The sequence below is a fragment of the Streptomyces sp. NPDC102270 genome (assembly GCF_044766405.1).
Lineage (GTDB): Bacteria > Actinomycetota > Actinomycetes > Streptomycetales > Streptomycetaceae > Streptomyces.
This window is the reverse complement of record NZ_JBIWLX010000003.1, coordinates 1-111,447: the sequence shown is the minus strand read 5'-3', so window position 1 is coordinate 111,447 and position 111,447 is coordinate 1. Positions and strand designations below refer to the sequence as shown.

Annotated in this window: 106 protein-coding genes and 5 pseudogenes (1 of these 111 only partly in view); 52 read left to right on the top strand and 59 right to left on the bottom strand. The window is 71.2% G+C overall.

Features of this window, described 5'->3' with window-relative positions; genetic code table 11:
- Nucleotides 1-128, bottom strand: the start of a protein-coding gene (pgm, locus tag ACIRP7_RS05860) for a phosphoglucomutase (alpha-D-glucose-1,6-bisphosphate-dependent) (RefSeq protein ID WP_403654471.1). It extends 1,513 nt beyond the left edge of the window; the window shows 128 of its 1,641 coding nt (coding positions 1-128); the start codon lies at nt 126-128; its stop codon lies off the left edge, out of view.
- Nucleotides 129-268: 140 nt separating this feature from the next.
- Between pgm and ACIRP7_RS05855 the strand changes: the two genes are divergently transcribed.
- Nucleotides 269-784, top strand: coding sequence for a hypothetical protein (locus ACIRP7_RS05855; RefSeq protein ID WP_403654469.1), 516 nt, complete (start codon nt 269-271; stop codon nt 782-784).
- Nucleotides 785-1,031: 247 nt separating this feature from the next.
- Here the strand turns inward: ACIRP7_RS05855 and ACIRP7_RS05850 are convergent, their stop codons facing one another.
- A complete protein-coding gene (locus ACIRP7_RS05850) occupies nt 1,032-2,330 on the bottom strand; it encodes an MFS transporter (RefSeq protein WP_403654467.1) in 1,299 nt (432 codons plus the stop codon).
- Nucleotides 2,331-2,539: 209 nt separating this feature from the next.
- Here ACIRP7_RS05850 and ACIRP7_RS05845 point away from each other — a divergent pair, with 209 nt between their 5' ends.
- Nucleotides 2,540-2,914, top strand: coding sequence for an STAS domain-containing protein (locus ACIRP7_RS05845; protein ID WP_403654465.1), 375 nt, complete (start codon nt 2,540-2,542; stop codon nt 2,912-2,914).
- A gap of 50 nt (nt 2,915-2,964) precedes the next feature.
- Here the strand turns inward: ACIRP7_RS05845 and ACIRP7_RS05840 are convergent, their stop codons facing one another.
- Nucleotides 2,965-4,161, bottom strand: a complete 1,197-nt coding sequence (locus tag ACIRP7_RS05840) for a PP2C family protein-serine/threonine phosphatase (protein ID WP_403654463.1) — start codon at nt 4,159-4,161, stop codon at nt 2,965-2,967.
- Nucleotides 4,162-4,332: 171 nt separating this feature from the next.
- Between ACIRP7_RS05840 and ACIRP7_RS05835 the strand changes: the two genes are divergently transcribed.
- Nucleotides 4,333-5,094, top strand: coding sequence for a ZIP family metal transporter (locus ACIRP7_RS05835; protein WP_403654461.1), 762 nt, complete (start codon nt 4,333-4,335; stop codon nt 5,092-5,094).
- A 629-nt stretch (nt 5,095-5,723) separates the two neighbouring features.
- Here the strand turns inward: ACIRP7_RS05835 and ACIRP7_RS05830 are convergent.
- Nucleotides 5,724-5,849, bottom strand: a complete 126-nt coding sequence (locus ACIRP7_RS05830) for a hypothetical protein (RefSeq protein ID WP_403654459.1) — start codon at nt 5,847-5,849, stop codon at nt 5,724-5,726.
- A gap of 41 nt (nt 5,850-5,890) precedes the next feature.
- On the opposite strand from ACIRP7_RS05830, the gene ACIRP7_RS05825 reads away from it, so the two are divergent.
- The 4 genes from ACIRP7_RS05825 to ACIRP7_RS05810 all read left to right on the top strand — a co-directional run bounded on the left by ACIRP7_RS05825 (nt 5,891) and on the right by ACIRP7_RS05810 (nt 13,273).
- Nucleotides 5,891-6,082 (top strand): hypothetical protein, encoded by a 192-nt coding sequence (locus ACIRP7_RS05825; protein WP_403654457.1) that lies wholly within the window; start codon nt 5,891-5,893, stop codon nt 6,080-6,082.
- A 99-nt stretch (nt 6,083-6,181) separates the two neighbouring features.
- A complete protein-coding gene (locus ACIRP7_RS05820; RefSeq protein WP_403654455.1) occupies nt 6,182-7,873 on the top strand; it encodes a rhamnogalacturonan lyase B N-terminal domain-containing protein in 1,692 nt (563 codons plus the stop codon).
- Nucleotides 7,874-7,993: 120 nt separating this feature from the next.
- Nucleotides 7,994-11,722: a helix-turn-helix domain-containing protein gene (locus ACIRP7_RS05815; protein ID WP_403654453.1), complete on the top strand. Its 3,729-nt coding sequence runs from the start codon at nt 7,994-7,996 to the stop codon at nt 11,720-11,722.
- A gap of 123 nt (nt 11,723-11,845) precedes the next feature.
- On the top strand, nt 11,846-13,273 hold the full coding sequence (locus tag ACIRP7_RS05810) for a polysaccharide deacetylase family protein (protein WP_403654451.1): 1,428 nt from the start codon (nt 11,846-11,848) through the stop codon (nt 13,271-13,273).
- Nucleotides 13,274-13,408: 135 nt separating this feature from the next.
- On the opposite strand, the gene ACIRP7_RS05805 is transcribed toward ACIRP7_RS05810, so the two are convergent.
- Nucleotides 13,409-13,807 carry an SDR family NAD(P)-dependent oxidoreductase gene (locus ACIRP7_RS05805; protein ID WP_403654449.1) on the bottom strand — a complete coding sequence of 133 codons (399 nt, stop codon included), beginning with the start codon at nt 13,805-13,807 and terminating at the stop codon, nt 13,409-13,411.
- 149 nt (nt 13,808-13,956) lie between these two features.
- On the opposite strand from ACIRP7_RS05805, the pseudogene ACIRP7_RS05800 reads away from it, so the two are divergent.
- A pseudogene (locus ACIRP7_RS05800) lies at nt 13,957-14,052 on the top strand (TetR/AcrR family transcriptional regulator); the annotation flags it as partial.
- 176 nt (nt 14,053-14,228) lie between these two features.
- On the opposite strand, the gene ACIRP7_RS05795 reads toward ACIRP7_RS05800, so the two are convergent.
- The 5 genes from ACIRP7_RS05795 to ACIRP7_RS05775 all read right to left on the bottom strand — a co-directional run bounded on the left by ACIRP7_RS05795 (nt 14,229) and on the right by ACIRP7_RS05775 (nt 18,289).
- On the bottom strand, nt 14,229-14,843 hold the full coding sequence (locus tag ACIRP7_RS05795) for a DUF6817 domain-containing protein (protein WP_403654447.1): 615 nt from the start codon (nt 14,841-14,843) through the stop codon (nt 14,229-14,231).
- Between the two features lie 249 nt (nt 14,844-15,092).
- Entirely contained in the window at nt 15,093-15,326 is a 234-nt protein-coding gene (locus ACIRP7_RS05790) for a hypothetical protein (RefSeq protein WP_403654445.1), read from the bottom strand.
- A 426-nt stretch (nt 15,327-15,752) separates the two neighbouring features.
- Complete coding sequence (locus tag ACIRP7_RS05785) at nt 15,753-16,619, bottom strand: alpha/beta fold hydrolase (protein ID WP_403654443.1); 867 nt, start codon at nt 16,617-16,619, stop codon at nt 15,753-15,755.
- 152 nt (nt 16,620-16,771) lie between these two features.
- Nucleotides 16,772-17,362, bottom strand: coding sequence for a TetR/AcrR family transcriptional regulator (locus ACIRP7_RS05780; RefSeq protein WP_403654441.1), 591 nt, complete (start codon nt 17,360-17,362; stop codon nt 16,772-16,774).
- 459 nt (nt 17,363-17,821) lie between these two features.
- Nucleotides 17,822-18,289: a winged helix-turn-helix transcriptional regulator gene (locus ACIRP7_RS05775; RefSeq protein ID WP_403654439.1), complete on the bottom strand. Its 468-nt coding sequence runs from the start codon at nt 18,287-18,289 to the stop codon at nt 17,822-17,824.
- A gap of 105 nt (nt 18,290-18,394) precedes the next feature.
- On the opposite strand from ACIRP7_RS05775, the gene ACIRP7_RS05770 reads away from it, so the two are divergent.
- Nucleotides 18,395-18,895, top strand: a complete 501-nt coding sequence (locus ACIRP7_RS05770) for a PaaI family thioesterase (RefSeq protein WP_403654437.1) — start codon at nt 18,395-18,397, stop codon at nt 18,893-18,895.
- 54 nt (nt 18,896-18,949) lie between these two features.
- The gene (locus ACIRP7_RS05765) at nt 18,950-19,405 is read left to right on the top strand and encodes a zinc-binding dehydrogenase (RefSeq protein ID WP_403654435.1); all 456 of its coding nucleotides are present in this window, start codon (nt 18,950-18,952) and stop codon (nt 19,403-19,405) included.
- A 46-nt stretch (nt 19,406-19,451) separates the two neighbouring features.
- On the opposite strand, the gene ACIRP7_RS05760 is transcribed toward ACIRP7_RS05765, so the two are convergent.
- Nucleotides 19,452-20,468 carry an enoyl-CoA hydratase/isomerase family protein gene (locus tag ACIRP7_RS05760; protein ID WP_403654433.1) on the bottom strand — a complete coding sequence of 339 codons (1,017 nt, stop codon included), beginning with the start codon at nt 20,466-20,468 and terminating at the stop codon, nt 19,452-19,454.
- Nucleotides 20,469-20,680: 212 nt separating this feature from the next.
- Here ACIRP7_RS05760 and ACIRP7_RS05755 point away from each other — a divergent pair, with 212 nt between their 5' ends.
- The 4 genes and pseudogenes from ACIRP7_RS05755 to ACIRP7_RS05740 all read left to right on the top strand — a co-directional run bounded on the left by ACIRP7_RS05755 (nt 20,681) and on the right by ACIRP7_RS05740 (nt 26,686).
- Nucleotides 20,681-22,984, top strand: coding sequence for a beta-L-arabinofuranosidase domain-containing protein (locus tag ACIRP7_RS05755; protein ID WP_403654431.1), 2,304 nt, complete (start codon nt 20,681-20,683; stop codon nt 22,982-22,984).
- Between the two features lie 240 nt (nt 22,985-23,224).
- On the top strand, nt 23,225-24,736 hold the full coding sequence (locus ACIRP7_RS05750; RefSeq protein WP_403654429.1) for a glycoside hydrolase family 43 protein: 1,512 nt from the start codon (nt 23,225-23,227) through the stop codon (nt 24,734-24,736).
- 51 nt (nt 24,737-24,787) lie between these two features.
- A pseudogene (locus ACIRP7_RS05745) lies at nt 24,788-25,186 on the top strand (SDR family NAD(P)-dependent oxidoreductase); the annotation flags it as partial.
- A 279-nt stretch (nt 25,187-25,465) separates the two neighbouring features.
- Entirely contained in the window at nt 25,466-26,686 is a 1,221-nt protein-coding gene (locus ACIRP7_RS05740) for a metallophosphoesterase (RefSeq protein ID WP_403655116.1), read from the top strand.
- Between the two features lie 33 nt (nt 26,687-26,719).
- Here the strand turns inward: ACIRP7_RS05740 and ACIRP7_RS05735 are convergent, their stop codons facing one another.
- From ACIRP7_RS05735 to ACIRP7_RS05705, 7 genes are all read right to left on the bottom strand, one after another.
- Nucleotides 26,720-27,124: an ATP-binding protein gene (locus ACIRP7_RS05735; protein ID WP_403654427.1), complete on the bottom strand. Its 405-nt coding sequence runs from the start codon at nt 27,122-27,124 to the stop codon at nt 26,720-26,722.
- A gap of 209 nt (nt 27,125-27,333) precedes the next feature.
- Nucleotides 27,334-28,344: a polyphosphate kinase 2 gene (gene ppk2 / locus ACIRP7_RS05730; protein WP_403654425.1), complete on the bottom strand. Its 1,011-nt coding sequence runs from the start codon at nt 28,342-28,344 to the stop codon at nt 27,334-27,336.
- 64 nt (nt 28,345-28,408) lie between these two features.
- The gene (locus ACIRP7_RS05725; RefSeq protein WP_365463968.1) at nt 28,409-28,651 is read right to left on the bottom strand and encodes a DUF6411 family protein; all 243 of its coding nucleotides are present in this window, start codon (nt 28,649-28,651) and stop codon (nt 28,409-28,411) included.
- Nucleotides 28,652-28,774: 123 nt separating this feature from the next.
- Complete coding sequence (locus tag ACIRP7_RS05720) at nt 28,775-30,538, bottom strand: thiamine pyrophosphate-dependent enzyme (protein WP_403654423.1); 1,764 nt, start codon at nt 30,536-30,538, stop codon at nt 28,775-28,777.
- 17 nt (nt 30,539-30,555) lie between these two features.
- Complete coding sequence (locus tag ACIRP7_RS05715) at nt 30,556-32,139, bottom strand: FMN-binding glutamate synthase family protein (RefSeq protein ID WP_403654421.1); 1,584 nt, start codon at nt 32,137-32,139, stop codon at nt 30,556-30,558.
- Nucleotides 32,140-32,205: 66 nt separating this feature from the next.
- On the bottom strand, nt 32,206-34,185 hold the full coding sequence (locus tag ACIRP7_RS05710) for an amino acid transporter (RefSeq protein WP_403654419.1): 1,980 nt from the start codon (nt 34,183-34,185) through the stop codon (nt 32,206-32,208).
- 161 nt (nt 34,186-34,346) lie between these two features.
- Complete coding sequence (locus tag ACIRP7_RS05705) at nt 34,347-35,726, bottom strand: glycoside hydrolase family 43 protein (RefSeq protein ID WP_403654417.1); 1,380 nt, start codon at nt 35,724-35,726, stop codon at nt 34,347-34,349.
- Between the two features lie 254 nt (nt 35,727-35,980).
- On the opposite strand from ACIRP7_RS05705, the gene ACIRP7_RS05700 reads away from it, so the two are divergent.
- From ACIRP7_RS05700 to ACIRP7_RS05690, 3 genes are all read left to right on the top strand, one after another.
- A complete protein-coding gene (locus ACIRP7_RS05700) occupies nt 35,981-37,405 on the top strand; it encodes an amidase (RefSeq protein WP_403654415.1) in 1,425 nt (474 codons plus the stop codon).
- 26 nt (nt 37,406-37,431) lie between these two features.
- The gene (locus tag ACIRP7_RS05695) at nt 37,432-37,650 is read left to right on the top strand and encodes a hypothetical protein (protein ID WP_393597602.1); all 219 of its coding nucleotides are present in this window, start codon (nt 37,432-37,434) and stop codon (nt 37,648-37,650) included.
- Nucleotides 37,651-37,781: 131 nt separating this feature from the next.
- Nucleotides 37,782-39,272, top strand: a complete 1,491-nt coding sequence (locus ACIRP7_RS05690) for an SPFH domain-containing protein (RefSeq protein WP_403654413.1) — start codon at nt 37,782-37,784, stop codon at nt 39,270-39,272.
- Between the two features lie 49 nt (nt 39,273-39,321).
- On the opposite strand, the gene ACIRP7_RS05685 is transcribed toward ACIRP7_RS05690, so the two are convergent.
- Nucleotides 39,322-39,750: a hypothetical protein gene (locus ACIRP7_RS05685; protein ID WP_403654411.1), complete on the bottom strand. Its 429-nt coding sequence runs from the start codon at nt 39,748-39,750 to the stop codon at nt 39,322-39,324.
- A gap of 49 nt (nt 39,751-39,799) precedes the next feature.
- On the opposite strand from ACIRP7_RS05685, the gene ACIRP7_RS05680 reads away from it, so the two are divergent.
- Nucleotides 39,800-40,246: a type II toxin-antitoxin system PemK/MazF family toxin gene (locus ACIRP7_RS05680; RefSeq protein ID WP_352384534.1), complete on the top strand. Its 447-nt coding sequence runs from the start codon at nt 39,800-39,802 to the stop codon at nt 40,244-40,246.
- A gap of 39 nt (nt 40,247-40,285) precedes the next feature.
- On the opposite strand, the gene ACIRP7_RS05675 is transcribed toward ACIRP7_RS05680, so the two are convergent.
- Nucleotides 40,286-41,143, bottom strand: coding sequence for a TIGR02452 family protein (locus ACIRP7_RS05675; RefSeq protein WP_403654409.1), 858 nt, complete (start codon nt 41,141-41,143; stop codon nt 40,286-40,288).
- A 288-nt stretch (nt 41,144-41,431) separates the two neighbouring features.
- Between ACIRP7_RS05675 and egtA the strand changes: the two genes are divergently transcribed.
- The 4 genes from egtA to egtD are packed head-to-tail and all read left to right on the top strand — an operon-like array spanning nt 41,432 to nt 45,787.
- Nucleotides 41,432-42,721, top strand: a complete 1,290-nt coding sequence (gene egtA, locus ACIRP7_RS05670; protein WP_403654407.1) for an ergothioneine biosynthesis glutamate--cysteine ligase EgtA — start codon at nt 41,432-41,434, stop codon at nt 42,719-42,721.
- Entirely contained in the window at nt 42,718-44,049 is a 1,332-nt protein-coding gene (gene egtB / locus ACIRP7_RS05665) for an ergothioneine biosynthesis protein EgtB (RefSeq protein WP_403654405.1), read from the top strand. Before egtA ends, egtB begins: the two co-directional genes overlap by 4 nt.
- Complete coding sequence (gene egtC / locus ACIRP7_RS05660; RefSeq protein WP_403654403.1) at nt 44,049-44,828, top strand: ergothioneine biosynthesis protein EgtC; 780 nt, start codon at nt 44,049-44,051, stop codon at nt 44,826-44,828. The genes egtB and egtC overlap by 1 nt, the downstream gene beginning before the upstream one ends.
- Nucleotides 44,825-45,787 (top strand): L-histidine N(alpha)-methyltransferase, encoded by a 963-nt coding sequence (gene egtD / locus ACIRP7_RS05655; protein WP_403654401.1) that lies wholly within the window; start codon nt 44,825-44,827, stop codon nt 45,785-45,787. The genes egtC and egtD overlap by 4 nt, the downstream gene beginning before the upstream one ends.
- Before the next feature lie 39 nt (nt 45,788-45,826).
- Here egtD and ACIRP7_RS05650 read toward each other — a convergent pair whose 3' ends face one another.
- Nucleotides 45,827-47,011, bottom strand: coding sequence for a MalY/PatB family protein (locus ACIRP7_RS05650; RefSeq protein WP_403654399.1), 1,185 nt, complete (start codon nt 47,009-47,011; stop codon nt 45,827-45,829).
- A gap of 58 nt (nt 47,012-47,069) precedes the next feature.
- Between ACIRP7_RS05650 and ACIRP7_RS05645 the strand changes: the two genes are divergently transcribed.
- Nucleotides 47,070-47,285 (top strand): dodecin, encoded by a 216-nt coding sequence (locus ACIRP7_RS05645; RefSeq protein WP_403654397.1) that lies wholly within the window; start codon nt 47,070-47,072, stop codon nt 47,283-47,285.
- Nucleotides 47,286-47,293: 8 nt separating this feature from the next.
- Here ACIRP7_RS05645 and ACIRP7_RS05640 read toward each other — a convergent pair whose 3' ends face one another.
- Nucleotides 47,294-47,785, bottom strand: a complete 492-nt coding sequence (locus ACIRP7_RS05640; RefSeq protein WP_403654395.1) for a hypothetical protein — start codon at nt 47,783-47,785, stop codon at nt 47,294-47,296.
- A gap of 103 nt (nt 47,786-47,888) precedes the next feature.
- Here ACIRP7_RS05640 and ACIRP7_RS05635 point away from each other — a divergent pair, with 103 nt between their 5' ends.
- The 3 genes from ACIRP7_RS05635 to rpmF all read left to right on the top strand — a co-directional run bounded on the left by ACIRP7_RS05635 (nt 47,889) and on the right by rpmF (nt 49,793).
- Nucleotides 47,889-49,088, top strand: coding sequence for a right-handed parallel beta-helix repeat-containing protein (locus ACIRP7_RS05635; protein WP_403654393.1), 1,200 nt, complete (start codon nt 47,889-47,891; stop codon nt 49,086-49,088).
- A 52-nt stretch (nt 49,089-49,140) separates the two neighbouring features.
- Nucleotides 49,141-49,551 carry a (2Fe-2S) ferredoxin domain-containing protein gene (locus ACIRP7_RS05630; RefSeq protein ID WP_403654391.1) on the top strand — a complete coding sequence of 137 codons (411 nt, stop codon included), beginning with the start codon at nt 49,141-49,143 and terminating at the stop codon, nt 49,549-49,551.
- Between the two features lie 71 nt (nt 49,552-49,622).
- A complete protein-coding gene (gene rpmF, locus ACIRP7_RS05625) occupies nt 49,623-49,793 on the top strand; it encodes a 50S ribosomal protein L32 (RefSeq protein WP_403654389.1) in 171 nt (56 codons plus the stop codon).
- Between the two features lie 18 nt (nt 49,794-49,811).
- Here rpmF and ACIRP7_RS05620 read toward each other — a convergent pair whose 3' ends face one another.
- On the bottom strand, nt 49,812-50,483 hold the full coding sequence (locus tag ACIRP7_RS05620; protein WP_403654387.1) for a DNA polymerase beta superfamily protein: 672 nt from the start codon (nt 50,481-50,483) through the stop codon (nt 49,812-49,814).
- Between the two features lie 84 nt (nt 50,484-50,567).
- Here ACIRP7_RS05620 and ACIRP7_RS05615 point away from each other — a divergent pair, with 84 nt between their 5' ends.
- Nucleotides 50,568-51,566 carry an LLM class flavin-dependent oxidoreductase gene (locus tag ACIRP7_RS05615; RefSeq protein ID WP_403654385.1) on the top strand — a complete coding sequence of 333 codons (999 nt, stop codon included), beginning with the start codon at nt 50,568-50,570 and terminating at the stop codon, nt 51,564-51,566.
- 10 nt (nt 51,567-51,576) lie between these two features.
- Nucleotides 51,577-53,925 carry an ATP-binding cassette domain-containing protein gene (locus ACIRP7_RS05610; RefSeq protein WP_403654383.1) on the top strand — a complete coding sequence of 783 codons (2,349 nt, stop codon included), beginning with the start codon at nt 51,577-51,579 and terminating at the stop codon, nt 53,923-53,925.
- 124 nt (nt 53,926-54,049) lie between these two features.
- On the opposite strand, the gene ACIRP7_RS05605 is transcribed toward ACIRP7_RS05610, so the two are convergent.
- The 5 genes from ACIRP7_RS05605 to ACIRP7_RS05585 form a co-directional block, all read right to left on the bottom strand.
- Entirely contained in the window at nt 54,050-54,853 is an 804-nt protein-coding gene (locus ACIRP7_RS05605) for a lysophospholipid acyltransferase family protein (RefSeq protein WP_403654381.1), read from the bottom strand.
- Nucleotides 54,853-55,623 (bottom strand): GNAT family N-acetyltransferase, encoded by a 771-nt coding sequence (locus ACIRP7_RS05600; RefSeq protein WP_403654379.1) that lies wholly within the window; start codon nt 55,621-55,623, stop codon nt 54,853-54,855. Before ACIRP7_RS05600 ends, ACIRP7_RS05605 begins: the two co-directional genes overlap by 1 nt.
- A 309-nt stretch (nt 55,624-55,932) precedes the next feature.
- Nucleotides 55,933-56,682 carry a succinate dehydrogenase/fumarate reductase iron-sulfur subunit gene (locus ACIRP7_RS05595; protein ID WP_403654377.1) on the bottom strand — a complete coding sequence of 250 codons (750 nt, stop codon included), beginning with the start codon at nt 56,680-56,682 and terminating at the stop codon, nt 55,933-55,935.
- Nucleotides 56,679-58,625 carry a fumarate reductase/succinate dehydrogenase flavoprotein subunit gene (locus ACIRP7_RS05590; protein ID WP_403654375.1) on the bottom strand — a complete coding sequence of 649 codons (1,947 nt, stop codon included), beginning with the start codon at nt 58,623-58,625 and terminating at the stop codon, nt 56,679-56,681. Before ACIRP7_RS05590 ends, ACIRP7_RS05595 begins: the two co-directional genes overlap by 4 nt.
- A gap of 2 nt (nt 58,626-58,627) precedes the next feature.
- Nucleotides 58,628-59,299, bottom strand: coding sequence for a succinate dehydrogenase (locus ACIRP7_RS05585; protein WP_403655114.1), 672 nt, complete (start codon nt 59,297-59,299; stop codon nt 58,628-58,630).
- A 120-nt stretch (nt 59,300-59,419) separates the two neighbouring features.
- Between ACIRP7_RS05585 and ACIRP7_RS05580 the strand changes: the two genes are divergently transcribed.
- On the top strand, nt 59,420-60,307 hold the full coding sequence (locus ACIRP7_RS05580; RefSeq protein WP_403654373.1) for a LysR family transcriptional regulator: 888 nt from the start codon (nt 59,420-59,422) through the stop codon (nt 60,305-60,307).
- A 43-nt stretch (nt 60,308-60,350) separates the two neighbouring features.
- Nucleotides 60,351-61,586 (top strand): PQQ-binding-like beta-propeller repeat protein, encoded by a 1,236-nt coding sequence (locus ACIRP7_RS05575; protein WP_403654371.1) that lies wholly within the window; start codon nt 60,351-60,353, stop codon nt 61,584-61,586.
- 12 nt (nt 61,587-61,598) lie between these two features.
- Here ACIRP7_RS05575 and ACIRP7_RS05570 read toward each other — a convergent pair whose 3' ends face one another.
- The 3 genes from ACIRP7_RS05570 to ACIRP7_RS05560 all read right to left on the bottom strand — a co-directional run bounded on the left by ACIRP7_RS05570 (nt 61,599) and on the right by ACIRP7_RS05560 (nt 65,814).
- Nucleotides 61,599-63,743 (bottom strand): putative bifunctional diguanylate cyclase/phosphodiesterase, encoded by a 2,145-nt coding sequence (locus ACIRP7_RS05570; RefSeq protein ID WP_403654369.1) that lies wholly within the window; start codon nt 63,741-63,743, stop codon nt 61,599-61,601.
- Nucleotides 63,740-64,561: an SAM-dependent methyltransferase gene (locus ACIRP7_RS05565; protein ID WP_403654367.1), complete on the bottom strand. Its 822-nt coding sequence runs from the start codon at nt 64,559-64,561 to the stop codon at nt 63,740-63,742. Before ACIRP7_RS05565 ends, ACIRP7_RS05570 begins: the two co-directional genes overlap by 4 nt.
- Nucleotides 64,562-64,845: 284 nt before the next feature.
- Nucleotides 64,846-65,814: an SCO0930 family lipoprotein gene (locus ACIRP7_RS05560; RefSeq protein ID WP_403654365.1), complete on the bottom strand. Its 969-nt coding sequence runs from the start codon at nt 65,812-65,814 to the stop codon at nt 64,846-64,848.
- 777 nt (nt 65,815-66,591) lie between these two features.
- Here ACIRP7_RS05560 and ACIRP7_RS05555 point away from each other — a divergent pair.
- From ACIRP7_RS05555 to ACIRP7_RS05545, 3 genes are all read left to right on the top strand, one after another.
- Entirely contained in the window at nt 66,592-66,723 is a 132-nt protein-coding gene (locus tag ACIRP7_RS05555; RefSeq protein ID WP_393597641.1) for a hypothetical protein, read from the top strand.
- Between the two features lie 21 nt (nt 66,724-66,744).
- Entirely contained in the window at nt 66,745-67,509 is a 765-nt protein-coding gene (locus ACIRP7_RS05550; protein WP_403654363.1) for a DUF4239 domain-containing protein, read from the top strand.
- A gap of 205 nt (nt 67,510-67,714) precedes the next feature.
- A complete protein-coding gene (locus ACIRP7_RS05545) occupies nt 67,715-68,248 on the top strand; it encodes a hypothetical protein (RefSeq protein WP_403654361.1) in 534 nt (177 codons plus the stop codon).
- Nucleotides 68,249-68,314: 66 nt separating this feature from the next.
- On the opposite strand, the gene ACIRP7_RS05540 is transcribed toward ACIRP7_RS05545, so the two are convergent.
- Nucleotides 68,315-68,806: a hypothetical protein gene (locus tag ACIRP7_RS05540; RefSeq protein WP_403654359.1), complete on the bottom strand. Its 492-nt coding sequence runs from the start codon at nt 68,804-68,806 to the stop codon at nt 68,315-68,317.
- A 333-nt stretch (nt 68,807-69,139) separates the two neighbouring features.
- On the opposite strand from ACIRP7_RS05540, the gene ACIRP7_RS05535 reads away from it, so the two are divergent.
- Nucleotides 69,140-69,811 carry a class F sortase gene (locus ACIRP7_RS05535; protein ID WP_403654357.1) on the top strand — a complete coding sequence of 224 codons (672 nt, stop codon included), beginning with the start codon at nt 69,140-69,142 and terminating at the stop codon, nt 69,809-69,811.
- Between the two features lie 39 nt (nt 69,812-69,850).
- On the opposite strand, the gene ACIRP7_RS05530 is transcribed toward ACIRP7_RS05535, so the two are convergent.
- Nucleotides 69,851-70,720: a polysaccharide deacetylase family protein gene (locus ACIRP7_RS05530; protein WP_403654355.1), complete on the bottom strand. Its 870-nt coding sequence runs from the start codon at nt 70,718-70,720 to the stop codon at nt 69,851-69,853.
- Nucleotides 70,721-71,039: 319 nt separating this feature from the next.
- Here ACIRP7_RS05530 and ACIRP7_RS05525 point away from each other — a divergent pair, with 319 nt between their 5' ends.
- A complete protein-coding gene (locus ACIRP7_RS05525) occupies nt 71,040-71,501 on the top strand; it encodes a universal stress protein (protein ID WP_037716497.1) in 462 nt (153 codons plus the stop codon).
- An 85-nt stretch (nt 71,502-71,586) separates the two neighbouring features.
- Here ACIRP7_RS05525 and ACIRP7_RS05520 read toward each other — a convergent pair whose 3' ends face one another.
- Nucleotides 71,587-72,402 carry an alpha/beta fold hydrolase gene (locus tag ACIRP7_RS05520; RefSeq protein ID WP_403654352.1) on the bottom strand — a complete coding sequence of 272 codons (816 nt, stop codon included), beginning with the start codon at nt 72,400-72,402 and terminating at the stop codon, nt 71,587-71,589.
- A gap of 72 nt (nt 72,403-72,474) precedes the next feature.
- Here ACIRP7_RS05520 and ACIRP7_RS05515 point away from each other — a divergent pair, with 72 nt between their 5' ends.
- Nucleotides 72,475-72,951 carry a MarR family winged helix-turn-helix transcriptional regulator gene (locus ACIRP7_RS05515; protein WP_403654350.1) on the top strand — a complete coding sequence of 159 codons (477 nt, stop codon included), beginning with the start codon at nt 72,475-72,477 and terminating at the stop codon, nt 72,949-72,951.
- Between the two features lies 1 nt (nt 72,952).
- Here the strand turns inward: ACIRP7_RS05515 and ACIRP7_RS05510 are convergent, their stop codons facing one another.
- The gene (locus ACIRP7_RS05510) at nt 72,953-74,101 is read right to left on the bottom strand and encodes a CapA family protein (protein ID WP_403654348.1); all 1,149 of its coding nucleotides are present in this window, start codon (nt 74,099-74,101) and stop codon (nt 72,953-72,955) included.
- 232 nt (nt 74,102-74,333) lie between these two features.
- On the opposite strand from ACIRP7_RS05510, the gene ACIRP7_RS05505 reads away from it, so the two are divergent.
- The 3 genes from ACIRP7_RS05505 (at nt 74,334) to ACIRP7_RS05495 (ending at nt 76,336) form a co-directional block, all read left to right on the top strand.
- Nucleotides 74,334-74,879, top strand: coding sequence for a sigma-70 family RNA polymerase sigma factor (locus ACIRP7_RS05505; protein ID WP_028809221.1), 546 nt, complete (start codon nt 74,334-74,336; stop codon nt 74,877-74,879).
- Between the two features lie 136 nt (nt 74,880-75,015).
- Entirely contained in the window at nt 75,016-75,531 is a 516-nt protein-coding gene (locus ACIRP7_RS05500; protein ID WP_403654346.1) for a hypothetical protein, read from the top strand.
- Between the two features lie 151 nt (nt 75,532-75,682).
- A complete protein-coding gene (locus ACIRP7_RS05495; RefSeq protein WP_403654344.1) occupies nt 75,683-76,336 on the top strand; it encodes a zf-HC2 domain-containing protein in 654 nt (217 codons plus the stop codon).
- Nucleotides 76,337-76,346: 10 nt separating this feature from the next.
- Here ACIRP7_RS05495 and ACIRP7_RS05490 read toward each other — a convergent pair whose 3' ends face one another.
- From ACIRP7_RS05490 to ACIRP7_RS05480, 3 genes and pseudogenes are all read right to left on the bottom strand, one after another.
- Entirely contained in the window at nt 76,347-77,210 is an 864-nt protein-coding gene (locus ACIRP7_RS05490; protein ID WP_403654342.1) for an Fpg/Nei family DNA glycosylase, read from the bottom strand.
- Nucleotides 77,211-77,246: 36 nt separating this feature from the next.
- Entirely contained in the window at nt 77,247-79,334 is a 2,088-nt protein-coding gene (locus tag ACIRP7_RS05485) for a SpoIIE family protein phosphatase (RefSeq protein WP_403654340.1), read from the bottom strand.
- A 404-nt stretch (nt 79,335-79,738) separates the two neighbouring features.
- Nucleotides 79,739-80,332 (bottom strand): annotated as a pseudogene (locus ACIRP7_RS05480) (DUF6777 domain-containing protein); the annotation flags it as partial.
- A gap of 232 nt (nt 80,333-80,564) precedes the next feature.
- Here ACIRP7_RS05480 and ACIRP7_RS05475 point away from each other — a divergent pair.
- Entirely contained in the window at nt 80,565-81,995 is a 1,431-nt protein-coding gene (locus ACIRP7_RS05475) for a lipase maturation factor family protein (protein WP_403654338.1), read from the top strand.
- On the opposite strand, the gene ACIRP7_RS05470 is transcribed toward ACIRP7_RS05475, so the two are convergent.
- The 8 genes from ACIRP7_RS05470 to ACIRP7_RS05435 are packed head-to-tail and all read right to left on the bottom strand — an operon-like array spanning nt 81,983 to nt 89,807.
- The gene (locus tag ACIRP7_RS05470; protein WP_403654336.1) at nt 81,983-82,819 is read right to left on the bottom strand and encodes an amidohydrolase family protein; all 837 of its coding nucleotides are present in this window, start codon (nt 82,817-82,819) and stop codon (nt 81,983-81,985) included. The two genes, ACIRP7_RS05475 and ACIRP7_RS05470, sit on opposite strands and share 13 nt — an antisense overlap.
- Nucleotides 82,816-83,130, bottom strand: coding sequence for an L-rhamnose mutarotase (locus tag ACIRP7_RS05465; protein WP_403654334.1), 315 nt, complete (start codon nt 83,128-83,130; stop codon nt 82,816-82,818). The genes ACIRP7_RS05470 and ACIRP7_RS05465 overlap by 4 nt, the downstream gene beginning before the upstream one ends.
- Complete coding sequence (locus ACIRP7_RS05460; RefSeq protein ID WP_403654332.1) at nt 83,127-84,095, bottom strand: aldo/keto reductase; 969 nt, start codon at nt 84,093-84,095, stop codon at nt 83,127-83,129. The genes ACIRP7_RS05465 and ACIRP7_RS05460 overlap by 4 nt, the downstream gene beginning before the upstream one ends.
- Nucleotides 84,092-84,847: an SDR family NAD(P)-dependent oxidoreductase gene (locus ACIRP7_RS05455; RefSeq protein ID WP_403654330.1), complete on the bottom strand. Its 756-nt coding sequence runs from the start codon at nt 84,845-84,847 to the stop codon at nt 84,092-84,094. Before ACIRP7_RS05455 ends, ACIRP7_RS05460 begins: the two co-directional genes overlap by 4 nt.
- Nucleotides 84,844-86,193 (bottom strand): L-fuconate dehydratase, encoded by a 1,350-nt coding sequence (locus tag ACIRP7_RS05450; RefSeq protein ID WP_403654328.1) that lies wholly within the window; start codon nt 86,191-86,193, stop codon nt 84,844-84,846. Before ACIRP7_RS05450 ends, ACIRP7_RS05455 begins: the two co-directional genes overlap by 4 nt.
- Nucleotides 86,194-86,228: 35 nt before the next feature.
- Entirely contained in the window at nt 86,229-87,254 is a 1,026-nt protein-coding gene (locus tag ACIRP7_RS05445; protein WP_352384452.1) for an ABC transporter permease, read from the bottom strand.
- Nucleotides 87,247-88,740, bottom strand: a complete 1,494-nt coding sequence (locus ACIRP7_RS05440; protein WP_403654326.1) for a sugar ABC transporter ATP-binding protein — start codon at nt 88,738-88,740, stop codon at nt 87,247-87,249. The genes ACIRP7_RS05445 and ACIRP7_RS05440 overlap by 8 nt, the downstream gene beginning before the upstream one ends.
- The gene (locus ACIRP7_RS05435) at nt 88,737-89,807 is read right to left on the bottom strand and encodes a sugar ABC transporter substrate-binding protein (RefSeq protein WP_403654324.1); all 1,071 of its coding nucleotides are present in this window, start codon (nt 89,805-89,807) and stop codon (nt 88,737-88,739) included. The genes ACIRP7_RS05440 and ACIRP7_RS05435 overlap by 4 nt, the downstream gene beginning before the upstream one ends.
- Nucleotides 89,808-90,010: 203 nt before the next feature.
- Here ACIRP7_RS05435 and ACIRP7_RS05430 point away from each other — a divergent pair, with 203 nt between their 5' ends.
- Both ACIRP7_RS05430 and ACIRP7_RS05425 read left to right on the top strand, forming a co-directional pair.
- Nucleotides 90,011-90,712 (top strand): FadR/GntR family transcriptional regulator, encoded by a 702-nt coding sequence (locus tag ACIRP7_RS05430; RefSeq protein WP_352384446.1) that lies wholly within the window; start codon nt 90,011-90,013, stop codon nt 90,710-90,712.
- A 303-nt stretch (nt 90,713-91,015) separates the two neighbouring features.
- Complete coding sequence (locus ACIRP7_RS05425) at nt 91,016-91,849, top strand: PIG-L family deacetylase (RefSeq protein WP_403654321.1); 834 nt, start codon at nt 91,016-91,018, stop codon at nt 91,847-91,849.
- 19 nt (nt 91,850-91,868) lie between these two features.
- Here the strand turns inward: ACIRP7_RS05425 and ACIRP7_RS05420 are convergent, their stop codons facing one another.
- On the bottom strand, nt 91,869-92,246 hold the full coding sequence (locus tag ACIRP7_RS05420) for a winged helix-turn-helix transcriptional regulator (RefSeq protein WP_403654319.1): 378 nt from the start codon (nt 92,244-92,246) through the stop codon (nt 91,869-91,871).
- A 149-nt stretch (nt 92,247-92,395) separates the two neighbouring features.
- On the opposite strand from ACIRP7_RS05420, the gene ACIRP7_RS05415 reads away from it, so the two are divergent.
- Nucleotides 92,396-93,739, top strand: a complete 1,344-nt coding sequence (locus ACIRP7_RS05415) for an amidase (RefSeq protein WP_403654317.1) — start codon at nt 92,396-92,398, stop codon at nt 93,737-93,739.
- A gap of 20 nt (nt 93,740-93,759) precedes the next feature.
- Here ACIRP7_RS05415 and ACIRP7_RS05410 read toward each other — a convergent pair whose 3' ends face one another.
- The gene (locus ACIRP7_RS05410) at nt 93,760-94,242 is read right to left on the bottom strand and encodes a GNAT family N-acetyltransferase (RefSeq protein WP_403654315.1); all 483 of its coding nucleotides are present in this window, start codon (nt 94,240-94,242) and stop codon (nt 93,760-93,762) included.
- A gap of 51 nt (nt 94,243-94,293) precedes the next feature.
- Nucleotides 94,294-94,467, bottom strand: coding sequence for a hypothetical protein (locus ACIRP7_RS05405; protein WP_352384436.1), 174 nt, complete (start codon nt 94,465-94,467; stop codon nt 94,294-94,296).
- Between the two features lie 383 nt (nt 94,468-94,850).
- Here ACIRP7_RS05405 and ACIRP7_RS05400 point away from each other — a divergent pair, with 383 nt between their 5' ends.
- Nucleotides 94,851-95,642: an SDR family oxidoreductase gene (locus ACIRP7_RS05400; protein WP_403654313.1), complete on the top strand. Its 792-nt coding sequence runs from the start codon at nt 94,851-94,853 to the stop codon at nt 95,640-95,642.
- Nucleotides 95,643-95,664: 22 nt separating this feature from the next.
- Here the strand turns inward: ACIRP7_RS05400 and ACIRP7_RS05395 are convergent, their stop codons facing one another.
- The 4 genes and pseudogenes from ACIRP7_RS05395 to ACIRP7_RS05380 form a co-directional block, all read right to left on the bottom strand.
- Nucleotides 95,665-95,886, bottom strand: a complete 222-nt coding sequence (locus ACIRP7_RS05395) for a hypothetical protein (RefSeq protein WP_403654311.1) — start codon at nt 95,884-95,886, stop codon at nt 95,665-95,667.
- Between the two features lie 74 nt (nt 95,887-95,960).
- Entirely contained in the window at nt 95,961-97,481 is a 1,521-nt protein-coding gene (locus ACIRP7_RS05390) for an SDR family NAD(P)-dependent oxidoreductase (RefSeq protein WP_403654309.1), read from the bottom strand.
- A gap of 103 nt (nt 97,482-97,584) precedes the next feature.
- The gene (locus ACIRP7_RS05385) at nt 97,585-98,913 is read right to left on the bottom strand and encodes a wax ester/triacylglycerol synthase family O-acyltransferase (RefSeq protein WP_403654307.1); all 1,329 of its coding nucleotides are present in this window, start codon (nt 98,911-98,913) and stop codon (nt 97,585-97,587) included.
- 161 nt (nt 98,914-99,074) lie between these two features.
- Nucleotides 99,075-99,608 (bottom strand): annotated as a pseudogene (locus ACIRP7_RS05380) (glycoside hydrolase family 2 TIM barrel-domain containing protein); the annotation flags it as partial.
- Nucleotides 99,609-99,703: 95 nt separating this feature from the next.
- On the opposite strand from ACIRP7_RS05380, the gene ACIRP7_RS05375 reads away from it, so the two are divergent.
- Nucleotides 99,704-100,087 (top strand): hypothetical protein, encoded by a 384-nt coding sequence (locus ACIRP7_RS05375; protein WP_390002445.1) that lies wholly within the window; start codon nt 99,704-99,706, stop codon nt 100,085-100,087.
- 215 nt (nt 100,088-100,302) lie between these two features.
- Here the strand turns inward: ACIRP7_RS05375 and glgC are convergent, their stop codons facing one another.
- The 3 genes from glgC to ACIRP7_RS05360 are packed head-to-tail and all read right to left on the bottom strand — an operon-like array spanning nt 100,303 to nt 103,527.
- Nucleotides 100,303-101,523, bottom strand: coding sequence for a glucose-1-phosphate adenylyltransferase (gene glgC, locus ACIRP7_RS05370; protein ID WP_390002443.1), 1,221 nt, complete (start codon nt 101,521-101,523; stop codon nt 100,303-100,305).
- A 54-nt stretch (nt 101,524-101,577) separates the two neighbouring features.
- Nucleotides 101,578-102,741, bottom strand: coding sequence for a glycogen synthase (gene glgA / locus ACIRP7_RS05365; protein ID WP_403654304.1), 1,164 nt, complete (start codon nt 102,739-102,741; stop codon nt 101,578-101,580).
- 39 nt (nt 102,742-102,780) lie between these two features.
- On the bottom strand, nt 102,781-103,527 hold the full coding sequence (locus tag ACIRP7_RS05360) for a (2Fe-2S)-binding protein (RefSeq protein WP_403654302.1): 747 nt from the start codon (nt 103,525-103,527) through the stop codon (nt 102,781-102,783).
- Nucleotides 103,528-103,737: 210 nt separating this feature from the next.
- Here ACIRP7_RS05360 and ACIRP7_RS05355 point away from each other — a divergent pair, with 210 nt between their 5' ends.
- A complete protein-coding gene (locus ACIRP7_RS05355) occupies nt 103,738-104,868 on the top strand; it encodes a DMT family transporter (RefSeq protein ID WP_403654300.1) in 1,131 nt (376 codons plus the stop codon).
- On the opposite strand, the gene ACIRP7_RS05350 is transcribed toward ACIRP7_RS05355, so the two are convergent.
- Entirely contained in the window at nt 104,858-106,045 is a 1,188-nt protein-coding gene (locus ACIRP7_RS05350) for a transglycosylase family protein (protein WP_403654298.1), read from the bottom strand. The two genes, ACIRP7_RS05355 and ACIRP7_RS05350, sit on opposite strands and share 11 nt — an antisense overlap.
- A 263-nt stretch (nt 106,046-106,308) precedes the next feature.
- On the opposite strand from ACIRP7_RS05350, the gene gndA reads away from it, so the two are divergent.
- On the top strand, nt 106,309-107,748 hold the full coding sequence (gene gndA, locus ACIRP7_RS05345) for an NADP-dependent phosphogluconate dehydrogenase (protein ID WP_352384416.1): 1,440 nt from the start codon (nt 106,309-106,311) through the stop codon (nt 107,746-107,748).
- 392 nt (nt 107,749-108,140) lie between these two features.
- Here gndA and ACIRP7_RS05340 read toward each other — a convergent pair whose 3' ends face one another.
- Both ACIRP7_RS05340 and panD read right to left on the bottom strand, forming a co-directional pair.
- Nucleotides 108,141-108,491 (bottom strand): GNAT family N-acetyltransferase, encoded by a 351-nt coding sequence (locus tag ACIRP7_RS05340; RefSeq protein WP_403654295.1) that lies wholly within the window; start codon nt 108,489-108,491, stop codon nt 108,141-108,143.
- A 34-nt stretch (nt 108,492-108,525) separates the two neighbouring features.
- On the bottom strand, nt 108,526-108,945 hold the full coding sequence (gene panD, locus ACIRP7_RS05335) for an aspartate 1-decarboxylase (protein WP_393597693.1): 420 nt from the start codon (nt 108,943-108,945) through the stop codon (nt 108,526-108,528).
- A gap of 209 nt (nt 108,946-109,154) precedes the next feature.
- Between panD and ACIRP7_RS05330 the strand changes: the two genes are divergently transcribed.
- The 5 genes and pseudogenes from ACIRP7_RS05330 to ACIRP7_RS05310 form a co-directional block, all read left to right on the top strand.
- Nucleotides 109,155-109,865, top strand: coding sequence for a YqjF family protein (locus ACIRP7_RS05330; RefSeq protein WP_403654293.1), 711 nt, complete (start codon nt 109,155-109,157; stop codon nt 109,863-109,865).
- On the top strand, nt 109,862-110,473 hold the full coding sequence (locus ACIRP7_RS05325; protein WP_403654291.1) for a hypothetical protein: 612 nt from the start codon (nt 109,862-109,864) through the stop codon (nt 110,471-110,473). The genes ACIRP7_RS05330 and ACIRP7_RS05325 overlap by 4 nt, the downstream gene beginning before the upstream one ends.
- Before the next feature lie 46 nt (nt 110,474-110,519).
- The gene (locus ACIRP7_RS05320) at nt 110,520-110,900 is read left to right on the top strand and encodes a hypothetical protein (protein WP_403654289.1); all 381 of its coding nucleotides are present in this window, start codon (nt 110,520-110,522) and stop codon (nt 110,898-110,900) included.
- A 53-nt stretch (nt 110,901-110,953) separates the two neighbouring features.
- Nucleotides 110,954-111,133: a hypothetical protein gene (locus tag ACIRP7_RS05315; protein ID WP_403654287.1), complete on the top strand. Its 180-nt coding sequence runs from the start codon at nt 110,954-110,956 to the stop codon at nt 111,131-111,133.
- Nucleotides 111,134-111,238: 105 nt separating this feature from the next.
- A pseudogene (locus ACIRP7_RS05310) lies at nt 111,239-111,447 on the top strand (cytochrome ubiquinol oxidase subunit I); the annotation flags it as partial.

The window sequence follows — 111,447 nt, the reverse complement described above, 5'->3', positions numbered from 1 at the left end:
GTGCCGAAGGCCACCCGCTGTCCCGGTTCGGCCGGGTCGGGGTGGAGGGTGTAGTACGCCGTGACCAGACGGGCCACGTCGATGAGGTCTTCGGGCCCGGCGACCTGCCCCGCTCGCGCGTTCTGCATTTCCCCGCTCCTCCGCAAGGGTCGACCGTTGGGTACGGGGCCCATTCTCCCCTGTCGGGGGGTCGGGGACGCATGTGGGGCGCGGTTGCGTCGTCGCAACTGCCCGCGAAGTGGCTGGCGACGGGGGTTCAATGGCACCCATGATGCGTAGAAGCACCTCGTTCACCGCCGGCGTCGCCACTGTGGTCGCCTGCGCGTCCGCCGTTCTCGTGTCGTGTTCCTCGAACTCCTCCGACGGGTCCACGTCCGAGGGCCGGCCCGGCAGGTCCGGATCCGGATCGGCCTCCGGCCCCGCGGAGACGTCCACGCCGTCGTCCACTCCGTCAGCCTCGCCGACCGGACCGTGTGCCGACGGCACGTGTGAGATCAGGGTCGCCGTGGGGGACGCCGTGAGCGTGCCGGAGGCGTACGGCCTCGGGCCGATCAGGGTGACGGCGATCGCGGGCGGCAAGGTCGACATGGTCGCCCGGCTGACCGGGTCCGGCTACAGCGTCTCGGGTTGTTCCGGGGGCGGCAGCGTGTCGTCGGAGGGCGGGGGCGGTGTCACGTTCAACTGTGAGGAGGGACCCGCCGCGACCATCAACAACGCCATGAGCCTGAAGGTCGTCGATGTCCTCGACGCGGCCGCCGTCCTGCGCATCGAACCCGCCGGGTGACGTGTACGGCCCGCCCCTCGCGCCAGGGCCGTGACCGCGACTCCCTCAACGCCTTCGTCGAGTGTCCCGCACGGAAGGCGAGGAACGGGGCGAGCCCCCGGCCCGACCAGTCCCGGCGCCGTCGCGGCCGGTGCGCCGACCGGTCAGCAGGACGAGGGCCAGAACGCCCGCGAGCACCTGGCATGCGCCGGCCCCCAGCATCGATCAGGACTACGGCTGCGCGCCAGAGCCGTGACCGCCTACATCCTCAACTCCCTCGTGGAGTGTCCCGCACGGAAGGCGAGGAACGGGGCGACCCCCCGGCCCGACCAGTCCCGGCGCCGTCGCGGCCGGTGCGCCGACCGGTCAGCAGGACGAGGGCCAGAACGCCCGCGAGCACCTGGCATGCGGCGGCCCCCAGCATCAGAGGCACGGCTCCCAGCCCGCTCAGGACACCCGCCACACCCGCCCCGGCAGCGGCGAAGGTGCTCTTCAGGCCGGCACCGAGGGTGAAGATCTGGGTTCGGACGGGCGCCGGGGCGTACCGCTCACGGCTGGCCAGCAATGCGCTGAACAGCGGACCGGTACAGAAGCCGGCCATGGCGAACAAGGCCGCCGCCGCGACGGCATGACCGGCCCACGGCACCATCGCCAGGGGGATCCCGGTGGCCGGGAGTCCCCAGAGCACCACGCGCTCCGGGCGGTGCCGGCCGACGGGGCGGTAGGCGTAACTCAGGGAGCCCGCCAGCGCACCGGCGGCGAACGCGGTCATCAGCCCGCCCGCGGCCCATGAGGCGTGGTACTCGGCGGCCAGCAGTACGCTCACCACCGGCAGCGCCCCCACTCCCAGCTGCGCCACACCGCTCCCCCACGTGACCGACCGCAGCGGGGGGTTGCGGACCACTTCGACCACTCCCCGCACCAGGTCGGCAGGCCGGAACCGCCCTCGTTCGGTACGCCTCGCGGCCCGTGGACGCGGTCGCAGCCGCAGCGAGAACAGCAGGAGCCCACCCGCCGTCGCTCCGGCCCCGAGAACCGCGAGGGCCGCTCCCGCGCCCGCCGCCGTGCCCAGGGCCGCCGCGACGGCGGGCCCGCAGATGCCCGCCAGGTTGTACGACACGGCATCGGCGCTGAAGGCCCTGGTCAGCCGCTCCTTGCAGAGCAGTTCCGCGAGGAGACCGGTGAGGCCTCCGGTCAGCAGGGGCGCGACGCACCCGGCGGCGGCCGCCAGCGCCAGCGTCACGACGTCGTCGACCGTGCCCACCAGGAAAGCCAGGGCGACGAGCGCGGCGCCGTAGAGCGCCACGGCACTGCCGTGGAAGAGACGGCGTCGCCGCACCGAGTCGGCCAGCACGCCGACCACGGGCGCGGCCGCCACGTGGGGGATCATCAGCGCGGCCACCAGGGCACCGCCGAGCGCCGGGCTGCCGGCGCGCTGGGTGGCCAGCATGACAAGTGCGACGCGGGCTCCCTCGTCGGCGGTCCGGGCGAGGACGGCCGAGGTCAGGTACACCGGGAGGGGCGAGGAGCTTCTGGTGCGGGGCGGGGTGCCGGTCATGCCTTTCATGCGGGATCGCAGACCTCGGGGTGAGTCGACCTGGTGGGCAACGGCGCTCCACGGGTGAGGAGCCAGCGCGTCCGGCGTCTCCCGCCAGGGCGAGGCCGACGGACAGGCGAGGTTCGGCACAGACGCCCCGGTGCGACCGGCCCGGACGGTGCGGCACAATCGTCCGCGGACGCTGCCCTCCCCCAGCAGCCGAGTTCAGATGAGGAACGGTGACCGACATATCGCCAACAGGCCGACCCGGACAGCTGTCCGTCGCGCACTCCACGGTCGACGGCATCCGCGTGGTGACCCTGCACGGAGACATCGACCACGACGTCAAGGACACACTGACCACGGCCCTGCTGCCCGGGGACGGCCCTGACGACGGTCCGCCACCTCGTGTCGTGGCGGACCTCAGCGGCGTGACCTTCCTGGACTCCACCGGCATCAACGTCTTCGTCCACGTCCACCACCAGGTCAGCGCGGCTCACGGATGGCTGCGCCTGGCGGCCCCCCGGGAGTCGGTGCTACGTGTTCTCGAACTCGTCGGCCTGGACACCGTCATCGCCTGCCATCCCACGCTCGAGCAGGCCCTGAACCCCTGACCCCCTGACCTCCGCGTTCACGGCCGACGCGATGCCCGGACCGCTGCGAATCAGCGCTGTGGGTCCGGTCTGGTTCCGACCGGTCTGCGACGATCGCCGTGCCAGTCCAGTATCAGGACCGTGGCGTCGTCTCTGAGGCTGCCATGGCAGGCATCGAGGACCGCGGCGGTCAGGGCCCGGACGGCTTCTCTCGGATGCAGCGCGCCGGTGTCGTGGATGACCGACGCCAGGTCGGCCGTCGCGGCACCGCGTTCCAGCATGCCGTCGGTGAGCAGGATCAGCCGGTCCCCGGGACGCAGTTGCAGTTCCTGGAGCTGGTAGGAGGCGGGTGTGGCCACCCCGAACGGCAGATTGACGGCGAGCTTGATCTCTTCGACGACGCCGTCACGCAGCCGCAGCGGCCAGGGATGGCCGGCGTTGACCAGTTCGCACAGGCCCGTTTCCAGGTCGACGCAGAGCAACTGCCCGGTGGCCAGCCCACGGCTGTGGCTCAGCAGGGCCTGATGGGCGTCGTCGGCCTGCTCCAGGGCGTCACAGCCGCTGCGCCGGGACCGCCGCAGCGCGCCGACCAGCAGGGTGGCCAGCAGCGCGGAGTTCGTGTCGTGACCCATCGCGTCGGTGATGGACAGGTGCAGGGTGTCGCGGTCGAGGGTGTAGTCGTAGGTGTCGCCACCGATGTCGTCGGCCGGCACCAGCCCGGCGGCGAGGGTGAACTGCTCCGCCTCGCAGCAGGGTGCCGAGGGCAGCAGCTGGTGCTGGATCTCGGCGGCCAGGCTGGTCTCGGTGGTGCGCCGGCCCAGGTGGTACAGGTCGGTGAAGCGCCCGTCCGTGACGATGATGTAGGCGAGCGCGTGCGCCGCCTCGCGGACCTGCCCCAGCACGGTGTCGTCCGCGGACTGCAGGGTCACCTCCAGTACGCCGATGCAGTCGCCGCGGTTGGTGACCGGCGTGATGACGCGCCGTCCGCCCTGGCCGTCCGGTTCCACATGCTGGCGCTGAGTGCGCAGCACGCTGTCGTAGACGCTGCCCTGCAGGTCTATCGGCTCGGCACGATCCGAGCCGTCATCGGCGTCGGCCGCGGCAAGCCGCACCAGCCGCTGACCGATGAGGTCGACGAAGAGGAACGACACCCGCTCCGCACCGAACCGCTTCTGCAGATCGCGGGCCACTACGTCGACGGACTCACCGGGCGGGGCCGCTTCCGCAGCGGCCAGCAACTCGCCCAGTTCCAGATCTCCACCCTCCACAACAACCTCCCATCGGTTGCCGCAACTTCTTCCCCGCATCTGGGCGCCTTCACCTGATACCGGCATCTTGCCTGGTCAAAGGTGTCAGGACGGCTGGCACAGGGTGTCGTTGTCCGCACAACCGTGCTGGTCATCTGTTGATCCACAGCCATAACGGGTAGACGCGTGGGCATGGCTGAAGTGGTACAGGCTGGACTGTGGGGGCTGGTGGCGGGCTCGGCGCTGCTGCTCGGTGCCGCGCTGGGGTACGGGCTGCGGGTGCCGCAGAAGGTGATCGCGACCGTGATGGCATTCGGTGCCGGGGTGCTGTTGTCGGCGGTCTCCTTCGAGCTGGTCGGGAAGGCGTACGACGAGGCGGGGCTCACTCCCGCGGCCGTCGGCACCCTCGTCGGCGCACTGGCCTACACCGCGGGCAACGTGTGGCTGGCCCGCCGGGGAGCCCGGCACCGCAAGCGCTCCGGTCACGCGCAGTCGGCGGCGCAGCCCTCGGAGGCCCAGCAGGGCGGCTCGGGGATGGCGCTCGCGCTCGGCGCGCTGCTCGACGGAGTGCCGGAGTCCGCGGTGATCGGTGTCAGCCTGCTCGACGGCGGCGCGGTCAGCCTGGTGACCGTGGCGGCGGTGTTCATCAGCAACGTGCCCGAAGGACTGTCCAGTTCGGCGGGGATGAAGAAGGCCGGCCGCACCAAGGGGTACGTCTTCGGCGTCTGGGCCGCGATCGCCGCCGCGAGCACCGTCTCGGCCGTCCTCGGCTACACCGTGGTCGGCTCCCTCTCCCCCGCGTGGATCGCCGCGGTGACCGCCGTGGCGGCCGGCGCGATCCTCGCCATGGTCGCCGACACGATGATCCCCGAGGCGTTCGAGGACGCCCACCTGGCCATCGGACTGATCACCGTGAGCGGCTTCCTGGTCTCCTTCGCCCTCTCACACGTCTGAGCGCGAGGTCGGGCGCTGCCGTGTGCGGCCTGGGCTCGGTGGCGACCTGCGCCTCAGCCGACACTCCCATTTTTCAGTGCTGGTCAGGGCCTACTGAACAACTCCCCGCCCTTGCAGAGTCGGTGCCGGCCGGTGGCACTCCCTCGCCATCGGCCCTTCAGCAGGCGGCCCCGGGTCATCGACCCCCCTCGGTGATTCGGGGCCGCCCTTCCGCTCGCGTCCACGACGACCTGCGGACGGCGCACCGATGACGGGGAAAGGGACCTTCCTTTGCGGCACCAGCACCGACGAACCACGCGGAGACCGACCGGGCACGCCAGGGACCTTGTGCGGCATCGCCGCCGTCCTGGCCCTGACCGGCCTGACCGCGACCGTGACGGTCACCTCCGCCGCACCGATCACGTCGGACGGCCCGCCCACCGTGCCCCCGGGCGCCTTGCCCGGCCGCACCTCGACCACCGCGCCCACCGCGCGCGTGACGCTGCTGACCGGTGACACCGTCGCCGTGAACGGCCACGGCCGGGTGGTCGAGGTGCGGCCGGGCAAGGGCCGTAACGGCATCGGGTATTCGGTACGGCACTTCGTCGGCCACACCTGCGTCGCTCCGTCACCGCCGACCGCAGCAGGGGCTACAGGATCAGTGACTGCGTCGAGGGCGTGTGGACCTTCACCTCGGCGAACACGCCCGAGACCCAGGTGGTCGCCTGGCCGATGTCCGTCGTCCGCTTCCACCCGAAGCTGAGCCTGTCCGGCACAGGGCCCGGCCGTCGCCAAGGGGCACCTGAGCTCGCTGACAGTGAAGGTGTCGTACGACGGCGGGCGCACCTGGAAGCCGGTCACCGTGCACGGCGCGGCGAGCGGCAAGGCTTACCTGGCCCTTACCAACCCAAAGCGGCCCGGCACCGTCTCCTTCAGGGCAGACCTCGCCGACACCGCCGGCAACACCTACACCGGCACGATCCGCAACGCCTACCGCACCGTCCGGTAACCGGAAGGCACACCCGGCGGTGGCTGACCGGGCCCGGTCCGGCCGCCACCGCCGCGCACACCCCAGCCCGTCAGTCTCTTGCTCACGAACGGAACCACCATGGCCGCACAGGGTCACCGACGTCCGACCCGTCGCGACGTCCTGCTCAGAACCGCCGCCGGCGGACTCGTCCTCGGCGGGGGCGCCGCGGTCGCCGGCCCCCTGCTCGCCAGCGCCGACGCGGCGCCCAGCGCCTTCGGGTACCGCGACGACGGACGGGCCTACGTCATCACCACCGGCGCCGACCTGGTCTTCAAGGTCGACCACCGCAACGGCGACCTGACCTCCCTGGTCCACAGGGGCACCGAGTACCAGGGCTACGGCAACCGCAACTCCCAGGTCGAGACGGGTCTCGGCGCCTCGTCCGTGAGCATCCGCAAGACCGGCGACACGATCCTGGTCACCGTCGTGCACGGCACGATGCACCACTACTACGCCGCCCGCCGGGGCGAGAACAACGTCTACCTGTGGACGAACAAGGCGGACGCCTCCATCACCGCCACCCGCTACATCGTCCGCGTCAGGCCGGGCCTGTTCCCCAACAACGACCCCGACACCTGGGACGCCCGCACCGACACCCTGATCGAGGCCCAGGACATCCGCCGCAAGCCGAACGGCACCACCCGCTCCAAGCACTACTCCAACCAGCGCGTCATCGACTACGACCACGTCGGCTGGAGCGACGGCAAGACCGGCCTGTGGATGGTGCGCAGCAACCACGAGAAGGCCTCCGGCGGCCCGTTCTACCGCTCGCTCATGCGTCACCACTACGAGGACGGCGCCGGGCTGTACGAGATCCTCTACTACGGCGAGAACCAGACCGAGCCGATGCGCTTCGGCCTCCAGGGCCCCTACGTCCTCGCCTTCACCGACGGCGGCGCACCCGCCCCCTCGCTCAGCCACGACGTCATCGACACCTCCTGGGTCGACGGTCTGGGCCTGGTCGGCTGGGTCGGCCGCGCCGGTCGCGGACGGGTCGCCGGCGTGGGCGTCAGCGGCCGGAGCGACGGCCACGCCTACACCGTGGGCTTCGCGAACGCCGCCGCCCAGTACTGGGCGAAGGCCGACGCGGCCACCGGGCACTTCCTCTCCCCGTACATGCTCCCGGGCACCTACACGCTCACCGTGTACAAGGACGAACTCGCCGTCCACACCGAGTCCGTCACCGTCACGGCCGGGAGGACGACGGCCCTGCACACACTGAAGGTCACCGCGGACCCGAGCCGGAACCCCGCGATCTGGCGCATCGGCGACTGGACCGGCACCCCCGGCGGCTTCAAGAACGCCTCCCTCATGACCACCATGCACCCCTCCGACGCGCGGGCGAGGCCCTGGGCCACCGGTGTCCACACGGTGGGCTCCTCCGCCGCGGCGGACTTCCCCTGCTACCAGTGGGCGGACATCAACAACAAACTGAAGATCCGCTTCAGGCTGACGCAGCAGCAGCTGACCTCCGGCCACACCCTCAACATCGGCATCACCACCGCTTTCGCCAACGGCAGGCCCCGGATCAAGGTCAACGACTGGGTCTCCCCCGTGCCCCAGCCCGCCAAGGAACCCACGACCCGCTCCCTTACCGTCGGCTCCTACCGGGGAACCAACCACACCTACAGCTACGCCATCCCGGCAAGCGCCTGGGCCAGGTCCGCCGACGCCTACCAGGAGCTGACGATCGACATCGTCAGCGGCTCCGGCGGCACCGCCTACCTCAGCCCCGGGGTCTCCTACGACGCCATCGAGCTGGTGCCCTGAGCGGGGCGTTCTCGCGTGATGGACGGGGATTGCCTGTGGATGACTGAAAACGTAGGTTGAGCTCCGTTTTGTGTTCCAGGGTTGTTCGAGAGTTGTTCGCGGGTGGAAAGGTGCCACCAGGTGGGCCGACGAGAAAAACCGGTCGACCCCGGTGCCGGTCCGGTCCAGCGCCTCGCGCACGACCTGCGCCTGCTGAGGGAGAAAGCCGGCAAGCCGCCGTACCGGGAGATGGCCGAGCGGGCCGGCTACTCCACGACCGCGCTGTCGCAGGCCGCGGCCGGCGACCAGCTGCCGACACTGGCGGTGGTGCGCGCGTACGCGGAGGCGCTCGACGCCGACCCGGACGAGTGGGCGGCCCGTTGGCGGGAGGCGGACACCGAGCTGCGGGCCCCCACGGCCGACGAGCGGGCGCCGTACCGTGGGCTGGCCCGCTTCGAACCGGCTGACAGCGACCTGTTCTTCGGCCGGGCGGAACTGGTCCGCGAGCTGCTGCACCTGGCGCACGCGCACCGCTTCGCGGCGGTGTTCGGGCCCTCCGGCAGCGGCAAGTCCTCGCTTCTGCGGGCCGGACTCATTCCGTTGCTGCGGGACGACAGGGGGGCCGCCCGTCCGGCCGTGGTCCGGGTTCTCACCCCCGGCGAGCGGCCCGCCCACACGCACCGGCAGGCGCTGGTTCCCCAGCACGGTGAGCTGGACACCTGGGTGATCGTCGATCAGTTCGAGGAGCTGTTCACGCTCTGCCACGACCGTGAGGAGCGGGACGCCTTCCTGGACCTGTTGCTCCGCGCGCGTGAGCCGGAGAGCCGGCTGCGGGTGGTGGTCGCCGTACGCGGTGACTTCTACGGCCACTGTGCCGAGCACCGGGAGCTGGCGGAGGCGGTCGCTCACGCGAACCTGCTGGTCGGGCCGATGAACGCGGACGAGCTGCGGGAGGTCGTCACCGGCCCGGCCACCGCGGCGGGGCTCAACGTGGAGCGGGTGCTGAGCGCGCGGATCGCCGAGGAGGTCGGCGACCGGCCGGGCGCGCTGCCGATGCTCTCGCACGCCCTGCTGGAGACATGGCGCCGCCGCCGGGGCCGCACGCTGACGCTGGCCGCGTACGAGGAGACGGGCGGTGTGCGCGGGGCGATCGCCGCCACGGCCGAGCAGGTCTACGGCGACCTGGACGAGGGCCAGACCCGTACCGCCCGGCGCATCCTGCTGCGGCTGATCGCCCCGGGCGACCGTACGGCCGACACGCGCCGCCCGGCATCGCGGTCCGAGTTCGGACCCGGTGCGCCGGACGTCCTGGAACGTCTGGCCGCCGCCCGCCTGGTCACCCTGGACGGCGACACCGTGGAACTCGCCCACGAAGCGCTGATCACCGGCTGGCCGCGTCTCGCCGGCTGGATCGAGGAGGGCCGGGAGCGGCTGCGCGCCCAGCGGATTGTCGGGGAGGCCGCCCGCGCCTGGGAGGAGCTGGACCGTGATCCCGGCGCGCTGTACCGGGGGGCACGACTGGACCGCGCCGAGGAGCTGTTCGGCAGGCAATGGCAGGCGGCGGAGAACGACGACCTCATCCTGCTGGAGCGGGCCTTCCTGACCGCCTCGGCCGCGGCCCGTGCCGCCGAGCGGGACGCCGGGACGCGCGCCGCCCTTCGCACACGGGCCCTCGCCATCGGTCTGTGCGTGTTCCTCGTGCTCGCGCTGACCGCGGGACTCGTCGCCTGGCAGCGCGAGCGGGCGAGCGAAGAGGAGTCCGCCAAGGCCGCTGCCCGGCGCCTGTCAACCGTCGCCGAGAGCCTGCGCGCCACCGATCCCCGTACCGCGTCCCTGCTCGGCGCCGCCGCGTGGCGGATCGCGCCGCTGACCGAGTCCCGCTCGGCGTTGTTGCGCGCGCTCGCCCAGCCCGAACGGGACGCCTTCACCGACCCGCAGGCCGGCGAGGACGTCCGGCGCTTCCTCACCGACCGGGGACGCACCCTGCTCAGGGCCGACGGCAGCCGTGTCACCGCCTGGAGCGTGGCCGGGCACCGTCGCACGGGCGCCTACCGCCTGCCGAGCGGCACCGAGGCGTCCGGCGTCGGCCCCGACGGGCGCTTCCTCGTCCTGACCGGGGCGGCCGACGACACCCTGTGGAACCTCCCCGAGGGGAGGTCCGCCGCCGATATGGGCGATACGGAGATCGGGGCGACCACGCCGGCCGGAGACGCGTACCTCACCCAGCCGATCGACGGGCCCGGCCAGGTGCAGGTCCGGCGGACGGACGGCAGGGTCCTTTTCACCACCGGCGTCTCCCGCACCATCACCACGTCGGCCCTCGGCCCCGGCGGACACCTGGCCGCGCTCTGTCCCGCCCAGGGCCCGCCGCAGGTGTGGGACACCGTGCGCGGCAGGCGGCTGTCCGGGGAGTGGGACAAGGCGGACGCCCTGGTCTGCGGCACCGGCACGGGAGCCGACGGCGGGGAGCGGCTGCTGCGCCTCAGCGCGGACGGCAGCCGGCTGGCTGTGGCCCACGGCACAACGGCCACCGTCTGGAACGTCCGCAGTGGGCGTGTCGTCGCCGACTTCGCCAGCGGCGGCACCACGGGCTTCGCCCAGGCCGACCTCTCCCCGGACGGAGAGTTCCTCGCCACGACCGACGACCAGGAGATCGCCGTATGGCGGCTGGCGTCGGGTGGCGGGCAGGTCTTCCACCGGCCGCTGGCCGGCGCGGAGGTCAGGGGGCTGACGTGGACCCCGGACCACGGCGGCCGGACCCTGCGCTACCTCGACCGCGCCACCGTTCACACCCTCGACCTCACCGACCGCCTCGCCGCCCCCTGGCAGAGCACCCCGGCCGACGCCACGCTCCTCGACCCGGACGGCACCACCCTCGCCACCGTCACCCGGTCCGGGCACGGCTACCGCCTCGACCTGCGCTCCACCGGCAGCGGCGCGGTCCTCGCGCGGAGCACGCTCGGTCCCCTGCCGGAGGACACCGGCGACGACACCCCGCTGTCGGCCTTCAGCCCGGACGGCCGGACGCTCGCCGTCGCCGACACCACCTCCTCGGGCGGCTCCCTGCGGCTGCGGTTCACCGTGTGGGACGTACGGGCCCATACGGTCCGTACGAGCTTCACCACCTCCGGAGCGGCCGACCGCCCGGTCTCCGCGCTCGCCCTGGGCACCGGCGGGCGCACATTGCTGGCCGTACGTTCCGCGGGCGACGGCGAGGCGGCGGAGGTCTGGGACACCCGGAGCCACCGCGCCCCGCGGACCCTGCACGGCCTCTTCGGGCAGGCCGTGGCCGTGCGGCCGGACGGACGGCTCCTCGTCGGCGGCCTGGACCAGTACGCCGACCTGACCTCCGGCAAGGTCACCGGATGGGCTCTCGCCGACGGCCGTCAGGTCACCGCCCTCGCCTTCAGCCGTGACGGCAGCCGCCTCGCCGTCGGGGACACGACCGGGCACGTGACGCTCTGGGACGCCGACCTGCGGCACGCCACGGGTGTGCTGACCGGCACCGCCGACACCGCTCCGCCCAGCCTGACCGAGGCCGTGGGCGCACTGGCCTTCTCCGCCGACGGCAGCACCCTCGCCGTGGGGGGAGCCAACGGCACCCTCCGCCTGTGGGACACCGCGGGCCAGCGGCTCCTCGGCGGCGACCTGCCCACGGCCGGGGACGAGATCCGCTCCCTCGCCTTCGGACGGGACGACGGCACGGTCTACGCCACCGGCCCCGACGTGGTCCTGCAACGCCACCCCATCGCCCCCGACGCGGCCGTCCGCGCCGTCTGCGAACGTGCCGGTGGCGGACTGACCCGGGCGCAGTGGCGGCGGTACGTCCCCGACGCGCCGTACCGGCAGGTCTGCCCGGCAGCGCACTGAATTGTTCACGGTGACTTGGGGGCTCGCTGAAAAACACCCCTGCCCAGAACGATCGGAGATCACAACGGCCGTCGCATCACTCGGACGCGGCGGCCGGTCCTCCTCTCCACAGGTTCTGGTCACATGCGCTCTCGCACCCTGCTCCCCGCCCTCCTGCTGCTCGGCTCGCTCACCTCGGCCTGTGCGCACGGCACGTCCGAACCACCGGTCACGGACGGCGCACGGCCCGGCTCGTCACCGTCCCCGGCCCGGACGGTCGACCCGTCGAAGATCAAGGGCCTGGAGATCGTCGACGACAACAGCGAGAACAGCTCCTGCCCCTTCGCCACCAGCTACCCGGACGTGCCGGGCGCGGAGGCGATGACGGCCACGATGAAGAAGGACGTGGAGCATCGCCTGGCGATCTTCCGCTCCGGGGCGTGCTCGGACGGCTCGGACAGCGTGGAGGGCGGCGAGCTCAACATCAGCCACCAGTTCCTGGTGGCCTCCGGCGACGTACTCGGCGTCCGCCTCACCACGCAGGACCACAGTGCCGCCTCGGACGGACAGTCCGCGACGACGTACTGGTACGACGGCAGGGCGGGCGCCTCCCGCACGGCCCTCGGACTCGTCGCCGGCGGCTCCCGGGACGCCTTCGTCGCCGCTGTGAAAGATCAGCTCAGGGGCCGGGAGGGCGTGGAGTCCGCCACCCTGGACGCCACGCTCTCCGACCCCGACGCCCGGGCAGCCGCCCTGGACGACATGGACTTCACCTCCGACGGCGCACTGCGGGTGAACCTCGACCGCGGCGAGGTGGGCGCCCCGCCCGCCGGGGCCTACACGGTCACCCTCCCCGAGGCGACGATCACGCCGTGGCTGTCCCGGTTCGGCAAGCGCGCCCAGCGGCAGACCGTGAGCCCCAGCCCTTCCCTCGACCTGGGCGCGCCCCACGTCCCCGCCCCGGCCGTCCCCACCCACACCGCCTCCGGTGACGACGACACCGACTGCAAGAAGGTCAAGTGCATCGCCCTGACCTTCGACGACGGACCCGCCGCCCCGGAGACCGCGACCCTGCTCACCTACCTCGCCCAGTACCGGGCACGCGTCACGTTCTTCACCGTCGGCCAGAACGTCGCCGCCCACCCCGACCTCGTGCGCGCCGAGGCGAAGGCCGGCCACGAGGTCGGCAACCACTCATGGAACCACCCCGACCTCACCCGGCTCACCCGCGAGCAGATCGCCTCCCAGCTGGACCGCACCAGCGCCGCCGTCAAGGCCGCCACCGGCACGACCCCCACCCTGTTCCGTCCTCCCTACGGCGCGATCAGCCCCGTGGTCCGGGCCGCCACCCGCCTCTCCGCCGTGCTGTGGGACGTGGACACCGAGGACTGGAAGTACCGCGACCCCGCCAAGGTCGCCCGGACCGTCATCACCAAGGCCCACCCCGACGACGTCGTCCTCCTGCACGACATCCACCCCACGTCGGTCGCAGCCGTCCCCGAGATCCTGCGTACCCTCACCGCCCGCGGCTACCACTTCGTCACCGTCAGCCACCTGCGCGCCACGATGTGACGCGGACGGGTGCGGAGGCTGGGCCGGGGGCGGCGCGTCGTGGGAGCCGAGGCCGTAGGGGTGTTTCGTGGAAGTCCATGGCCATCTCCCCCTCCGCGGAGTGGCATCCGAGGTCGGTAGCACGAACCGCGCCGTCTACAGCCTGTTCGGGTCCGAGCAGGGACGAGTCAGGTCCGTGTTGATCACCGCGAAGCACGCGGTCGTGACACTGACGCCGTGAGCGGCGAGTTCGACCCGCAGCCCACGGCCGAGCTGCTCGACCGCCGCCTTGCTCATCGCGTACGGGATGGCGCCGGCCCCGTTGACGAAGGCGAACACCGACGAGATGAGTACGAGCCGCCCACGGTCCTCGACGAGCCTCGACAGGGCGGCACGGACCGTCTTGAGCGCGCCCCCGACGTTCAGGTCGAAGAGTCGATCGACCAGCGAAGTCGAAGACGTCCGCAGGGTTGCGCCCCGCCCAAACGCGGGATTCGTGCGGTGATCCCCGTACCGGCGGACCAGCAGGTGCACCGGCTGCGGCGCGGCAGCCAAGTCGGCAGGCCACCGGCCTTCGCCTACAAGCAGCGCAACAGCGTCGAGCGGTGCATGAACCGCCTTAAAGCAGTGGCGCGGCATCGCAACCCGCTACGAGAAGACCGCCGCCATGTACCTCGCCGGACCCCACATCGCGGGTATTTTCCTCCGTCTACGAGCGACTCCAGCCCGACGAGGCCACCATCGCCCGCCAACAGGCGGCCGGCCGCGACCGGGAGGCTTATGCGGAACTGATGCGCGACAGCTCAAGGCCGACATCGAGGCCCTCATGGGCGCCATGCACCAAGCGACTGTCGAGAAGCGTCCCCTCCGTGAACAGCTCTCAGAGCGGCGTCCAGCAGTCCGCGCCCTGCCCTACCGACTACGGCCAGGGACCCCTCACCCGTAAGGCCACCACAGCGGCCGGTTGTCCACCATCTCAGCGCTGGTCAGCCTTCCACGCCGACAAGCCAGAATTGGCGTGTTGGTTCGTCAGCGGGGAGGCAGGAGTACCAAGCACCGTGCGGCACTCGAGCCAGGCGTCAGCACTCAGCAAATCCTGGAGTCTGGTGAACAGGGCGAGCAACTGAGGGCCCCACTTATCGCGGAAGCCGGAATCGACGATGGCGAGATCGAGTTCGTTGGCCGCCGACAGTTCGGTGAAGTCCCGGCGCAACTGTGGCCCTGGAACGTGGGAGCGGCCGGTGAACCTGTCGTGAAAGGCAGCATCGGCCTGATTGAGAGCCGGGTACGTTGCTTTCCGGTCGCATGAGGCGTACAGGTACACGATGGCCTCGGCCTCGGCGCCAATCACCGCTGCAAGGTCATTGCGACGGTCCAGTTGCAGCAGTGCTGTGGAAAAGCCGTCCGTGCCGTAGAACGCGTGACACAGACCGGCGAGTTGGAGGTCCGGACGGGCCTTCCACGTCGCCAGCCGCGCCTGTACACGCTGGAGGTGGGTAAGGAGAGTGCCGCCGGGGTGGGCGATGCTTTCGGCGCCGAACTCACGCAGCAGGGTGACAGCCCGGTCAGTCGTGGCAGGGAGAGCGGGCACCGTGTCCGTGTCCCTTCAGTAGTGGGTTGGTCGGCACCCGCACAGCGCCTTCGCCGGTCCGGATCCGTACGAAGGCACCGGGCGGGTTGCCGCCTGGGCCCTGCAACGATCTTCTGCCCCCCCTGACGTGACCGCGATCAATCGCGAGGCGGCCGATGCAGGTAGCGACCGGGCTGGCTCTGGTCACCTGTGTGTGCGGTCTAGGCCGGGGCGCCCCCCGGGCGTTGTGCGACCGACCCTTCAACCGGACTACGTCAGGATGAGAGGCACGGTGATGGTGAGGTGTTCGTCGGTGGTTGGCAGAGCGGTAGCAAGAGCGTTCATACGAGCTGCGAGGTGGCCGATCACCCGGCTGGTCAGTTCCTCGTCCCACTCCGCTGTGCCTTCCGGTGGCAGGCGCATCTCCTCCCTGGCAGGTGGGTTGTCACCGACATAGCGCGCGGTATCCATGTTGACGACCCAACAGGCCAGTGCGATCTTCACCTGCCCGGGTGCCGCCCACTGCGCCCGTATGTGGGCGCACATGCTGAAGTCGTCCCCGCCGAATGTGACCGTCGTGGAGAACGACCTGCCACGGGGGTATTGCCGTATCAGCTTGAGTATCGCTGGTTCCACAACGGCTCGCGCCATAGGTTCCGCATACACCGTCTGCCCCCCTGTCGAGCCTGGCCTTCAGCATCCCAGACGGGGCCTGCGACGGACAGATCGGCCGCCGTCCCGACCGTTTCCCCTCCAGGGGAACGCTGTGCACCTCGTGGGCATGCGAACGGCGCCGCACCCTGGGGGATGCTGTTGGCCAATTCGGGACATGGCGTGACGTCGGTCTTCAGGATCTGGCCCGGGTGGCTGGCTGCTGCGGAACAATCGCGGGGCAGCCCGTAAAGGCATGGGGGCACCCCCCGACGCCCACTACCGCTCAAGAAAGTCCAGGGCTTCCGACACGAACTGCTCGTGGAACTGGAAGATGCCTCCGTGGCCGGCGTCGGGATAGACGACCAGATCGGCGTTGGGCAGTCGTCGGGCCAGGTCGAACGAGTTCTTCGTCGGCACCATCCTGTCGTTGTCGCCGTTGGCGACGAGTACGGGCCGAAGGATGACGGAGAGGTCCTGCGGCCGCGCGAGCCCCCAGCGGTGAATGGCCTTGAGCTGGGCGAAGTACGACGGGAGAGAGATCGCCTTGTCCCGGTCGTGGGTGCGCTCCTTGAGCCGGGCCAGGAACTGCTTCCCGGCTCGACGTCCACGTGCGGTGCGGGTGAAGAAGAGGAACTGCTTCGGGTCCTGCAGGGTGAGCAGGCCCCGGGCGGTGTCGAGGTGGGACAGCCGGGTCACGTTCCTGATGCCTTCGCCGCCCGCGGGGCCGGTACCCGTGAGGATCAGCCTGCGGACGAGCCGCGGTTCCTCCTGCGCGACCACCTGGGCGATCATCCCGCCCATCGAGAAGCCGTGGATGTCGACCTGCTCGAACCCGAGCCCCCGGATGAAGGTGACGGCATCCCTCGCCATCTCCTCGATGGTTCTCGGTGTCGTGCCACTGGAGGCGCCGACACCCCTGTTGTCGAAGGTGATGACCCGACGCCTGGCAGCGATGCCGTCGACGACCCGGGGGTCCCAGTTGTCGAGGACCGCGGCAAGGTGGGTGATGAAGACCACCGGGACGCCGGCCTTCGGCCCGAGGTCGCGGTAGGCGAAGGTCACTCCCCCGACAGTGAGAGTGCGGGTGGGAGCCTTCTTGTACGACGTCACCACGTCGCTTCGTACTTCTTGTGCGTCGTTCATGACCGCCCCTTCTGCATGTGGGGGTCCTGCACTGCGACTGCAGTCAGTTCGGCCGACGACAAAAGCCATGTAGAGGTCGACGACTTTTAAAGTATGACCGTAATTTCATGTGGTGACAAGAGATGCGTCGCACACCACAATGATCCGCCGCGTCAGACGCGTTGCCCGGCGTCCAGTAGGGCGAGGACGTTGTTCACGCCCTGTTCGAGGAGTTCAGCGGCGAGCCGGCTGTCGGTCAAGGCGCGGGACAGCTGCAGCGTTCCAGCCATCAGACCGAGGAGGCTGAGCGCCTCCACACGGGCGGAGGAAGGGTTTTCGGGCGCGATGCGGGCTGCAATGCCCTCGACGAGAACCAGCACGCCGTCGGTGTATGCCTGCCTGGTCGCGTCGGCGCAGCGCCCGATCTCGTCGAGCAGGGCGGCGTTGGGACAGCCGTCGCCAAGCCTTGCGCGGTGCTGGGGCGAAAGGTAACCCCGCACGATCTGCTCGAGTCCGGCACGGCCGGGTGCGGCCTGCTCGACAACACTCTCGGCCTGCGCCTTCAACTGGTCGGCGATCGCCGTGGTGACGAGGTCTTCTTTCGATGCGAAGTGGGCGTAGAAGGCCCCGTTGGTGAGCCCCGCGTCCTTCATGAGGGTCGAGACCCCGGAGCCGTCGATACCGTCTTGCTTGAACCGGCGGCCCGCCGTCTCGATGATCCGCCGCCTCGTCTCCGACTTGTGCTCTTTTCCGTACCGCACCACAGCGCACGCTCCCTCGCCGACCCAGAGAGCCGGTTGTCCTTTACCGACCGCGCCAGTGTATGGTATTGCGAACGTAATCCAAAGAGGGGGCGTGCCCGCTCAGGACTGCGGCTGAGCGAAGAGCGTCGCGAGGTCGCCACCTTGAACATGCGGACCTCCAGCACCTTGATCGGTCGGCCGGCGCGGCGGAAGTCGGGTGGTGCCGTCGGCGACGTGATCGCGGAAGTCCGGCGCGTACAGGCGGGGTGCCGGCGCTCCGGTCGGCGTGGCCTTCCGGCGAGGAAGGCGGCCCCCTCGGCCGGTTTGAAGGCGTCGCCGTGCCGGCAAAGAAGGTGTCGCTGTGCCGGCAAAGGTGGGGGACACCCGGCGTCGGCATCCGCCGGACCCGATACCCGTCCCCGCCACGGAACCGCGACTGACGCCCACCGCCGCCTGGCCCGCCACCGCGAGGTCGACGGGTCACGACCGGAGGCGGGCGCCTGTTCCCAGCCGGGCGGTGACGTCGCGGGCGGTGAGAGCGGAGTGATCCGCGGAGCACTCGACGACGACGCGGACGGGGGCGTCGCACTCGGTGTGGCGCACGTCCAGAACGGGGCCCTCGGGACCGAGGGCATAGGTCTCGCCCCACTGGGTCAGCGCCATAAGGACGGGCCAGAGGTCCCAGCCCTTGCGGGTCAGGCGATATTCGTTGCGGGAGCGGCTGCCGGGCTCCTGGTAGGGGACGGTCCTGAGGATGCCGGCCGAGGTCAGCTTGCGGAGTCGGTCGCTGAGGACGGCCTCCGACAGGCCGATGTGACGGTGGAAGGCGTCGAAGCGGCGGACGCCGTTGACGGCGTCACGCAGGATCAGCAGCGTCCATTTCTCCCCGATCACGTCGAGCGTGCGCTGGACGGGGCAGTTCTCCGTGCTCGCCTCAAGCCACTCCATCCCGCCATCGTAGGGGGCCTGACTTCCCCATTGACAGTCAGTGGAGCACACATCTAGCTTCATTCGACAAAGCCAGCTGACAGTCGGAGCGAAGGGCGCCGGACCGTGGGGCGAACGCGTACGTATCAATGGGACGATCCCGCGATCGCGGCGGAGGCCGCCGGGCGCATGGCCGGCATCGACTTCCTGCGTGAGCTGATGGCGGGGCGGCTGCCGGCGCCGCCGATCAACTACACCGTCGACTTCACCCTGGACGAGGTGGAGCCCGGCAGGGCGGTCTTCTCGCTGACACCGGGCGAGGAGCACTACAACCCGATCGGCAGCATGCACGGCGGTGTCTTCGCCACGCTGCTCGACTCGGCGGCGGGCTGCGCCGTCCAGACCACGCTCCCGCAGGGGATGGCGTACACCTCGCTCGACCTGACCGTGAAGTTCCTGCGGCGGGTCACCGTGGAGACGGGGCCGGTGCGCGCCATCGGCACGGTCGTCAGCAAGGGCCGCCAAACCGCTCTCGCGCAGGCGCAGTTGGTCGACGCCACGGATCGACTGCTCGCCCACGCCACCAGCAGCTGCATGCTCTTCCCGGTCCCCGCACCCCGGGCGTGACTCCCACGCCTTGTCCGCCGAGCCCCGGCACGCGCGCGTCCGCGGCGCGGACAGGTGCCCGTTGCGCTTCCCGGACGGAGTGAGCACGCTCCGACAGACGCGGCCCTTGGGCTTCTGGCGCAACCCGCGCGGGGCTCCTCCACCAACCTCGATAAGTCGCTGACCGTGCTCAAGCCCGGCGGGCTGGCCATCAGTGTCGTCGGCCCGCCGGACGCGGGCTTCGCCGAGCAGCTCGGGACTCCCTCCTTCCTGGGCCTGGCCATGAGCGTGCTCAGTCGCAGGATCCGCAGGCAGGGGAAGGCGCTGGGCGTGCGCTACCAGTTCTTCTTCATGCAGGCCAACGGCTCCCAACTGCGCGAGCTCGGCGCCCTCTACGACAGCGGGAAGCTCCGCCCGGTCATCGACAGCACCTTCCCGTTCGACCGGACGCTCGAGGCGATGGCGTACGTCGAGCAGGGCCGCACCAAGGCCGGCAAGGTCGTCGTCTCGATGGTGCCCGGCAACGACTGATCGCCGGCGCCCGGCATCGACTGAGGCCCTGCCGACCGCAGGGCCCCTACGAGCCGTACGGCAGCGTCCCCGCGTCGAGCGACGCCCCTTGCCAGTGCGGTGTGCGGTCCTTGTCGACCAGGGCCGCGCGGACACCCTCCAGGAAGTCCGGCGTGCGGATGATGGTCCGCCCCAGGGCGAGTTCCGCGTCGAGGCACTCGCGCAACGTGCGCTGCCTGCCCCGGGCCAGCAGGGCGTGAGTGATCTCCAGGCTCTGCGGTGAGGCGGACTCCAGGGCGACCGACGTGGCCGCCGCCCACGGGGTGTCGAGGTGGCGCAGACGTTTCTCCATCTCGCTCAGGGTCGGCGCACCGAACACCCGGTCCACCTCCTCGCGCACCTCCGCCAGCCTGCTCTGCGCCACCGGGGAACGGCCGGCGAGGCGGTTCAGGACCACGTCCACCGGGTCGCCGGGACGGTCGGCCAGAGCGTCGCCGACCGCGTCGATGCGGTGAGTGGGGACGAAGTGCGTGGCCAGTCCCGTGTAGAGGGCGTCGGCCGCGTCGAGCCGGTGCCCGGTCAGTCCCAGGTACATGCCGATCGCTCCGGGCAGCCGTGGCAGGAAGTAACTGGCCCCGACGTCCGGGAAGAAGCCGATCCCGGTCTCGGGCATCGCCAGCGCCGCGCGCTCGGTGACGACGCGGAAGCCGCCGTGGACGGACAGGCCGAGGCCGCCGCCCATGCACAGGCCGTCGATGAGCGACACGACCGGCACGGGGTACTCGGCGATCCGGGCGTTGAGCCGGTACTCGGTGGCGAAGAACCGCTCACTGGCCCCGGCGTCCCCGGCGAGGCTGTGCTCGCGGATCGCGCGGATGTCTCCGCCCGCGCAGAACGCCTTCGGGTTGGTACTGGCGAGCACCACAGCGGACAGCGGTGCGTGTTCCCACCCGGCGAGGACACGGTCGATGGCGACGATCATGTCTGTCGTCAGGGCGTTGAGTGCCTTGGGCCTGTTCAGCAGGATGCGGCCGACGCCCCGGTGGACGTCGGCGAGAATCTCGGCCTCAGCGGTGTCGGTCATCGGTCGTCATCCCGTTTCCGCGCGAATCCGGCTGTCGTATGGGCGAGTGGGCACCTCAAGATCCTGACACAGGACCCGGAGCGCTCCACGAGCTCGTCGGCGGCCAAGGCGTTGCGATCGGTGACGGCATCGCGATTCCTGATCACGCACCATCAGTCGCGACGCTGTCCACCGCAGCGCGCAAGGTCATGTCGAAGGGACAACGAGCACCCATGCAGTCACTCCCCCGCAGCGCGGTACGTCTTCTCCCCGGCCCGTTCCTGGACGCGCAGGCCACCGCTCTGGATTATCTGCTGTCCCTCGACACCGACCGGCTCCTCGCGCCCCTGCGCCGCGAGGCGGGCCTGCCGGCGGTCGCCGAGTCCTACGGCAACTGGGAGAACTCGGGTCTCGACGGCCACACCGTCGGGCACGCACTGTCGGGTGCGGCTCTCATGAGCGCGGTGACCGACGATCCCCGGCCGAGGGCCATGGTGGAGCGGCTGGTTCAGGGGGTCGTCGAGTGCCAGGACGCCCTGGGCACCGGCTACGTCGGGGGCGTTCCCGACGGTGTTCGGCTGTGGCGGCGGGTGGCCACAGGACAGGTGGACCCGGACTCGTTCGTCCTCGGTGGCGCCTGGGTGCCGTGGTACAACCTGCACAAGCTCTTCGCCGGCCTGCTGGACGCCCACCGGCACGCCGGCTCGGACCTGGCCCTGGCCGCCGTACGACGGCTGGCCGACTGGTGGGACCGGGTGGCGGCGGGGATGGACGACGACACCCACGAGGCCATGCTCCGCACGGAGTTCGGTGGAATGTGCGAGGCGTTGGCGGACCTCGCCGACGTCACCGGCACGGACCGGTACGCCGCCCTGGCACGGCGCTTCCTCGACCGGTCCCTGCTGCAGCCCTTGCGTGAGCACCGAGACGTCCTCGACGGGATGCACGCCAACACCCAGATCGCCAAGGCCGTGGGGTACCAGCGGCTCGGGGAGGTCGTCGACGATCCCGGCCTGCGGGACGCCGCCCGGTTCTTCTGGCGGACCATGACGCGGCACCGGACCTTCTCCTTCGGCGGCAACTCCGTACGCGAACACCTGCATCCCCGCGACGACTTCGGCTCCGCCCTGGAATCGCCCGAGGGTCCCGAGACCTGCAACACCTACAACATGCTCAAGCTGAGCCGCGCCCTGTTCCTCGAAGAGCCGGACGCGGAGGTGCTCGACCACTACGAGCGCGCGACGGTCAACCACATCCTGTCGTCCCTGCACCCCAAGGGCGGGCTGGTGTATTTCACGCCCGTGCGACCCGGCCACTACCGCGTGGTGTCGACGCCCCAGAACTGCTTCTGGTGCTGCGTCGGCACCGGGCTGGAGAACCACGCGAAATACGGGGAGTTGGTGTACACCGCCGAGGACGGCGACCTGTTCGTCAATCTCTTCATCGCCTCCCGGCTCAGCCTGCCCGAGCGGAACCTGGTGCTCGAGCAGACCACGACGGCCCCCTACGACAGCGAGGTGCTACTCGCGGTCCGCAGTGCTCCCGCCACCCCCGTGGCGATCCACCTACGCGTCCCCGGCTGGCACGAAGGGCCGCCGCAGGTCCGTGTCAACGGCACACCGGCCGAGGGGGGACCCGCCCCGCTCACGACGCGCCGCGGGGAAGGCGGACGGCCCCTGACCTACGTGCGTCTGGAGCGGCAGTGGCGTGCAGGGGACACGATCACCATGCGCCTTCGCCCGCGTGTCAGCGCGGAACTGCTCCCCGACGGCTCGCCGTGGGTGTCGTTCCGCTACGGTCCCACCGTGCTCGCGGCCGAGGGCGACCGGGGTGACCTGGTCGGACACTTCGCCGACGACTCCCGGATGGGACACGTCGCCGGCGGCCCGTTGCGCCCCCTGGAGCACCTGCCCGTCGTGCTCGCCCGCAGCACCTCCGAGCTGGCGGCCGGTGTGCGCCGACTCGCCCCGGACCGGCCGGCGTTCGCCCTGGAGCACGTGGACGCACGACCTGGTGAGTCCGTCGTTCTCGTCCCGTTCGCCGGCATCCATGAATCCCGCTACGTTCTCTACTTCCCCGTGGCGGAACCGGAACGGCTCCAGGAGCGGCGGGCGGAGCTGCGCAAGGCCGACGAGGCGGCACTGACCCTGTACGACCGCACGGTCGACGCCGTTGCCGCGGGCGAGCAACAGCCGGAGAGCGACCACCGGTTCGAGGGGCAGGACACCTGGTCGGAGCTCACCGACGGGGTGAGGTGGCGGGCCGCCACCGGATGGTGGTCCTACCGTCTGACCGACCACGCCGGCGCCGCCACCGGTCTGCAGGTGATCCTCCTTCCCTCAGCGGGAGCCGGGCCGACCCGCGTCCTGGTCGACGGGCAGGTGCTGGACACGCTCACGCCCGAGGCCGAGACCGAGGAAGTCTCCCGAGTGCTCCCGCTCCACGCGGATCGTCCCGCCGGGCCCGTCGAGGTGCGCTTCGAAGCGGTCGGTCCGGCGGCCACCATCCGGCTGCGCGAAGTACGCCTCGTGCGCTGACCTGGCTGTCGAAGCGCATCAACGCTCGCTGTCGCCCCTGCTGACGCGCGATTTTCCCTGATCAAGAAACTTTCGCTCTGCCGTTGCTCTTGTTCCGCAAGAAACACGTCCGTTAACTTCCCCTACAAGTGAAGCGCTTCGACACTGCGCAGGGTCACGCGAGCGGTCACACCGACAAGCGCACCGAGCCGGACGCTCGCTGAGCGCTCTGCCGTTCACTCGACGAAAGGACGACCGAGGGTGCCCCCTCCAACCCCTCCCGCCCGCGCCGCCAACCCCGTGCTCCCCGGGTTCCACCCCGACCCGAGCATCTGCCGTGTCGGCGACGACTACTACCTCGCCTGCTCAAGCTTCGAGTACTTCCCCGGCGTACCCCTCTTCCACAGCCGTGACCTCGTGCACTGGCGGCAGATCGGCAACGCGCTGGACCGGCCGGAGCAGTTGCGTCTGCCCGCATCCATGACGTCCTCGGGCGGCATCTACGCCCCCACCCTGCGCCACCACGACGGCCGTTTCTGGCTGATCGTCACCAACTGCAGCGAGGGCGGCGGCAACCTCGTCGTCACGGCCACCGACCCGGCCGGCCCCTGGTCGGATCCGGTCCCGGCGCCGGGCGTGCCCGGGATCGATCCCGACCTGGCCTGGGACGAGGACGGCACCTGCTGGTGCACGGTCGCCGGGGTGTCGCAGGTCCGCCTCGACCCGGCCACCGGTGAGACGTACGGAACCCCCCGCAAGCTCTGGTCCGGCGGCCCCGGCGCGAAGGCTCCGGAGGCGCCGCACCTGTACCGGATCGGCGACTACTGGTACCTGCTCATCGCCGAGGGCGGCACCGAGCGCGGCCACGGCGTGTCGATCGCCCGCGGCCGCACACCCCAGGGCCCGTTCGAGGCGTGCCCCGCCAACCCGGTCCTCACCCACCGCGGCACCGACCACCCCGTGCAGAACACCGGCCACGCGGACCTGGTCCAGGCGCCCGACGGCTCCTGGTGGATGGTCTTCCTCGGCGTACGGCCACGCGGCGGCACTCCCGGCTGGCACGTGCTCGGCCGGGAGACCTTCCTGGCACCGGTGACCTGGGAGGACGGCTGGCCGGTCGTCGGCGAGGTCACCCTGGAGCCGCCCGAGCTCCCCTGGCCGCTCTCCCCCGCGCCCGCCGAGGAACGGCGCGACGACTTCGAACTCGGCGAGCTCGGACCGGCCTGGATATCCGTGCGGGACCGCGACCCCGAGCTCTGCACCGCCAAGGAGCGCCCCGGATGGCTGACGCTCCGCGCTCGGGGCGGCTCCCTGGACGAGCCCGACGTGGTGTTCACCGGCCGGCGCCAGCAGCACCTCACCTGCCGGGCCCGCACCCTCGTCGACCCGGAGCAGGGCCGCGGCGGCCTCGCCGTCCGGCTGGACGAGCGGCATCACTACGCGATCGAGGCGTCCGGGACGGACGTACGGGTGATCGCGCGCGTCGGCTCCCTGCGCACGGTCGTGGCCGAGGGCTCCGTGCCCGCCGGACCCCTGGTCCTCGCCGTCACGATCAGCGACCCACCGCCTCCGCACGGACCGTGCACCGGACCCGACGTCGTCTCCCTCGGCATCGAACGACCCGACGGCAGCTTCACCGAGTTCGCGTCCTTCGACGGCCGCTATCTGTCGACCGAGGTCGCCGGCGGCTTCACCGGCCGGGTCATCGGCATGTACGCCGCCGAAGGCACCGTCCACTTCGACTGGTTCGACTACGAGCCTCTCGAAGGCTGAACCGGCCCAAGGGCACGACCGACCGAGAGGGACGACATATGAAGGACAGCCCTGATCTCCCGCAACCGTGACAAGCTCGACGGTCTCGTCGGCAAGCTCGGCGCCCAGGGCATCACCGCCGCCGCCTTCCCCGCGGACGTCCTCGACCGCGACGCGCTCACCCGGGCACTCACGGACGCCGCCGCACGGTTCGGCGGGATCGACATCCTGGAGTACTCCCCGGTGGGGACGTTCGCCTCCACTGCTCTGACCACTCCGGCCGAGACCGAGCCGTCCCATGTGCAGCACGAGATCGAGTTCCAGCTCTACGGCGCCATCAACGCCACCAAGGCGGTGCTGCCGGCGATGCGGGAGGCCGGCGCGGGCACGCTGCTCTACACCACCGGAGCGGGCTCCATCGACCCCGTCCCCCAGGTCGGGAACGTCAACGCGGCCGCCGCCGCGCTGCGCAACTGGGCGATCAACCTCCACAAGGAGCTGGACGGCACCGGCGTCCAGGCCGCCCACGTCGGCATCGACGTGTCGATCGGCACGCCGGCCGTCCCCGGCTTCCCGACGGCACAGCCGGAAGAGATCTCCCCCCGTCCACTGGGAGCTGCACACCACCCGGCGCGACCAGGCCGAACTCGTGTTCAGCCGCTGACGCCGCACATCCAGGTCACGAAAGGGAAGCGGCGTTCGATCGTACGATTGGTTGCCCTACGGCAGTCCGGTGAGAGAGAGCAAGCCGTGACCGACACCAGCAACACCCGGCCCGCCGACCGGGAAGCGCAAGCTCCGCGGCAGAGCCGACTGCTCCGCCTGATGCGCTACCTCCCCCTGATCGCCCCCGTCCTGCTGTGGGCCGTGCCCTGCTGGGTGCTGCTGTACACCGGCCAGCATTGGCCGCTGCCCGTGCCCCTGGCCGGCACCGCCCTGTTCGTTCTCGGCCTCGCCGGTATGCCGCTCGCGATGGCGCGCGGCCATGGCCGGCGCCAGCAGGACCGGGCGGCGATCCTCGGCGACACCCTGCTGGGCGCCAGTTGGGTCCTGTTCACCTGGTCCGTTCTGCTCGGCGTCTTCCTGCGGCTCGCTCTGACCGTGGCCGGCGTCGGCGAGAGTCAGGACCGGGCCCGAACCGTCACCTGGGCCGTCCTCGGCGTGACCGCCCTCCTGCTCGTCTGGGGCTACGCCGAGGCCCGCCGTGTGCCGCGGGTGCGCCGACTCGACGTACGACTCCCGCGGCTGGGTGCCGGGTTGGACGGCCTGCGCGTCGTCCTCATCACCGACACCCACTACGGCCCGCTCGATCGCGCCCGCTGGTCGGCACGGGTGTGCGAGACGGTGAACACTCTGGAAGCGGACGTGGTCTGCCACACCGGCGACATCGCGGACGGCACGGCCGAACGGCGCCGCGCGCAGGCCACCCCGCTCGGGACCGTGCGGGCCACCCTGGCCCGTGTCTACGTCACCGGCAACCACGAGTACTACAGCGAGGCGCAGGGCTGGGTCGACCTGATGGACGAGCTGGGCTGGGAGCCGCTGCGCAACCGCCATCTGCTGCTCGAACGCGGAGGCGACGCCCTCGTGGTCGCCGGCGTGGACGACGTCACCGCCGAGTCCTCGGGCCTGGCCGGTCACCGCGCCCACCTCGACGGAGCCTTGAACGGCGCCGACCCCGACCTGCCCGTCCTGCTCCTGGCCCACCAGCCCAAGTTCGTCGACCGGGCGGCGGCCGCCGGCATCGACCTCCAGCTCTCCGGCCACACCCACGGCGGCCAGATCTGGCCCTTCCACCACCTGGTCCGCATCGACCAGCCCGCCCTCGCCGGCCTCAGCCACCACGGCACCCGCACCCTGCTCTACACCAGCCGCGGCACCGGGTTCTGGGGCCCGCCGTTCCGCGTCTTCGCCCCCAGCGAGATCACCCTGCTCGTGCTCCGCTCCCCTTACCCGGCCCCTGCGCCGTAGCACTGGGCGGGCCGGCACGACCGCCCGGTGAGCTCAGGGTGTGAGGCCGAGTTCGACCCAGACGGTCTTGCCGGGGTTGCGTGGCGTGACGCCCCAGCGGAGGGCGATTCGTTCGAGGAGCTGGAGGCCGAAGCCACCGGGCTCGGTGTTCCGGGTGGTCCTTCTGCGGGGCCGGCGGTCGCTGTGATCACTGACGGCGATACGCAGCAGTCGGCCGTTCCAGGTGAGCCGGACCAGAGGTGGGCCGGTGCCGTGGCGGATGGCGTTCGTGATCAGCTCCGAGACGAGCAGTTCGGTGGTCTGGATCATCGAGTGCCTGCGCAGCGGTCCGCCGAAGCCTTCCACGCAGTCGCGGGCCCAGCGCCGGGCGGCGGCAATGCTCGCCGTGACCGCGGGGAAACGCGACTCGCAGGTCAGGGGTGTCGGTTCGCCGTTCACCAGGTTCCTCCAGCCGGGGCGCCCTGTGCCGCTGGTCGGTGGCCGACTGACGCGGTGCACGGTCGACGCCGACCATCTGCCGGGTACCCACGCCCGTCCCGTGAACCGCGTCTGTCGCGCGAACCGACCGCTCGGCTCTCCGGGTACCGGTACGCACGCGACGGCGAGCTCGGCACGGCAGCACCGCACGCGAAGCCCGACGTCGTGGATCAGCGCTGCTCGTCGGCCGCCCTGGCCGGGTGGTTGCCGGGACCGTGGCCGGACCCGGTCAGGGGGGTCGGGGAGAGGTCGGTGGGTTCCTCACCGGCCTCCAGCAGCGTGTTCGCGGCGCCCACGATCAGTGGGTCGGGCTTGCCCACGGCCGCGTGATCCTTCGTGGGATAGTCGCAGCGGTCCAGGAGGCTGCGCATCGCCTCCAGCCGACCGCGGCGTTTGTCGTTGTTCTTCACCACGGTCCACGGGGCGTGGGGAGTGTCCGTCGCCCGGAACATGTCGACCTTGGCCGCGGTGTACTCGTCCCACAGGTCGAGCGAGGCGAGATCCGTCGGGGAGAGCTTCCAGCGGCGTACGGGGTCGACCGTGCGGATCGCGAAACGGGTCCGCTGCTCGGCCTGGGACACCGAGAACCAGAACTTCACCAACAGGATGCCGTCCCGGGTCAGCATCTCCTCGAACAGCGGGGCCTGCTCCAGGAAGGTGCGGTACTCCGCCTCGGTGCAAAAGCCCATCACCCGCTCGACGCCGGCCCGGTTGTACCAGGACCGGTCGAAGAAGACGATCTCGCCACGGGACGGCAGATGCGCCACATAGCGCTGGAAGTACCACTGACCCGCTTCCCTCTCGGTCGGCTTCTCCAGTGCCACGACGCGGGCGCCTCGCGGGTTGAGCCGCTCGGTGAACCGCTGGATCGTGCCACCTTTGCCGGCCGCGTCACGGCCCTCGCAGAGCACGACCACCCGCTGGCCGGTCTCCTTCACCCAGCGCTGCATCTTCAGCAGCTCGACCTGCAGAACGCGTTTGGTCCTCTCGTACTCGGACCTCTTCACCTTCCGGTCGTACGGGTAGTTCTCCAGCCACGTGTCCACCGGACTGCCGTCCGCGTCCAGGAGGATCGGTTTCTCCGGCCGGCGTTCGTCCACACGGAGGCCGTCGAGCAGGTCCGCCTCGACCCGGGCCCCGTCGTCCTCGTCCGGCCGGGTCTTGTCGTCGTGCTCCGACATCACCAATCTCCTGAATCATCCTCGTGTGCCGCCACCGGACGGCCGTTGCGACGGACCGCAGTCCTCAGAACGGAAGGCGGCCTCGCGCCCGGCGGCCGGCGGAGCCGCTGCGACCGACCGCGCGGGAGCTGGAGCTGAAGGGTTTGCTCAGCAGCCGCCCGAGGACCCCGGGCGCCTTGGACCCGGCCCGCGAGCCGGCCCCGAGGCCACGCTGGGCACCGTTCTGCGGATGCCGGGAAAGGCGCGGCAGGAAGAAGGCCAGCACGGCCAGGAGGACACATGCGGCGATGACAACGGCGATGACCATCAAGGGCTCCGGGGTCGGTGGGAATTCGCTCTTCTCCGCTTCTGCTGGACCGCGTGCCCCGTCCACCCACAATCACGCCGCACCGGTTTCTTCCCGGTCGGTTCACCCACCTTCGGGACCGTCTCAGTGCGTGCTGTCGTCACCGTGGCTGCGCACGATCTCCTTGACCTTGGCCACGGCGAAGCCCCAGCCCTGCTCGACGGTCGGCTTGGCCGGCACCGCGATCTCGTCCGGGTTGGTGAGCACGTCGAGCAGCACGGGACCGGGGGTGTCGAAGGCGCGGCGTACGGCCTTCTCCAGGTCGGCGGGGTCGGTCACGCGGATTCCGGCGATGCCCATGGCGGTGGCTACGGCGGCGAAGTCGGGGTTGTCCAGGACGGTGCCGAACTCCGGCAGCCCGACCTGTTCCTGTTCGAGTTTGACCATGCCCAGGCGGCGGTTGTCGAAGACGACGAGCTTCACGGGGAGCTGGTGCGTCTTCAGTGTCATGAGGTCGCCGAGGAGCATGCTCAGCCCGCCGTCCCCGCAGAAGGCCACGATCTGCCGCTCGCGGTCCAGGCACTGGGCGCCGAGCGCCTGCGGCATCGCGTTGGCCATGGAGCCGAGGTTGTAGGAGCCGATGAGCCGCCGCTCGCCCCGCATCTCGACGAACCGCGAGAGCCACACCGTAGCCATGCCCGTGTCGGAGGTGAAGACGGCGTCGTCGTCGGCGAGCCGGTCCACCACGGCCGCCAGCGCCTCCGGCCGGATGTCGTGGGTGCGGTTGTCGAGGGAGGAACGCACACGGCCGAGCAGGCCCCTGTCGTGTGCGGGATCGGCCAGCCGTGCCTGGCCCTCGCGCCAGTGCTCGAAGCGCTCACGTGCCTTCTCCAGGTGCGAGCGGTCCCGCGCACCGTCCGTCCCGGCGGGCGCGGCGGCGAGGTGGGTGAGGAGGTCGCGAACGGTCACGCCCGTGTCGCCGACGAGGCCGACGTCGACCGACACGCGCCGCCCGATGTGGGCGGGCTCGGTGTCCACCTGGATGACGGTCTTCCCCTCCGGATACCAGTCCCGGTAGGGGAAGTCGGTTCCCAGGAGCAGCAGGGTGTCCGCGTCCTGCAGGGCCGAAGCGGCGGCCGGGTTGCCGATCAGCCCGGTCTGGCCGACCTGGAACGGATTGGTGTCGCCCTCGAAGCCCTCCTTGGCCTTGAGGGTGAGCACCATGGGTGCGGCCAGCCGGTCGGCGAGGGCCAGCACGTCCTCGCGCGCGCCGCGCGCGCCCCGTCCGACGAGCAGCGTGACCCGTTCGGAGCGGTCCAGGAGTTCGGCGGCCCGCCGTACGGCGGATTCCTCGGGCCGGCTGAGCGGGGCGTTCAGGGAGAAGCGGGCCGGGCGGTCCGAGGTCAGTTCGCGCTCGCCCAGGTCGCCGGGCACGGTCAGGACCGCGACGCCCTTGCGGCCGAGGGCGTGGCGTACCGCTGTCTCGAGCATCTGCGGCAGCTGGTCGGGAGAGGTGATGGTCGCGCGGAAGACGGCCACGTCCGAGAAGAGCGCGTCGTTGTCGACTTCCTGGAAGTAGTCGGTACCGAGTTCGGCGAGCGGTACCTGCCCGGCGATCGCCAGGACGGGGGTGTGGCTCTTGGCCGCGTCGTACAGACCGTTGAGCAGGTGGACGGAACCGGGTCCGACCGTGCCCATGCAGACACCGAGGGTGCCCGAGAGCTGCGACTGGGCGCTCGCGGCGAACGCCGCTGCCTCCTCGTGCCGGCAACCCACCCACTCCAGGTTCTCGGTCGTGCGGATGGCGTCCGTCAGGGGGTTCAGCGCGTCTCCCACGACGCCGAACACCTGGTGCACGCCGAGTTCGCTCAGTGCGTCCACGATGACGCGGGCGACGGTGCGGGCCACGTGAGTCCTCCGGTTTTTCAGACGGTGAATCGGTCGGGATCGGCGGCGGTCCAGTCGGCCGCCCAGGCGGCAGGCGGCTCGGCGAGCAACTGCCCCGGTTCGAGCCACTCGTACAGCTCCTCGTAGGAGCACTCGGTGTAGGGATCGATGCGCCGGCGCAGCATGTGCGGACGCAGGTCGGCGGGATCGGTGACGCCCATGGATGCCATGAGCTGCAGGGCGCTGGCCACGGTCGCCTCCTGGAAGCGCTGGACGCGCGGCGTCTTGTCACGGACGTCGAGGGCGCGGGCGCGTCGGGGGTCCTGGGTCGTCACCCCGGTGGGGCAGGTGTTGGTGTGGCAGCGCTGGGCCTGGATGCAGCCGACGGCGAACATCATCGCCCGCGCCGCGTTGCCGTAGTCGGCGCCCTGCACCAGGCGTTTCACCAGATCGGTGCCCGTGGCGATCTTGCCGCTCGCTCCGATCCTGATCCGGTCGCGCAGGCCCGCGCCGACGAGGGCGTTGTGCACGGTGAGCAGGCCCTCGGTCAGCGGCGTTCCCACGTGGTCGGCGAACTCCAAAGGAGCGGCTCCGGTGCCGCCCTCGCCACCGTCCACGATGATGAAGTCGGGGGCCGTGCCCTCCGCCAGCATCGCCTTGCACACGGCGAGGAACTGCCGGCGCGAGCCCACGCACAGTTTGAATCCGGTCGGCTTGCCACCGGAGAGCTCACGCATCCGGGCGATGAAGCGGACGAGTTCGCGCGGGGTGGAGAACACCTTGTGGTACGGCGGCGAGATCACCGTCCGCCCCTCGGGCACGTCCCGTACCTTCGCAATCTCGGCGTTGACCTTCGCCCCCGGCAGGACTCCGCCGATGCCCGGTTTGGCGCCCTGCGAGAGCTTCAGGGACACACACTTGACGTGATCGTGAGCGGCCTTGTCGGCGAACTCGGCGGGGTCGAAGTCACCGTCCGGGGTACGGCAGCCGAAGTAGCCGGTGCCGATCTCCCAGACCAGATCCCCACCCGGCTTCAGGTGGTACTCCGACAGGCCGCCCTCCCCCGTGTCGTGGGCGAAACCCCCGGCCGCCGCACCGCCGTTGAGGGCGAGGATCGCGTTGGACGACAGCGAGCCGAAGCTCATCGCCGACACGTTCAGCAGTGCCATGTCGTAGGGGCGGGCGCAGTCGGGTCCGCCGATCCGCACCCGCGGAGGCGTCTTCGGCACCGGGCACGGCGCCATCGACGGCACCAGGAACTCGTAGCCGGGCAGATAGACGTCCCGTTCGGTGCCGTACGGCTGCTCGGCGTCGGTGCCCTTCGCCCGCTCGTAGACGATGGTGCGGACATCCCGGTCGAAGGGACGACCGTCGAAGTTCCGCTCGATGAAGTACTGCTGCAGCTCCGGGCGGATCCGCTCCAGAAGGAAGCGGGCATGGCCCAGGACGGGATAGTTGCGCAGCACCGAATGCCGGCGCTGCAGCAGGTCCGCCGCACCCAGCAGACCCAGCAGGGTGAGCGGTACGGCGGCCGCCCACCACCAGGGCGAGAGGCCGACCGCGGCAACAACCGCCACCATGCCGGCGGCCAGAGCGAGGACGACGATCGCGATGCGTTTCACTCCTCGCTCATTGCCCTGCGTCAGCTGTCCAGTCCTGCCCTTTCGTCAAGAAACCTGCAAGACGTGTCAGCCTGCGACGTGGATGCCGGGGCGGCGGGTGGGGTCGGGCTGGTGCCGGCGGATGATCTCCCGGGTGACGGGGGCCGTGTCTCCGCGTCCGAGGAGGAAGTAGCGGAACATGTGAGTCAGAGGGCTTCCCTCCGCCCAGGCGAAGTAGCAGTGCGGCTGGACGCCGGTGGTGTCGTGGAGGGTGAGAAGGATCGCGGCGATGGCGTTCGGAGCCGCGGGCGCTTCGGCTCGCAGGATCCGGTGCCCGTCGACTTCGACGCCGTGGACGGTGAGGGTTTCGCTGAAGTCGGAAGGGTCGACGACGTCGATCTCCAGGAACAGGATGTCGGCGAGGCCGGGCACCGGGTTGATGGCACGCTGTTCGCGTTCCTTGTCGGCGTACTCGGCGCCGTCCCCGGCCTCGCGGCGGTTGGCGACGATGTTGATGGCGTTGTCGTGGGCGAGGGTGTCCCTGATGAACTGGCGGGCGGCCTCGTCGAACACGATTTTGTCCGCGCGCAGTTCGGTGGTGCGTGAGATGCGGGACACCAGCGAGATGATGATGATGCCGACGATGAACATCGCGGAGATGGTGATGCCGTCCGGCTTGTCGACGATGTTGGCCACCAGCGCGTAGAGCAGCACCGCGGTGAGCGCGGCGAATCCCACGCACAGGGTGCGTTGGCGGCGGCGCAGCGCGGAGACGGTGACGGCGAAGGCCCCGGAGACCATCATGGCGAGGATGCCGGTGGCGTAGGCGCCGGCCTGGGCGTCGATGTCGGCGTCGAAGGCGATGGTGATGATGACGCACAGAACCGTGTAGACCAGGACGACGGGGCGCACCGCGCGACCCCATTCGGGGGCCATGCCGTAGGCGGGGAGATAACGCGGGACGATGTTGACCAGTCCGGCCATCGCGGAGGCGCCCGCGAACCAGAGGATCAGAATGGTGCTGATGTCGTAGGCGGTGCCGAAGGCTTCTCCGACGTGTTCGTGGGCCAGCCAGGCCAGAGCCCGGCCGTTGGCCGCACCGCCCGCCTCGAACTCCTTGTGCGGGATGAGGACGGTGGTCACGAAACTGGCGGCGAGCAGGTAGACGCTCATGATGAGCGCGGCCGTGGTGAGCAGTCTGCGGGCGTTGCGGATGCGGGCCTTGAGCCGCTGCTCGGCGGTCTCGCCCTCGGCGGAGATGAGCGGCATCATGCTCACCCCGGTCTCGAAGCCGGACAGGCCCAGCACCAGCAGCGGGAAGGCCAGCAGCGCGGGCTCGACCAGGTCACCGAACCCGCGGCCTTCGGTGAGTGCGCCGGTCCAGGCCGAGAAGGCGTCCGGGCTGGTGAACACATCCACCAGGCCGACGCCGATGGTCACCGCGTTGAGCGCGAGGAAGACGGCGACCAGAGGGATGGCCACGCTCACCGCTTCGCTGAACCCGAGCAGGAAGACCCCGCCGAGGAGCACGAGGAGCGCCACGGTGATGACGACCTCATGTCCTTGCAGAGCATGCGGGGCGTAGGAACTCTCCACCAGATGTACGGAGGCGTCGGCCGCGGAGAGGGTGATGGTGATGATCCACGAGGTCACCACGAACCCGAGCAGGACCAGGACGAACAGTTTGCCCCGCCAGAAGGGCAGCAGGTCCTCGAGCATCGCCACCGATCCGGCCCCGTGCGGACTCTCGCCGGCCACCCGCCGGTACATCGGCAGCATCCCCACCAGGGTCAGCAGCACGAGCAGAAGCGTGGCCAGCGGCGAGACCGCACCGGCCGCGAGCGCGGCGATCGCCGGAACGTAGGCCAGGCTGGAGAAGTAGTCGACGCCGGTCAGGCACATCACCTTCCACCAGGTGTGAGACTCCCCGGCGCCTGCCTCCGCCGCCGGGTTGACCGCCTGCACCCGGTGTCGCAGCAACCACTGTCCCAGAGCGCCACTTTGGCGCCCCGTTGTGCCGGGATCCTCCACCACGTCCACAGCGGCCAGATCGTCCACGTCGGTCATGTCCCCCCACACCCTTCGCCCCGCCCAGCATGCTGGGCCCCACAGCCCGCAACGATCACCGAGTATGCGGCCTCCGGCAACCTTCTCCCTACCAGGGGCGGAAACACGCGCGTCGTTCCGGGAGGAGCCCCGCCGCTGACCCAGGCCGGCAGCGGTGCAGCTCAGCCCCAGGCCGCCACCGGCACGAACGAGCTGTCCTGCCGGAACAGATCCGTCCCCGCCGTCCGCTCCAGCCGGAGCTGGTAGTTGTAGTGGCGAAGGTAGTACCCGGGATAGTTGTACGACTCCCAGCGGATCGCGCCCGAGGACGTGCCCGTGCGGGCGATGAACGTCGCGTCCTTGGCGAAGGTCGACGTGCCGTCGTTGGCGTCGAAGCGGCCGCGGAAGTCCCAGTGGCGCAGGTAGTTGCCGGAGGAGTCGCGGAAGGAGTAGCCGCCCAAGTCGGCGAGGCCCGCGACGACCGTGAAGGTGGACGCCGTCTTTTCGGCAGCCGTGCTGGAGCCGGTCACCACCGGGAGGTTGAGCAGCGAGGACTGGGTCTGCCAGTACCGCGTGGAGTAGTTGGCCGACCGGAAGGAACGCGTGACGTTCTTGGCGAGCGAGGGGCCGCCGGAGACCGTCTCCTTGATGACCGTGAAGTGGCGGGCGGTGCCGGAGACCACCGGCAGCGCGGTCGGGGCCGACCAGCTCGCGAAGGTGTTGTAGCTGTCGCTGTAGTAGTAGTTCCCGTCGCCGTAGCCGTCGAAGAAGATCCGCCAGCCGCCGTTGTCGAGCTGGATCACGGACGGGCCCTCGCGGTAGCTGCCCCAGCCGGCCCAGTCGCCGGTCCTGGAGATCGTGTAGGGGCCGGTCAGGGACGACGCCGTCGCGTACTCGATGTACTTCGTCGTCTCGTTCTTCGTGAAGGCGTGGTAGGTCGAGCCGCTCTTCACGATGTACGTGTCGATGTGGTTGGGGCCGATCCCGGCCAGGGCGACCGGTGAACTCCAGGCCGTCAGGGCGGAGTTGGTCGCCTTCAGGCGGTACGGCGTGAAGATCCACTCGTCGCTGGTGAGCGAGCAGGACACGATGACGTTCACGCTGCCGTCGCTGTCGACGAACCACTCCGGTGCCCACGCGCGGGACAGATTGGCGAGGGGGACCGTGTAGTCGTACAGGAAGGTCCAGTTGGCCCGGTCGGAGCTGCGCGCGAAGCCGATCGTGGTGCTGACGTCCTGCCAGGTGTGGGTCGTGTACGTGAGGTAGTAGTAGCCGTCGGCGTGCTTGAAGACGCTGGCGTCGCGGATCCTGTTGCTGGGCGGCGTGTAGGCGGAGGACTTGAGCAGCCGGAAGTCCGTGGCGTCGTCGGACTGGTAGACGTTCACGGTGCCGTCGTTGCCGTTGAGGAACGGCACGATCGTGTAGCGGGTCGCGGAACCGCTCGGCGGGGCGGCGGCGAAGGCCGCGCCGGGCAGTTCGCCCAGCAGGACGGCGGAGGCAGGCAGGGCCGCCATCGCGCGCAGCAAGGTGCGGCGGGACGGCGTGCGGGGACGTGTGGTCACGGCGGCTCTCCCTGGGGCAAGGACACAACGCGGCTCGATATGTCCGACATACCGAACGAGGTTCGGAAAGTCGATCAGAAGGTAGGGCTGTGACCCGAACGCGTCAATGCTTTGCGCATGACCTGGTGAGCGCTGTGAGATGGCTGTGGAGCCTGCCGAACAGCCGCTGCCGCCGGGGATACGTTCCGGCGAAGCGCTTTCCGACGTTACCGTTCGGTAGGCAAGGTCGTCCCGGACTCCCGGAGGTGCCCCGTATGACGTACGACCGTTCCGCAGGCCTGGTGGAAACCGCCCGCGCGCTGGCCGACGGCACGATCACCTCCCGGGCACTCGTCGAGCAGACCCTGGCGCGGATCGAGGCCTCCCAGGGTCCGCTCAACGCCTTCCGGATCGTCCGGACGCGCGCCGCCCTCGCCGAGGCTGAGGCGGCGGACGCCCAACTGGCCGCCGGTGTACGGAAACCACTGCTCGGAGTGCCCGTCGCCGTCAAGGACGACATGGACGTGGCCGGTGAACCCACCGCGTTCGGCTGTCAGGGGGAGTATCCGGCGGTCGCCCGGGACGGAGAGGCGGTACGGCGGTTGCGCGCGGCCGGGGCCGTGATCGTCGGCAAGACCAACACCTGCGAGTTCGGGCAGTGGCCGTTCACCGAGGGCCCGGCCTTCGGCGCGACCCGCAATCCATGGAGCCCGGAGCACACGCCGGGCGGCTCGTCCGGCGGGTCCGCCGCGGCCGTCGCCGCAGGTCTGGTGCCCGCCGCGCTCGGCTCGGACGGGGCCGGTTCGGTACGGATCCCCGCCTCCTGGACCCACCTCGTCGGCATCAAGCCGCAGCGCGGCCGCATCTCGACCTGGCCGCGCGGCGAGTCCTTCCAGGGCATCACGGTCAACGGCACGCTGGCCCGCACGGTCGCCGACGCGGCCCTCCTGCTCGACGCGGCCGCCGGCAACCATCCCCTGGACCCGCATCGCCCGCCTGCCGTCGACGCCTCCGCGGCGGTTGGCCGCGACCCCGGCCGGCTGCGTATCGCGCTCGCCCTGAAGCCGCCGTTCACCGCACTGCCCGCCCGGCTCCAGCCGGAGGTACGGGCGCGGGTCGTCGAACTCGCCGAGAAGCTGAGCGCGTTGGGGCACCTGGTCGAGGAGGCCGATCCGCCGTACGGACAGATCGGGCTCACCTTCATCCCACGCGCCACCGCCGGTATCGCCGAACGGGTCCGCGAGGCGCCCTTCCCCGCGCTCCTGGACCGCCGCACCCGGGACGCGGCCCGGCTCGGCGGACTGCTCGGCGGAGTCCCGCTCAGGGCGGCGCGGCGCGCGGAGGCGGTCCTGCACCGCCGGATCGGCGGCTTCTTCACGTCGTACGACATCGTCCTCGCCCCGACCACGGCCGCTCCCCCGCCGCGCATCGGGGCGATGCTGGAGCTGAGCGGGCTGGCCACCGACCGGGCGATGATCGCGGCCTGTCCTTACGCCTGGCCGTGGAACGTGCTGGGGTGGCCCGGGGTCAATGTGCCCGCCGGGTTCGTCGGCGGCGGACTGCCCGTCGGCGCCCAGTTGCTCGGACCCGCGAACAGTGAACCGCTTCTCCTGTCGCTGGCGGCGCAGTTGGAGGACGCGCTGCGCTGGCACGAGACGTGGCCGCCCCAGGAGGCGGCCGTGGATTCCCCGGCCGTCTGACCGCGTTCCGCCCGTACCCTGTGACCATGGACGATGCGTCGATGGTCGGGCTCATGGGGCGGGTCACGGGGACGATCGGGCCGGGGCTCGTCGGCGAGGTGATCGTCCGGGTGCGGGGCGGCGCCGAGCACTTCCTCGCCTACCCGGCCACCGCCACGGACCGGATCGAGCGGGGCACCGTGGTGATGGTGGTGGAGTACCTGCCGCCGAGGACGGTCTACGTGCAGTCGGCGTACGACAGTTGAGCCTGCTCACGCGCAGGTGAGAGGCGTGTATCAAGGTTTCGACAAGGATCCGCCGGCGTCTTCACCACGGCCTCGAACAGGCGCACACTCCCTTCGTTCGGTGCCGAAAGGGCACCATGCAAAGGGGGCGTATGCCGATGGTTGTCGGCGTCGTTGCGGGGGTGGCCGTAGCTGCCATCGCCGTTCTGATCGGTCTGTTCAAGCTCATGTGGCGTGTCGCGGAACCCAACGAGGCACTGATCATCTCGGGGTCCAACCACAAGACCGAGGGTCTTGAGGCGGGCATGGGATTCCGCATCGTCACCGGGCGCGGCACGCTGGTGCTGCCCGGTGTGCAGGCGGTGCGCAAGCTCTCGCTCGACCTGAACGAGACCGAACTGCACGTGGACTGCGTGACCCACCAGGGCATTCCGCTCAAGGTGCGGGGCGTGGTCATCTTCAAGGTCGGCGACGACTTCGTGTCGATCGCCAACGCGGGGCGTCGCTTCCTCGACCAGCAGAAGCTGATGTCCGAGCGGGTGCACAACGTGTTCGCCGGTCATCTGCGGTCCATCGTCGGCGGGTTGACCGTCGAGGACATGATCCGCGACCGGGAGAAGCTCACCGGGCAGACCCGGGCCGCCTGCGGCACGGAGATGGAGAAGCTGGGTCTGATCGTGGACTCGCTGCAGATCCATGAGATCGAGGACCCGACCGGGTACATGCAGAACCTGGCGATGCCGCACGCGGCCGCCGTCCAGCGGGACGCGCGGATCGCGCAGGCGGAGGCGAACCGGCTGGCCACCGAGGCCGAGCAGCAGGCGTACGCCCGGATGGCGCAGGCCACCCGGGACAGCGAGATCCTCCAGGCCGGCTACCAGGCCGAGCGGGACAAGGCGGGCGCCAAGGCACGCCAGGCCGGTCCGCTCGCCGACGCCGCGGCCCGCCAGGAGGTCGTGGTCCAGGAGACCCGGATCGCCGAACTGGAGGCGAACCGGCGGGAACAGCAGCTCCAGGCGGACGTCCGCAAGCCGGCGGACGCCAAGGCCTACGAGAAGCGCACGCTCGCCGAGGCCGAGCGCGACGCGCGGATCTCCGCGGCCGAGGCCAAGGCGAAGGAGACGGAGCTCGCCGCGGCCGCCGAGGCCACCCGGGTCAAGACGGCCGCGGGTGCCGAGGCCGAGGCGACCAAGGCCCGCGGTACCGCCATGGCGGCCTCCACCCGGGCCACCGGTGAGGCGGAGGCCGCGGCGGCTCAGGCCAAGGGTCTCGCGGAGGCCGCGGCGGCCAGGGCGAAGGGTCTCGCGGAGGCGGAGGCCATCAAGGCCCGCGCCGCCGCCCTCGCCGAGAACCAGGAGGCGGTCGTCGCCCAGCAACTCGCCGAGAACTGGCCGGAGATCGTCAGGGCCGGCGCGTCCGCGTTCGGCAACGCCGACAACATGGTGATCCTCAACGGCGCCGACGGTATGGCGGACATGTTCGCCAAGGCGCTCACCATGGGCGGCACCGGTCTGGGTCTGGCACGTCAGCTGCTGGCGTCGATGAACCAGACCGGGCAGAGCGTCAACGGCACTTCGCTCAACGGGGTGGCGTCGCCGCCCTCCCAGAAGGTGCCGGTCCAGAAGGTGCCGGTCCAGGAGTAACGGGCGGGCCGGCCGGGGTCCTTGCAGAAAGGGGCCCCGGCCGGCCTGTTCACAGCGCCGACAGCGTGACGCCCAGGCCGAGCAGCGCGACGACCTTGGCCGCCTCGAAGGCGACGTAGAGGAGGTGTCCGCGCGAGCGGGGCAGGTCCTCGCCGGCCAGGACGCGGTCGGAGCGGCGGTTCAAGCGGGGGCGGATCAGCGCCAGTTGGACGATGAGCACGACCACCGCTGCCGCGGTCCAGGCGAGGACGCGCCCCGGTGCGTCACCGGCGGCGACCGCGCCGACCACCGCGGCGGCCAGGACGCACTCCACGAGGTTCAGGGCCCGGAAGACCAGGCGCCCGATCCCCAGACCGATCCGGACACTCACGTCCGGGGCGCGGAACTTCAGCGGCGCCTCCAAGAAGGAGATCGCCAGCACCATCCCGAGCCACACGAAGGTGACCGCGCTCGCCGTCGCGGCCGAGGTTGCGTTCATCCGATCGACCGTACCCCCCGCCCGGTTCGGGACGCCTTAAGGTTCCCCCGTGACTGCGTTTACCGATGAGAACGTCCCCGGCCGCTTCGGCGCCACCGCCACCGCCGAGACCGACCCGCGCCAGGTCGGCCGGGTGCGCACCGAGTACTCCCCCGCGCACGACGGCGACCCCGACCCCGGGGAGATCGTGTGGACCTGGGTGCCCTTCGAGGAGAACGACGGACGCGGCAAGGACCGTCCCGTGCTCGTGGTCGCCCGGGAGGCGGCCGGCACCTTCCTCGCCGTCCAGCTGTCGAGCAAGCGGCACGACGGGGACCGGGAGTGGGTGCCGATCGGCAGCGGCCCCTGGGACCGGACCGGACGGGACTCCTGGGTGGACGTCGACCGTGTCCTGCGGCTGCACGAGGAGGGCATGCGCCGGGAGGCCTGCGCGCTGGACCGGGGGCGGTTCAACCTGGTCAGGCAGCGGCTGCACGAGCGGTACGGCTGGACCTGACGGCTGACCCCGACCGGGTACCGCCGACCCCGACCGGCGCTACGGCTGAACCTGGCGGTTAACTCTTTCGGAGCAACCGACTGGCCGCTCTGTCATGAACGTCCGTTCGAACGCCGCTCGCACCACCTCGTCCCGCGTCCGGTCCAGCACCCCGAACACCACGCGCTCGAAGGCACCGCGGAACCGTCCGCCGGGCCCGAGGAGCGTCCGGAACGCCCCCGCCACCTGCGCGGGGTCGTTCTGGAAGACCCCGCAGCCCCAGGCGCCCAGCACCAGCCGTCGGTAGCCCTGCGTCACGGCCACCGACAGGACCTGCTCGGCGCGTGCCGCGAGGGCCGGCGGCAGCTCGGCGACCCGCTCGGGCGCCGTCCGCCGCACCACCCCGGCGTTCGGGGCGGCCGCCGTCAGGAACCCCACGAGGTACGCCGACTCCAGCAGACGGCCGTCGTCGTCCCGGAACACCGGTACGGTCGGCGAGTGGATGACGCGGTCCGTGTAGAACGGGTCGCGGTGGGCCCGGTGATGGTCGTAGAACGCGCGAGCCCGCAACTGGCAGGTGTAGAGCGCCGAGGCGCGGCACAGGGCCTCTTCCTGGGCCTGGGCGCCGTTCAGGTAACCGCCGCCCGGATTGCGGGCCGAGGCGAAGTTCAGCACGGCCGTCCGGCCGCCCAGCCGACGGGCCGCTTCGAGGCTGCTCTCGCCCGTGACCTCCACGCACGTGTCCACGGCAGCGAAGGCGGGCACCTGCACGGGTTCCGGTCCGTACATCCGCGTCCCCGCCCGCGCCGCCTCGATCGCGGCGGTCAAGGAGACCTCGCGTCCGTCCGGTGCGCGATAGTGCCCCGCCGCGACGATCCGTTCCGTCTCCCGCGCGAGCCCGCGCAGACGCGCGCTCATGGCGCCACCCCCGTAAGCGCCATGACCGCACGCCGCGCGGTCTCCCCCGTCGTGCCCATGCAGGAATGGTCGGTGATGCGGGGGATGTGGTGCAAACGAGTTTTCGACGGTGGGCACAACCGGAAAACACCTTGAAAACCCTGGGAAACGGAGATCCACAGCCCCTAATGCGAGGAAGCGCCCCCTTGTGCGGAACGAGATGAGGGTCTTGGGTGGAACGAGCGTTGCCGGTCCGACCCACCTGATCCCCGGACCGGTGGCATGGTGGAATCTCAGGAGGATCCCGACATGTCCGACTCACCAAGCGACTGTACGAAGCCCCGTACGTCGCTCCCCGAAGCAGAGCTCGAGGCCCTGGTCCGCGGCATCTGCTTCAAGACCGGCCCGCCCCGCCGTATCGGGGTGGAAGTGGAATGGCTCGTCCATGAGCTGCGCAGCCCGCGGCTCCCCGTCACATCCGAACGACTCGCGGCGGCCTACGCCGCACTGCGGACCGTGCCCCTGACGTCGGCGCTCACCGTCGAACCCGGCGGCCAGCTGGAGCTGAGCTCGCAGCCCGCCGACTCCCTGATGGAGTGCATCGGTACCGTCTCCGCCGACCTCGCCGCCGTCCGGGCCGCCCTCGCAGAGCACGGACTCGGCCTCGTCGGCCTCGGCCACGACCCCTGGCATCCTCCCCGCAGATACCTGCGGGAACCGCGCTACGACGCCATGGAGACCTGCCTCGACCGCACCGGACCGGCCGGCCGCGCCATGATGTGCACCTCGGCCTCCGTGCAGGTGTGCGTGGACGCCGGCCACGAGGAGCCCGGCCCGCTGGGCCTGGGACGCCGCTGGTGGCTGGCGCACCAGCTGGGCCCCATCCTGGTGGCCGCCTTCGCCAACTCCCCGCTCGCCGGGTCCGAACCCACCGGCTGGCTCTCGACCCGCCAGCTGCTGTGGACCGAGATCGGCAAGGACCGGGCCGGCGGCCCCGACCTGAATGCCGACCCCCGCCGTGCCTGGGCCCGGCACGTCCTGGACGCGCCCGTGATGTGCATACGGCGGGACAGCGGCCCCTGGGACGTCCCGGAGGGGCTCACCTTCCGGGAGTGGGCCAGGTCGGGGACGCCCAGGCCATCGACCCGGGAGGACCTCGACTACCACATATCGACCCTGTTCCCGCCGGTCAGACCGCGCGGCCATCTCGAACTACGCATGATGGACGCCCAGCCCGGCGAGGACGGCTGGATCGTCCCGCTCGCCGTGACGAAGGCGCTCTTCGACGACCCGGAGACCGCCGAGACCGCCTACCGGGTGGTGAAGCCGCTGGCCGAGCGCACCGTGTCGCTGCCCGCCCCGCACAATCCGCTGTGGATCGACGCGGCCCGTCACGGCCTGGCCGACCCGGAGCTGCACGAGGCGGCGATCGCGTGCTTCTCGGCGGCCCTGGAGGCCCTGCCCCGGCTCGGCGCCACCACCGAGGTCACGGACGCCGTGGGAGCGTTCGTGCACCGCTATGTGAACCGGGGCCGCTGCCCCGCCGACGATCTGCTGGACCGCACGCACGGTTCGCTCGGGAGGGAAATCCGCACATGACCGACCCCACCGCCGACCTGTCCGCCGATCCCGAGACCTTCCGCGAGCGGGCCGTGACGACCCTGGTCACCGCCAGGGACCGTACGACACTCCTCACCAGCTGCGTCGAGGACCCCGACCTGACCGCCCAGCACTCGCCGCTGATGTCGCCGCTCGTGTGGGACCTCGCCCACATCGGCAACCAGGAGGAGCAGTGGCTGCTGCGGACCGTCGCCGGGCAGGAGGCGATACGGCCCGAGATCGACGGCATCTACGACGCCTTCGAGCACCCGCGCTCCGAACGCCCCACCCTGCCCCTGCTGTCGCCCGCCGAGTCCCGGCGCTACGCCGCGGAGGTGCGCGGGCGGGTCCTGGACGTCCTGGAGGGAACCGCGCTGCACGGAACCCGGCTCACCGAGGCCGGGTTCGCCTTCGGGATGATCGCCCAGCACGAACAACAGCACGACGAGACGATGCTGATCACGCATCAGCTCCGCACTGGACCGCAGGCCCTGACCGCCCCGGACCCGGAACCGGCTCCGCTGTTCACCGGCCCGGCCGAAGTCCTCGTCCCCGGCGGCCCGTTCACCATGGGCACCTCCGACGAGCCGTGGGCCCTGGACAACGAACGCCCCGCGCACCGGCGCGAGGTGGACCCCTTCTACATCGACACCACTCCGGTGACGAACGCCGAGTACCAGGCGTTCATCGAGGACGGCGGCTACGACACCGAGCGCTGGTGGGCACCGGCCGGGTGGGCGCACATCCGCCGGCACTCCATCCACGCCCCGCTGTTCTGGAGCCGCGACGGCAAGCAGTGGCTGCGCCGGCGCTTCGGCGTCACCGAGGTCGTGCCGCCCGACGAGCCGGTGGTCCACGTGTGCTGGTACGAGGCCGACGCCTACGCCCGCTGGGCAGGACGGCGGCTGCCCACCGAGGCGGAGTGGGAGAAGGCGGCCCGCCACGACCCGGCCGGTGACCGCTCGACGCGCTACCCGTGGGGCGACGCCGACCCGGCCCCGGAACACGCCAACCTGGGTCAGCGGCACCTGCGCCCCGCCCCCGCCGGAAGCTACCCGGAGGGCGAGTCACCGCTCGGCGTAAGGCAGCTGATCGGTGACGTGTGGGAGTGGACGGCGAGCGACTTCGAGCCCTACCCCGGGTTCCAGGCGTTCCCGTACAAGGAGTACTCGGAGGTGTTCTTCGGCCCCGACCACAAGGTGTTGCGCGGCGGTTCGTTCGCCGTGGACGCGGTGGCCTGCCGGGGCACGTTCCGCAACTGGGACTATCCGATCCGACGGCAGATCTTCTCCGGCTTCCGCACGGCCCGTTCCTCCGGAGCCGTCTGATGTGCCGTCATTTGGCCTACCTGGGACCCGAGGAGCCGCTCGGCCGGCTCCTCGTGGAGCCCCCGCACAGCCTGTACCACCAGTCCTGGGCGCCCAGGCGGCAGCGGTACGGCACGGTCAACGCCGACGGTTTCGGGGTGGGTTGGTACGCCGAGGACGACCCGGCACCGGCGCGGTACCGGCGGGCGGGGCCCATCTGGGCCGACCTGTCCTTCGCCGATCTGGCCCGGGTCGTGAGGAGCCGGGCGATCCTGGCCGCCGTACGGGACGCGACCCTGGCGGGAGCCGACGCCGAGGCCGCCGCGGCACCGTACGCCTCGGGTCCCTGGCTGTTCAGCCACAACGGCGCGGTCAAGGGCTGGCCGGTTTCCCTGGCCCCCCTGACCAACTCGCTCCCTCCGGCGGATCTGCTGTCTATGGAGGCCCGCAACGACTCGGCGTTCGTGTGGGCCCTGGTCCTGAACCGGCTGCGCGGCGGCGACGAGGAGGGCCAGGCGCTGGCCGACACCGTCGTGGAGGTCGCCGAGGCGGCCCCCGGCTCCCGGCTCAACCTGCTGCTGACCAACGGGGAGTCCATCGCGGCGACCGCCTGGGGCGACACCCTCTGGTACCTCCACCGCCCCGGCGCCGGCACGGTCGTGGCCTCCGAGCCGTACGACGACGATCCGCACTGGCAGGAGGTCCCGGACCGCACGCTGCTCGCGGCGAGCCGCACCGGCATCCTGCTCACGCCGCTCAAGGAACCGTCCGTGGAACCATCCGAGGAGCCCCGCACGTGAGTCCGTTCCTGCTGACCCGCACCCTGCCCGAGGACGCCACCGAGGCCGCCCTGCGCGCCGATGTCCTCAAGGGCCTGACGCACACGCCCAAGACGCTGCCGCCGAAGTGGTTCTACGACGCCCACGGCAGCGAACTCTTCGAGCAGATCACCGAGTTGCCCGAGTACTACCCGACCCGCGCCGAACGGGAGATCCTCGTCGCGCGCTCCGGCGAGATCGCGCAGGCCACCGGCGCCCGCACCCTGATCGAACTGGGCTCCGGCTCTTCGGAGAAGACCCGGTACCTGCTCGACGCGCTGGCCGGGCTGCACACCTACGTCCCGGTCGACGTCAGCGAGAGCGCGCTCACCCAGGCCGGGCACGCGCTCATCGCCCAGCGGCCGGAGCTGAGCGTGCACGCGCTGATCGCCGACTTCACGGCCGGTCTGTCCCTGCCGGGAACGCCGGGCCCGCGCCTGGTGGCATTCCTCGGCGGCACGATCGGCAACCTGCTGCCGGTCGAGCGCGCCGCGTTCCTCGCCTCCGTCCGCTCGCTGCTCTCCCCCGGTGACGCGCTGCTGCTCGGCACGGATCTGGTCAAGGACGAGAACGTGCTGGTCAGGGCGTACGACGACGCGGCCGGGGTGACGGCCGCGTTCAACAAGAACGTCCTGACCGTCGTCAACCGCGAGCTGGGCGCCGACTTCGATCCCGGCGCCTTCGACCACGTGGCCCTCTGGGACGCCGGGAACGAGTGGATCGAGATGCGGCTGCGTTCCCGTACGGACCAGACCGTGAAGGTCCCGGCGCTCGACCTGGCCGTCGACTTCGCGGCGGGCGAGGAGCTGCGCACAGAGATCTCGGCGAAGTTCCGCAAGGAGGGCGTCCGCGGTGAACTGGCTGCCGCAGGGCTGGAGTTGGCCCACTGGTGGACGGACAGCGAGGGCCGGTTCGCGCTGTCGCTGAGCGTTGCGCGGTAACGCGGACTCGCGGGGGCCGGTTCACGCCGGCCCCCGCGGTCAGCCGAGGGCGGCGGCCATCCGCCGTACCGCCTCGGTGATCAGCTCGGGCGAGGTCGCGAGGTTCAGCCGGACGAAGCCGGCGCCCCCGGTGCCGAACGGGACACCGGAATTCAGGGCGACCCGCCCGCGCTCCAGGAAGACGGCCGCCGGATCGTCGCCCAGATCCAGCGCACGGCAGTCCAGCCAGGCGAGGTAGGTGGCCTGGGCCGGCTCGTGGCGCACGGCGGGCAGCGACTCGGTGAGCAGTTCGGCCAGCAGCCGGCGGTTGTCGTCGAGGCCGGTGAGCAGGGCGTCGAGCCAGGCGCCGCCGTCCCGGAGCGCGGCGGTGTGGGCGATGACGCCGACGTGGCTGGGACCGTGACCGACCTCTTCGGGAAGGCGCGCGAGGTCGTCGGCCGCGTCGGGCCCCGCGATGGCCACTGCGGCCTTGAGTCCGGCCAGGTTCCACGCCTTGGACGCCGACATCAGCGACAACCCGCTCCCCGCGCCGGGAACGCTCAGGTAGGGCACGAACGTCGCCCCCGCCGCCGTGAGCGGGGCGTGGATCTCGTCGGCCACGACCCGCACGCCGTAGGTCCGCGCCAGCGCCGCCACCTCCGCCAGTTCCGCGGCCGAGTGCACGGCGCCGGTCGGATTGTGCGGGCTGCACAGCAGATACGCGGGCCGGGCCGCGTCCTTCCGGACCCGCCCGAAGGCGTCCTCCAGGACCGCGAAATCGATCCGGCCGTCCCCACCCAGCGGAGCCTCGACGACCCGCCGGTCCATGTGCCCGACGAACTGGTAGAAGGGCGGGTACACGGGCGAGTTGACGACCACCGGATCGCCCGGTCCGGAGACCAGCTTCAGCATCTCGACGATGCCCAGCATCACGTCCGGGACGATCGCCGTACGCTCCACGGCGATCCCGTCCCAGCCCCACCGCTCGCTCGCGAAGCCGGCCAGCGCCTCGGCGTACGCCGTCCCGGCCGGATACCCGGTGTCGCCCAGCGCCACCGCGTCCCGGACGGCCCGCACGACCGGTTCGGCCGGCGGGACGTCCATCTCGGCGACCCACAGCGGCAGCACGTCCTCGGGGTACGTCCGCCATTTCATGCTCGTGCGACGCCGGAGCTGCTCCAGGGTGAGCCGGCGCAGGGGGTTCACGGCAGTGGGCGCGGAGATGTCACCGGGCAGACCGTCCATGGGCCAAAGATAGGCCGGACGGCTCGCGCTCCACGGCTGCCTGGGGCACGGTGGAACCATGACGAACCACACCTACCGGGTGACCGAGATCGTCGGCACCTCGCCGGACGGCGTCGACCAGGCGATCCGCAACGGCATCACCCGCGCCTCGCAGACCCTCCGCCATCTCGACTGGTTCGAGGTGACCCAAGTGCGGGGCCAGATCGAGGACGGGCAGGTCCTGCACTGGCAGGTGGGGCTGAAGGTCGGTTTCCGCCTGGACGAGTCGGACTGACACGGCTCTCAGGTCCGCCCCTCCCGCTCCTGCGCCACCTCCAGCGTCGCGGAAGGGGCGGTCCAGCGTGCCTGTACGACGGTGAATCCGGCCCGTCGGGCGTCCTCGCAGACCAACTCGTCGTCGTCCACCAGGACCTGGATCTCCCGAGTGCGGGCGAGCCGCTTCAGGATCTCCAGTTTGGTGCGCCGGGCGGGCCGCCGGTCGTCGTTGCGCCGCATGTGCACGCGCCCCTCGGGCAGCCCCTGCGCGGCGAGCCACGCGAGCGTGTCGCGTCGGCAGCGCTCGGGCCGGCCGGTGAGGTAGACGATCTCGCACTCCTCGGCCAGCTCCAGCACCAGCGCGATGCCGTCAGGGATCGGCGGGTCCTCGGGCGCGGCCGCGAAGAAGCCGTCCCAGTCGCGCGGCCCGCGCTCCAGGAACCGCTGCCGGTGGGCCGTGTCGGCCAGGGTGTTGTCCAGGTCGAACACGGCGAGCGGGCGCTTGCTGCTGTCGGTCACCTCACCCACCCTAGGGCCCTCTGACGGATCCTGGCCCGGCAACCTTCCCGCCCCGGGCGGCCACTGACTGAGGAGAGAACAGTCGGTCGAGGCGGGAGACTCCATGCGTGTGAACACGGCGATCTGGACGGCGGTACTGGTGGGCGCGGCCCTGGCCTTACCCGTGACCGAGGCGTCCGCGGCGCCGACGACCCTGATCGTGGCGACGAACGGCAACGACACCGCCCCGGGCACGCTCGCCCAGCCGCTGCGGACCGTCCAGCGGGCCGTGGACCTGGCGAAGCCCGGCGACACCATCGCCGTCCGCGGGGGGACGTACGCCCTCACGGACAACATCACCATCGCCACCTCGGGCACCGCGACCCAGCCCATCTCACTGGGCGCCTACCAGGGCGAGCGGGTCGTGATCGACGGCGAGCAGCTGGCCGCGAGCCACACCCCGGTCGGCGGCAGCATTCCGCGGGCCGAGCGCGGGGCGATCCACCAGGAGGCGTCCTACTGGCGGATCTCGGACCTGGAGATCGTGAACGGCCCGTACGGGGTCTACTGCGACGGCTGCAACGGTAATGTCTTCGCCCGTCTGAAGACCCACGACAACTACGAGTCGGGCTTCCAGCTCCAGGGTGCCTCCGGCAACAACCAGATCCTGAACCTGGACAGTTACGCCAACCGCGACCCGCGCAAGAACGGCGAGAGCGCGGACGGCCTTGCCATCAAGGAGGGTTCGGGCACCGGCAACCTCGTGCGGGGTGCCCGGCTGTGGAACAACGTCGACGACGGCTTCGACGACTGGAAGTTCACCTCGCCGGTCGTCATCGAGAACACCATCGCCTACGGCAACGGGTTCAACCGCTGGAACTTCCCCGACTTCGCCGGTGACGGCAACGGTTTCAAGCTGGGTGGCGGCAGTCCGGCACCGGCGGTGGCACACACCGTGCGCAACTCGGCCGCCTTCAAGAACGCCGCCCATGGCGTCACGGACAACGGCAACACCGGTGCCCTCGTCCTGACCCGCAACTCGACGTGGGCTAACGGCGGCACCGGCTTCGACGCCGACGTCTCGGGCGGCAAGGCCAAGCTGACCGCGAACCTGTCGGTCGCCGACTCGAAGGCGGCCGCACTCGGCTCGGCGACCGTCTCCAGCGGCAACTCCTGGGATCTGGGCGGCACGTGGAACGCGTCCTCGGTACTCAGCACGGACCCGGCGCCGCTCACGGGCGCACGCGCGGCCGACGGTTCCCTGCCGTCGGCGCCGTCGTTCCTGGTGCCGCGCAGCGGGGCCGCCGTAGGAGCGAGGTTCTGATCTGGCCGACCCGGTGGCGCGGGGCGCGAGGCGTATGGATCATGCTTCTCCCATGCCCCCGACGCCCCGTACGTTCCTGACCGGCTCCGGCTCCTGCACCCTCGTCGTCTGCCGGGGCTGCTGCTGCGGCGATGCCCGCAAGCACCCCGGCACCGACCACACCTGGCAGCTGGAACTGCTGCGGGCCGGCGCCGCCGAGCACGGCTTCCAGGTCCGTACGACCGATTGTCTGGGCCCGTGCGACCAGGCCAACGTCATCGTCGTACGGCCCTCGGCGGCCGGGCGCCGGGCGGGTGGCCGGGCCGCGTGGATCGGGTTCGTCATGGACGACGAGGGCACCGAGGAGGTCGTGCGGTGGGCGGCGGCGGGCGGTCCGGGGGTCGCCGAGCCGCCGCCGACGCTGGAGCTGCAGTTCATCGAGCCGCCGAGGGAGGCCCGGGTGCGGTCCCGGCGCCGACGCTGACTGTTAATGGGATCCATTTTCATGTAGCGTCTGCGGTGCTCACCCCCGAGGCCACCGAAGAGGTTCCCGCCATGGCTGTCCCCAAGCGGAAGATGTCCCGCAGCAACACCCGCCACCGCCGCTCGCAGTGGAAGGCCACCACCACCCAACTGGTGCCCGTCACGATCGCCGGCGTCGCCCATCTCGTCCCCCAGCACCTGGTCAAGGCGTACGAGCGCGGCCTGCTGCGCCCCGAGGGCTGAGGACCACCGAGGCTCAGGTCACGCCGCCGTGTCGTAGAACTCCGCGCGGACGCGGCGCAGCCACGCCTCGGCCGGTGCCTCGTCAGGCCGGTCCGGCAGCGCGCTGCGGGTCTCGGTGAACGCGGCCTCGTAGTGGGCGAGCAGCGCGCGGGCCGAGGCCGGGTCGGCGGCGACGGCGTCCCCGAAGCGGTGGTACTCCTCGGGGTCCTCGACCCGCACCGAGAGCCGTCCGGTGGTGTACAGCTCCAGGCCCTGGTGGCAGAGCCGCTTCAGGTGCCGGGCGTGCTTGGCGGTGCGGTGGTCGCCGGCCCGGCTCTCCAGTTTCCTGAACTGCTGGGCGGCGTAGCCGAGATAGGCGTCCCGGACCCGCCGGGCGCTCAGGAACGACCCCCGGACGGCGATGAGTTCGTCGCCCAGCGGGGTGCGCACCTCGTAGAGCTCGTCCGGCAGCCACACCAGTTCCATGACGGTCGGATTGCCGCCCAGGGCGAGCCGGCACCACTTCGCCGCCTCGTGCAGGGTGCGGTCGGGTGCCGTGGTGACGTGGGACTCCTTCGGCGTGTGCAGGCCGAGCAGGGTCTCGGTGGGCGCGGCGAACATGCCGAGCCGGTCCACGTCGGAGCCCTCGCGGGCGAGTCCGTACGCGGTCGAGCCGACGATGCCGGAGAGCAGGATGTTCTGGACGGTCACCCGGCCCATTGTGCTGACCTGCGGCGATCGCGGTCATCCGGTTTTTCGCGGGAATACCGCATCCGGTCGGGCGTTGAACCCTGTGTGAGTTCCCTGACCGCCGCCACCCGCTTCTCCGTCCTCGACCGCTCCCGCACCCGCGAGGGCGGCACGAACGCGCAGGCGCTCCAGGACACCGTCCGGCTGGCGCGGGAGCTGGAAGGACTCGGCTACCACCGCTTCTGGGTCTCGGAGCACCACGGCGTGCCGGGGGTCGCGGGCTCCGCGCCGACGGTGCTGGCGGCCGCCGTCGCCGCGGCCACGGACACGATCCGGGTCGGCACCGGTGGTGTGATGCTGCCGAACCACCAACCCCTGGTCGTCGCCGAGCAGTTCGGGGTACTGGAGTCCCTCTTCCCGGGCCGGATCGACATGGGCCTGGGCCGCTCGGTCGGCTTCACCGGCGGTGTGCGCAAGGCGCTGGGCCGCGACAAGGACGACGCCGACGACTTCGCCGTACAGCTGGAGGAGCTGCTGGGCTGGTTCCGGGGCACCTCCCCGACAGGGGTGCACGCCCGCCCCGCCGAGGGCCTGACCGTGCCGCCCTTCGTGCTGGCCATGGGCGAGGGCGCCGCGATCGCGGCCCGCGTGGGCCTGCCGATGGTCATCGGCGACCTCAGGAACCGGGAGAAGATGCAGCGCGGCATCGACCACTACCGCGCGCATTTCCGGCCCTCTCCATGGGCCGGGGAGCCGTACGTCGTCATCTCCGGGACGGTCGCGGTGGCCGCCACCCCTGAGGAGGCGCGGCGCCTGCTGATCCCGGAGGCCTGGTCGATGGCGTACTCCCGGACCCACGGCACCTTCCCGCCCCTGCCGCCCGCCGAGCGGATCGGGACGCTCCCGATGACGGACAGGGAGCGGGGCCTGTACGAGTCCGGGCTCGCCGGTCACATCGCGGGCACCGAGGAGCAGGTCGCCCACGAGCTGGAGACGGTCCTGAAGGAGACTGGGGCGCAGGAGGTGCTGGTCACGACCAGTACGTACGACCGCGAGGCCCTGCTGGACTCCTATCGGCGGCTGGCGGCGATCACCTCCGGTTAGAGTCGTTCCCATGCACGACCCCACCGGCTCCCACGACCCGTACGTCCGCGTCCGCGGTGCCCGGGAGCACAATCTCCGGGGCGTGGACGTCGACGTCCCGCGGGATGTGCTGGCCGTGTTCACGGGGGTGTCCGGCTCGGGGAAGTCGTCGCTGGCGTTCGGGACGATCTACGCGGAGGCGCAGCGGCGGTACTTCGAGTCGGTGGCGCCGTACGCACGCCGGCTGATCCACCAGGTGGGGGCGCCGAAGGTCGGGGAGATCACCGGGCTGCCCCCCGCGGTCTCGCTGGAACAGCGGCGCTCGGCACCGACGTCCCGTTCGTCCGTCGGCACGGTCACCAACCTCTCCAACTCGCTGCGCATGCTGTTCTCCCGGGCCGGTGACTACCCGCCCGGTGCCGAGCGGCTCGACTCGGACTCCTTCTCCCCCAATACGGCGGTCGGCGCCTGCCCGGAGTGCCATGGCCTGGGCCGGGTCCACCGTACGACCGAGCAGTCGCTGGTGCCCGACCCGTCGCTGTCGATCCGGGAGGGCGCCATCGCCGCGTGGCCCGGTGCCTGGCAGGGCAAGAACCTGCGGGACATCCTCGACGCGCTCGGCCACGACGTGGACCGGCCCTGGCGTGAACTGCCCGCCGAAGAGCGCGAGTGGATCCTGTTCACCGACGAGCAGCCGGTGGTCACCGTGCACCCGGTGCGGGACGCGGACCGTATCCAACGCCCGTACCAGGGCACGTACATGAGCGCCCACCGCTATGTCCTGAAGACGTTCGCGGACTCCAAGAGCCAGACGCTGAAGGCGAAGGCGGAACGCTTCCTGGTCGCCGCCCCGTGCCCCGTCTGCGGCGGCAGCAGGCTGCGTCCGGAGGCGATGGCGGTCACCTTCGCGGGCCGCACGATCGCCGACCTCGCGGCCCTGCCGCTGACCGAGCTGGCCGCCTCGCTGGTCGCCCACGGGGAGACCGCCCGCGTCCTCACCGACGACCTCAAGTCCCGTATCGCGCCCGTCGTCGAGCTCGGACTCGGCTATCTGAGCCTGGACCGCGCCACCCCCACCCTGTCCGCGGGCGAACTCCAACGGCTGCGCCTCGCCACCCAGTTGCGGTCCGGACTGTTCGGAGTGGTGTACGTCCTCGACGAACCCTCCGCCGGACTGCACCCCGCGGACACCGAGGCTCTGCTCACGGTGCTGGCGCGACTGAAGGCGGCCGGCAACTCGGTGTTCGTGGTGGAGCACGACCTGGCCGTCATGCGGGGCGCGGACTGGCTCGTGGACGTCGGGCCGGGGGCGGGTGAGCACGGCGGGCGGGTGCTGCACAGCGGCCCAGTGGCGGAGCTGGCGAAGGCCGAGGAGTCCGCGACCGCCCGGTATCTGTTCGACCGCTCCCCCACCCCTAAGCGTCAAGTGCGCTCGCCGAGGGGCCAGTTGAAGGTCGGTCCCGTCAACCGGCACAACCTGCGCGGGGTGACGGCCGAGTTCCCGCTCGGTGTGTTCACCGCGGTGACCGGGGTGTCGGGCTCGGGCAAGTCCACGCTGGTCGGTGAGATCACCGAGGAACTGGAGGGGGTGGGACGTCTGGTCTCGGTCGACCAGAAGCCGATCGGCCGCACCCCGCGCTCCAACCTCGCCACCTACACGGGCCTGTTCGACGTCGTGCGCAAGGTCTTCGCCGCCACCGACGAGGCACGTGAACGCCGCTACGGGGTCGGCCGTTTCTCCTTCAACGTGGCGGGAGGGCGCTGTGAGACCTGCCAGGGCGAGGGCTTCGTCAGCGTCGAGCTGCTCTTCCTGCCGAGCACCTACGCGCCCTGCCCGGACTGCGGCGGGGCCCGCTACAACCCCGCGACACTCGAAGTGACGTACCGGGGAAGGAACATCGCCCAGGTGCTCGACCTGACGGTGGAGGCGGCGGCGGACTTCTTCGCGGACACCCCGCTCGTCGCCCGCAGTCTCACCACCCTCCTCGACATCGGCCTCGGCTACCTCCACCTCGGCCGGCCCGCCACCGAACTCTCCGGCGGCGAGGCCCAGCGCATCAAGCTCGCGAACGAACTCCAGCGCGCCCGCCGCGCCCACACGCTGTACCTCCTCGACGAACCCACCACCGGTCTCCACCCGGCCGACGTCGAGGTCCTCATGCGCCAACTCCACGGCCTCGTGGACGCCGGACACACGGTGATCGTCGTCGAGCACGACATGTCGGTGGTGGCGGGCGCGGACTGGGTGATCGACCTGGGCCCGGGCGGCGGCGACGCGGGCGGCCGCATCACGGCGACCGGCGTGCCGGAAGACGTCGCCGCGGCGGGGGGCAGCGCCACGGCACCGTACCTGGCCAGGACGCTGGGCGTCGGCGCCTAGTTCGACGACCGACTCCGTCGGGCGGCACGACCGCTGCCGCCCTCGCCCGGGCACCGAACCCGGAGGCCCGCGTCCGACGGACCCCGGGATGCCTTCGCTCACCAGCCAAACGGCTGTTGCCCGGTCAGCCGGTCGCATGCTCGCCGGTGCGCCCGTCGCACGCGAGCGACTGTGCTGCCCGGGCCAGGGAGCGGCGGTCGGGGTGGCTGCCCGGGGCGATCGGAGCCGGGACCTCCACCTCGGCCGTCAGCCCGCGTGCCGACACCACCCGCCATACCGATGCCGGCAGTGAGTCGTCACCGATGTAGGCGGCGGCCGTGCTGGGCCCGCCGCCGGCGAGCCGGTACCGCAGGCTCACCGGCTGGACGGGCACGCCGGCGTCGAGGGCCGCCTGGAACACCGCGCGGTGGAAGTGACCCTGGGCGCGACCGCACCAGGTGCTTCCCTCGGGGAAGACGGCGACCGCCGCACCCCCAGCCAGCGCGTCGGTGATCCGGGCGACCGTGTCCGGGAGGGCACGCAGCCGGTCCCGCTCGATGAACAGCGCGCCGCTGCGGGCCGTCAGCCGCCCCGCCACCGGCCACCGGCGGATCTCGGACTTCGCGAGCATCCGGGCCGGGCGTACGGCGGCCAGCAGCGGGATGTCCAGCCAGGAGATGTGGTTCGCGACCAGCAGCACTCCCCCCACGGGCGCGGTGGCGCCGGACACGCGGACCCGGACCCCCGAGGCCCGCACCACCGCCCGGCACCACCACCTGACCACTCCGGCCGGGATCCAGCGGCCGGCCGGCAGCAGCGCGATCCCGGCGAGCAGGACCGCCGTGACCGCGAGGAGCCGCAGCACGGCACGGGGTACGGCCGTGGCGGCCCCCGTCCGTTCCAGACACGCCCCGGGGGTGCAGGGCGCGCTGGGCAGCCAGACGCTCATCAGGCCGGGACGAGCGAGAGGAAGTGCCGCAGATAGCGGGCGTCGACCCGGCGCATCGACAGCAGCACGTACAGGTCGGCGACCCCGAACTCCGGGTCGTGGGCGGGCGGTCCGCACACCCAGGCGCCCAGGCGCAGGTAGCCGCGCAGCAGCGGGGGCAGCTCGGTGCGGGCCGCGGGTGTGTTCTCCGCGGGCTCCCAGGGCAGCAGGGGGCGTACCCGGAACTCCTCGGGAGCCAGGTACTTGGTGCGCACCCGGTTCCACGTGCCGGCCGCGAGCGCGCCGCCGTCGGCGAGCGGGATCGAGCAGCAGCCCGCCAGCCAGTCGTGGCCACGGTCCACCATGTAGCGGGCGATCCCGGCCCAGATGAGACCGATGACGGCCCCGTCGCGGTGCTCGGGGTGCACGCAGGAGCGGCCGACCTCGACGAGTCCCGGGCGGATCGCGTCGAGCGGCGCGAGGTCGAACTCGCCCTCCGAGTACAGGCGTCCGGCCACCGCCGCACGCTCCGGAGGCAGCAGCCGGTAGGTGCCGACGACCTGTCCGGTGACGGTGTCGCGGACGAGCAGGTGGTCGCAGTGGGCGTCGAAGCCGTCCAGGTCGAGGCCGGGTTCCGGGGTGGCCAGGAGGGCGCCCATCTCCCCGGCGAACACGTCGTGCCGCAGCCGCTGCGCGGCCCGTACGTCGTCCTCGTCGCGGGCCAGGGTGACGGTGTAGCGGGCCGGGGCGGCGCTCTGCGGGGGACGGTCCAGGGTGGAAACGCCGGTCATGGCACTCTCCAGGTCACGGGCGGAGGCGGCGAGCGGTGCCGCTGTCCCAGTTCTCCCGACGCCGGTTGGCGTGTACGTGACGGGTTCCGAGAGCGCGGATGTGCGGACGCTGAACGGCTCGGGCAAGGTGTCCGGGGCCTGCGACTCCGTCGACCGGCCGGTGTCCCGCCGGTGGCCGGAGGGAGGTCGACCTGATCGATGAGGCGTTCCCCACGTGACCTGGGCGGGGCCCGGCTCATGACCTTGGCGGGGCCGGACTTGAGCACCACGTCCGGCCCCGCCCGTCCGCACCTTGTCGGCGAACGTCTCTCAGCGTCGGGCGGCCTTCCGGGTCGCCCGCAGCCACTCCTTGTTCATGCTGGTGATGGAGACCAGCGGAATGCCCTTGGGGCAGGCCGTCGCGCACTCGCCCGCGAGCGTGCAGCCGCCGAAGCCCTCCGCGTCCATCTGCTCGACCATGTCGAGGACCCTGGTCTCCCGCTCCGGCGCTCCCTGCGGCAGCACGTTCAGATGGTTCACCTTGGCCGAGGTGAACAGCATCGCCGCCCCGTTGGGACAGGCGGCGACACACGCCCCGCACCCGATGCACTCGGCGTGCTCGAAGGCGAAGTCGGCGTCGGGCTTGGGTACCGGCGTGGCGTGCGCCTCCGGTGCCGACCCGGTGGGCGCCGTGATGTATCCGCCTGCCTGGATGATCCGGTCGAAGGCCGACCGGTCCACGACCAGGTCCTTGATCACCGGGAACGCGGACGCCCGCCACGGCTCGACGTCGATCGTGTCGCCGTCCGAGAAGGACCGCATGTGCAGCTGACAGGTGGTGGTCCGCTCGGGCCCGTGCGCGTCGCCGTTGATGACGAGCGAGCACGCCCCGCAGATGCCCTCACGGCAGTCGTGGTCGAAGGCCACCGGGTCCTCACCGCGCAGGATGAGCTCCTCGTTGAGGGTGTCCAGCATCTCCAGGAAGGACATGTCGGACGAGATGCCGTCCACCTCGTACGTGGACATCGCGCCGTCGGCGTCGGCGTTCTGCTGCCGCCAGACGCGCAGGGTGAGCTTCATGCGTAGCTCCGCTGGGTGGGGTGGACGTACTCGAAGACCAGGTCTTCCTTGTGCAGGACGGGGGCCTCGCCGGTGCCGGTGAACTCCCAGGCCGCCGCGTAGGCGAACTCGTCGTCCCGGCGGGCGGCTTCGCCGTCGGGGGTCTGGGACTCCTCGCGGAAGTGGCCGCCGCAGGACTCGGCGCGGTGCAGGGCGTCGAGGCACATCAGCTCGGCGAGTTCCAGGTAGTCGACGACACGGTTCGCCTTCTCCAGCGACTGGTTGAACTCCTGGCCGGTGCCGGGGACCTTGATCCGCCGCCAGAACTCCTCGCGGATCTGCGGGATGCGCTCCAGCGCCTTGCGCAGGCCGGAGCCGGTGCGTGCCATCCCGCAGAACTCCCACATGAGTTCGCCGACCTCGCGGTGGAAGGAGTCGGGCGTGCGGTCGCCGTCGACGGCGAGGAGCAGGTTGAGCCGGTCCTCCGTCTCCGCCAGCACCTCCTGCACGGCGGGGTGTTCGCCGGTCACCGGGTCCTGGTGCGGGTTGCGGGCGAGGTAGTCGTTGATGGTCGCCGGCAGCACGAAGTAGCCGTCGGCCAGGCCCTGCATCAGCGCGGAGGCGCCGAGGCGGTTGGCCCCGTGGTCGGAGAAGTTGGCCTCGCCGATCGCGAACAGGCCGGGGATGGTGGTCTGGAGGTCGTAGTCGACCCACAGCCCGCCCATCGTGTAGTGCACGGCGGGGTAGATCCGCATCGGCACGTCGTACGGATCCTCGTCGGTGATCCGCTGGTACATGTCGAAGAGGTTGCCGTACTTCGCCTCCACGGCTGCCCGGCCCATGCGCCGGATGGCGTCGGCGAAGTCGAGGTACACGCCCTGTCCCCCCGGCCCCACTCCCCTGCCCTCGTCGCAGACGTTCTTCGCGGCGCGGGAGGCGATGTCGCGCGGGACCAGGTTGCCGAAGGACGGGTAGATGCGCTCCAGGTAATAGTCGCGCTCGTCCTCGGGGATCCGGTTCGGCGGACGGGTGTCGCCCTTGGTCTTCGGCACCCAGATCCGGCCGTCGTTGCGCAGCGACTCGCTCATCAGCGTGAGCTTGGACTGGTGATCACCGGTGCGCGGGATGCAGGTCGGATGGATCTGCGTGAAGCAGGGGTTGGCGAAGTGGGCGCCCCGCCGGTGGGCCCGCCAGATGGCGGTGGCGTTGGAGTTCATGGCGTTCGTCGACAGGTAGAAGACGTTGCCGTAGCCGCCCGAGGCCAGGACCACCGCGTCCGCGAAGTACGTGTCGACGCGCCCGGTGACGAGATCGCGGGCCACGATCCCGCGCGCCCGTCCGTCGACGACGATCAGGTCGAGCATCTCGGTGCGCGGGTGCATCTCGATGTTCCCGGCGGCGATCTGCCGCGACAGCGCCTGGTACGCGCCGAGCAGGAGCTGCTGACCCGTCTGGCCGCGGGCGTAGAAGGTCCGGGAAACCTGGACGCCGCCGAAGGAGCGGGTGTCGAGCAGACCGCCGTACTCCCGCGCGAAGGGCACGCCCTGCGCCACGCACTGGTCGATGATCTCGACCGAGATCTGTGCCAGGCGGTGGACGTTGGACTCGCGCGCCCTGAAGTCGCCGCCCTTGACGGTGTCGTAGAACAGCCGGTGGATGGAGTCGCCGTCGTTGCGGTAGTTCTTGGCCGCGTTGATGCCGCCCTGCGCGGCGATGGAGTGGGCGCGGCGCGGGGAGTCCTGGTAGCAGAACTGGACGACGTGGTAGCCCTGTTCGGCGAGCGTGGCGCCCGCGGAGCCGCCCGCGAGGCCGGTGCCCACCACGATCACGGTGTGCTTGCGCCGGTTGGCGGGGTTGACGAGCTTGGCCTCGAAACGGCGCTTGTCCCAACGCTCGCGGATGGGGCCCTTCGGTGCCTTGGTGTCGACGACAGGTTCGCCGCTCCGATAGTCGGTGTACGTCATGTTCAGCTCACCACTCCGGTCATGACACCCACGGGTACGGCGATGAAGCCGGCCGTGAGCAGCAGTGCGAGGACATTGGCGACGCCCTTGAGGGCGCGGTCGCGGGTGCGGCTGCCGACGCCGAGGGTCTGGGCGGCGGCCCAGAAGCCGTGCCGGACATGCAGGCCGAGGGCGAGCATCGCGACGATGTAGATGACGTTGCCGTACCAGGTGGAGAAGGTGTCCACGACGTTCTGGTACGGGTGGCCCTCCTGGAAGCCGCCGGAGTGCACGGTGCCGGTCGTCAGGTCGAGGAGGTGCCACACGATGAACAGGCCGAGGATGATCCCGCCCCAGCGCATGGTGCGGGTCGCGTAGCTCGCCCGCGGCTTCTTGTGGACGTACTTGCCGGGCCGCGCCCGGATGTCGCGGCGGCTGAGCTGGTACGCCGAGACGGCGTGCGCGACGACGGCGACCACCAGCACGATCCGGATGAGCCACAGCGTCCACTCGTAGTGCATGAAGGGTTCGCCGACCGTACGCAGCCAGTGCGCGTAGTGGTTGAACTCGCCCGCCCCGAAGAAGATCTTCAGATTCCCGATCATGTGGACGACCAGGTACAGCAGCATGATCAGGCCGCTTACGGCCATCACGGTCTTCTTGCCGACGGAGCTGTCCCATACCGTGCGGGCGATGGACGGCCGCCGGGCCGTCCGCGTTGCCAGAGCCATGGGTCAAGACGCTAGAGCCCGGGCCCCCGATCGGTCCAAGACATGGTTCGGCTCGATTCCATAGGAAGCGGCTATCGTACGAGGATGCAGTTCCAGCAGCTCCAGTACTTCGTGGCGGTCGCCGAGACCCGGCACTTCACCCGCGCCGCCGATCTGGTCCATGTGGCGCAGCCGTCCCTGTCCCAGCAGATCAAGGCGCTGGAGCGGGAGCTCGGGGCGGATCTCTTCCTGCGGGCGCGCGGCAACATCACCCTCACCGACGCGGGTGAGGCCCTGCTGCCGCTGGCCCGTCGCATCCTGGCCGACGCGGACACGGCCCGGCACGAGGTGCAGGAGCTGGTGCAGCTGCGCAGCGGCCGGGTCCGGCTGGGCGCGACCCCGAGCCTGTGCACCGGTCTGCTGCCGGACGTGCTGCGCGCCTTCCACGACCGCTACCCCGGCATCCGGCTGATGATCGAGGAGGGTGGCTCCCACGATCTCGTACGGCTGCTCGCGCGCGGCGCCCTCGACCTGGCGCTGGTGGTCCTCCCGCTGCCGTCGCCGTCCCCGGCGCTGACGACGGTGGAGCTGCTGCGTGAGGACCTGGTCGTCGTCTCCTCGCCGGAGGCGGCCGCGCCCGGCGGTCCGGGCCGCCGTACGGTCCGCGTCGCCGATCTGGAGAGCGAACCGCTGGTGATGTTTCGGCACGGCTACGACCTGCGGGAACTGACCGTGGCCGCGTGCCGTGCCGAGGGGTTCGAGCCGGACTTCGCGGTGGAGGGCGGGGAGATGGACGCGGTCCTCGGCTTCGTGCGGGCGGGGCTGGGCGTGGCCGTCGTGCCGCGGATGGTCGCCACGCGCTCGGGGCGGGGGCTGCGGGTCACCCCGCTCGCCCGGCCGGGCCTGCACCGGACGATCGCGCTGGCGCACCGCAGCGATGTGGCTCCGCCGCGGGCGGCACGGGAGTTGCAGCGGATGCTGCTGGAGCGCTGAGCCGTCGTAGCATGAGGCCTTCTCGAACGGGGGGTGGGCGGGGATGAAGCGGCGGATCGTTGCGGTGGGCGCGGCACTGCTGGTGCTGGTGGGGTGCGCGGGGAACACCGCGTCCGGCGGGCCGAAGAGCCCAGCGGGCTCGTCACCGTCCGGCGCCTCGGGGCCGACGGTGGAGCTGACCTCGACGTCCGTCTCGGGCCCGTGGCGGGCGTGGACGGCGTCCCTCTCCAGCCGGGAGGCCCACGGCAGTTGCGGCGCGACGGCGCACCAGGTGGTGTGCGCGACCGACTCCGGTGGATTCGTGGGGCGTTCGCGGGCCAACGGCCGTATCACCTGGACCGTGCCCGCGGGCGACCGCGGCAAGAGCGCCGGACTGCTCGTCGACGCGGCCGACGAACGGGCCGTGACCGGGGTCGCGGGCAGGCTCCGCGCGGCGAACCTGCGGACGGGTGCGCAGGCGTGGACCCATCGACTGCCCACCGGCCGCGCCTACTTGGCCCTCGGCGCTGCGGACGGGGTCGTCTACGCCCTGCACGCACCGGATCCCTTCACCGGCACCGCCGCCGTCCTCGACGCCGTTCGCGCGTCCGACGGCAGGGCCCTATGGCACCGGACCGTCGGCTGGAGCACGGGCGAACCCCTGGCCGCCTTCGGGGGCCGCGTCTACACGGCCGACGGCACCCGGCTCACCGCCCGCGACGCCCGCACCGGCGCCACCCTCGCGGTCAGCCCCACCGGCGTCGAGTGCCCGCACCTCGTCACCGGTGGCCACTACCTGGTCTGCACCGGCAGCCCGTTCTCCGCCGGGGACACCTTCGCGCGGATGCGGCGCCTGGATCCGGCGACGCTGAGGCCGCTGCCCACCCCGAGGAACACGATCGACAAGCCGGTACGCGGGGTGATCTCCGACGACGGGGTCCTGGTGCTGTACGAGGCCGGCGCCGAGGACACGAGCGCGGGCAACTGGTTCGCGTACGACCTCGAGAACGACCGCAGACTGTGGAGCACGTACGCCACCGAGGCGGACGCCGACGTGGCCGACGGCCGGTTCGTCACCTTCACCCCCGTCAACGACCGCACCACGCGGGGCCGCGTGATCACGATCGACCTGCACGCCGGTCCGCAGGGGACCGGAACCGCCGCGCCCCGCATGTCCGCGGCGTACTCGCAGACCAGAGGCGGCGAATACCCCGTGATCCTCGCGCCGGGCGGGGACACGGGCCACATCGTCGTCATGGCCCGCACCCACGGCTCCCTGCGCTCGCTGCCGCTGCCCTAGCAGTGGCGGGACTCAGCCCGCCGCGTCCACCAGGGCCAGCTGGTGCAGCCGCTCCGGCGGGCCCGGGCGGGCGTAGTACCAGCCCTGGGCCGTGTCGCAGCCCAGTATCCGCAACTGCTCGGCCTGGGCCCCGGTTTCGACGCCCTCGACCGTCACCGCCAGGTTCAGGCCGTGGGCGAGGGAGACGATCCCCTCGACGATCTTGAGGTCGACCGGGTCGGCGGGGAACTGCTGCATGCTCCGGGTGAAGGAGCGGTCCAGCTTGAGGACGCTGACCGGGAGGCGGCGCAGGTTCGCCAGGTTCGAGTAGCCGGTGCCGAAGTCGTCTAGGGCGATGTCGACGCCCATCTCGGCGAGTTGGCGCAGCGGTTTGAGCAGGTCGTCGTCGGCGCCGATGAGGGCCGACTCGGTGACTTCGAGGCAGAGCGCGTCCGGGTCGACGCCGGCGCGCTCCAGGATGTCCACGGTGTCCTGGACCAGGCCGGGGTGGGTGAGCTGGCAGGGCGAGAGGTTGACGTTGATGCGGAGCGGGCCGCCCGCCGTGTTCTCGCCGTACCGTTCTCGCCACTCGCGGGCCTGCCGCACCGACTGCTCCAGGACCCAGCGGCCGAGCGGCACGATCAGTCCGGTGTGCTCGGCGAGCGGGATGAACCGGTCGGGGCCGAGGACGCCGTGCTGCGGGTGCAGCCAGCGCACCAGCGCCTCGGCGCCCCGGACGCTGCCGTCGCCGAGGTGCACCAGCGGCTGGTACTCGATGAAGAACTCGCCCCGCTCCAGGGCCGCGGGCAGCTGCGTGGTCAGCCCGTGCCGGGTGATGGCGCGGGCATCGGCCTCCGGATCGGCCAGCTCGAAGCGGTTGCCGCCCGCCGACTTGGCCCGGTACATCGTGATGTCGGCGCTGCGCAGCACCTCCGCGGGGCCCCGCTCGCCCGCCGGACCCTCGACGATGCCGATGCTGCCGCGGACGGTCAGCTCCCGGCCGTCGATACGGACCGGGGCGAGCAGCACGTTCATGATGCGGGCCGCGAGGTCGTCGACCTCGCTCTCGGTGTCCGGGCCGGTGGTCAGCGCCACGAACTCGTCACCGCCGAGGCGGGCGACCATCTCGCCCGGCGCGGTCGCGCAGGACTGGAGCCGGTCGGCGACCTCGACGAGCAGCCGGTCGCCGGCCGCGTGGCCGAGGCTGTCGTTGATGGTCTTGAAGCCGTCGAGGTCGAGGTAGCACAGGCCGAACCGCTGGCCCTCGCCGGCGCTGAGCGCCTTCTCCAGGCGCTCGAAGAACAGGGTGCGGTTGGGCAGCCCGGTGAGGGCGTCGTGCGTGGCCTCGTAGCGCAGCCGGAGGTTGAGCAGCCGGCGCTCGGTGGTGTCCTCCATGAGGGCGAGCTGGTACTGCGGGGCGCCGTCGGCGTCGCGCAGCAGGGAGACCGTCAGGTTGGTCCACAGGACCGTTCCGTCCGGGCGGTAGAAGGCCTTTTCGAGGTGGTAGTGCTCGCGCTCGCCGCGGACGAGTTCGTCGTAGAGCTTCCAGGTCTGCGGCGCGTCCTCGGGGTGGGTCCACTCCTGGACCTTGCGACCGCGCATCGTCGGGTCGGTGAGGCCGAACATGCGCAGCAGCGCGCCGTTGACCTGGAGGACGTTGCCGTCCAGGTCGGCGATGCCGATTCCTATGGCCGCGCCCTCGAACACCGCCCGGAATCGCGCCTCGGTCGCGTGCAGCGCCTGTGCCACCGCGCCCTGCGCCTGCAGGGCGGCCTGCGCGATGGCCTCCTGCTCGGCCAGCGTCCGCTCGCGCAACGCCTGCGCGAACCCGGCGGCCATGGCGTGCTGCAGACGGGCCGACCGGGACCGCAGGTCCTCGCGGTCGCCGTCGCCGCCGCAGTAGAGCACCAGATAGGCGTCGACGCAGTCCAGGGAGCGGCTCAGCGCCTCCGGGTCCGTGCAGTGCGCGTCGACGAGGGCGGCGCCGATCGCCCGGCCCTCGTCCGTGTCGACGGTCCTGGCCGCGAGTGCCCCGCTCAACCGGCGGGCCAGCGGCAGCAGTTGTTCCTCGAACTCCGGCCGGGTCGCGGACGTCGAGGTCACCGGGAACACGGCCCGGCTCCAGATCGTCGCGAACCGGCGCAGTCTGTCCTCCGGCCCGTCCGGCTCGGCGATCACGCGGAACGCCCCACGCCGGCGAACCCCGCGAAGGCCCACGGATCCTCGTCGTCGGGGTTCCAGGTCGCCGAATCGGGCCGCCACCGCGGCGGCGACACCAGTCCCGGTTCCACCATGTCGTACCCCTCGAAGAACCGCGCGATCTCCTCGCGCGAGCGCATGATCAGCGGGTTGCGAATGTCCTTGTACACGTCCACCGCGCCTTCGGCCCGCTCCGGCGGAAGCGGCATTCCCTCGTACGAGGCGTGCGTGAGCACCAGCAGGCTGCCGGGCGCGAGCGCGTCGCGCAGTTCGGCCACTGCTCCGTACGGGTCGTCCGCGTCTTCCACGAAGTGCAGTATGGCAACGAGGAGCAGCGCCACCGGCCGGTTCAGGTCGATCAGGCCCTGGACCTCGGCGTTCGAAAGGATCTCCTGGGGCTTACGGAGGTCCGCCGCGACGACGCCCGCGTCCGGGTTGCCCTCCAGGACCGCCTGGCTGTGCGCGACGGCCACCGGGTCGTGGTCGACGTAGACGACCCGGGCGCCGGGGCGGGCACTCTGGGCCACCTCGTGGACGTTGCCGAAGGTCGGAATGCCGGAACCGATGTCCAGGAACTGGGTGACGCCCTCCTCGGCGGCGAACCGCACCGCCCGCCGCAGGAACGCCCGGTTCGCCTGCATGGTCTTCGGCAGCCCCGGCGCGTGCTCCATGGCCCGGCGGGCGGCCTCCCGGTCGGCCTCGAAGTTGTGCGAACCGCCCAGGTAGAAGTCGTAGATACGCGCGACGCTCGGCACCGAGATGTCGATGTTCCGGGGAGCCCAGGCGGGACGCTCCATGTATCTCTCCAAGGCGTAGGCGATCCGGTGTTCGAGCTGAGGCTACTGATCGCCCGCCAATGGAGCGAGCGGAAACGGAAATTGACCGTCCGTTCCCGGTCACTGCCTGCGGCACGTGCCGCTCGGAAGCGGCTGCCGATTCTTCACGAAACGTAGGCGCCGCGCTCCGGAGAGTTCCGGAACGGGCGCCGAATCGCGGGGAGTTGCGGGAAATGACGGCAAACCGGTCCGACCCCTCCGTGCGGCGCGGAGAGGTCGGACCGGTGGATCGGGTGGGGCCGGTGTCACTTGTCGGAGACGCCGACCATCTTTCCGTCGGGACGGACGGCGTACCAGGTGCCGCCGACACCCTGGCCGTTGGTGTCACCGGGCTTCTTGTCGGCCGCGAAGGTGTAGATCGGCGAGCAGTTGACCGTCTGCTGCCTGACGCCGTCGGAACGGGTGAAGCTCATCAGGCCCTTCTTCTGGACGCCCTTGGTGTCGTTCGTCGACACGGGCGCCACGACCGGCCACTTCTCCAGGCAGGCCCCGGTGCAGTTGGAGACCGGCTCCGGCCAGGCCTTGTCCTTGGCGAAGCGGTAGACCGTCATGCCGTTCTTGTCGACGACGATCTCGCCGAGGCTCGGGTCGTTGCGCGTGGACAGTCCGGGCAGGCTGGCGACCGACGCCTTCTTGCCCGTGGGCGCCAGCGCGTACCACTTGCCGCCCACGCCCTGGCCCGTCAGATCGCCGGCCTTGGTGTCCTTGGCATAGCGGTAGGCGGGCCAGCCGCCGATGGTCAGCTGCTTGCTGCCGTCGGCCCGGGTCACCTCACCGAGCAGCGCCTTGTCGATACCGGCACCGGCCGAGGCATCGTCCGCGGGCACCGGCGGCCAGGCCGTGGCACAGTCGCCGTTGCAGTTCGACTTCGGCGGCTCGGCGGTGTCCTCGTCGAAGCGGTAGAGGGTGAGACCGGTGGCATCGGTCAACACGTCCCCGAGCTCGGCGTTCGCGGACACCTGCAACTTGCCGGCCGAGGCCGACTGGGCTCCCAGATTCCCTTGGCCGATCGCGGTCGAGCTCGCCGTGGGGCTGGCACTGGTGCCGGTCCCGAGACCGGAGCCGACACCGCCGTAGCTGCCCGCCGCGGCGGTGGCTCCGACGTTCTGGCTGCCCACCGACGAGCCGCCGCTTTCCTGACCGCACGCCGTCGTCAATGCCAGCACCGCCGCGGCGCTTGCCACGAGTGAGGCGCTCCGCCAGGAGGTCTTCATCGTCAACTCCCCAAAATTCAAAAGGGTGTTGCAGCGCCCTGCTGCGCCGCCGCACGACAATGGGTACGCACCGGAGCAGGGGTTGTGTTCAACCGTCCCGCATATTTCTTTTCGGACGCTGTGACCACACCCGCCTCGGACCGCACAGACATACGCCTCGCCGGACGGACGAACGCCCAGGATTCAAACATCGGGCGATCTTTTATCCCTCCTTCGGAGCAATCTCTTCGTGCCCGCGCGTGACACGGTGCGCCAGGCCTCATGATCTGCGTCGTGCATCGACCCGAATCGCCCCAATCCGCCATTGCCATACGTGTGTTGGCCCTACTGGCCTTGACGTGGGCGCTCATCGGCCCCACGGCCCGGGTCGCCGAGGCGGATGCCTGCGCCTACGCCTCGGTCGGTCCCGACGGCGCGGAGGTGGTGGCGGTCGCCGGAAGCCTCACGTGGCCCACTCCCCCGCCCTGCCCGAAACCGGCACCCACGCCCACCCCGACGCCCACGCCCACTCCGACCCCCACACCCCCAGAGCCCCCTTGTACTCCGACGCCCTCCCCCGACCCCACCCCGAAGCCACCTCCCGCGCCGAAGCCCCCGAAGCCCAGGCCCACCCCGACCCCGCAGCCGCCACCACCACCCCCGCCGCCCGCACCGGCGCCACAGCCGGCGCCGCCCCGGGCGCGGCCGGCACCACCCCCCGCGCCCACCCCGACCCCCACTCCCACCCCGACGCGGACGCCGCCGCCCAGCCCGGCACCGGGCCCCTCCGCGCCCGCGGTGGCCTACCCGGCGTACCACCATGCGAAGGCCCCCGACCGGCCCACGCACAGCACGACCTCGCCCGTGATCTACGTCCTGCTCATCACCGCGCCCGCGGTGGTCGCCGTGGCCGCGCTGCGGCCCCGCTAGTGCCGACCCTGGAGGCATCCCTTGCCGGAATGGCTTGTTCTCATCCTCGCGATGCTGGCCGCGTGCGCGGTGGTGGTCGTCATCACGCTCATCCGCCACAAGGCGGCGCCCGTGGACGAGGATCCCAGCGAGACCCCGGACGTCATCGAGTACATGACGATGTGGATCGGGGTGGTGTACGCCATCGTCCTGGGTCTGGCCATCGCGGGCGTGTGGGAGGCCCGCAGCGCCGCCCAGGACCACGTCCAGACGGAGGCCCAGGCGCTGCACGAGATCTCGGAGCGGGTGCAGGTCTATCCGTCCGACGTCCGTGACCGCATTCGGGCCGATGTCAACGCCTATGTCGGACACGTTGCCACGACGGAGTGGAAGGAGATGGCCGACCACCGCCGTATGACCGAGCGGGGCACCGAGCTCCTCGACCGGATCCGTACCGACGTCACCTCCTACGAGCCGAAGAGCGACTTCGAGGCCCAGGCCTACCAGCCGCTCGTCGACCAGGTGGCCGCCGTGGACCAGGCCCGCAACGCCCGCGCGGACTCGGTCGAGCCCACCATGCCAGGGGTGGTCTGGTTCGGTCTGCTGGGCGGAGCCGTCGTCACCATCGGGATGGTCTTCGCGCTGCAGATCCGGCGTACGGCCCGTGAGCTGATCCTGGCCGGCCTGTTCTCCGCGCTGATCGCCTTTCTGCTCTTCCTGATCTGGGACTTCGACGCGCCCTACAGCCGTGGCATCACGGCGTCGGCGGAGCCGTTCTTCGCCCTGTTCCCGGACATCAAGGGCTGACGGCCTCTCACGGGAGGACCGCAGGGGGACGTCCGGTGTCCGACACGCCGTAGGCGTCCCCCGAGCGGCCCACACGGATGCCCCATTCGGAGGGACAGCGATCGCGCGAACGCACACCTGTTCCTAGCGTTTCGGTCATCGAGGTGCATTTCTGACTCAGGCGGAAAAGATCCGCGGCTGCTCCTCGGGTACCGGAGGAACCACCATGCGCGCGATACGCCTCGCTTCGGCCGCACTGTTGGGCGTGACCGCCCTGACGTTCTCCGCACCGGCCGCCGTGGCGACGGGCGACACCACCATCACACCCTTCGGCTTCAGCGTCCTGCCCTCGACGGTCTCCGCGGGCGACCAGGTGACGTTGTTGCTGGAGCGGAACCACGGCGGCTGCAAGGGCTCCGCGACCGTCGCGTCGGCGGTGTTCGACACCGTCATCATCCCGCCGCACAAGAGCCAGGCGACGGTCGTGGTCGACTGGGACGCCAAGCCCGGTGCCGTCTACAAGGTGACGTTCACCTGCGACGGCGTGAGCGGCTCCACGGTCCTGACCATCGCAGGCGGCCACCCGCTCACTCCCACGCCCGTGCCGCTCAACCCCGACCGGGGTGTGCACGCCGGTGAGGGCGGCAGTTTCGCCGGGTTCGACGTGAAGGAACTCGGCATGGGGGCCCTGCTGATCGCGGGGTCGGTCGGCGCGGCGTACCACTTGTCCCGACGCCGCGCCGGCGACGACGGCGCCTGACGGCTCTTCCGGCCGCACAGGGCTCCGCCCCGGTCCTCTCGGAGTCCGGGGCGGAGCCGGTGGAGATCAGATGTGCCTCTCGGACCGCCTGCGCATCCAGAACACCCCGCCGCCGACGACGGCCAGGGCCACCAGCCCGCTCCCGATGGCCATGTCGGTCGGGGTGGCCCCGGAGGAGCTGCTGCCGCCGAGACCACCCTGGACACCGCCGATGACGGTGAAGGCTGTGGGATTGATCACGGTGCCGTTGCGGCAGACGACGCTGATGCTGTGCGATCCCGGACGGGCGTTCCGGTTGACCGTGGCGCGTCCCGTCGCCAGGTTGCCGGCCCCCGTCCGCAGCCGGATCGTCCGGAAGGCGTCCGAGCTCGCGGTGGCGTTGCCGGTGCAGTTGTTGACGGTGATGGTCAGTTGCCCGCCCCGGGCGATGACGTTGGGAAGGGCGACGACATTGCTCGGGCTCAGGTTCATTCCGTCCCGCGCGACGGCCGCCGGGGCGGTGAGTCCGAGCACGGCGACCGCGGCGCCTGCGGCCGCCAGGGCACGAGTAGTACGCATGTGAATCCTCCGCGGGAGACGCCCCGGGAACGGTCCCCGGTGGATCGGCGAGAAAACGCCTCCCAGACAGACCCTCAGATGCTGTGCGCAAGCCCGCATTTCGGCGCTGGTCCGTACGGCGGAGAGGACACGCCGAACGAAAAGCACACAATCGGATATCTCTGCAGGTCACGGACCGTCAGAAAATTCCTGTTCACGGCAACTCGGATGGCGCACCACCCGCGTTCGGGGGCCACCCGTTCGCCGCGGTCCCGTCGCCGGTTTCGCGCGCGGGACTTAGCGTTCTCGTATGCGCGAATGACGAGGCGACGGCCGCGTCGAGAGGGGAAGTCAATGTCTGCGTCCGAGTTGGCCGGGCTGGCCGAAGAGGAGGAGCAGCGGAGGAAGCGCGCTCCCTGGGGCGTGATAGCGCTTGTTCTGCTGACCGGCCTCGCGCTCATTCGGAATGGTTCGGGGGAATTCGACGTCGGTCCGCCCCAGCCCGCGTCGGCGGCCGCGGCGGACAGCCGGGTGCACGGCACGGTCTTCGACAACGCCCCCGCTCCTCTGCCGTTCGCCGCGCCCGACCGGGTCTCCATCCCGGCGATCCGGGTCGACGCGCCGATGGTGCCGGTCGGCCTGGACCCGAACGGCTGGGTCGGCGCGCCACCGCCGGAGGACCCGAACCTGGCCGGCTGGTTCACCGGCGCGGTGTCCCCCGGCGAGAAGGGCACCGCGGTCGTCGTCGGCCATGTCGACAACAAACAGGGCCCCGCCGTGTTCTACGGACTCGGGGCCCTGAAGAAGGGAAATCGCGTCGAGATCAGGCGCCAGGACGGAAAGACGGCGATCTTCGAGATCTACGGCATCGAGGTCTTCGAGAAGAACAATTTCCCCGGCGACCGTGTCTACGGTTCCAAGGGAACCCCCGAATTGCGGGTGATCACCTGCGGAGGCGGTTTCTCCAAGCAGAACGGATACGCGGGCAACGTCGTCGCCTTCGCCCGCCTGGTCGAGGTCCGCTGAGCGTTCCCCGACCGGGCGGGCGCGTTTTCGGCTGTACGTCTATACGTACTGCCGTCGCGGGACGGTGATGTGATAGCCGGAATCGATGAGCTGCGGCAGATAGGCGCGCAGCGCCCGGACACTCTGGGAGCGGTCGCCCCCGGCGTCGTGCGAGAGCACCACGACGCCGGGGGCGGCGCCGTGCTCCACCGCGCCGACGATGCGGCGGGTGCCCGGGGTGGTCCAGTCGAGAGTGTCGACGGTCCAGGCGAGGGGTTCCATGCCGAGTTCGGCGCCGAGTTGGAACGCGGCCCGGTTCCAGGCGCCGTAGGGAGCCCGGAACCATTCGGGACGCTCGCCGTAGGCGTCCTCGATGACGTCGCTGGTGCGTTCCATCTCGGAGCGGATGCGGGAGCGGCGAAGCCGGGTGAGCAGCGGATGGGACCAGGTGTGGTTGCCGACGATGTGTCCCTCGTCGGCCATCCGGGCCAGCAGGTCCTGGTTGTCGACCGCCATCTCCCCGCACACGAAGAACATCGCGCGGACGTCGTACTCGGCCAGCGTGTCCAGGATGTGCGGGGTGTAGCGGGGGTCGGGTCCGTCGTCGAAGGTCAGCACCATGGTCCGGCCGCGTCCGGACACCTTCAGCAACGGCTCGTGGCGGACGAGCGTCTTCCTGGGGGCGGTGTGCGGCGGGCCGTATCCGGTCAGGGGCTGGAGGCGGTAGGCCGAGGGCTTGAGCGCGCGGTGGGCCGGTGGGCCGGCGGCGGGCGGCGCCGGCCGGACCGGCTCCTGGCCCGAGAGTGCCGCGTGCACTCCGGCCGTGCCGGCGGCCCCGACCGCGGCCGCGCCGACCAGCAGGGCCCGGCGCCGCGTGAGCACCGCCGTCGCCTTCGACGACAGCCGTGTGAGCAACTGATCCTTCGTCATGACTCATCAGTCGCCCGGCAGAGCGCCGACGCACCTCAGCAACACCGGTGCGGCTCCACGAATACACCCGCACGGCCCAGCGCAGACGCTCCGGGCGGCATGGCGGAACGTCAGGAGGACGTCGTGGAGGGGCCGGAGGGGCTTCGGCCCCGGCCTCGTCCCCTCCGTCGAGGCCGGGCGCCGAGGGCGGCGGCGGGCTTCGGTGCTGCCCGTTCGCGGCCCGCCCTCCGGGTGCCCCTTTTCCGCAAAGCTTGCGCACCGATGTGGACGGGGGTCCCGTATGCCGCCCGGACCTGCGGCTTCCGATAGCCTCACAGCCGTGACGGAACAGCACTCGCACCAGTTCGAGCGGGGCACGGACGGGCCCAAGGTCATCGTCGTCGGCGTGGACGGCTCCGACTCCTCGCTCCGCGCCGCGGCCTACGCCGGGGGCCTGGCCCGGCGGCAGCACGCGCTGCTCGCCGTGGTGTACGTCCAGCCGGTGATCGCCTCGGGGGCCGCGCTCGGGGCTCCGGTCGCCGAGACCACGGACGAGATCGCCGAGGACCTGGTCGCCCAGATCCGGCTCGCCACCGAGCAGAACAAGGGGATATTCGATGTGCGCTGGGAGTTCCACACCTTCCGCGGCGACCCCTACAGCGGGCTGACGAAGGCGGCCGACGAACTCAAGGCCGACGCGGTGGTCGTCGGCGCCTCGGAGCAGGCCGGCCACCGGATCGTCGGATCCGTCGCGGTACGGCTGGTCAAGGCGGGGCGGTGGCCGGTGACCGTGGTGCCGTAGGCCCGTTCGGGGTCAGGCGAGCGCGTCGAGCGGGCGGACCCCGGCGTCGAAGGCCGGTTCGCGCATTGTCGCCGTCGGCGGGGCGTCAGAGCGAGCGCAGGAAGTCCAGCACGATCGCGTTGAACTCCTCGGGCTTCTCCAGGTTCGGGAAGTGCGAGGTGCCCTCCACCACGACCGAGCGGCCATTCTGGGCGGTGGCCGCGAAGCGTTCCGCGTCGACGAGCAAGTCCGGCGAGTCCAGCGCGCCGTTGACGGTGAGCACCGGGACGTCGATCTTCGGGACGCGGGCCCAGGTGTCCGTCATGGGCACGTGCCAGTTCCGTTCGCCCGGCGTGTGCTTGGAGATGGTGTGCAGGGCCATCTCGCGCAAGTGGTCGAGGATGCGCGGGTCGACCTCGTCCGGCGAGCGGAACGGACCGCCGGCGCCCGCGAGGAACACCTTCAGCCAGCCCTCGATGTCGCCCGAGTACAGAGTTCTCTGTGATTCGGCCACGATCTTGCGGGTCCACTCTTGGGTGTACTGGAAGTCGCTGACCGAGGACCCGCTCAGCACGATCGCGCGGACCAGTTCCGGATACTCCATCGCGGTGTCCCCGGCGACGGCCCCACCCATGGAGACACCGACCAGGACCGCGGGCCCCGCGTCCAGGTGCCGCAGCAGATCGGCGAGGTCGTCGGCCCAGCGGAAGGGCTTGGTGGCGTTGGCGGTCCAGCCGTGGCCGCGGACATCCACCGCGATGACGCGGTACTCGGCGGCGAGGGCCGGTGTCTGGGCCTCGAAGAGGCGGTGGTCGACATAGCCGGAGTGCAGCAGGACCACGGGGTCCCCGGTTCCGGTGTCGCGGTAGGCGATGTCCCCGTCGGCGGACGCGAAGAAGCTCAGTTCCGAAGCAGCTGTCATGACAACCAAGGTGTCATGTGTGAGAAGCTTTGACAACCCAGTTGTCATGATGAACCGGTGCATGATGATCGGGTGAAGGACATCGACGAACCACTGCCCCCCGACGATCTCGGCCACCGGGTCAGCGAGGTGTTCGACCTCGTCGGCGCGCTCTACCGACGCGGCCTGCGCAAACTCGAGCAGGACGAGGTGGCCGGAGGGGTGTCCGTCGGCGTGCGTTCCGTCCTCGTCCTGTTGCACCGGTACGGGCCCATGACGGTTCCTCAGATGGCTCGGCTCATGGCGCTGACCCGTCAGTTCGTGCAGCGCATGACCAATGAGGCGATGGACCGGGGCTGGGCCGAGGCCACGCCCAACCCCGCCCACCAGCGGTCCTCGCTGATCCGGATCACGGACGAGGGCGTGGCCGTCATCACCGCGATCCTCGCCCGCGAGCACGCCCTGAACCGGCAGGTCGGCGGCGGCCAGCTGACTGATGCCGAACTCCAGGCGTGCGTACGGGTGTTGAAGGAGATGCTGCGCACTTTCGACCACGTGGACGTGGACTGACCTACCGGCCCATCGTGAGCCCGTCCTTGCCCGCGCCCCGGCTCAGCACGACCTCCCGGATGCGGTCGCGCACGCCGCTCAGATCGGCGCCCTGCGCGATCGCCTCGTTGAGGTTCACCACCCGGCCGGCGTCCACGTCGAACATCTGCGGCACGAACTCCGCCTTCGCGACCCGCCAGCGCTCGCCGGGCCGGGCGGGCGGGGCGAACGTGAAGCGGCCGAGGGTGGACTGGTTGCCGCGTGGGTCCTGGGCACCCTCGTGGTTGAACATCTCGCCGGCGATCTGGTCGCCCATGCCGTAGACCACCCAGGTGCCGTTGACCTTCTCGTACGCCTGCGGGACATGGGCGTGGGTGCCGAGGATCAGGTCGACGTCGGGTCGTGCGCCGGTGCGGGCGGCGGTCAGGTCGCGGGCCAGGGCCAGCTGTTGCTCGTCGGGCGCGTCCTGCCACTCGGTGCCCCAGTGCAGCGAGACGACGACCACGTCGGCGCCCGCCTTCCGGGCGGCCCGCGCGTCCGCCAGGATCCTGTTCCCGTCCATCAGGTTCACCGCCCAGGGCTGCCCCTGGGGCAGCGGGAAGCCGTTGGTGTCATAGGTGTAGGCGAGGTGGGCGACCTTGGCCGGGCCCGCGCGCAGGACGGTGACCGTACGCGCCTCGCCCTCGGTACGGGCCGAACCGGCGTGCCGTACGCCCGCGCGGTCCAGGGCGTCGAGAGTGCGGCGGATGCCGTCGGCGCCGTCGTCGAGGCTGTGGTTGGAGGCGGTGGAGCAGCCGTCGTAGCCGGTGGCGGCGAGTCCCTGGGCCACCTCCGGCGGTGACTTGAAGGTCGGGTAGCCGGTGTAGTCGCCGTTCGCTCCGTAGACGGTCTCCATGTGACACAGCGCCAGATCGGCGCGGGAGACGACGGGCCGGATGCCGGCCAGCATCGGGCGGAAGTCATAGTCGGCCCCGCTCGCGTCGAAGCGGGCCCGGTCGATGATCGAGCTGTGCGGCAGGACGTCACCGGAGGCGACGAGCGTGAAACCGCGCGCCGCGGCGGCGGGCGGGGCCGGGCGGCCGGGTGTCTCGTGGCCGTGCGCCTGGCAGGCCGCTCCTCCGGCGAGAAGGGCCGTGAGGGCCAGGGCAACCTGCCGTCTGCGTGCAATCATCAGCTCACCCCACTCAGGTCATATTTACTGACGAATAGGTATGAGCTTGTCCGTGTCCCCAAACGGCCCGGCCGCCTTGTTGACCCGTCCGGGGCGGAAGGGACGCGGAACGGATGCCGCCGGGACGCGGAAGGGACCGTTCACCGAACCGTTCGTCGACGCGATCGACCGTCCGCCGCAGATCCTTGTGCGTGCCCTGTCCCCCGGCCCCGCGCTGGGGTGCCATACGGCCATGACGGCCGGAACCACCCTCACGAACGGGACGACCGCCGAGCACGAGCTCGCCGCACTGCAGCGGGAGCACGGCCGGCCCCTCTTCGCGCTCCTCCTCCGGCTCAGCGACGGCGACCGGCAACGCGCCGAGGACCTGGTGCAGGAGACCCTCGTGCGCGCCTGGCAGCATCCCGAGGCGCTGCGCGCCGACGACTTCGACTCCGTACGGCCCTGGCTGCTGACCGTGGGACGGCGACTCGCGATCGACGCGCGGCGAGCCCGGCAGGCGCGTCCCGCCGAGGTCGGCGACGCGGTGCTGGAGAACGCGCGGGTGTGCGCCGATCACGCCGAGCGGGCGGCCGCCGCCCTCGACGTACGCGAGGCTGTGAAGACACTCACTCCGGAGCACCGTGAAGTCCTGGTGCTGGTGTATTTCCAGGGGGCGAGTGTGGCGGAGGCCGCCGAAATCCTGGGGATTCCGCCCGGTACCGTGAAGTCCCGCGCGTACTACGCGCTGCGCGCCCTGCGCCGGGTGCTTCCGGGATACGCGGCCGACCTGCGGTGAAACCAATGGGAAAGTCAAACCTCCGTAAAGCGCCTTGCTGAGGACCCCCGTTGAGTAATCGGGTGTCCCTATCCGTGTTCCGGACTGGGAGCCCGGGGTCGGGCGACGCGCACGCACCGGAGGAAGGCAGGAAGGGATGCTGCACAGAGGTCAACAGGGCACGGACGGCACCGGCGGGGGCGACCTCGTCGTCCCCATGGCCTGGTTGTACGCCGAGTACATCGCCGACGAGCTGCTGCGTTCCGGCGATCTGATGCCGCCGACGTCCTTCGAGTTCCGGGCCGGACGGGACGCGCTGGCGCTGACCGTCTTCCTCGCCGACACCGAGGGAGAGCTCTCCGGCATCCAGGTCGTCTCGCAGCTGGAGAACTGGCTGTCACTGACGGCGTACGACCAGCCGTGGCAGGACTGGGTGTGCGAGCGGATGGCCGCGCTGACCGCCGAGGCGGTCGCCACCGGCGAGCCCGCCGCGGACCTCGAACTCGCGGCCGCTGCCTGGCGCTGGTTGGAGGAGACGGAGCTGCTGGCGCCCGATCTGAACGCCGTGCCGGGCGGCGGTGCGGGGGTCGGTGAGGACGAGGGCCCGAAGGTGTGGACACCGGCCTGGCAGCTCGGTCTGCCGCTCGGCCACCTCGCCATCCACCTCTTCTAGATTCCTTCGGAATCGGACCAATCCGCGGGGCCGACCGCTCCGAATCCCTTGGTCACGATTCTGTGTAGGCCTTGAGTGATTCGGCGGGCTGGTGCGTACCGGTGGGAGCAAGGAGTAACCCCACCCACACTCAACGGCACGAGGTTTCCGCATGAGGTCCTTGGAGAGGCATCGCGACGTCGGCGCGTACGCGCTCGGCGTGCTGGACGAGGCGGAGGCCTTCCGCTTCGAGGACCACCTCATGGAGTGCCCCAAGTGCGCGGCACACGTGACCGAGTTCGGTCCTGTGACCCGTCAGATGATGCTGTACCGGCGGGCGACACCGCGGCCCGTGCACCCGATGGCCCAGCCCGGCCCCCAGCTCCTGGGCCGCCTGCTGGGCGAGGTCGCGACCCGGCACCGGGCACGCCGCAGGCGCCTGTTGTACGCGGTGGCCGCCTCGGTGGTCCTGACCGTGGGCGGTTCCAGCCTCGCGATGACGGCGGGCGGCGACGCGGCGCGGACCACGAGCATCGAGGCCACCGACGCCCGCTCCGGTGTGTGGGCCCAGGTCACCGCCGAGGACGAGGACTGGGGCACCCAGGTGGAGCTCAGGGTCAAGGACGAGTCCGGCCCCCGTGCCTGTCACCTCGTCGCGATCAGCCACGACGGCAAGGAGGAGACCGTCACCGGCTGGAACGCCACCGGGCACGCCACCAGCGACAACACGATGATGGGCAGCTCCACCTTCCACTCCGACCAGATCGACCACTACGAGGTCAGGACGTCGGCCGGGGACCATCTGGTGACGCTGGAGCCCGGCTGACGACGTCCGGTCACTTGAGCAGTCTCGACAGCCTCCGGTCCGCCAGTGGTCTGCCGCCCGTCTGGCAGGTGGGGCAGTACTGGAGGGAGGAGTCGCTGAAGGAGACCTCCCGGATGGTGTCGCCGCAGACCGGGCACGGATCGCCGGTGCGGCCGTGGACGCGCAGACCGGACTTCTTCTCCGACTTCAGGCGGCCCGCCGCCACCCCCCTCGATCGTTCCACCGCTTCGGTGAGGGTCGTGCGCAGGGCCCGGTAGAGGATTTCCGTCTCCTCGGGGGTCAGGGAGGCCGCCAGCTTGAACGGGGACATTCTCGCCGCGTGCAGGATCTCGTCGCTGTAGGCGTTGCCCACGCCGGCGAGGAGGGTCTGGTCGCGCAGGGCGCCCTTGAGCTGCCGGCGCTCGTCCTTCAGCAGGGCCGCGAAGCTCGCCCCGTCGAAGTCCTCGGCCAGCGGGTCCGGGCCCAGCCGGGCGATGCCGGGAACCTCCTGGGGATCGGCCACCACGTACACCGCGAGACGCTTCTGTGTACCCGCCTCCGTGAGGTCGAAGCCCGCGCCGGTCTCCAACGCCACCCTCAGGGCGAGGGGACCCTTGCCCGGACGGGGCGGGCCGTCGGGCAGGCGGTCCTTCCAGTGCAGCCAGCCCGCGCGGGCCAGGTGGGTGACGAAGTGCGGGCCGCCGTCCGTCTCCAGGTCGAGGAACTTGCCGTGGCGGTGCACGGCGATCACCTCGCGGCCCTCGACGGCGCTGAGCGGAGGGTCGTACGTCTTCAGGACGCTGATGGCCACCGGCAGCACGCGCACCATCTCGTGGCCGACCAGGTTCTCGGTCAGGAAGTCCTTGAGCGCTTCCACCTCGGGGAGTTCCGGCATAGGTCCAGAGTGCCACCGGGGGCCGCCGTGGTCAGGTCAGGGCCGCTCCGGTACGACGAACTCGCACCACACGCACTTGCCGCCGCCGCGCGCCTCCACGCCCCAGACGTCGCTCAGCAGGTCGACCAGGAGCAGGCCGCGGCCCGAGACCCCCGACTCGCCCGCCTCCCGGCGGCGCGGCAGGGCGCTGGAGGAGTCCTCGACCTCGACGCGCATCCGCCGGTCGGAGCCGGTCAGGACCCGCAGGGTGACGATCGCGGCGCCCTCGGTGTGCATCAGGGCGTTGGTGATCAGTTCGTCGGCGACCAGTTCGATCTCGTCGGAGCGCTCCCGCGCGCCCCAGGTGCCGACCGCGGTCCGGATCATGTGCCGGGCCTGGGTGAGGGCCTCGGGGTCCCCGGGTGCCACGTGCTGCCGCAGGCGGCTGCCGGACTGCGGGGCGTCCTGGTCGCGGCGGCGCAGCAGGAGCAGGGCCACGTCGTCGTCGCCGGCGCGTTCCTCGGCCACGTCGATGAGCCGGTCGGCGAGTTCCCAGACGTCGGCGGGACCCATGGCGATGAGGCGCGTGAGGGTCCGCATGCCGTCGTCGAGGTCGGCACCGGGCTCCTCGACCAGGCCGTCGGTGCACAGCAGCAGAGTGCCCCCGGGATCGAGTTCGAGGGTGGCGACGGGATAGTCGAGCTGCCCGAACTCCGCGGACAGCCCGAGCGGCAGCCCCCCGTCGACGGTCACCCGGCGGCAGCTGCCGTCGGCGCGGCGGACCAGCGGGTCGATGTGGCCCGCGCGCACGACCTGGACGACCCCGGTGGCCAGGTCGGCCTCGGCGTACAGGCAGGTCGCGAAGCGGTCGGTGTCGAGCTCGTGGAGGAAGACGGAGGCGCGGGCCATCACCGTGGCCGGGGTGTGGCCCTCGGCGGCGTAGGCCCTCAGCACGATCCGCAGCTGGCCCATGACGGCGGCCGCGTGGGTGTCGTGGCCCTGGACGTCGCCGATGACGGCGCCGACGCGGCCACCGGGCAGCGGGATCAGGTCGTACCAGTCGCCGCCGATGTCCCGCCCGAGAGCCCCCTCGGCGCTGGCGGCCCGGTAGCGGACGGCGACGTCGGCACCGGGGACGCTCGGAATGGTCCGCGGCAGCATGGCCTGCTGGAGGCCGGTGGCGAGGTCCTTCTCCTGCTCGTAGAGCATGGCCCGCTGAAGGCTCTGGGCGATGCTGCTGCCGAGGGCGATGAGGACGTTGCGGTCCTCGGGGGTGAAGCCGTACCGGTCGCTGTAGAGCAGGCCCATGGCGCCGATCGGGCGGGCCTCGGCGATCAGCGGGAGATAGGCGGCGGAGGTGATGTTGAGGCCGGTGATGTGCGGCCACAGGATCGGGTAGCGGTCCGCGAACTCCTCCGGCGACTCGATGAACCGGGGGCTGAGCGTGCGCACGGCCTCGCTCATCGGGTACGGCTCATCGATCCGGGTGACGTCGGTGCCGGGTACGAAGCTGCCCGCGGGGCCCTCGGCGATCAGCCGGATGCGGCCGGCCTCGACCAGGCCCATGACCAGGCTGGTGGCGCCGAGGTGGGTGAGCCCGTGGGTGTCCTTGAGAACGTCGATGACGTCCTGGACGGTCCGGGCGTGGGCGAGGGCGGCCGTGGTGAGCTGGACGACGTTGGTCTGCCGGCGCTGGGCCTCGTCCTGGGCGGCCTGCTCCCGGCGGACCTCCAGCTCGCCCATCTCCTGGGTGGCGTCACGGACGATCCCGACGATCCGGCGCGGGCGGCCCGACTCGTCGCGCCGGATGTAGCCCTGGGTGTGGGTCCAGCGCAGGGTGCCGTCACGGCAGCGGATGCGGAAGTAGGTGCCGTAGTTCTCGCTGCCGTCCTTGATCGCCTGTGCGACCAGGGCATCGAGCCGGTGGGCCTCGGCCGTGGGCACCCGGACGGCGAGGTTCACGGGGTTGTCGTCGTACTCGTCGGGGCGCAGGTCGAAGACTTCGTGGGCCTGTGCGTCCATGTGGAACAGACCGGTGTCCAGGTCCCAGTCGAAGCTGCCCATGCGGTTGAGCGCCAGGATCGGATCCGGGTGGGCGGGCCAGTCGTCCGGGAGTGACAGGGCGCTCGCTCCCCGATCAACCATGGGCCCACCTTGCCAGGATTTGTCCGATTCTTCGACCGGGAGTCGGGGACCCGGGGTGGGACATCGGGATCGTCGGGGATCAGCCCGCCGCCGTCCGGCAGGTCGGGGGCGTCCGGGACTGTCTCGGGGCCGATATCGGCCTCGGGGTCCCCGGGGACGGTCGTAGAGGTGCGCTCCGGCGGGACCACGGGCGTCCCGGGCCGCGTCGTGGACGGCGGGACGGGCGGCGGACTGGGCGGCGGGGTGGCGGTGGCGGCGGGCGGGACGGGGATCGTCGGGGTCGCGCGGTCCGGTGCGGGCCTCCTCACCGGGTCGTCGCCCGGGGTCGCCGTAGGAGTCAGCGGTTCCCGTGCCGGCGCGGTGACGGCGTGATCGCGCCGGCAGTCGTGGTCGATCCGGCGTTCGATCCAGGAGTGGTCGACGAGGTCGATGATCGTGAGGTGGGTGAGGAGCTGCTCGCTGGGGGTCACCTCGACCACCTGCTCGGGCCGGTATCCGGGCCACGCCCGCCCGCCCGCGACCGCGCCGCCCCGCATCGCCACGGAAGGCGTCAGGGGGTTGCCGCCGGCGCAGCGGACGCGCGGGACGCCCCGCTGGTCGACGAGGACGGCGGTGCCCGCCTGGAGGATGGACGGGAAGCCGCTCACCCGGCCGCCGCGGTAGCCGTGGTCGGTGACCCGGGTGTCGGCGCGCAGGACGACCGGGGCGAGCCCGCGCAGGTAGTCCGGGACCGAGGCCGGGGGGACGCCCGCGACCCGCGCGAAGGCGCTCGTCCTGGACCGGTCGGCGGTCAGGTCGTCGATCTGCCGTCCGACGTCGCAGCTGCCGACGCGCTCGGTGCCGCCGTAGAGGCCCGGCAGGTCGCCGGGGACGGCCCTCGGGGCGGTCGCGTCCCGCTGGGGCGTTCGGGTGAAGGGCGGTGGCGTGGTCGCCGAGGAGCGGGTGAAGGGGTTCGGCCCCTGGGCCGCCGCCGGCTGCGGCAGGAGTGCGCCGCTCACCCCGGCGGTGTTCCCGCCCCCGTCGCCGCCGCATCCGGCGACGAGAAGCGCCGTCGCGAGCGCACAGGCCGACACGAGCGTTCGAGTGGGTGTCCGCACCACGCTCTCCTGTCCATCCCGAGCGGTTCGTCACTATTGTCTTCTTCGTTCACTCGGGTTACGCAAGCGCAGGGGAGGTACACGGAGCGTCACACAAGGTTCGGCCGGACAATGGAGGCAGGAGAGCACGGCCGTGGACTGGTTCACCGCACCCGAGTACTGGCTGAGCCGGCTGGTCTTCCAGCGGGCTCTGGCCGGGCTGTACTTCGTCGCGTTCCTGGCGGCGGCCCTGCAGTTCCGGGCGCTGCTCGGGGAGCGCGGAATGCTGCCGGTCCCGCGTTTCGTGGCGCGGGTGCCCTTCCGACGGGCGCCGAGCCTGTTCCAACTCCACTACTCCGACCGGTTCTTCGCCTTCTGCGCGTGGACGGGCTGCGCGGTGGCGGTCGCGCTGGCCGCGGGCCTCGACTCCCGGCTGCCGCTGTGGGGCGGGATGCTGCTGTGGCTGGTGCCGTGGCTGCTGTATCTGTCGATCGTCAACGTCGGCCAGACCTGGTACGGCTTCGGCTGGGAGTCCCTGCTGCTGGAGGTCGGCTTCCTCGCGGTGTTCCTCGGCAACGACGAAGTGGCCCCGCCTGTCGTCGTGCTGTTCCTGCTGCGCTGGGTCCTGTTCCGGGTCGAGTTCGGCGCGGGGCTCATCAAGATGCGCGGCGACGACTGCTGGCGCAAGCTCACGTGCCTCGACCACCACCACGAGACACAGCCGATGCCCGGTCCGCTGAGCTGGTTCTTCCACCATCTGCCGAGGCCGGTGCACCGGATGGAGGTGGCCGCGAACCACGTCACGCAACTCGCCGTACCGTTCCTCCTGTTCACCCCGCAGCCGATCGCCACGGCGGCTGCGTCCCTGATGATCGTGACCCAGCTGTGGCTGGTGCTCTCGGGCAACTTCGCCTGGCTGAACTGGATCACGATCGTGCTGGCGGTGCCGGCGCTGGAACTCCCGGGCGACGCACCCGACCTGCCCGCCACCCCCCTCTGGTACGAGGCGGTGGTCCTCGCCGTCGCCGCGCTCCTGCTCACCCTGAGCTACCACCCGGTCCGCAACATGATCTCCCGAAGCCAGATCATGAACCGTTCCTTCGACCCGCTCCATCTCGTCAACACCTACGGCGCGTTCGGCAGCGTCAGCCGGGTCCGCCACGAGGTGGTGGTCGAGGGCACCGCCGAGGACGTACCGCGCAGGGACTCCGAGTGGAGGGAGTACGAGTTCAAGGGCAAGCCGGGCGATCCGCGGCGCTGGCCACGCCAGTTCGCGCCCTACCATCTGCGGCTGGACTGGATGATGTGGTTCGCCGCGCTGTCCCCGGCGTACGCGGGGGCGTGGTTCGGCACGATGGTCGAACGGCTTCTGGAGAACGACCCCGCCACGCTGGGACTGCTGCGCCGCTCCCCGTTCCCGGCCGACTCGCCGCCCCGCTACGTCCGCGCCCGCCTCTTCCGGTACCGCTACACGACGTGGCGGGAGCTGCGGGAGACGGGGGCCTGCTGGGAGCGGACGTATGTACGGGAGTTCCTGCCGCCCACCCGGCTGGCGCGGCCGGCCCGGCAGAGTCAGAGGCCGTAGGTCCGGGTGGCCGTACCGCCGAAGACCTCGGCGCGTTCCGATGGGCCCAGGCCGGCGGTGAGGTCCCGTGCCGCGGACACCACCTCGCCGTAGGTCGCGGCGAGCGTGCACACCGGCCAGTCCGAGCCGAACATCAGGCGGTGCGGGCCGAAGGCGTCCAGGACCGTGTCGGCGTAGGGGCGCAGGTCGTGGAGGGTCCAGGCTGCGAGGTCCGCCTCGGTGACCATGCCGGAGAGTTTGCAGACGGTGTTGGGCAGCGCGGCGAGGGCACGGACATGGGTCGCCCAGGGTTCCAGGGCGCCGGAGGCGATGGGGGGCTTGCCCAGGTGGTCCAGGACGAAGGTGAGGTGGGGCAGCGACTCGGCGGCCTTGACGCAGGCGGGCAGTTGGTGCGGGAGGACCACCAGGTCGTAGACCAGGCCGGCGTCCGCCACGGCGGCCAGGCCCCGGCGTACGTCCGGCCGCAGCAGCCACTCGGGATCGGGCTCGCCCTGGACCTGGTGGCGGATGCCCTTGAGGTGGGTTCCGCCGGGGAGTTGCCGCAGCCGGGCCAGCTCGTCGGCGACGTCGGGACGGGTCAGGTCGGTCCAGCCGACGACGCCGGCGATCAGCTCGTGGCCGGCCGCGAGGGCGAGGAACTCCGGAGTCTCCTCGGGCACGGTGACCGTCTGGACGAGGACCGTGCGGGCGACTGACGCCGCTGCGGCCTCGGGTGCCAGGTCCGCCATCGTGAAGTTCCGTCGCAGCGGGCTGTCCGGGGTGATCCAGTCCTGCTCCCGCACCGACAGGTCCCACACGTGGTGGTGCGCGTCCACGACCGTCACGGCAGCTCCCACACGACGGGCAGACCGGCGTCGGCGCCCTCGTCGGAGTAGTCGTGCACGACGTCGAGGAGTTCGGCCATGCGGGCCTGCCAGGCGATGTTGACCGGCAGTTTCTCCAGTTCGGCGATCATCGCCGGGTAGTCCTCGACCTCCAGGAGGTGGAACAGATCGGTGCCGCTGCGCCAGATCGTCCACTGGCTCACGCCCGCGGCGCGGATGGCAGCGGTCAGTTCCTCCGGGACCTCGCGGTGGGCCGCCTCGTACTCCTCGACGCGGTCCGCGCGGACCTTGGTGTGCAGGGCGACTCTCATGACGGCTCCTCGGTGGTCAGGAGACCGGTGTCGCGCAGTTCCTGCCAGAAGTCAGGGGGCACCGGGATCGCGAACTGGTCGGCGGCGTCCTGGACCTCGGCCGCCGAGCGGGCGCCCACCAGGACACTCGCGACGGCGGGGTGGGCCGCGCAGAAGGCGAGCGCGGCGGCCCGCAGGCTGATGCCGTGCCGCTCGGCGACCTCCCGCATGCGCAGGGCGCGCTCCAGCAGGTCCCCGGGGGCCTGCGCGTAGTTGTACGTCGCTCCCGGTCTCGGATCGGCCAGCAGTCCGGAGTTGAAGGCACCGCCGATCACCACGGAGACGCCCCGCTCGACGGCGGCGGGCAGCAGTTCGGTGAGTGCGCTCTGGTCGAGCAGGGTGTAGCGGCCGGCGCAGAGCACCACGTCGACGTCGGTCTCGCGCACGAAGCGGGTCAACATCCCTGCCTGGTTCATGCCGGCGCCGATCGCCCCGACGACACCCTCGGAGCGGAGCTTCTCCAGGGCGGGATAGCCCTCGCGGAAGGCTTCGTCGGCGTGGTCGTCGGGGTCGTGGAGGTAGACGACGTCCACGCGGTCGAGGCCGAGCCGTTCGAGGCTCGCCTCAAGAGTGCGTCGTACGCCGTCGGCGCTGAAGTCCCAGACCCGGCGGTGGGTGGCGGGGACCGCGAAGCCGTCGGCGAGGTCGTCGCCGCCGTCCGTCGACGGCTCCAGGCGGCGGCCGACCTTCGTGGAGACCGTGTACTCCGAGCGTGGAAAGGCGCTCAGGGCCTCCCCCAGCCGGCGTTCCGACAGTCCGAGACCGTAGTGCGGGGCGGTGTCGAAGTAGCGGATGCCGCTCTGCCAGGCGGCGGCGACCGCCTCGTGCGCCTGCTCGTCGCTCACCTCGGTGAAGAGGTTGCCGATGACGGCGGCGCCGAAGCCGAGCCCGCTGACCCGGACGCCGCTGCTGCCGAAGGTGGTCACTGTCCCACCGGCCGCAGGCGCAGGCCCTGCATACCGCCGTCGACGGCGAGGGAGGTGCCGGTGGTGGCGCCGGAGAGCGGACTCGCCAGGTAGGCGATGGCGCCCGCGACCTCGTCCGCCGAGACCAGGCGTCCGGTGGGCTGGCGGGCCTCCAGGGCGGCCCGCTCGGCGGCCGGGTCGGGGGCCTTGGCGAGGAGTCGGCCGATCCACGGGGTGTCCGCGGTGCCGGGGTTGACGCAGTTGACGCGGATGCCCTCGCGGACGTGGTCGGCGGCCATGGCGAGGGTCAGTGAGTACACGGCCCCCTTGGTCGCGCTGTACAGGGCCCGTTGCGGCAGGCCCGCGGTGGCCGCGATGGAGCAGGTGTTCACGATCGCGGCGTGTGCGGACTCGCGCAGGTGGGGCAGCGCGGCGCGGGTCACCCGGACCATGCCGACGACGTTGACGTCCAGGACGCGGTGCCATTCCTCGTCGTCGTTGTCCGCGACGGTGCCCTGGGCGCCGATGCCCGCGTTGTTGACCACGACGTCGAGTCCGCCGAGCTCGGCCACAGCGGCGGCCACGGCCTCGCGGACCGAGGCGTCGTCGGTGACGTCGGCGCGGTAGGCCAGCAGCGGCTTCTCGACCGAGGAGGGGTCCAGATCGAGGACGGCGACCTGAGCGCCGCGTACGACGAGGAGTTCTGCGGCGGCCCGGCCGATGCCGGAGGCGCCGCCGGTCACCAGGGCCTTCAGACCCTCGAAGTCACTCATGCCGCCTGCCCCTTCTTCTGTGTGTCGTCGGCGAGGTCTTCTGCCCAGAACCCGCCGTCGGGGAACGTGTACCGCGCGATGGACTCCGGGCGCATGGCGGCCGAGAAGCCCGGCGCGACGGGTGCCGTGTAGTGGCCTTCCCGGATCACCACGGGATCGAGGAAGTGGTCGTGCAGATGATCGACGTACTCGATGACCCGGTTCTCGGTGGTGCCGGTGACGGCCACGTAGTCGAACATCGAGAGGTGCTGGACGAGTTCGCACAGGCCGACCCCGCCCGCGTGCGGGCAGACCGGCACGCCGAACTTGGCCGCGAGCAGCAGGATGGCGAGGTTCTCGTTGACACCGCCGACACGAGCCGCGTCGATCTGCACGACGTCCAGGGCACCGGCCTGGAGGAGCTGCTTGAAGACGACCCTGTTCTGGACGTGCTCACCGGTGGCCACCTTCACCGGGGCGACCGCCTTGCGGATGGCGGCGTGGCCGAGGATGTCGTCGGGGCTGGTGGGCTCCTCGATCCAGTACGGGTCGAACTCCGCGAGCGCCCCTGTCCAGCGGATCGCCTCGTCGACGTCCCAGCGCTGGTTGGCGTCGATCGCCATGCGGATGCCGGGGCCGACGACCTGGCGGGCGACGCGGCAGCGCCGTATGTCGTCCTCCAGGTCCGCGCCGACCTTGAGCTTGATCTGCCGGAAGCCGTCGGCGACGGCCTGGGCGGCGAGCCGGGTGAGCTTCTCGTCGTCGTAGCCGAGCCAGCCGGCGGAGGTGGTGTACGCCGGGTAGCCGGTCGCGAGGAGCTGTGCCGCGCGCTCGGTGGCACCCTCCCGTCCACGGCGCAGGATCTCCAGGGCCTCCTGCGGGGTGAGCGCGTCCGTGAGGTAACGGAAGTCGACCTGGCTGACCAGCCACTCGGGCTCGGCGTCGGCCAGCAGCCGCCACAGCGGCTTCTGAGCGCGTTTGGCGGCCAGGTCCCACACCGCGTTGACGACCGCGCCGATCGCCATGTGCATCACGCCCTTCTCGGGTCCGAGCCAGCGCAACTGGCTGTCGCCGATCAGGTCGCGGTTCAGCGTCCCCGGGTCCGCGCACAGGTCGTCGACGGACCGTCCGACCACATGCCCGCGCAGCGCCTCGATCGCGGCGACCTGGACCTCGTTGCCCCGCCCGATGGTGAAGGTGAATCCGTGCCCCTCGTGCCCGTCGGCCGCGTCCGTGCGCAGCACGACATAGGCCGCCGAGTAGTCGGGGTCCGGGTTCATCGCGTCGGAGCCGTCGAGCTCGCGCGAGGTGGGGAAGCGGATGTCGTAGGTGTCAACCGCGGTGATGCGGGCGGGGGACGAGGACACGGAAGGCCTTTCGGTAGGTGACGGACGGGTTGGGCTCAGTCCTGGGCGCGCCCCGTCGTCACACGGGCGATCATGAGGGCGACCAGGATGATTCCGCCGTAGATGGCCTGGATCCAGAAGGACGGCACCTGGGCGAGCGTGAGCAGGTTCTGTACGACACCCAGCAGGAGTACGCCGGTCAGGGCGCCGAACATGGTGCCCTTGCCGCCGTCGAGGCTGATGCCGCCGATCACCGCGGCCGCGAACACCGTGAAGATCATGTTCTGGCCCTGGTTGGCGCTGATCGCGCCGACGTAGCCGGTCTGCATGATGCCGCCGACGGAGGCGAGGACGCCCGCCACGACGAACACGCCGAGCATCACCCGTTCGACGCGGATGCCGGCGGCGCGGGCCGCGTCGGCGTTGCCGCCGATGGCGTACAGGGAGCGGCCGATGCGGTGGTACTTCAGGACGAAGCCGGTGACGGCGAAGGCGACCGCGGCGAGCCACACCGACATCGGGATGTTCAGGAAGGTCGTCGTGGCCAGGGAGTAGAAGCTGTCCGGCATGCCGAAGAGGGTCTTGCCCTTGGTGGCGCCGACGAGCAGTCCGCGCAGCACGATCAGCATCGCGAGCGTCACGATGAACGCGTTGAGCTTGAACTTCACGACCAGGATGCCGTTGAAGGCGCCGACCAACGCGCCCACCACGAGGACCGCCAACAGGGCGAGCGCGGCCGGAAGTTCGGTACCCCAGCCGGACTGGGCTGCGGGCAGGACAAGGAGGGCTCCGACGGCGGGCGCGATGCCGACGACCGACTCCAGGGAGAGGTCGAACTTGCCGGTGATCAGCACGAGCGACTCGGCCAGCACCACCATCGCCAGGGCCGCCGAGGCACCGAGGATGGAGATCAGGTTGCGCTCGGTGAGGAACGAGTCGTTGACGAACGCGCCGAGCACCATGAGCAGCAACAGCGCGGGGACAAGGGCGAGTTCGCGGGCGCGGCGCAGCAGGACCGTCCGGGCCGCCCGCACCTCGGGCACCCGCACCTGCTTCACCGGCGGAGCCTTGGTGTCAGCCATGGTGGTCCACTCCTTCGATGGAGGCGATCAGCTCGTGGTCGCGCCAGCCGGCCGGGTGCTCGGCGACCACGCGGCCGTGGAAGAGGACGAGGACGCGGTCGCAGCGGCGCAGGTCGTCGAGTTCGTCGGAGACGACCAGGACCGCGGTGCCGTCCTCGCGGGCGGTGTCCACGCGGGAGAGCAGGGACTCCTTGGACTTCACGTCGACGCCCGCGGTGGGGTTGATCAGGACGAGCAGGCGGGGGTCGGAGGCGAGGGCGCGGGCCATGACGACCTTCTGCGCGTTGCCGCCGGAGAGGTCCGAGACGGGCTGCTCGGGGCCCTCGGTGTGGATGTCGAGGCGGTCGATCAGCTCGGTGGCGAAGCCGCGCTTGCGGTCGGTGCCGACGAAGCCGTAGCGGCCGAGTCGGTCCAGGACGCTGAGGGTCGCGTTGTCGCCGATGGTCATGCCGAGGACCAGGCCCTGGGCGTGCCGGTCGCGCGGGACGAAGCCGACGCCCGCCTTCAGGCTCGCCTGTACGTCGCCGAACGGCAGTGGCCTGCCGTCCAGTCGGGCCGTTCCGCCGGTCGGGGTGTGCAGTCCCGTGAACGACTCGGCGAGCTCGACCTTGCCGCTGCCGCTGATACCGGCGAGTCCGACGACCTCACCACGGCGCACGGTGAGGTCGACGTCCTCGTAGGCGTCGGAGGTGAGGCCCCGGGCGTCGAGGAGGACGGGCGCGGTCTCCTCGACCTCCCTGAGCTGTACGGCCTGTTCGGCGACGGTCTCGCCGGCCATGGCCTCGATCAGGGCGGCCCGGGGCATGTCGGCGACCGGGGCCGTGGTGATCCAGCGGGCGTCCCTGAGGACTGTCACCGTCTGGCACACCTCGTACACCTCCTGGAGGTGGTGCGAGATGAACAGGAAGGTGACACCGGAGTCCTGGAGCGCCCGCATCCGGCCGAAGAGCCGCTCGATCTCCCGTTTGTCGAGCTGTGCGGTCGGCTCGTCGAGGACGATGAAGCGGGCGCCGAAGCTCAACGCCCGTGCGATCTCCACCATTTGGCGGTCCTCGACCTTGAGGTCGGCGGTGCGCGCCTCCGGGTCGACGCCGACGTCCCAGGTGTCGAGGAGTTCGGCGGCCTCCTTCTTCAGACTGCGCCAGCTGATGAACCCGCGACGCAGCGGCTGCCGGTTGATGAAGAGGTTCTCGGCGACCGTCAGCTCGGGTACGACGGTGGGCTTCTGGTAGACGCAGGCGACCTTGCTCCGCCAGGCGTCCCGGTCGGTGAGCGGGGGTGCGGGCTCACCGTCGAAGCGGACGGTGCCCTCGTCGGGGGCCTGGAGGCCGGTGAGGATCGTGACGAGGGTGGACTTGCCCGCCCCGTTGCGCCCGACGAGGGCGTGGGACTCGCCGGGCAGCACGGTGAGGCGGCCGTCCGCGAGGGCGGTCGTGGGGCCGTACCGCTTGACGACCCCCTCGGCTTCAACCAGTGGGGTGCTCATTTGACCGTGTTGCCCCACAGCTTGGGGTCGTCGACGTTGTCCTTGGTGACCAGGGGCGCGGGCAGCTGGTCCTCCAGGATGCCGCTGGACAGCTTGACGATCGTGGAGTCGTGGTCGGTCGGCCCGGGCTTGAAGGTCTTCCCCTCCATGGCCGCCTTGATGTAGTACATGCCGTACTTGGCGTACAGGTCGGCGGGCTGGGAGACGGTGGCGTCGATCTCGCCCTTGCGGATGGCGTCGTACTCCTGCGGTATGCCGTCGTTGGAGACGATCCTGATGTGGCCCGCCTGCCCGGCCTTCTTCAGCATCCCCTTGGACTTGAGGGTCTGCAACGTCGGCGCGAGGTAGACGCCACCGGCCTGCATGTAGATGCCCTTGATGTCGGGGTTGGCGTTCAGGAGGGTGCCCAGCTGCGAGGCTGCCGCGTCGGACTCCCACTTGGCGGGGATCTCCAGCACCTTGAGCTTGGGGAAGTTCTTCTTCACACAGGACCGGAAGGCCTCGGAGCGGTCGCGGCCGTTGACCGAGGCCAGGTCGCCCATGATCTGCACGACCTTGCCGGAGGGGATCTGCTCCCCGAGGTACTGGCAGGCCTTCTCGCCGTACGACACGTTGTTGGCCCGTACCACCATGGCGACCTTGCCCTTGTCGGGGGCCACGTCGACGGCGACGACCGGGACGCCCTTGCGTTCGGCCTGGTCGAGGCCGGCCTCGATGGCGGCGCTGTCCAGCGGGGCGACGACCAGGCCCTTGACGCCCTGGTTGAGCTCGTTGTTGATGTCGGTGATCTGCTGGGAGGGATCGCTGTTGGAGTTGACCGTCTTCAGCGTGTCCACCCCCTCGGACTTGGCCATCTTGGGCACGTAGTCGTTGTACGACTGCCAGAACGGCGAGGTCAGCAGCGGCAGGATCACGCCCACCTTGCCGGTCCCGTCGCCTCCCTCGGTGCCGGCGCTGCCGGTGTCCTTGGTGCTGCCGCACGCGGCGAGCACCAGCGAGGCGCTCGCGGCCGCGGCCACCGCACCGATCCGAATTCTGTTCCGCTTCCCCACTGTCCTGCCGGGCATCTGGCGGCTCCTCATTGAGCGTGGTTCGCATGATCGAGCACGAGCGTGTTCGAGCAGTTGACGGCATACTTATCAGACCACTCGCCCTTGGCAATACCCTTCGGCGGCACATTTTCCCGACTTCCGGCCATAGTGGTCCGACCACCTCGACGGTTAGACTGCGGCGCACCCGGTGACCGGCACCCGGTGAGTGGAGGAACGGCGTGGACGAGACAGCCCCGCAGAAGGGCACCGTGACGCAGCGCGCCATCGAGCAGATCAAGGCGATGATCGGCGGGGGCCGACTGGAGCCGGGCCAGCGGCTGCCGACCGAGCGCGATCTCGCGGTGCAGCTGGGCATCTCCCGCAGTTCGATGCGGGAGGCGATCCGCGCGCTGACGGTCCTCGGGGTACTGGAGGCTCGGCACGGCTCGGGCATCTACGTCACCCAGCTGGAGGCCGGCGACCTGCTGGAGACCTTCGGCGTGGTCGCCGACCTGTCCCGGGGCCCGCAGCTGGTGGAGCTCCTGGAGGTGCGCCGCATACTGGAGTCGACGGCGACCGCGCTGGCCGCCGCCCGCATCACACCCGATCAGCTGGCCGAGGTGGAGAAACACCTCACGGCCATGAACGCCACCGACGACCCGGAGGAGATCCTCGCCCACGACCTGGCCTTCCACCGCGAGATCGCGGTGGCCGCCGGCAACGACACCATGGCGGCGATCCTGGAGGGCCTGTCCTCGCGCACCTTCCGGGCCAGGGTGTGGCGCGGCTACCAGGAGGAGGGCGCCTTCGAGCGCACGCGGCGCGAGCACGCGGCGATCCACCGCGCCCTGGTCGCCCACGACCCGGAGGCGGCCCGCGCGGCGGCGGCCGCCCATGTGGGCGAGGTGGAGGAGTGGCTGCGGGCGCAGCTCGGGGCGTGACCGAGGTGTGGCCGCGGGCACGGGTGGTCCGATGAGTGGGTGACCGGCGTGTCCGGGGCGTCAGGGCCGGGAAGCACGCGGCCGACTGTCCGGCCGTCGGCGTTCCGCGACGAAAACCGAGCGGCCGCGCCGGGAACAGCGGGTCCGTCCGACGCGGTTGCACCCACCGAGGGACCGGCACCGCACGGACGGGGAGCAGGGAGACCACGAGGTCGTCCGCTTCCCGCCGGCATCCGGGCCCCGGATCGCGGTGCTTCCGCCGCGCTCCTGGATCAAGACGTACGTCCGCAGGAGGACTTCTTCATGACTGACCGGCCCTTGACGCTGATGGCGGTACACGCCCACCCCGACGACGAGGCCACCGGAACCGGAGGGGTCCTCGCGAGGTACGCTGCGGAAGGCATCCGCACGGTGCTCGTGACCTGTACCGACGGCGGCTGCGGTGACGGACCCGGGGGCGTCAAGCCGGGGGATCCCGGGCACGACCCCGCGGCGGTCGCCTCGATGCGCCGCCAGGAGCTCGAGGCCAGCTGCGAGGTTCTGAAGATCAGCGATCTGGAGATGCTGGACTACGCCGACTCCGGAATGGCGGGCTGGCCGAGCAACGACGCGCCCGGATCCTTCTGGCAGACCCCCGTGCAGGAAGGTGCGGCCCGGCTCGCGGAACTCATGCGGCACTACCGGCCCGATGTGGTCGTCACCTACGACGAGAACGGCTTCTACGGTCACCCCGACCACATCCAGGCCCACCGCATCACGATGGCCGCGCTGGAGATGACCGCGCTGACGCCGAAGGTGTACTGGACCACGATGCCCCGCTCGATGATGCAGCGGTTCGGGGAGATCATGCGCGAGTTCCAGGAGGACATGCCGGAGCCCGACCCCGCCGAGGCCGCCGCGCTGGCCGAGATCGGCCTGCCCGACGACGAGATCACCACGTGGGTGGACACCACCGCGTTCAGCGGCCAGAAGTTCGACGCGCTGGCCGCGCACGCCAGTCAGGGCGAGAACATCTTCTTCCTCAGGATGGGCAAGGAGAGGTTCGGCGAGTTGATGGGCATCGAGACGTTCGTCCGTGTCCAGGACGCCACCGGCGCGGCCCTGCCCGAGAAGGATCTCTTCGCCGGCCTGCGCTGATGCGCGTGCCGGGCGCCCGTCACTCGTCGAAGCGGCGGCGCGCGGCCTCGATGTGACCGAGGTACTGGTGGGTCCAGCCGCACATGCCGTCGACCGTGGCGCGCAGGGCCTGGCCCGGCTCGGTGAGGGTGTACTCCACGCGTGGCGGCACCGTGGGGTACACCTTCCGCTCGACCAGGCCGTAGCGCTCCAGCATGCGCAGGTTCTGGGTGAGCATCTTGTGGCTGACACCCTCGACCTCGTGGCGCAGCTCGCTGAAGCGCCGGGTGCGCTCTCCGAGCGCCTCGATGATCAGGAACGCCCACTTGTTGGCGACGTCCGAGAAGATCTCCCGCGCCAGCGAGTCGGCGCGCCTCAGGTCCGCGTCTTCGGGCGAGCCCGTGAACTGCTTGGCCATCCGTCCACTCTCCTACGGTTTCCGAGTCACCACAAGAGAGCACGTGCGGGAGGACCCGTCCGCATGTCCAGACGCGGACACTCTCGACGTGACGTCCCTCTCCGGGCAGAGTTCTCCCTACGTACTCGCGAGTAGCCCGAGGAGCGCACGTGACCAGCTGGGTCGGCCGTACCGCCGCCGAGATCGCCGCCGCCGTCCGTGAGAAGCGGGCCACGCCCCGGGAGGTGGTGGCCGAGCACCTCGCCCGGATCGAGAAGCTCGACGGGCGGATCGGGGCGTTCCGGGTGGTGCGCGCCGAAGCGGCACTGGCGGAGGCGGACGAGGTGGGCTCCCGGGGCGATCTCGGTGAACTGCCCCTGGCCGGTGTGCCCGTGGCCGTCAAGGACAACCTCGCCGTGCGCGGCGAGACCAACCGCGTCGGCACCGCCGCGACCCCGGACACGGCCGCCGGGGCCGATCACGAGGTCGTGGCCCGTCTGCGGGCCGCGGGCGCGGTGGTCGTCGGGCTGACGAACGTTCCGGAGCTGTGTGTCTTCGGTACCACCGAGGGCGTCCACGGCACCTCCCGCAACCCCTGGGACACCTCGCGCACGGCAGGCGGCTCGTCCGGTGGCAGCGCCGCCGCGGTCGCCGCCGGCCTGGTCCCGATCGCCCTCGGCAACGACGGCATGGGCTCCCTGCGCATCCCCGCGGCCAACTGCGGGCTCGTCACACTGAAGCCGGGCTCGGGGGTGGTGCCGGCCGGCATCAGCGACGGCGACTGGTTCGGCATGTCCGAGAACGGCCCCCTCGCGACCACGGTCGAGGACGCCCGCCTGCTGCTTTCGGTCATCGCCGGCACCGAGTTCGTACGACGGGACGCTCCTGCCACGCTCGACGTCGCCGTGTCCCTGCGCAGCCCGCTCGCCGGAGTCACCATCAGCGCGCCGTACGCGAACGCGGTCCGCGAGGCGGCCGGACTGCTGATCAAGGCGGGTCATCAGGTGCGGCGCGCCGACCCGCCGTACCCGCTGTCGTTGGGCCTGACCTCGCTGGCCACCTGGACGGCGGGCACCTCGGTGGACGCGCAGGGGCTGGACCCGCGGCTGCTGGCCCGGCGCACCCGGGTGCACGCGGCGATCGGCCGGCGCTTCGTCAAGTCCGTGCGGGCGGGCAGGGCCCGGCAGGAGCTGCGCGAGCGCCTGGAGCCGTTCTTCGCCGAGCACGACGTGCTGGTACTTCCGGCGCTGGCCCGCCGCTCCCCCAAGGCCGAGGCCTGGCACGAGCGGGGCTGGCTGCGCAATGTCCTCGCCAACACCGCCTACTCGCCGCTGACCCCGCCGTGGAACCTCACCGGCTGGCCGGCCATGTCGGTCCCGCTCGGCACCCTGCCCTCGGGCGCCCCCACCGCCGTCCAACTGGTGGCCCGGCCCGGGTCGGAGACGGTGCTGCTGGAGGTCGCGGAGGAACTGGAGCGGCGGCAGCCGTGGCGGCGGACGGCGCCGCTCGACTGAACACCCGGACCGGAGGCGGGCTAGAGGGCCTTGTACATGATGTGCAGGCCCACCGGTCCGTGCCGGGGGTGGTCGAAGGCGTCCGGCACGGTGCCGAGGACGGTGAAGCCGAGCGAGGTCCACAGCTTCACGGCCGGGTTGGTCTCCACGACGGCGTTGAACACCATGCCCCGGTATCCGTCGGCCGCGGCGGTGGCCAGGACGTGCTCGGCGAGGGCGCGGCCGTAACCGCGGCCGCCCTGACCGGGGTCGACCATGAAGCCGGCGTTGGCGATCCGGGCGGCGGGGCCACCGTAGTTGGGGGTGACGTAGGCCGAGGCGACGACGGTGCCGGTCTCGTCCTCGACGACGTGGACGCGCTTGGCGGGGTGCATCCACAGGGCGCGCGCGGCTTCCTCGGAGGTGTCGGGGTCCCAGGCGTAGGTCTCGCCCGCGGCCACGATCCGGTGCCAGAACGGCCAGATCCGTGGCCAGTCCTCGGCCACGGCTTCTCTGATCAGCATGGGCGTGAGTCTCGCACGCCCATGCCGTCGGCGATCGCGAAGGTCCTGCGGTCAGTCCACGCTGGGCAGGATGTGGGGCTCGGCGAGGTCGTCCTCGTAACCCGCGAGACGGATGGGGGCCGAGCGCGCCCACACGTCGAGGCTGCCGATGTCCCCGGGCCTGCGGCCCGCACGCTCCGGTCGATCCTTGGGGCGTTGCTCGCGATTCGTCTTCTCCGGTGTCACCGCGCACTCCTTATGTGTCGGGCTCACCCTCGGGACGTACCTGTTCAACCTACGGTCCGTGCCTGGGCGTCCGCTCGGGTCTGGGTCGAGATCGGGTCGGACGCGGTGGCGCCGGCAACTCAGTGAGAGTAGGCCGTGGTGACCGGCTTGTCCCGGGACGGACTGTGGGTGTGGGTGGGACCCCGTACTGCCGTCCGTCCGCTACAGACTAACCAGATGAGCGGGGGCGCGCTCGATCGGGGATGAAAACAAGGTGTAACCATTGCAATTCCCTGCGTTGTTCCCGCCACTTTCTGGGCCGTTTGCCCCTCAGCGCCCTTTTCTGAAGTCACCCGATCGGCCTACGTCTGTTTCCTGACGGTCCGTCATGAGACGGTACGGCGATGACGTCGTCGTACGGACTGCACGGCAGGGCCGCCCTGGTGACCGGCGGGACCCGTGGCATCGGGCACGAGGTGGCGCGGCAACTGGCCGAGGCCGGGGCACTGGTGTGTGTCACGGCCAGGGACCGGGAGGACGTCCGGCGGGCCGCCGCCGGGCTCGGCGGCATCGGGCTCGCGGGCAGCGTCGCCGACCCGGCCCACCTGCGCGCCCTCGTGGACCTCGCGTTGCGCGAGTTCGGCCGGATCGACATCGTGGTCAACAACGCGGCGACGAACCAGCCGTACGGCCCTCTCATGGAGGTGGATCCCCAGGCGTGGCGTGAGGCCTTCGCCGTCAATGTCGAGGCACCGCTGCGGCTGGTGCAGGCGGTGTGGCGGGGATGGATGCGGGAGCACGGCGGTGCGGTGGTCAACATCTGCACGGAGGGCGCCGGGCACGTGGGCCCGAACGTCGGCGCGTACGGCACCGGCAAGGCGGCGCTGCTTCACCTCACCCAGCAGCTGGCGGGCGAGCTCGCGCCGAAGGTACGGGTCAACTCCGTCTCGCCCGGTCTCGTCCGCACGGAGATGGCCCGGTTCGTGTGGGAGCAGGGACCCGTCGAGCTGCCGTTGGGCCGGATCGGCGAGCCCGAGGACATCGCGCGGGCCGTGGTGTGGCTCGCGTCCGACGCGGCCGCGTGGATCACCGGGGCGGATCTGCTGGTGGACGGGGGCACGCGGGTGCGGGCGGCGCACGCCGGGGCGTACGCCGTCCACGACCGACTTCGCTCGTTCACGCCGCCCCAGCCGTGACGGCACCTCGTCACGGAAACGCTCACGGAAACGCGAGGAACCAGACGATGACCACCAGGGCGATGAAGACGATCAGGACCACCGTGGCCAGCCTGCCCCGTTGCGTGGTGCCGCCACCGCGGGGCCTGTCCTCGGGCAGAGTGGCGTCGTGGGGGCGGTCGCTCGCGTAGAACTCCTCGTCGGTGGGATACACGTTGCGCGGATCACTGTGCGCGCGTGGATCGATACCGTGCTCGTCGCTCATGGAAACCTCCCGTGCGCTGTCCCACGGCAGCCGGGTTCCCCGGGGCGGACCAGGCCACACGCACGGTCGGCGGCTCACCACTTGCCAGGCGCGTAGTCCTTCAGAAAGACCCCGTACACGTCCTCGCCGGCCTCGCCGCGCACGATCGGGTCGTAGACGCGGGCCGCGCCGTCGACCAGGTCGAGGGGCGCGTGGAAGCCTTCCTCGGCGAGGCGGAGCTTGTCGAAGTGGGGGCGCTCGTCGGTGATCCAGCCGGTGTCGACCGAGGTCATGAGGATGCCGTCGGTCTGGAACATCTCCTGGGCGCTGGTCCGCGTGACCATGTTCATGGCGGCCTTGGCGGCGTTGGTGTTGGGGTGGCCCGCGCCCTTGTAACCGCGGCCGAAGACGCCCTCCATCGCCGAGACGTTCACGACGTAGGAGCGCCCGCTGCCCGCCTTCCTCGCGGCGTCGGCCATGGCCGGGCGCAGCGCGCTGATCAGGATGAACGGTGCCGTGTAGTTGCACAGCTGGGTTTCGAGGAGCTCCACCGGGGAGATCTGCTCGATGGTCTGGACCCAGGTGTTGCTGCCGACGACGTCGGGGACCAGACCACCCGCGTCGATGGCGGTGCCGTCGAGGTGCCGGGCCACGCTGGCGTTGCCCGCGACCAGGGCGAGGTCGGCGACCTGCTGGGCGTCGAGGCCGGAGATCCCGGCGGGCAGGGAGGCGAGACCGTCGACCGCGCCGGAACCGAAGGCGCCGATGACGTGGTGGGCGGGGAGTTCACCGGCGGGCAGCGGGGCGCTCTCGCCGTCGACCAGGGCGGCGTAGGCGGAGGGCAGCCGCCGTACGGTCTGGGTGGCGTTGTTGACGAGGATGTCGAGGGGGCCCGCCTCGGCGACCTGCTCGGCGAGGGCCACGGCCTGGGCCGGGTCGCGCAGGTCGATGCCGACGACCTCCAGGCGGTGGATCCAGTCCGCGGAGTCGTCCATGGCCTTGAAGCGGCGGATGGCGTCCTTGGGGAATCGGGTGGTGATGGTGGTGTGCGCGCCGTCGCGCAGCAGCCGGAGCGCGATGTACATGCCGATCTTGGCACGGCCGCCGGTGAGCAGGGCGCGCTTGCCGGTGAGGTCGGCGCGGACGTCGCGCTTGGCGCGGTTCAGGGCGGCGCAGTCCGGACAGAGCTGGTGGTAGAAGTAGTCGACCTCGACGTACCGGGTCTTGCAGGTGTAGCAGGAGCGCGGGCGCTGGAGTATCCCCGCGACCCGGCCCTCCTCGGTCACCGACCGCGGCAGGATGCCCTCGGTCTCGTCGTCGATGCGCTGGGCGGAGCCGGTCGCCGTGGCCTCCGTGACCGCCTTGTCGTGGGCGGTCTTGGCGGCCCGGCGCTCCTGCCGGCGGCGCTGCTTCACGGTGCGGTAGACCGCGGCGGTGGCCCGGCGCACGGCGATCGCGTCGGGGTGGTCGACCTCCAGCTTGTCGAGCTCCTCGAGCACGCCGAGACAGACGGCCAGCCGCTCAGGGTCGATGCCGGGGCCGTATACGACCTCGTCACCGGGCTCGCGCACGACCTCGTCCATGGTCGTCGCCGAACCGTCCTCTGTCACCGTCATCGCGCTGCCGCTTTCCTGATCACCCGTGCGGCTGTGGCCGCGTCCGCTGGTCGAACGCGGAATTTTACTTCAGCGCCGGGCCCGACCCGCAAACCGGAAACGATCAAGAGCCGCAGGCGATCAGCAGTTCCTTCACCTCCTCGCTCAGGGCTCGCGCCAGCAGGTCCAGGTCGGGGACCGCTTCCGCGTCGGCGACGAGGCCGTAGTGGACCTGTCCCCGGTACGTCGAGATGGCGACCGCGAGGGACTGGCCGCGGGCGAGCGGGGCGAACGGATAGACCTCGGTGACCGGGTTGCCGCCGAGCTTCAGGCCGATGCCGGGCAGCGGGACGCTGGTGACGAGGATGTCGAACCACAACCGGGCCCCCTGACCGGCCAGCGGCCCGCCGAGGCGGTGGCCGAGGGCCGGGACGTGGTCGGCGAGCAGGGCGACCGCTCCCGCGCCCCGGTTGGGGCCCGCGTCCTTGTTGCGGTCCATGGCCGTGCGGACCGTGTCGAGGCGGCCCAGCGGGTCGGGGTCGTCGACCGGGAGCCTCATCAGATACCCGGAGAGCCGGTTGCCCTGGGGGTGCGCGGTGCGCGGCCGACGCCGGGAGACGGGGATCAGGGCGCGGGGGGCCACGCCCTCGCTGCCGTCGCCGCGCTCGTCCAGCCAGCGGCGCAGGGCGCCCGCGACGACCGCGATCAGCACGTCGTTGACGGTGCCGCCGCGGCTCTTGCGGACGATGTGCACGTCGTCGAGGTCGACGACGACTCCGGCGGTGCGCCGGGTACCGCTCGGCTCGGAGACGAGTGCGGCGGAGGAGCGCGCGCCCAGGGAGGACAGGGCGACGGAGGCGCCGATGTCGAGGGCCCGGCCCAGGTCGGAGACGGCACCCCGGACGAGGTCGGGCAGCTTGCGCACGTCCGGGAGCAGGCCCTTAGCGGGCTCCTCGGGACGTGGCCTGCGTGCGGGCAGGTCCATCGGGTCCAGGACGGCGGCGGCGAGCGTCAGTGCCCGCAGTCCGTCGGCCAGGGCGTGGTGGAACTTGAAGAGCACGGCGAAGGAGACGCCGTCCTCCCCGGGCAGCACATGCGCCTCCCAAGGCGGCCGTTCACGGTCCAGCGGCCGCTGCATGAGCCGGCCGGCCTCGCTGTGGAAGTCCGCGGTCGGGGCGTGCAGCAGGACGTGCCGGAGCGGGTCGAAGTCGGGGTCGGGGACGCGGGCGGCTCCCCCGAAGGCGTACGGGAAGCCGAGCGGCCACACGTCCCGGATCCGCATCCGCAGGCCGGGCACGGCGGCGGCCCGGCCCGCGAGCAGGTCGGCCGCGTGGGCGCCCGCGGTGGGCGAGTGCGCCGTGAAGACGCCGAGCGCTCCCAGGTGCATCGGGTGCTCGGCGGACTCCATGTTCCAGAACGCCAGGTCGAGAGGGGCCAGCAGGTCAGATGTCAATGGCTTGCCTCGCGTCGACAACGGGTGGGTCAGTCAGTCAATCGCCCTCCGGCGATTACGGTCAAGTACGATCAAGCTACGCACAGTTAACAGCAGATTAAGTCCGCCCCCCGGAGAAAGGGGGCGGGACACATGCTGCTGACGTGGCCGCCGGTGGGTGATCAGCACCCGGCCGGAGTCGCCCGGGAGGCATCCCGGATGAGGGCCCGGTGCGCGGACCTGACCCGTTCGGCGTCCGGTTTCAGGACCTCGCGGTCGTAGGTGAGCAGCCCGTTCAGCTCACCCTCGACATCCGAGATCTGGGTGTAGACGGCCCCCCTGCCGCCTCGGCAGACGTACGACTGCTGGATCGACCAAGCGTGTCCGGGCACCGCAAGACCCAGGCCGCCGTACTCGCCACTGACCAGGGCGCGTCTGCGGTCCGGGTGGGGTGGCAGGGCGGGGCTGGGACAGCCGTGCTCGTCCATGATGTCGCCGGCGTTGCCGTCGGCGCCGAGGCTGAGCCCCGACTGGTTGTTGACGAGGCGGGTCTGGTCCCAGGCCTTGGCCTGCTCGGCGATCCGGCCGAGGTCGCACTGTCTCCCGCCCTCGTTGAAGCTCACCCACTTGACGACCGACGGAGCGCTGATGTGCTCGTCGATCACCTGCTTCATCTCGCGCTCGTACGCCGCGTCCACGGATTCCGGCCTCCGCCCAGGGACACAAGTCCGCCCAGCGCATGCCGTCGGCCCCCCGCGCGCGGGACAATGGGCACAAGAGAAACCTCCCCTGCCGGAAGAAGGCGACGGAGATGCCGAAGGTTTCCCGCGACACGGCCACTCAGGGCGGCGACTTCGGGGCGGTCGTCGACCGCGCCGAGGAGTTCGGCGACTACACGGTCGACTTCCTGACATTCCGCGAGGACGTCGACCACCGGCCTCTACTCAAGGGGCTGCCCGACGACCGGTGCCAGTGCCCGCACTGGGGCTACGTCTTCCGGGGCGAACTCACCTTCCACTTCGCGGACCACGACGAGGTGTACCACGAGGGCGACGCGTTCTACGCCCCCGCGGGACATGTGCCCGTCCACACCGAGCCGGGCAGCGAGTACCTGCAGATCAGCCCCTCGGACGAGCTGCGCAGGACCAGTGAAGTGATCATGAAGAACTTCCAGTCCCTGCGAGGACAGGACTGACCCGGCGGACCGGCGAGGGCCTGCCGTCACATTCCCGTCGTCCGCCCAGAGGGCGGGGCCTCGCGCCCGCCGCGGCAGCGGCCGATGTCCGAGTAGGTGCGTGCTCTCGGCGTGCCGGACGCAGGCCCTCACTGGTTTTGTACGTGGGTCTGTGGCCCGTGCGGCGAGAGGGCGTGCATGGCGTCGCGAGGCAGGCGGGAATGTGACGACAGGCCCTAGGACACGAGCTGGCCCTTCCCGAGCGCGATCACCCCGCCCTTGGACACGGTGTAGAGCTCCGCGTCCCGCTCCGGGTTCACGCCGATCGTGGCGCCCGGCGGGACCTCGACGTTCTTGTCCAGGACGGCGCCGCGGACCACCGCGCCCCGCCCGATCTTGACGTTGTCGTGCAGCACCGAGCCCTGGACGACGGCCCCCGGGTCGACCAGGACGCCGGGTGAGAGCACGGACCGGGTGACCTGGCCCCGGATCAGGCAGCCCGCGCTGATGATGGACTCGCTGGCGATGCCGCCGGAGTTGAAGCGGGCCGGGGAGAGCTGACCGGAGTGGGTGTAGATGGGCCACTGCCGGTTGTAGAGGTTGAAGGCGGGGCGCTCGGCGATCAGGTCCATGTGGGCGTCGTAGTAGGCGTCCAGGGTGCCGACGTCCCGCCAGTAGCCCTGGTCTCGGGTGGTCTCACCCGGTACGTGGTTGGCGCTGAAGTCGTAGAGCTGGGCTTCGCCGCGGTCGGTGAGCTGCGGGAGGATCGAGCCGCCCATGTCGTGCACGGAGTGCTCGTCCTCGGAGTCCCGCTGGAGCGCCTCGATGAGGGCCTTGGTGGTGAAGATGTAGTTGCCCATGGAGGCGAACACGCGCTCCGGGTCGTCCGTGAGGCCGGGCGGGTCGGCGGGCTTCTCCAGGAAGCGTTCCACCGTGAGGCCGTCCGAGCCCGGGGAGATCACCCCGAACGAGGGGGACTCGGAGCGCGGGACGCGGATCCCGGCCACCGTGACGCCCGCGCCGGACTCGATGTGCTGCGCGAGCATCTGGCGCGGGTCCATGCGGTACACGTGGTCGGCGCCGAAGACCGCGACGTACTCGGGCCTTTCGTCGTAGAGCAGGTTCAGGGACTGCAGGATCGCGTCCGCGCTGCCCAGGTACCAGCGTGGTCCGAGGCGCTGCTGGGCGGGCACCGGCGTGATGTAGTTGCCCAGCAGGCTCGACATCCGCCAGGTGGTCGTGATGTGCCGGTCCAGCGAGTGCGACTTGTACTGCGTGAGCACGCAGATGCGCAGGATGTCGGCGTTGACGAGGTTGGACAGGACGAAGTCGACCAGCCGATACGTTCCTCCGAAGGTGACCGCCGGCTTGGCGCGGTCTGTGGTCAAGGGCATCAGGCGTTTGCCCTCTCCGCCCGCGAGTACGATGCCGAGCACCGAAGGTCCGCCACGACGCATGGCCGCTCCCCTCACCCTGGTTTGTGACCCATGCTTGCCCTTGCCCGGGGCTCGCTACGCCTGTTTGACGATCTCCTCGTACAGCCGAACCGTACGCCGGGCGACCGCGTCCCAGCCGAACTCGCCCACCGCGCGCTCCCGGCCCGCCTCGCCCATCCGCCGTGCCGTCGCCGGATCGCCGATCACCGAGTCGAGTGCCCCGGCGAGGGCCGTCTCGAACGTGTCGTCCACGGTCACCAGCAGTCCGGTCCTGCCGTCGTCCACGACCTCGGGGATACCGCCGACCCGCGATGCCACCACGGGAGTGCCGCAGGCCATCGCCTCCAGGTTGACGATGCCGAGGGGTTCGTACACCGACGGGCAGACGAACACGGCCGCGTGGGTCAGCAGCTGGATCACCTCGGGGCGCGGCAGCATCTGCGGGATCCAGTACACGCCCTCCCGGACCCGGCTCAGCTCCTGGAAGAGCTCGCGGAACTCGCGGTCGATCTCCGGAGTGTCCGGGGCTCCCGCGCACAGCACGACCTGCGCGGCCGGGTCGATGTCCCGCACCGCGCGCAGCAGGTGCGGCACGCCCTTCTGGCGGGTGATGCGGCCGACGAACAGCACGAACGGGCGATCGCGGTCCAGGCCGATGCGGTCCAGTACCTCGGTGCCGTGGTCGGGCCGGTACAGGGCGGTGTCGATGCCGTTGTGCACGATGTGGACCTTGGCCGGATCCAGCGCCGGGTAGCAGCCGAGGATGTCCTCGCGCATGGCTCCCGACACGGCGATCACCGCGTCGGCGGACTCGATCGCGGTGCGCTCGGCCCAGCTGGACAGCGCGTATCCGCCGCCGAGCTGCTCGGCCTTCCAGGGGCGCAGGGGCTCCAGGGAGTGGGCGGTCATGACGTGCGGGATGCCGTGCAGCAGTTTGCCGAGGTGGCCGGCGAGGTTGGCGTACCAGGTGTGCGAGTGGACCAGTTCGCGGTCTTCGAGGCCGGCGGCCATGGAGAGGTCCACGGAGAAGGTGCGCAGCGCGTCGTTGGCGGTGTCCAGCGCGGACCAGGGCCGGTGCCGGATCACTCCCGCGGCCCGCTCCTTCAGGGAGACCTCGCCCCAGCATTGCACGTCGAGGTCGACGAGGGACCTCAGCTCGCGGGCCAGGAACTCGACATGGACACCCGCGCCGCCGTACACGTCCGGCGGGTACTCCCGGGTCAGCAGGCCCACTCGCACCCGTTACCCCCTGTCTCAGCGGCTGATTGGCTTTCATGGTCACCCAGATGCGCCGCGCGGGGAAGAGCGCGGGGCTCGTGTGAAGCAACAGTCACCGCACACACCACCTCCCGGCAACCGGTAGTACAGACAGCAGCTGCGGCGGCGCAGGGTGCTGCTGTCGAGCGTGCCGGTGAGCAGCGGGTGGGCGAGGAGCCCTGCCGTGAGGTCGCGGGTGCGCGCGTGGGCGTCCGGGCGGTGGGCCAGCAGCTGACGGGCGGCGCCCGCGAGCGCCGATCCGGCGTTGCCCCACAGCAGTCCGGTGGCGAGCCGGTACTCGGCGTGCAGCGCCGCCGCCAGCGGTTCGAGATGGCCGTGCAGCACGATGTCGGCGAGGGTCTCGGCGTCGCCCGGCAACGGCTCGACGTCGTCCAGCCACAGGTCGTCGGGGGCGCTCGCGTCGGGGTCCCAGTGCAGCCGCCGGGGCGCGAGGTCGGGAATCCGGCCGTACACGACCGCGCAGCCGAGCGCCACCGACCACAGCCGGGCCGCGAGACCCTGGTGGGCGATGGAGGCCGCGATCCGGGGCTCGGGGGCACGCAGGGCCCCGGCGACCTTCCGAACCCGAAAAGTCAGGGTATTTCGGTAAACATCCGATCCTCGGTTCTCGTAGACTTGTGCGAGGGTCGGCAGCGCCTGGCGCGATGGCGCGGCAGTGCCGCCGATCGTGCGCAGGACGAAGAAGGCGCCGAGCGGTCGCAGCGCCGCGAGTTCCGGGTCGAGGTCCACGACCAGCAGTAGTACCAAGGCCCGTAGGGGTACCCACCAGGGGGCCTCCACCCCGTGTCACCCGCCTTGGGGAGGACATGGACCCTTTAGTACTCCATCGGCAGTAGGACCCATTGCCTGCTCAGGTACGACGACGGGAAGAACTTTTCCGGGCATCGTGTTGGTCATGGAAGACGACCGTTCGTCGCGCCGGGCAGCCAGCCCCCGCCTCACGCAGAGGAGCAGCTCATGAGTGCCCTCGCGTTGTCCGTGCTCCTGTCCCTCGTCTCCGCCGTCGCCTACGCGGGCGGAGCGATCGTGCAGGAGCAGGTCGCGGTGTCGCACCCGGACGAGCAGTACGCGCCGCTGCGCCGGCCGAGCTGGTGGGCGGCGGTCGCGCTGAACGGCCTGGGCGGACTGCTGCACGTGGTGGCGCTGGCCTACGGGCCGCTCAGCCTGGTCCAGCCGCTGGGCGCCCTGACGATCGTGTTCGCGCTGCCGATGGCCGCGCTGTTCGTCGGCCGCAGGGCCGGGGCCACCGCCTGGCGGGGCGCGATCATGGCGACGGTGGGTCTGGCCGGTCTGCTCTCCCTGGTGGGAACGTCCGACGCGCACTCGCTGAGCACGGCCCAGCGGCTGTTCGCCGGGCTGGTGACGGCCGCCGCGGTGGTCGCGCTGATGATCGCGGGCCGGGCCGCGCACCGACACCCGGTGGTGCGCAGCGTGCTGCTCGCGACCGCGTCCGGCATAGCGTTCGGGATGTCCTCGGTGTTCACCAAGACGGTCGCCGTCGACTGGGACGGCGGCGTGTCGGCGGCGGACCTGCCCTCGCTGATCGCGATCGGTGTCCTGGCCACCGCCGGACTGATGCTGTCGCAGGCCTCCTACCGCGGCGCCGGTCTCGCGGCCCCGCTGGCGACCCTGACGGTCGTGAACCCGGTGGTGGCGGCGGTGGTCGGCATCACGATGTTCGGAGAAACCTTCCGCTACGGCACCACGGGCACCGCGCTCGCCCTGAGCTGCGGTGTGGTGGCGGCGGGCGGGCTGATCCTGCTGACGACGGAGCGGATCCAGCGCACCCACGCCGAGCCGTCGGAGGCCGCGCTCCTCGACGACGGGGACGTGTTCGTCCCGGCGCCCGCCGAGGAACCGGCCGACGCTCTCGTGCGCGAGGGCGTGCTCGTCGAGCAGGTCGCCGCCCTGCGCGAGGAGTTGCTGGTGCCGTCCCCCGCCGCGCCCGAGACGGCGCCGAGGGACGGCTCGGCCGAGGAACTCCCGGACCCGGGCGGTGAGCCCCCGGCGTACTACGGCCCCTTCTACGGCGCCGCGTACATCCCGATGCCCGTCCTGGACCGGCACCGGACCCGGGTCAGATCCTGATGCCACCGGCCCGGAGATACGCCACCGGGTCGACGTCGGAACCGAAGCCGGGCCCCGTCCGCACCTCGAAGTGCAGATGCGGGCCCGAGCTGTTGCCGGTGGAGCCCGAACGGCCGATGCGCTGCCCGCCGCCCACCGACTGCCCTGCCTTCACGGAGATCGCGGACAGGTGGGCGTACTGCGTGTAGCGGCCGTCGGCGTGCCGGATCACCACCTGGTAGCCGAAGGAGCCGCCCCACCCCGAGGTGACGACCTTCCCGGCCGCGACCGCCTTCACGGACGTCCCGGTGGGCACCGGGAAGTCGACGCCGGTGTGGTAGCCCTTCGACCAGGCAGAGCCCGCCTTGCGGTACGGGGTGCCGAGGGAGGCGTGCACGGGGGCCACCAGGCCCGTGTCCGAGGCCGTCTCGGTCTTCTTGCTCTCCTTGCTCTTCTTGCTCTTCTCGTCGGTGTCGGAGGACGTCTTCTTCGTCGAGGTGTGGCCGGTGGTGGTCGGCGTGGCGACGGTGGCGCGCAGTGTCAGCCGCTGTCCGGGCAGGATCAGGTCGGGATCGGCCCCGACCGTCTGCCGGTTGGCGGAGTACAGCCCCCGCCAGCCGCCCCGGACCTTGTGGGCGTCGGCGATCCCGGAGAGCGAGTCGCCCCGGACCACGGTGTACATCTCGGCGGACCCGGCCCGCGACTGCGGGGTGGTCTGCGGCTGGACGTCCCGCACGGAGGCGGTCTTCCTGGTGAGCGGCTGAACGCCCTGGCCCGAAGCCGTCTTCTTCGTCAGCGGCTGGATGTCCGGGGTGGAGCCCCCGCGCGTCAGCCCGGCCCGCACCGAGCACGCCGGCCAGGCTCCCGGTCCCTGTCCGTCCAGCACCTTCTCGGCCACGGCGATCTGCTGGTCCCTGGTGGCCAGATCCGCTCGCCCCGCGTACCGGGCGCCGCCGTACGCCTCCCAGGTGGACTGGGTGAACTGGAGCCCGCCGTAGTAGCCGTTGCCGGTGTTGATGCTCCAGTTGCTGCTGGACTCGCACGCGGCGACCTTGTTCCAGGTGTCCATGTCGGCGGCGTGGGCGGTGCCGGTGCCGATGAGCGGGACCGCGATGCCGACGCCGCCGGCGGTGACGGTGAGCGAGGCACGGTTGATCCTGTTCGGCTGATACCGGCGGTGCCGGCCGCGTACGGCCATGGAGGCCTCCCCCTACAACATGCGTCAGGAGGGGCAAAAGTAAGCGCCACGAACAGGCCATGACAAGACGGCAACCAGCCGCGTGGGGGCGCGTGCCGGACCGATGTCTCCGGCTGAACGCAACGAGGCGCCCGAACCGTATCCCTGGTGTGCGGACAGTCCTCCGACAGGCCAGGATGACCGGTGGACGATACTGACAAGCACGACTTGCAGCAGCGATACATGACCTACGCGATCCACAGGATCTTTTGGGAGCAGGCGGTATGAGCAACACAGCGCAGATCGGCGTCACGGGCCTCGCGGTCATGGGCCGCAACCTCGCCCGCAACTTCGCCCGCAACGGCTATACGGTCGCCCTCCACAACCGGACCGCGTCGCGTACGCACGCCCTGGTCGAGGAGTTCGGCTCCGAGGGCGACTTCATCGCGGCCGAGACCGCCAAGGAGTTCGTGGCGGCGCTGGAGCGGCCCCGCCGTCTGGTCATCATGGTGAAGGCCGGTGAGCCGACCGACGCGGTGATCCAGGAGTTCGCGCCGCTGCTCGAGCCCGGCGACATGATCATCGACGGCGGCAACGCGCACTTCGCGGACACCCGGCGCCGGGAGCGCGACCTGCGCGAGCAGGGCATCCACTTCGTGGGCATGGGCGTCTCCGGCGGCGAGGAGGGCGCGCTCAACGGACCGAGCATCATGCCGGGCGGCCCGAAGGAGTCGTACGACTCTCTCGGCCCGATGCTGGAGAAGATCTCCGCGAAGGCCGCGGACGGGGCGCCCTGTGTGACGCACGTCGGCCCTGACGGTGCCGGGCACTTCGTGAAGATGGTCCACAACGGCATCGAGTACGCCGACATGCAACTCATCGGCGAGGCCTACCAGTTGCTGCGGGACGTGGCCGGGTACTCCCCCAGTCAGATCGCCGACATCTTCCGCACCTGGAACACGGGCCGCCTGGACTCGTACCTGATCGAGATCACGGCCGAGGTGCTCTCCCACGTGGACGCGGCGACGGGCAAGCCGTTCGTGGACGTCGTGGTGGACCAGGCCGAGCAGAAGGGCACGGGCCGTTGGACCGTGCAGATCGCCCTGGACCTGGGTGTCCCGGTGTCGGGCATCGCGGAGGCGGTCTTCGCGCGGTCGCTCTCGGGGCACGCGGAACTGCGGGAGGCGTCCCGCGGTCTGGCCGGGCCCAAGGCGTCGCCGCTGAGCGAGTCGGAGGCGGGTGCCTTCGCGGACCGTGTCGAGCAGGCGCTGTACGCCTCGAAGATCGTGTCGTACACGCAGGGCTTCCACGAGATCGCGGCGGCCCGTGAGGAGTACGACTGGGACATCGACCTGGGTGCCGTCTCGGCGATCTGGCGCGGTGGCTGCATCATCCGCGCGGCCTTCCTGGACCGCATCCGGTCCGCCTACGACACGCGCGCGGACCTGCCGAGCCTGCTCTCCGACGACACCTTCGCGCAGGAGATCGCCGACGCCCAGGACGACTGGCGCGAGGTCATCGTCGCGGCGACCCGGCAGGGCGTGCCGACGCCGGGCTTCGCGGCGGCGCTGGCCTACTACGACGCGCTGCGCGCCGAGCGGCTGCCCGCGGCGCTCACGCAGGGGCAGCGGGACTTCTTCGGAGCGCACACCTACCGGCGCACGGACCGGGACGGCTCGTTCCACACGCTGTGGGGCGGGGACCGGTCCGAGGTGACCGGCTGAGCGTCGCCTGAGCTCCGGCATGGAGGAGGGCCACCGTCCGGTGGCCCTCCTCCACTGTGTTCACATGGTTGCCGTCAGCTGAGCGGTGGCCCCGGCTCGGGGTTCGGCACCGGCTCCGGGCCCGGTGGGACCGGGGACGGCGACGGGTCGGGGGCCGGGCCCGGGCCCGGAGCCGGGTCCGGGTCCGGAGGTGAGGGGGGCTCCGGGGCGGGGCCCGGAGGCGTGGGGACCGGGCCGGGGCCCGGAGTGGGACCCGGAGTGGGACCCGGCGGGACGGGGTCGGGGTACGGGTTGGTCATGAGGTCCTCCGGCCAATCGGTCGACGTCGGCTCTGGACTACTCCCCCGCGTACCCGTGGGCGGCAACCGCAGTCACCCGGGTGGGCTCTCGGCTCAGAACCCCTCGGGGTGGGCCGCCAGCCACTCCTTCGCCGCGCGAAGCAGCTCCGGGCTCACCGCGGGTGCCTCGTCGGGGTGGCGTTCGGCCCACTTGACGACGTACGGGCAGAGCGGGGCGACGGAGACACCCTCGCGGGCCGCGATGCCGTAGAGCTCGCGGGCCAGGGAGCCCGCGATGCCCTGCCCCTCGTGGGCCGGTTCCACGATGGTGTGGACCGGGACCAGGGCGCGCTCGGGTGATTCGAGGACGAAGTACTGGATGTGGCCGACGACTTCGCCTCCCCCGGGACCGAAAGCCTCCAGCCGTCCGGCCTGTCGGTCGTCGCGGATCTCGATGTCGCTCATGGGCACGCTCCTGGTCCGAAGGTCGTCGAGCAGGTCAGGCCGGCACCGCCTGCGGGCTGCGCTCCTGGTCCGAACCCGGTACCGGCTCGGACGGATCGGCCCCCAGGGCGACGACGCGGTTGTCGCGGTCCACGTGCACGACCCGGGGTTCGAGTGCCCGCGCCTCGGCGTCGGTCACCTGAGCGTAACTGATGATGATCACCAGATCTCCGGGGTGGACGAGATGGGCGGCGGCACCGTTGATGCCGATCACCCCGGAACCGCGCTCGCCCTCGATGACGTACGTCTCCAGCCGGGCGCCGTTGGTGATGTCGACGATGTGGACGAGCTCACCGGGCAGCAGGTCGGCGGCGTCGAGCAGATCCGCGTCGATGGTCACCGATCCCACGTAGTGCAGGTCGGCCTGGGTGACGGTGGCTCGGTGGATCTTGGACTTGAACATGGTGCGCAGCATCGGAGCACTCCTGAACGTAGGCTCCCTGCCTGCGTTTTTGCAGGTCAAGGGCTGTTGAGGGATTTTACTGCGGGTCCGGCGTCCCGCCTTCGGCCCGGCGGAGTTCGTGACCATCGCCACAGCCGGGGGGCCTCGCTCCGGCTACGACGGTTACGGCCCGCCCCGTGGCCTGTGCGTTTCCGGCGTCCTCGGTCGGGGACCCGGCGCCCGTGGTTTCCTACGGAGCGGAACAGCGGGTGCGGGTGCCGGCCCTGCGGGCCAGGTGGCTGCGGCAGACCTTCGTGCACTGGCCGTTCCGCCCTGAGGCCGTGCAGGCTCTCCTGCCCCGGGAACTGGCCGTGGACGAGTACGACGGGGCGGCGTGGGTGGGTTTCACGCCGTTCGTGATGGCGGACGTACGCCCGCCGGGTGTCCCCGCCTCGGTACCCGGGCTCCCGACGTTCGCCGAGACCAACCTGCGGACCTATGTACGGCGCGAGGACGGACGGGACGGGATCTGGTTCCTGTCCATCGAGGTGGCCTGCCCGCTGATGCTGGCGGCTCGTGCCGTCGGGGCGCCGTACACGCTGGGCGACCTGTGCGTCGCCACGGACGGCGACAACGTGTCGTACACGGGTTCGCGAGGGGCCGGCCGCATCTCGTACCGTCTGGACGTGCGTCCCGGTGACCCCGTCCGGCCGACCGAGCGCGACGTGTGGCTGACCTCGCGGTGGCGGGCGTACACCCGTCGGTTGGGGGTTCTGCTGGAGACGCCGGTGGAGCACGAGCCGTGGCCGCTGACCGGGGCGGCCGTCGATGTGCTGGAGGAGACGCTGACCGCCGCGGTGGGCCTGCCCGCCCCGCTCGACGAGCCCGTCGTGCACTTCTCCCCCGGGGTCGAGCACGTCCGGCTCGGGCCCTCGCGGCCCCTTTTCCCATGAGCGGGCGGCTGCGCTTCGACGGCTGGATCGCGGGCCTGGGCACGGCCTCCGGGACCCGTGTCGTGCTGGGGTACTGGCCGCGGTCGCCGTTCGGGCCGTTCAGCGATGTGATGCTGGAACGGCCCGACGGGGAACGGCTGTTGCTCGCCCCCACCCGGCAGACGGCGGACTTCGTCAGCCGCACGTACGTCTTCGACACCGTGCGTGTCGTCCCGGTCGACGTGCGGGTCTCCGGCCGGACCTGGAGTGTCACGGCCGGGCCGCTGAACCTGCGTTTCACGACGGGCCGTCGACGACTCCTCGGGCTGGTGCTGCGCGCGGTGCCCGGTGTTCTCGCCCGGCAGCCGGCCTGGTGCACGCTCATCTCCGTTCCCGCCCGTGTGCTGATGCCGGGTGTGCGTACCCGTGGCAGCGCGGGTGCGGGGCGCCGGGAGTGGTACGGAGCCCGGGACCTGCGGCCGATCGACGCGGTGGCGGGGGTCTTCGAGGGCGACGACATCGGTGCGGTGGCACCCGTCGTCCCGCCCGTGCGGTTCGGGTTCGGGTCCGTGCCGAGGAGGCCCTCCCTCACCCGCGTCACGACCACGGTGGAACTGGCCCCGGAGTGAGGGACGCCCGCCGGGGGTACCCGGCCGTCCGGACAGGGAGCGGCGCATGGGCAGGACGAGCACGCGGGGCACGGCGGACACCCTCGCGGTCACGCACGGTCTCTTCAACATCGTGGGCGGTCTGTGGCCGCTGGTTCATCTGCGCAGTTTCGAATGGGTCTTCGGTCCGAAGACGGACGTGTGGCTGCAGATGACGACGGGCGGGCTGCTCGTCTCCGCGGGCGTCGCCCAGCTCGCCGCGGCTCCCGGTCCGCACGGCCCGGCCCAGGCCCGCCGCATCGGCCTCGGCACCGCCCTGACCCTGCTGGCGGTTGACCTGGTCTATGTACCGAAAGGGCGGATCCGGCCGACGTACCTCCTCGACGCGGCGATGCAGAGCGGCTGGATCGGCGCCTGGCTGCGAGCCGCTGACGGGAAGGCGTCGTGAGCGGCGGAATGGCCACCCGCACGAGCACCACGAACCCCGAGAGGGAGGCGACCATGAGTGAGCAGACCCCGTCCCAGGCGGAGGGCGAGCGCCAGGAGACCACGCCGGACGCCGAGCGGGAGGAGACATCCGGGCGGCGTGAGGTGCCCCGGACGACTCCCTCGCAGGCGGAGGGTGACGACATTGAGGACACGGAGAACACGGACGAGGAGAGCGGCTCCGCCGGTGGCTGAGAGGAAGCCTGCCGGGCCGTGCGAAAAGTTCGATGAATGGCCTTCGGCAGGCTGGTTACACAGCGCCCTACACGAATACTCCACAAGGCACCGTAGGGCGGGCAGATGGCGACACACACCGAACCGGTCGCTCCGGTCCCGGCGGCTGGGCGTCGGAGCCGGGGGCAGGTGGTTGTTTCCTGGCTGAGTACGACCGATCACAAGAAGATCGGGCATCTGTATCTGATCACTTCGTTCTGCTTCTTTCTGGTCGGCGGGGCGCTGGCGATGGCGATCCGGGCGGAACTGGCCCGTCCCGGGCTGCAGTTCCTCTC

Excerpts from the sequence above, each read along its gene's own strand:
- ACIRP7_RS05855 (WP_403654469.1), top strand. The coding sequence starts at position 269 with ATGATGCGTAGAAGCACCTCGTTCACCGCCGGCGTCGCCACTGTGGTC.
- ACIRP7_RS05850 (WP_403654467.1), bottom strand. The coding sequence starts at position 2,330 with ATGAAAGGCATGACCGGCACCCCGCCCCGCACCAGAAGCTCCTCGCCC.
- ACIRP7_RS05835 (WP_403654461.1), top strand. The coding sequence starts at position 4,333 with ATGGCTGAAGTGGTACAGGCTGGACTGTGGGGGCTGGTGGCGGGCTCG.
- ACIRP7_RS05820 (WP_403654455.1), top strand. The coding sequence starts at position 6,182 with ATGGCCGCACAGGGTCACCGACGTCCGACCCGTCGCGACGTCCTGCTC.
- ACIRP7_RS05810 (WP_403654451.1), top strand. The coding sequence starts at position 11,846 with ATGCGCTCTCGCACCCTGCTCCCCGCCCTCCTGCTGCTCGGCTCGCTC.
- ACIRP7_RS05785 (WP_403654443.1), bottom strand. The coding sequence starts at position 16,619 with ATGAACGACGCACAAGAAGTACGAAGCGACGTGGTGACGTCGTACAAG.
- ACIRP7_RS05775 (WP_403654439.1), bottom strand. The coding sequence starts at position 18,289 with ATGGAGTGGCTTGAGGCGAGCACGGAGAACTGCCCCGTCCAGCGCACG.
- ACIRP7_RS05760 (WP_403654433.1), bottom strand. The coding sequence starts at position 20,468 with ATGACCGACACCGCTGAGGCCGAGATTCTCGCCGACGTCCACCGGGGC.
- ACIRP7_RS05755 (WP_403654431.1), top strand. The coding sequence starts at position 20,681 with ATGCAGTCACTCCCCCGCAGCGCGGTACGTCTTCTCCCCGGCCCGTTC.
- ppk2 (WP_403654425.1), bottom strand. The coding sequence starts at position 28,344 with ATGTCGGAGCACGACGACAAGACCCGGCCGGACGAGGACGACGGGGCC.
- ACIRP7_RS05725 (WP_365463968.1), bottom strand. The coding sequence starts at position 28,651 with ATGGTCATCGCCGTTGTCATCGCCGCATGTGTCCTCCTGGCCGTGCTG.
- ACIRP7_RS05710 (WP_403654419.1), bottom strand. The coding sequence starts at position 34,185 with ATGACCGACGTGGACGATCTGGCCGCTGTGGACGTGGTGGAGGATCCC.
- ACIRP7_RS05700 (WP_403654415.1), top strand. The coding sequence starts at position 35,981 with ATGACGTACGACCGTTCCGCAGGCCTGGTGGAAACCGCCCGCGCGCTG.
- ACIRP7_RS05695 (WP_393597602.1), top strand. The coding sequence starts at position 37,432 with ATGGACGATGCGTCGATGGTCGGGCTCATGGGGCGGGTCACGGGGACG.
- ACIRP7_RS05690 (WP_403654413.1), top strand. The coding sequence starts at position 37,782 with ATGCCGATGGTTGTCGGCGTCGTTGCGGGGGTGGCCGTAGCTGCCATC.
- ACIRP7_RS05685 (WP_403654411.1), bottom strand. The coding sequence starts at position 39,750 with ATGAACGCAACCTCGGCCGCGACGGCGAGCGCGGTCACCTTCGTGTGG.
- ACIRP7_RS05675 (WP_403654409.1), bottom strand. The coding sequence starts at position 41,143 with ATGAGCGCGCGTCTGCGCGGGCTCGCGCGGGAGACGGAACGGATCGTC.
- egtA (WP_403654407.1), top strand. The coding sequence starts at position 41,432 with ATGTCCGACTCACCAAGCGACTGTACGAAGCCCCGTACGTCGCTCCCC.
- egtB (WP_403654405.1), top strand. The coding sequence starts at position 42,718 with ATGACCGACCCCACCGCCGACCTGTCCGCCGATCCCGAGACCTTCCGC.
- egtC (WP_403654403.1), top strand. The coding sequence starts at position 44,049 with ATGTGCCGTCATTTGGCCTACCTGGGACCCGAGGAGCCGCTCGGCCGG.
- ACIRP7_RS05650 (WP_403654399.1), bottom strand. The coding sequence starts at position 47,011 with ATGGACGGTCTGCCCGGTGACATCTCCGCGCCCACTGCCGTGAACCCC.
- ACIRP7_RS05645 (WP_403654397.1), top strand. The coding sequence starts at position 47,070 with ATGACGAACCACACCTACCGGGTGACCGAGATCGTCGGCACCTCGCCG.
- ACIRP7_RS05635 (WP_403654393.1), top strand. The coding sequence starts at position 47,889 with ATGCGTGTGAACACGGCGATCTGGACGGCGGTACTGGTGGGCGCGGCC.
- ACIRP7_RS05630 (WP_403654391.1), top strand. The coding sequence starts at position 49,141 with ATGCCCCCGACGCCCCGTACGTTCCTGACCGGCTCCGGCTCCTGCACC.
- rpmF (WP_403654389.1), top strand. The coding sequence starts at position 49,623 with ATGGCTGTCCCCAAGCGGAAGATGTCCCGCAGCAACACCCGCCACCGC.
- ACIRP7_RS05610 (WP_403654383.1), top strand. The coding sequence starts at position 51,577 with ATGCACGACCCCACCGGCTCCCACGACCCGTACGTCCGCGTCCGCGGT.
- ACIRP7_RS05605 (WP_403654381.1), bottom strand. The coding sequence starts at position 54,853 with ATGAGCGTCTGGCTGCCCAGCGCGCCCTGCACCCCCGGGGCGTGTCTG.
- ACIRP7_RS05600 (WP_403654379.1), bottom strand. The coding sequence starts at position 55,623 with ATGACCGGCGTTTCCACCCTGGACCGTCCCCCGCAGAGCGCCGCCCCG.
- ACIRP7_RS05595 (WP_403654377.1), bottom strand. The coding sequence starts at position 56,682 with ATGAAGCTCACCCTGCGCGTCTGGCGGCAGCAGAACGCCGACGCCGAC.
- ACIRP7_RS05590 (WP_403654375.1), bottom strand. The coding sequence starts at position 58,625 with ATGACGTACACCGACTATCGGAGCGGCGAACCTGTCGTCGACACCAAG.
- ACIRP7_RS05580 (WP_403654373.1), top strand. The coding sequence starts at position 59,420 with ATGCAGTTCCAGCAGCTCCAGTACTTCGTGGCGGTCGCCGAGACCCGG.
- ACIRP7_RS05575 (WP_403654371.1), top strand. The coding sequence starts at position 60,351 with ATGAAGCGGCGGATCGTTGCGGTGGGCGCGGCACTGCTGGTGCTGGTG.
- ACIRP7_RS05565 (WP_403654367.1), bottom strand. The coding sequence starts at position 64,561 with ATGGAGCGTCCCGCCTGGGCTCCCCGGAACATCGACATCTCGGTGCCG.
- ACIRP7_RS05560 (WP_403654365.1), bottom strand. The coding sequence starts at position 65,814 with ATGAAGACCTCCTGGCGGAGCGCCTCACTCGTGGCAAGCGCCGCGGCG.
- ACIRP7_RS05545 (WP_403654361.1), top strand. The coding sequence starts at position 67,715 with ATGCGCGCGATACGCCTCGCTTCGGCCGCACTGTTGGGCGTGACCGCC.
- ACIRP7_RS05540 (WP_403654359.1), bottom strand. The coding sequence starts at position 68,806 with ATGCGTACTACTCGTGCCCTGGCGGCCGCAGGCGCCGCGGTCGCCGTG.
- ACIRP7_RS05535 (WP_403654357.1), top strand. The coding sequence starts at position 69,140 with ATGTCTGCGTCCGAGTTGGCCGGGCTGGCCGAAGAGGAGGAGCAGCGG.
- ACIRP7_RS05530 (WP_403654355.1), bottom strand. The coding sequence starts at position 70,720 with ATGACGAAGGATCAGTTGCTCACACGGCTGTCGTCGAAGGCGACGGCG.
- ACIRP7_RS05520 (WP_403654352.1), bottom strand. The coding sequence starts at position 72,402 with ATGACAGCTGCTTCGGAACTGAGCTTCTTCGCGTCCGCCGACGGGGAC.
- ACIRP7_RS05510 (WP_403654348.1), bottom strand. The coding sequence starts at position 74,101 with ATGATTGCACGCAGACGGCAGGTTGCCCTGGCCCTCACGGCCCTTCTC.
- ACIRP7_RS05505 (WP_028809221.1), top strand. The coding sequence starts at position 74,334 with ATGACGGCCGGAACCACCCTCACGAACGGGACGACCGCCGAGCACGAG.
- ACIRP7_RS05500 (WP_403654346.1), top strand. The coding sequence starts at position 75,016 with ATGCTGCACAGAGGTCAACAGGGCACGGACGGCACCGGCGGGGGCGAC.
- ACIRP7_RS05495 (WP_403654344.1), top strand. The coding sequence starts at position 75,683 with ATGAGGTCCTTGGAGAGGCATCGCGACGTCGGCGCGTACGCGCTCGGC.
- ACIRP7_RS05490 (WP_403654342.1), bottom strand. The coding sequence starts at position 77,210 with ATGCCGGAACTCCCCGAGGTGGAAGCGCTCAAGGACTTCCTGACCGAG.
- ACIRP7_RS05485 (WP_403654340.1), bottom strand. The coding sequence starts at position 79,334 with ATGGTTGATCGGGGAGCGAGCGCCCTGTCACTCCCGGACGACTGGCCC.
- ACIRP7_RS05465 (WP_403654334.1), bottom strand. The coding sequence starts at position 83,130 with ATGAGAGTCGCCCTGCACACCAAGGTCCGCGCGGACCGCGTCGAGGAG.
- ACIRP7_RS05455 (WP_403654330.1), bottom strand. The coding sequence starts at position 84,847 with ATGAGTGACTTCGAGGGTCTGAAGGCCCTGGTGACCGGCGGCGCCTCC.
- ACIRP7_RS05445 (WP_352384452.1), bottom strand. The coding sequence starts at position 87,254 with ATGGCTGACACCAAGGCTCCGCCGGTGAAGCAGGTGCGGGTGCCCGAG.
- ACIRP7_RS05440 (WP_403654326.1), bottom strand. The coding sequence starts at position 88,740 with ATGAGCACCCCACTGGTTGAAGCCGAGGGGGTCGTCAAGCGGTACGGC.
- ACIRP7_RS05435 (WP_403654324.1), bottom strand. The coding sequence starts at position 89,807 with ATGCCCGGCAGGACAGTGGGGAAGCGGAACAGAATTCGGATCGGTGCG.
- ACIRP7_RS05425 (WP_403654321.1), top strand. The coding sequence starts at position 91,016 with ATGACTGACCGGCCCTTGACGCTGATGGCGGTACACGCCCACCCCGAC.
- ACIRP7_RS05420 (WP_403654319.1), bottom strand. The coding sequence starts at position 92,246 with ATGGCCAAGCAGTTCACGGGCTCGCCCGAAGACGCGGACCTGAGGCGC.
- ACIRP7_RS05410 (WP_403654315.1), bottom strand. The coding sequence starts at position 94,242 with ATGCTGATCAGAGAAGCCGTGGCCGAGGACTGGCCACGGATCTGGCCG.
- ACIRP7_RS05400 (WP_403654313.1), top strand. The coding sequence starts at position 94,851 with ATGACGTCGTCGTACGGACTGCACGGCAGGGCCGCCCTGGTGACCGGC.
- ACIRP7_RS05395 (WP_403654311.1), bottom strand. The coding sequence starts at position 95,886 with ATGAGCGACGAGCACGGTATCGATCCACGCGCGCACAGTGATCCGCGC.
- ACIRP7_RS05390 (WP_403654309.1), bottom strand. The coding sequence starts at position 97,481 with ATGACGGTGACAGAGGACGGTTCGGCGACGACCATGGACGAGGTCGTG.
- ACIRP7_RS05375 (WP_390002445.1), top strand. The coding sequence starts at position 99,704 with ATGCCGAAGGTTTCCCGCGACACGGCCACTCAGGGCGGCGACTTCGGG.
- glgC (WP_390002443.1), bottom strand. The coding sequence starts at position 101,523 with ATGCGTCGTGGCGGACCTTCGGTGCTCGGCATCGTACTCGCGGGCGGA.
- ACIRP7_RS05355 (WP_403654300.1), top strand. The coding sequence starts at position 103,738 with ATGAGTGCCCTCGCGTTGTCCGTGCTCCTGTCCCTCGTCTCCGCCGTC.
- ACIRP7_RS05350 (WP_403654298.1), bottom strand. The coding sequence starts at position 106,045 with ATGGCCGTACGCGGCCGGCACCGCCGGTATCAGCCGAACAGGATCAAC.
- gndA (WP_352384416.1), top strand. The coding sequence starts at position 106,309 with ATGAGCAACACAGCGCAGATCGGCGTCACGGGCCTCGCGGTCATGGGC.
- ACIRP7_RS05340 (WP_403654295.1), bottom strand. The coding sequence starts at position 108,491 with ATGAGCGACATCGAGATCCGCGACGACCGACAGGCCGGACGGCTGGAG.
- panD (WP_393597693.1), bottom strand. The coding sequence starts at position 108,945 with ATGCTGCGCACCATGTTCAAGTCCAAGATCCACCGAGCCACCGTCACC.
- ACIRP7_RS05325 (WP_403654291.1), top strand. The coding sequence starts at position 109,862 with ATGAGCGGGCGGCTGCGCTTCGACGGCTGGATCGCGGGCCTGGGCACG.
- ACIRP7_RS05320 (WP_403654289.1), top strand. The coding sequence starts at position 110,520 with ATGGGCAGGACGAGCACGCGGGGCACGGCGGACACCCTCGCGGTCACG.
- ACIRP7_RS05315 (WP_403654287.1), top strand. The coding sequence starts at position 110,954 with ATGAGTGAGCAGACCCCGTCCCAGGCGGAGGGCGAGCGCCAGGAGACC.